General features: G+C 48.3%; 96 protein-coding genes, 1 tRNA gene and 1 pseudogene (1 of these 98 running past the window's edge). 52 read left to right on the forward strand and 46 right to left on the reverse strand.

Annotated features, from left to right (window positions below; all coding sequences use genetic code 11):
• From C9I99_RS17335 to nth, 5 genes and pseudogenes are all read left to right on the forward strand, one after another.
• A pseudogene (locus C9I99_RS17335) lies at window positions 1–224 on the forward strand (electron transporter RnfC); the annotation flags it as partial.
• A 2-nt stretch (window positions 225–226) separates the two neighbouring features.
• Window positions 227–1,273, forward strand: a complete 1,047-nt coding sequence (gene rsxD, locus C9I99_RS17340) for an electron transport complex subunit RsxD (RefSeq protein ID WP_107350119.1) — start codon at window positions 227–229, stop codon at window positions 1,271–1,273.
• Window positions 1,274–1,283: 10 nt separating this feature from the next.
• The gene (gene rsxG, locus C9I99_RS17345) at window positions 1,284–1,916 is read left to right on the forward strand and encodes an electron transport complex subunit RsxG (protein ID WP_107350120.1); all 633 of its coding nucleotides are present in this window, start codon (window positions 1,284–1,286) and stop codon (window positions 1,914–1,916) included.
• A 2-nt stretch (window positions 1,917–1,918) separates the two neighbouring features.
• Entirely contained in the window at window positions 1,919–2,614 is a 696-nt protein-coding gene (locus tag C9I99_RS17350; protein ID WP_107350121.1) for an electron transport complex subunit E, read from the forward strand.
• A 68-nt stretch (window positions 2,615–2,682) separates the two neighbouring features.
• Window positions 2,683–3,318: an endonuclease III gene (nth, locus tag C9I99_RS17355; RefSeq protein WP_107350122.1), complete on the forward strand. Its 636-nt coding sequence runs from the start codon at window positions 2,683–2,685 to the stop codon at window positions 3,316–3,318.
• A 128-nt stretch (window positions 3,319–3,446) separates the two neighbouring features.
• Here nth and C9I99_RS17360 read toward each other — a convergent pair whose 3' ends face one another.
• The 3 genes from C9I99_RS17360 to C9I99_RS27345 all read right to left on the reverse strand — a co-directional run bounded on the left by C9I99_RS17360 (window position 3,447) and on the right by C9I99_RS27345 (window position 5,675).
• A complete protein-coding gene (locus tag C9I99_RS17360) occupies window positions 3,447–3,860 on the reverse strand; it encodes a carboxymuconolactone decarboxylase family protein (protein ID WP_107350123.1) in 414 nt (137 codons plus the stop codon).
• Complete coding sequence (locus C9I99_RS17365; protein WP_208113363.1) at window positions 3,861–5,066, reverse strand: MFS transporter; 1,206 nt, start codon at window positions 5,064–5,066, stop codon at window positions 3,861–3,863.
• A 267-nt stretch (window positions 5,067–5,333) separates the two neighbouring features.
• Window positions 5,334–5,675 carry a hypothetical protein gene (locus tag C9I99_RS27345; protein WP_208113364.1) on the reverse strand — a complete coding sequence of 114 codons (342 nt, stop codon included), beginning with the start codon at window positions 5,673–5,675 and terminating at the stop codon, window positions 5,334–5,336.
• A gap of 361 nt (window positions 5,676–6,036) precedes the next feature.
• Between C9I99_RS27345 and C9I99_RS17375 the strand changes: the two genes are divergently transcribed.
• Complete coding sequence (locus C9I99_RS17375; protein WP_107350124.1) at window positions 6,037–6,963, forward strand: LysR family transcriptional regulator; 927 nt, start codon at window positions 6,037–6,039, stop codon at window positions 6,961–6,963.
• A 937-nt stretch (window positions 6,964–7,900) separates the two neighbouring features.
• Here C9I99_RS17375 and C9I99_RS17380 read toward each other — a convergent pair.
• From C9I99_RS17380 to motY, 3 genes are all read right to left on the reverse strand, one after another.
• Window positions 7,901–8,239, reverse strand: a complete 339-nt coding sequence (locus C9I99_RS17380) for a hypothetical protein (protein WP_243734365.1) — start codon at window positions 8,237–8,239, stop codon at window positions 7,901–7,903.
• A 137-nt stretch (window positions 8,240–8,376) separates the two neighbouring features.
• Window positions 8,377–8,700: a hypothetical protein gene (locus tag C9I99_RS17385; protein WP_107350125.1), complete on the reverse strand. Its 324-nt coding sequence runs from the start codon at window positions 8,698–8,700 to the stop codon at window positions 8,377–8,379.
• Between the two features lie 83 nt (window positions 8,701–8,783).
• Window positions 8,784–9,641 (reverse strand): flagellar protein MotY, encoded by an 858-nt coding sequence (gene motY, locus C9I99_RS17390; RefSeq protein ID WP_166645398.1) that lies wholly within the window; start codon window positions 9,639–9,641, stop codon window positions 8,784–8,786.
• A gap of 244 nt (window positions 9,642–9,885) precedes the next feature.
• Here motY and rnt point away from each other — a divergent pair, with 244 nt between their 5' ends.
• From rnt to C9I99_RS17405, 3 genes are all read left to right on the forward strand, one after another.
• Window positions 9,886–10,554 carry a ribonuclease T gene (rnt, locus tag C9I99_RS17395; RefSeq protein WP_107350303.1) on the forward strand — a complete coding sequence of 223 codons (669 nt, stop codon included), beginning with the start codon at window positions 9,886–9,888 and terminating at the stop codon, window positions 10,552–10,554.
• A 409-nt stretch (window positions 10,555–10,963) separates the two neighbouring features.
• A complete protein-coding gene (locus C9I99_RS17400; RefSeq protein ID WP_107350126.1) occupies window positions 10,964–12,187 on the forward strand; it encodes an outer membrane protein transport protein in 1,224 nt (407 codons plus the stop codon).
• Window positions 12,188–12,227: 40 nt separating this feature from the next.
• The gene (locus C9I99_RS17405) at window positions 12,228–14,633 is read left to right on the forward strand and encodes a VolA/Pla-1 family phospholipase (RefSeq protein ID WP_107350127.1); all 2,406 of its coding nucleotides are present in this window, start codon (window positions 12,228–12,230) and stop codon (window positions 14,631–14,633) included.
• Between the two features lie 109 nt (window positions 14,634–14,742).
• Here C9I99_RS17405 and C9I99_RS17410 read toward each other — a convergent pair whose 3' ends face one another.
• Window positions 14,743–15,348 carry a peroxiredoxin C gene (locus C9I99_RS17410; protein ID WP_107350128.1) on the reverse strand — a complete coding sequence of 202 codons (606 nt, stop codon included), beginning with the start codon at window positions 15,346–15,348 and terminating at the stop codon, window positions 14,743–14,745.
• A gap of 314 nt (window positions 15,349–15,662) precedes the next feature.
• On the opposite strand from C9I99_RS17410, the gene C9I99_RS17415 reads away from it, so the two are divergent.
• From C9I99_RS17415 to C9I99_RS17425, 3 genes are all read left to right on the forward strand, one after another.
• Window positions 15,663–16,985 (forward strand): Na+/H+ antiporter family protein, encoded by a 1,323-nt coding sequence (locus C9I99_RS17415; protein WP_107350129.1) that lies wholly within the window; start codon window positions 15,663–15,665, stop codon window positions 16,983–16,985.
• Window positions 16,986–17,143: 158 nt separating this feature from the next.
• Complete coding sequence (locus C9I99_RS17420; protein WP_107350130.1) at window positions 17,144–18,496, forward strand: response regulator; 1,353 nt, start codon at window positions 17,144–17,146, stop codon at window positions 18,494–18,496.
• 50 nt (window positions 18,497–18,546) lie between these two features.
• Window positions 18,547–22,851 (forward strand): ATP-binding protein, encoded by a 4,305-nt coding sequence (locus C9I99_RS17425; protein ID WP_107350131.1) that lies wholly within the window; start codon window positions 18,547–18,549, stop codon window positions 22,849–22,851.
• 128 nt (window positions 22,852–22,979) lie between these two features.
• Here C9I99_RS17425 and C9I99_RS17430 read toward each other — a convergent pair whose 3' ends face one another.
• Window positions 22,980–23,321 (reverse strand): Grx4 family monothiol glutaredoxin, encoded by a 342-nt coding sequence (locus C9I99_RS17430; RefSeq protein WP_107350132.1) that lies wholly within the window; start codon window positions 23,319–23,321, stop codon window positions 22,980–22,982.
• 297 nt (window positions 23,322–23,618) lie between these two features.
• Here C9I99_RS17430 and sodB point away from each other — a divergent pair, with 297 nt between their 5' ends.
• Window positions 23,619–24,203 carry a superoxide dismutase [Fe] gene (gene sodB, locus C9I99_RS17435; protein WP_039456908.1) on the forward strand — a complete coding sequence of 195 codons (585 nt, stop codon included), beginning with the start codon at window positions 23,619–23,621 and terminating at the stop codon, window positions 24,201–24,203.
• Between the two features lie 123 nt (window positions 24,204–24,326).
• On the opposite strand, the gene asd is transcribed toward sodB, so the two are convergent.
• Window positions 24,327–25,442: an aspartate-semialdehyde dehydrogenase gene (gene asd, locus C9I99_RS17440; protein ID WP_107350304.1), complete on the reverse strand. Its 1,116-nt coding sequence runs from the start codon at window positions 25,440–25,442 to the stop codon at window positions 24,327–24,329.
• A 674-nt stretch (window positions 25,443–26,116) separates the two neighbouring features.
• On the opposite strand from asd, the gene nhaC reads away from it, so the two are divergent.
• The 7 genes from nhaC to fldA all read left to right on the forward strand — a co-directional run bounded on the left by nhaC (window position 26,117) and on the right by fldA (window position 36,607).
• Window positions 26,117–27,694: a Na+/H+ antiporter NhaC gene (nhaC, locus tag C9I99_RS17445; RefSeq protein WP_107350133.1), complete on the forward strand. Its 1,578-nt coding sequence runs from the start codon at window positions 26,117–26,119 to the stop codon at window positions 27,692–27,694.
• Window positions 27,695–28,171: 477 nt separating this feature from the next.
• A complete protein-coding gene (locus C9I99_RS17450; RefSeq protein ID WP_107350134.1) occupies window positions 28,172–28,891 on the forward strand; it encodes a nucleoside recognition domain-containing protein in 720 nt (239 codons plus the stop codon).
• The gene (locus C9I99_RS17455) at window positions 28,891–29,355 is read left to right on the forward strand and encodes a YjiG family protein (protein WP_044622888.1); all 465 of its coding nucleotides are present in this window, start codon (window positions 28,891–28,893) and stop codon (window positions 29,353–29,355) included. Before C9I99_RS17450 ends, C9I99_RS17455 begins: the two co-directional genes overlap by 1 nt.
• Before the next feature lie 74 nt (window positions 29,356–29,429).
• Window positions 29,430–30,551 carry a M20 family metallopeptidase gene (locus tag C9I99_RS17460; protein ID WP_107350135.1) on the forward strand — a complete coding sequence of 374 codons (1,122 nt, stop codon included), beginning with the start codon at window positions 29,430–29,432 and terminating at the stop codon, window positions 30,549–30,551.
• A gap of 413 nt (window positions 30,552–30,964) precedes the next feature.
• Complete coding sequence (gene hcp / locus C9I99_RS17465; protein WP_107350136.1) at window positions 30,965–32,314, forward strand: hydroxylamine reductase; 1,350 nt, start codon at window positions 30,965–30,967, stop codon at window positions 32,312–32,314.
• A 133-nt stretch (window positions 32,315–32,447) separates the two neighbouring features.
• Complete coding sequence (nifJ, locus tag C9I99_RS17470; protein WP_107350137.1) at window positions 32,448–36,020, forward strand: pyruvate:ferredoxin (flavodoxin) oxidoreductase; 3,573 nt, start codon at window positions 32,448–32,450, stop codon at window positions 36,018–36,020.
• A 98-nt stretch (window positions 36,021–36,118) separates the two neighbouring features.
• On the forward strand, window positions 36,119–36,607 hold the full coding sequence (gene fldA / locus C9I99_RS17475) for a flavodoxin FldA (protein ID WP_107350138.1): 489 nt from the start codon (window positions 36,119–36,121) through the stop codon (window positions 36,605–36,607).
• Window positions 36,608–36,718: 111 nt separating this feature from the next.
• Here fldA and C9I99_RS17480 read toward each other — a convergent pair whose 3' ends face one another.
• The 3 genes from C9I99_RS17480 to yejK form a co-directional block, all read right to left on the reverse strand.
• Window positions 36,719–37,081, reverse strand: coding sequence for a nitrous oxide-stimulated promoter family protein (locus C9I99_RS17480; RefSeq protein ID WP_107350139.1), 363 nt, complete (start codon window positions 37,079–37,081; stop codon window positions 36,719–36,721).
• A gap of 134 nt (window positions 37,082–37,215) precedes the next feature.
• A complete protein-coding gene (locus tag C9I99_RS17485; protein ID WP_107350140.1) occupies window positions 37,216–38,403 on the reverse strand; it encodes an Hpt domain-containing protein in 1,188 nt (395 codons plus the stop codon).
• A 205-nt stretch (window positions 38,404–38,608) separates the two neighbouring features.
• Complete coding sequence (gene yejK, locus C9I99_RS17490; RefSeq protein ID WP_107350141.1) at window positions 38,609–39,622, reverse strand: nucleoid-associated protein YejK; 1,014 nt, start codon at window positions 39,620–39,622, stop codon at window positions 38,609–38,611.
• An 84-nt stretch (window positions 39,623–39,706) separates the two neighbouring features.
• Between yejK and C9I99_RS17495 the strand changes: the two genes are divergently transcribed.
• Together C9I99_RS17495 and C9I99_RS17500 are read left to right on the forward strand one after the other, a co-directional pair.
• Window positions 39,707–39,925 carry a YejL family protein gene (locus tag C9I99_RS17495; RefSeq protein ID WP_107350142.1) on the forward strand — a complete coding sequence of 73 codons (219 nt, stop codon included), beginning with the start codon at window positions 39,707–39,709 and terminating at the stop codon, window positions 39,923–39,925.
• Window positions 39,926–39,974: 49 nt separating this feature from the next.
• On the forward strand, window positions 39,975–41,819 hold the full coding sequence (locus C9I99_RS17500) for a DUF3413 domain-containing protein (protein ID WP_107350143.1): 1,845 nt from the start codon (window positions 39,975–39,977) through the stop codon (window positions 41,817–41,819).
• Window positions 41,820–41,887: 68 nt separating this feature from the next.
• Here the strand turns inward: C9I99_RS17500 and C9I99_RS17505 are convergent, their stop codons facing one another.
• Window positions 41,888–42,163, reverse strand: a complete 276-nt coding sequence (locus tag C9I99_RS17505; RefSeq protein WP_107350144.1) for a hypothetical protein — start codon at window positions 42,161–42,163, stop codon at window positions 41,888–41,890.
• 117 nt (window positions 42,164–42,280) lie between these two features.
• Between C9I99_RS17505 and C9I99_RS17510 the strand changes: the two genes are divergently transcribed.
• Both C9I99_RS17510 and C9I99_RS17515 read left to right on the forward strand, forming a co-directional pair.
• A complete protein-coding gene (locus C9I99_RS17510) occupies window positions 42,281–42,976 on the forward strand; it encodes an SDR family oxidoreductase (RefSeq protein WP_107350145.1) in 696 nt (231 codons plus the stop codon).
• A gap of 345 nt (window positions 42,977–43,321) precedes the next feature.
• Complete coding sequence (locus tag C9I99_RS17515; protein WP_107350146.1) at window positions 43,322–44,962, forward strand: GGDEF domain-containing protein; 1,641 nt, start codon at window positions 43,322–43,324, stop codon at window positions 44,960–44,962.
• A gap of 15 nt (window positions 44,963–44,977) precedes the next feature.
• On the opposite strand, the gene C9I99_RS17520 is transcribed toward C9I99_RS17515, so the two are convergent.
• The 5 genes from C9I99_RS17520 to C9I99_RS17540 all read right to left on the reverse strand — a co-directional run bounded on the left by C9I99_RS17520 (window position 44,978) and on the right by C9I99_RS17540 (window position 52,143).
• Entirely contained in the window at window positions 44,978–46,978 is a 2,001-nt protein-coding gene (locus C9I99_RS17520; protein WP_107350147.1) for a DNA topoisomerase III, read from the reverse strand.
• Between the two features lie 149 nt (window positions 46,979–47,127).
• On the reverse strand, window positions 47,128–48,222 hold the full coding sequence (gene mnmH / locus C9I99_RS17525; protein ID WP_107350148.1) for a tRNA 2-selenouridine(34) synthase MnmH: 1,095 nt from the start codon (window positions 48,220–48,222) through the stop codon (window positions 47,128–47,130).
• A gap of 2 nt (window positions 48,223–48,224) precedes the next feature.
• On the reverse strand, window positions 48,225–49,265 hold the full coding sequence (gene selD, locus C9I99_RS17530; RefSeq protein ID WP_107350149.1) for a selenide, water dikinase SelD: 1,041 nt from the start codon (window positions 49,263–49,265) through the stop codon (window positions 48,225–48,227).
• Window positions 49,266–49,384: 119 nt separating this feature from the next.
• Window positions 49,385–49,948, reverse strand: coding sequence for an NAD(P)H nitroreductase (locus C9I99_RS17535; protein ID WP_107350150.1), 564 nt, complete (start codon window positions 49,946–49,948; stop codon window positions 49,385–49,387).
• Window positions 49,949–50,130: 182 nt separating this feature from the next.
• Complete coding sequence (locus C9I99_RS17540; protein ID WP_107350151.1) at window positions 50,131–52,143, reverse strand: NADPH-dependent 2,4-dienoyl-CoA reductase; 2,013 nt, start codon at window positions 52,141–52,143, stop codon at window positions 50,131–50,133.
• Between the two features lie 321 nt (window positions 52,144–52,464).
• On the opposite strand from C9I99_RS17540, the gene sppA reads away from it, so the two are divergent.
• The 3 genes from sppA to C9I99_RS17555 all read left to right on the forward strand — a co-directional run bounded on the left by sppA (window position 52,465) and on the right by C9I99_RS17555 (window position 56,213).
• On the forward strand, window positions 52,465–54,315 hold the full coding sequence (gene sppA, locus C9I99_RS17545) for a signal peptide peptidase SppA (RefSeq protein WP_107350152.1): 1,851 nt from the start codon (window positions 52,465–52,467) through the stop codon (window positions 54,313–54,315).
• Between the two features lie 89 nt (window positions 54,316–54,404).
• Window positions 54,405–55,415 carry an asparaginase gene (ansA, locus tag C9I99_RS17550; protein WP_107350153.1) on the forward strand — a complete coding sequence of 337 codons (1,011 nt, stop codon included), beginning with the start codon at window positions 54,405–54,407 and terminating at the stop codon, window positions 55,413–55,415.
• A 129-nt stretch (window positions 55,416–55,544) separates the two neighbouring features.
• On the forward strand, window positions 55,545–56,213 hold the full coding sequence (locus C9I99_RS17555) for a glutathione S-transferase family protein (RefSeq protein ID WP_107350154.1): 669 nt from the start codon (window positions 55,545–55,547) through the stop codon (window positions 56,211–56,213).
• Between the two features lie 25 nt (window positions 56,214–56,238).
• On the opposite strand, the gene C9I99_RS17560 is transcribed toward C9I99_RS17555, so the two are convergent.
• Entirely contained in the window at window positions 56,239–56,547 is a 309-nt protein-coding gene (locus tag C9I99_RS17560) for a YeaC family protein (RefSeq protein ID WP_107350155.1), read from the reverse strand.
• A gap of 198 nt (window positions 56,548–56,745) precedes the next feature.
• On the opposite strand from C9I99_RS17560, the gene C9I99_RS17565 reads away from it, so the two are divergent.
• Complete coding sequence (locus C9I99_RS17565) at window positions 56,746–57,558, forward strand: DUF2989 domain-containing protein (protein ID WP_107350156.1); 813 nt, start codon at window positions 56,746–56,748, stop codon at window positions 57,556–57,558.
• 84 nt (window positions 57,559–57,642) lie between these two features.
• Here C9I99_RS17565 and msrB read toward each other — a convergent pair whose 3' ends face one another.
• Window positions 57,643–58,056 (reverse strand): peptide-methionine (R)-S-oxide reductase MsrB, encoded by a 414-nt coding sequence (gene msrB / locus C9I99_RS17570; protein ID WP_107350157.1) that lies wholly within the window; start codon window positions 58,054–58,056, stop codon window positions 57,643–57,645.
• 347 nt (window positions 58,057–58,403) lie between these two features.
• On the opposite strand from msrB, the gene gap reads away from it, so the two are divergent.
• Window positions 58,404–59,399 (forward strand): type I glyceraldehyde-3-phosphate dehydrogenase, encoded by a 996-nt coding sequence (gene gap / locus C9I99_RS17575; RefSeq protein ID WP_107350158.1) that lies wholly within the window; start codon window positions 58,404–58,406, stop codon window positions 59,397–59,399.
• Between the two features lie 316 nt (window positions 59,400–59,715).
• Complete coding sequence (locus C9I99_RS17580; RefSeq protein WP_107350159.1) at window positions 59,716–60,591, forward strand: D-hexose-6-phosphate mutarotase; 876 nt, start codon at window positions 59,716–59,718, stop codon at window positions 60,589–60,591.
• Between the two features lie 122 nt (window positions 60,592–60,713).
• Here the strand turns inward: C9I99_RS17580 and C9I99_RS17585 are convergent, their stop codons facing one another.
• A complete protein-coding gene (locus tag C9I99_RS17585; RefSeq protein WP_107350160.1) occupies window positions 60,714–61,094 on the reverse strand; it encodes a VOC family protein in 381 nt (126 codons plus the stop codon).
• A 574-nt stretch (window positions 61,095–61,668) separates the two neighbouring features.
• Here C9I99_RS17585 and C9I99_RS17590 point away from each other — a divergent pair.
• The 3 genes from C9I99_RS17590 to C9I99_RS17600 are packed head-to-tail and all read left to right on the forward strand — an operon-like array spanning window position 61,669 to window position 66,462.
• Window positions 61,669–63,603, forward strand: coding sequence for a PrkA family serine protein kinase (locus tag C9I99_RS17590; RefSeq protein WP_107350161.1), 1,935 nt, complete (start codon window positions 61,669–61,671; stop codon window positions 63,601–63,603).
• 34 nt (window positions 63,604–63,637) lie between these two features.
• Window positions 63,638–64,909 (forward strand): YeaH/YhbH family protein, encoded by a 1,272-nt coding sequence (locus C9I99_RS17595; RefSeq protein WP_107350162.1) that lies wholly within the window; start codon window positions 63,638–63,640, stop codon window positions 64,907–64,909.
• Between the two features lie 23 nt (window positions 64,910–64,932).
• A complete protein-coding gene (locus C9I99_RS17600; protein WP_107350163.1) occupies window positions 64,933–66,462 on the forward strand; it encodes a SpoVR family protein in 1,530 nt (509 codons plus the stop codon).
• 146 nt (window positions 66,463–66,608) lie between these two features.
• On the opposite strand, the gene fadR is transcribed toward C9I99_RS17600, so the two are convergent.
• Window positions 66,609–67,460 carry a fatty acid metabolism transcriptional regulator FadR gene (gene fadR, locus C9I99_RS17605; RefSeq protein ID WP_107350164.1) on the reverse strand — a complete coding sequence of 284 codons (852 nt, stop codon included), beginning with the start codon at window positions 67,458–67,460 and terminating at the stop codon, window positions 66,609–66,611.
• A gap of 557 nt (window positions 67,461–68,017) precedes the next feature.
• Here fadR and nhaB point away from each other — a divergent pair.
• Entirely contained in the window at window positions 68,018–69,610 is a 1,593-nt protein-coding gene (gene nhaB, locus C9I99_RS17610; protein WP_107350165.1) for a Na(+)/H(+) antiporter NhaB, read from the forward strand.
• Between the two features lie 242 nt (window positions 69,611–69,852).
• The gene (dsbB, locus tag C9I99_RS17615; protein WP_107350166.1) at window positions 69,853–70,371 is read left to right on the forward strand and encodes a disulfide bond formation protein DsbB; all 519 of its coding nucleotides are present in this window, start codon (window positions 69,853–69,855) and stop codon (window positions 70,369–70,371) included.
• A 9-nt stretch (window positions 70,372–70,380) separates the two neighbouring features.
• Here dsbB and C9I99_RS17620 read toward each other — a convergent pair whose 3' ends face one another.
• Window positions 70,381–71,112, reverse strand: a complete 732-nt coding sequence (locus C9I99_RS17620) for a PHP domain-containing protein (RefSeq protein ID WP_107350167.1) — start codon at window positions 71,110–71,112, stop codon at window positions 70,381–70,383.
• Window positions 71,113–71,274: 162 nt separating this feature from the next.
• Here C9I99_RS17620 and C9I99_RS17625 point away from each other — a divergent pair, with 162 nt between their 5' ends.
• Window positions 71,275–73,764, forward strand: a complete 2,490-nt coding sequence (locus tag C9I99_RS17625) for a Lon protease family protein (protein WP_107350168.1) — start codon at window positions 71,275–71,277, stop codon at window positions 73,762–73,764.
• Window positions 73,765–73,882: 118 nt separating this feature from the next.
• On the opposite strand, the gene C9I99_RS17630 is transcribed toward C9I99_RS17625, so the two are convergent.
• Window positions 73,883–73,970: transfer RNA gene (locus C9I99_RS17630), tRNA-Ser, on the reverse strand.
• A 247-nt stretch (window positions 73,971–74,217) separates the two neighbouring features.
• On the opposite strand from C9I99_RS17630, the gene C9I99_RS17635 reads away from it, so the two are divergent.
• A complete protein-coding gene (locus C9I99_RS17635) occupies window positions 74,218–74,805 on the forward strand; it encodes a UPF0149 family protein (protein WP_107350169.1) in 588 nt (195 codons plus the stop codon).
• 54 nt (window positions 74,806–74,859) lie between these two features.
• Here C9I99_RS17635 and C9I99_RS17640 read toward each other — a convergent pair whose 3' ends face one another.
• From C9I99_RS17640 to aspS, 19 genes are all read right to left on the reverse strand, one after another.
• Window positions 74,860–75,723 carry a bile acid:sodium symporter family protein gene (locus C9I99_RS17640; protein ID WP_107350170.1) on the reverse strand — a complete coding sequence of 288 codons (864 nt, stop codon included), beginning with the start codon at window positions 75,721–75,723 and terminating at the stop codon, window positions 74,860–74,862.
• A 101-nt stretch (window positions 75,724–75,824) separates the two neighbouring features.
• Window positions 75,825–76,886 carry a quinolinate synthase NadA gene (gene nadA / locus C9I99_RS17645; RefSeq protein ID WP_107350171.1) on the reverse strand — a complete coding sequence of 354 codons (1,062 nt, stop codon included), beginning with the start codon at window positions 76,884–76,886 and terminating at the stop codon, window positions 75,825–75,827.
• A 120-nt stretch (window positions 76,887–77,006) separates the two neighbouring features.
• Window positions 77,007–77,753 carry a tol-pal system protein YbgF gene (gene ybgF / locus C9I99_RS17650; protein ID WP_107350172.1) on the reverse strand — a complete coding sequence of 249 codons (747 nt, stop codon included), beginning with the start codon at window positions 77,751–77,753 and terminating at the stop codon, window positions 77,007–77,009.
• 19 nt (window positions 77,754–77,772) lie between these two features.
• Window positions 77,773–78,303, reverse strand: a complete 531-nt coding sequence (pal, locus tag C9I99_RS17655; protein ID WP_107350173.1) for a peptidoglycan-associated lipoprotein Pal — start codon at window positions 78,301–78,303, stop codon at window positions 77,773–77,775.
• Between the two features lie 35 nt (window positions 78,304–78,338).
• Window positions 78,339–79,688 carry a Tol-Pal system beta propeller repeat protein TolB gene (gene tolB / locus C9I99_RS17660; RefSeq protein ID WP_107350174.1) on the reverse strand — a complete coding sequence of 450 codons (1,350 nt, stop codon included), beginning with the start codon at window positions 79,686–79,688 and terminating at the stop codon, window positions 78,339–78,341.
• Window positions 79,689–79,698: 10 nt separating this feature from the next.
• On the reverse strand, window positions 79,699–80,742 hold the full coding sequence (gene tolA, locus C9I99_RS17665) for a cell envelope integrity protein TolA (RefSeq protein ID WP_107350175.1): 1,044 nt from the start codon (window positions 80,740–80,742) through the stop codon (window positions 79,699–79,701).
• A 13-nt stretch (window positions 80,743–80,755) separates the two neighbouring features.
• Window positions 80,756–81,202, reverse strand: coding sequence for a protein TolR (tolR, locus tag C9I99_RS17670; RefSeq protein WP_107350176.1), 447 nt, complete (start codon window positions 81,200–81,202; stop codon window positions 80,756–80,758).
• Between the two features lie 5 nt (window positions 81,203–81,207).
• Window positions 81,208–81,894 (reverse strand): protein TolQ, encoded by a 687-nt coding sequence (gene tolQ, locus C9I99_RS17675; protein WP_107350177.1) that lies wholly within the window; start codon window positions 81,892–81,894, stop codon window positions 81,208–81,210.
• Window positions 81,891–82,298: a tol-pal system-associated acyl-CoA thioesterase gene (gene ybgC / locus C9I99_RS17680; protein ID WP_107350178.1), complete on the reverse strand. Its 408-nt coding sequence runs from the start codon at window positions 82,296–82,298 to the stop codon at window positions 81,891–81,893. The genes tolQ and ybgC overlap by 4 nt, the downstream gene beginning before the upstream one ends.
• Before the next feature lie 544 nt (window positions 82,299–82,842).
• Window positions 82,843–83,145 (reverse strand): cyd operon protein YbgE, encoded by a 303-nt coding sequence (ybgE, locus tag C9I99_RS17685; RefSeq protein ID WP_107350179.1) that lies wholly within the window; start codon window positions 83,143–83,145, stop codon window positions 82,843–82,845.
• Window positions 83,138–83,251, reverse strand: coding sequence for a cytochrome bd-I oxidase subunit CydX (gene cydX, locus C9I99_RS17690; protein WP_044622852.1), 114 nt, complete (start codon window positions 83,249–83,251; stop codon window positions 83,138–83,140). The genes ybgE and cydX overlap by 8 nt, the downstream gene beginning before the upstream one ends.
• Window positions 83,252–83,262: 11 nt before the next feature.
• On the reverse strand, window positions 83,263–84,399 hold the full coding sequence (gene cydB, locus C9I99_RS17695; protein WP_107350180.1) for a cytochrome d ubiquinol oxidase subunit II: 1,137 nt from the start codon (window positions 84,397–84,399) through the stop codon (window positions 83,263–83,265).
• A 17-nt stretch (window positions 84,400–84,416) separates the two neighbouring features.
• Complete coding sequence (cydA, locus tag C9I99_RS17700) at window positions 84,417–86,003, reverse strand: cytochrome ubiquinol oxidase subunit I (RefSeq protein ID WP_107350181.1); 1,587 nt, start codon at window positions 86,001–86,003, stop codon at window positions 84,417–84,419.
• Between the two features lie 1,047 nt (window positions 86,004–87,050).
• Entirely contained in the window at window positions 87,051–88,067 is a 1,017-nt protein-coding gene (gene ruvB, locus C9I99_RS17705; protein WP_107350182.1) for a Holliday junction branch migration DNA helicase RuvB, read from the reverse strand.
• 48 nt (window positions 88,068–88,115) lie between these two features.
• A complete protein-coding gene (gene ruvA, locus C9I99_RS17710) occupies window positions 88,116–88,739 on the reverse strand; it encodes a Holliday junction branch migration protein RuvA (RefSeq protein ID WP_107350183.1) in 624 nt (207 codons plus the stop codon).
• Between the two features lie 105 nt (window positions 88,740–88,844).
• On the reverse strand, window positions 88,845–90,308 hold the full coding sequence (locus C9I99_RS17715; protein ID WP_107350184.1) for a methyl-accepting chemotaxis protein: 1,464 nt from the start codon (window positions 90,306–90,308) through the stop codon (window positions 88,845–88,847).
• Between the two features lie 242 nt (window positions 90,309–90,550).
• Complete coding sequence (ruvC, locus tag C9I99_RS17720; RefSeq protein WP_107350185.1) at window positions 90,551–91,072, reverse strand: crossover junction endodeoxyribonuclease RuvC; 522 nt, start codon at window positions 91,070–91,072, stop codon at window positions 90,551–90,553.
• A gap of 12 nt (window positions 91,073–91,084) precedes the next feature.
• Window positions 91,085–91,828, reverse strand: a complete 744-nt coding sequence (locus C9I99_RS17725) for a YebC/PmpR family DNA-binding transcriptional regulator (RefSeq protein ID WP_107350186.1) — start codon at window positions 91,826–91,828, stop codon at window positions 91,085–91,087.
• Between the two features lie 188 nt (window positions 91,829–92,016).
• Entirely contained in the window at window positions 92,017–93,801 is a 1,785-nt protein-coding gene (aspS, locus tag C9I99_RS17730; RefSeq protein ID WP_107350187.1) for an aspartate--tRNA ligase, read from the reverse strand.
• Window positions 93,802–94,218: 417 nt separating this feature from the next.
• Between aspS and C9I99_RS17735 the strand changes: the two genes are divergently transcribed.
• The 10 genes from C9I99_RS17735 (at window position 94,219) to C9I99_RS17780 (ending at window position 104,760) form a co-directional block, all read left to right on the forward strand.
• Window positions 94,219–95,103 (forward strand): DUF72 domain-containing protein, encoded by an 885-nt coding sequence (locus C9I99_RS17735; protein WP_243734367.1) that lies wholly within the window; start codon window positions 94,219–94,221, stop codon window positions 95,101–95,103.
• Between the two features lie 397 nt (window positions 95,104–95,500).
• Window positions 95,501–96,493, forward strand: coding sequence for a collagen-binding domain-containing protein (locus C9I99_RS17740; RefSeq protein WP_107350188.1), 993 nt, complete (start codon window positions 95,501–95,503; stop codon window positions 96,491–96,493).
• Window positions 96,494–96,820: 327 nt separating this feature from the next.
• Window positions 96,821–97,549, forward strand: coding sequence for a carboxy-S-adenosyl-L-methionine synthase CmoA (gene cmoA / locus C9I99_RS17745; RefSeq protein WP_107350189.1), 729 nt, complete (start codon window positions 96,821–96,823; stop codon window positions 97,547–97,549).
• 14 nt (window positions 97,550–97,563) lie between these two features.
• Entirely contained in the window at window positions 97,564–98,538 is a 975-nt protein-coding gene (gene cmoB / locus C9I99_RS17750) for a tRNA 5-methoxyuridine(34)/uridine 5-oxyacetic acid(34) synthase CmoB (protein ID WP_107350190.1), read from the forward strand.
• 85 nt (window positions 98,539–98,623) lie between these two features.
• Window positions 98,624–99,385, forward strand: a complete 762-nt coding sequence (locus C9I99_RS17755) for an ATP-dependent zinc protease family protein (protein ID WP_107350191.1) — start codon at window positions 98,624–98,626, stop codon at window positions 99,383–99,385.
• 20 nt (window positions 99,386–99,405) lie between these two features.
• Window positions 99,406–100,911 (forward strand): inactive transglutaminase family protein, encoded by a 1,506-nt coding sequence (locus tag C9I99_RS17760; RefSeq protein WP_107350192.1) that lies wholly within the window; start codon window positions 99,406–99,408, stop codon window positions 100,909–100,911.
• A 3-nt stretch (window positions 100,912–100,914) separates the two neighbouring features.
• Complete coding sequence (locus C9I99_RS17765; protein ID WP_166645389.1) at window positions 100,915–101,889, forward strand: alpha-L-glutamate ligase-like protein; 975 nt, start codon at window positions 100,915–100,917, stop codon at window positions 101,887–101,889.
• Between the two features lie 109 nt (window positions 101,890–101,998).
• The gene (locus C9I99_RS17770; protein ID WP_107350193.1) at window positions 101,999–103,180 is read left to right on the forward strand and encodes a MalY/PatB family protein; all 1,182 of its coding nucleotides are present in this window, start codon (window positions 101,999–102,001) and stop codon (window positions 103,178–103,180) included.
• A 98-nt stretch (window positions 103,181–103,278) separates the two neighbouring features.
• Window positions 103,279–103,785 carry a VC2046/SO_2500 family protein gene (locus C9I99_RS17775; protein ID WP_107350194.1) on the forward strand — a complete coding sequence of 169 codons (507 nt, stop codon included), beginning with the start codon at window positions 103,279–103,281 and terminating at the stop codon, window positions 103,783–103,785.
• Between the two features lie 288 nt (window positions 103,786–104,073).
• Entirely contained in the window at window positions 104,074–104,760 is a 687-nt protein-coding gene (locus C9I99_RS17780) for an SDR family oxidoreductase (protein ID WP_107350195.1), read from the forward strand.
• 85 nt (window positions 104,761–104,845) lie between these two features.
• On the opposite strand, the gene adhE is transcribed toward C9I99_RS17780, so the two are convergent.
• Window positions 104,846–107,545 (reverse strand): bifunctional acetaldehyde-CoA/alcohol dehydrogenase, encoded by a 2,700-nt coding sequence (adhE, locus tag C9I99_RS17785; protein ID WP_107350196.1) that lies wholly within the window; start codon window positions 107,543–107,545, stop codon window positions 104,846–104,848.
• Between the two features lie 709 nt (window positions 107,546–108,254).
• Between adhE and C9I99_RS17790 the strand changes: the two genes are divergently transcribed.
• Together C9I99_RS17790 and C9I99_RS17795 are read left to right on the forward strand one after the other, a co-directional pair.
• Complete coding sequence (locus C9I99_RS17790; RefSeq protein ID WP_107350197.1) at window positions 108,255–108,893, forward strand: YchE family NAAT transporter; 639 nt, start codon at window positions 108,255–108,257, stop codon at window positions 108,891–108,893.
• Window positions 108,894–109,108: 215 nt separating this feature from the next.
• A complete protein-coding gene (locus C9I99_RS17795; protein WP_107350198.1) occupies window positions 109,109–109,927 on the forward strand; it encodes an ion transporter in 819 nt (272 codons plus the stop codon).
• A 164-nt stretch (window positions 109,928–110,091) separates the two neighbouring features.
• Here the strand turns inward: C9I99_RS17795 and cysS are convergent, their stop codons facing one another.
• Complete coding sequence (cysS, locus tag C9I99_RS17800; RefSeq protein WP_107350199.1) at window positions 110,092–111,468, reverse strand: cysteine--tRNA ligase; 1,377 nt, start codon at window positions 111,466–111,468, stop codon at window positions 110,092–110,094.
• Window positions 111,469–111,788: 320 nt separating this feature from the next.
• Here cysS and C9I99_RS17805 point away from each other — a divergent pair, with 320 nt between their 5' ends.
• Window positions 111,789–112,286 (forward strand): peptidylprolyl isomerase, encoded by a 498-nt coding sequence (locus C9I99_RS17805; RefSeq protein WP_107350200.1) that lies wholly within the window; start codon window positions 111,789–111,791, stop codon window positions 112,284–112,286.
• A gap of 40 nt (window positions 112,287–112,326) precedes the next feature.
• Window positions 112,327–113,058: a UDP-2,3-diacylglucosamine diphosphatase gene (lpxH, locus tag C9I99_RS17810; RefSeq protein WP_107350201.1), complete on the forward strand. Its 732-nt coding sequence runs from the start codon at window positions 112,327–112,329 to the stop codon at window positions 113,056–113,058.
• A 106-nt stretch (window positions 113,059–113,164) separates the two neighbouring features.
• Here lpxH and C9I99_RS17815 read toward each other — a convergent pair whose 3' ends face one another.
• A complete protein-coding gene (locus tag C9I99_RS17815; RefSeq protein WP_107350202.1) occupies window positions 113,165–114,067 on the reverse strand; it encodes a sulfite exporter TauE/SafE family protein in 903 nt (300 codons plus the stop codon).
• A gap of 210 nt (window positions 114,068–114,277) precedes the next feature.
• Between C9I99_RS17815 and C9I99_RS17820 the strand changes: the two genes are divergently transcribed.
• Window positions 114,278–115,343: the 5' portion of an EAL and HDOD domain-containing protein gene (locus C9I99_RS17820; protein ID WP_107350203.1), read on the forward strand. It continues 167 nt past the right edge of the window; 1,066 of the gene's 1,233 nt are visible here — the first part of the coding sequence; the start codon lies at window positions 114,278–114,280; the stop codon falls past the right edge of the window.

Below are 115,343 nucleotides of genomic sequence, written 5' to 3' on the forward strand. Positions count from 1 at the left end.
TCGATCCTAAAAAAGCCGCTGTCGCTGCTGCCGTTGCCCGTGCCAAAGCACGCAAGGCTGCCCAGCAGGCACAAGCTGAATCAACTGAAGAAGTGAAATCTGACGACGCTGAACCAGCACAAGCCGAGGCCGATCCGAAGAAAGCCGCTGTCGCTGCTGCCGTTGCCCGTGCCAAAGCGCGCAAAGCCGCTAAAGAAGCACAAGAAAAAAATGAGGAAAACTAACTGTGGCTTTTAATATTGCAAGCTCACCCCATGCCCACAGCCGCCGAAGCACCAGTAGCTTAATGCGCACTGTTATCCTTTGTACAACATTGGGCGTTGCCGCCCAATGGTATTTCTTCGGCTGGGGTGTATTGCTCCAAGTCGCATTGGCTGCGACACTTTGCGTCACAACCGAAGCGGTCATATTGAAATTACGTCAACGCCCTTTGGTGCCTTATCTGCGTGATAATAGCGCCTTGTTGACCGGTGTCTTGATCGGCCTTTCCATTCCGCCTTTGGCCCCTTGGTGGATCAGCGTGATCGGCTGCTTGTTTGCGATTGTTATCGCCAAGCATCTTTATGGCGGACTGGGACAAAACCTGTTCAACCCGGCTATGGTTGCCTATGTGGTTCTGCTTATTTCATTCCCACTGCAAATGACCACTTGGCTACCGCCGCAATCACTGGCTGCCGAACCAGTCAGCTTGGTTGATAGTGTGAATGCGATTCTAACGGGCTTCACCCAAGATGGATTCAGTGTTCACCAGCTTCGGATGTCTGTAGACGGCGTGACGATGGCGACACCGCTCGATACCCTGAAAACGTCACTGACTACAGGTCACACAACAACAGAAATCCTGTCCGGCCCGGTCTTTGGCCTGATCGGCGGTATCGGTTGGGAATGGGTTAACCTTGGCTTCTTGCTTGGTGGCCTGATCATGCTAAAAATGCGGGTGATTCAATGGCATATCCCGGTAGGGATGCTGGGGGCTCTGTTTATAATCAGCACTCTGGCATTTTTGATTAGCCCAGATAATACGGCTTCACCGCTATTCCACCTATTTTCTGGAGCGACCATGCTCGGTGCCTTCTTCATCGCCACCGATCCGGTTTCGGCTTCAACCACTATCAAAGGTCGATTGATCTTCGGCGCCTTAATTGGTGTGTTGGTGTTTTTAATCCGGACCTTCGGTGGCTTCCCTGATGGGGTGGCCTTCAGTGTGCTGCTTGCCAACATGTGCGTACCACTGATTGACTACTACACCCGCCCACGTACGTTTGGCCACTAAGGAAGCGACCATGATCAATGCAATGAAGAAAAATGGTGGCACCCTAACTATATTCGCCATCTTAGCCACCAGCTTAGTCTCGGTAACTCACCTCCTTACCGCTGGGAAGATCGAGCAACAGCAGCAACAAGAACTACTCAAGGTACTCAATCAGGTTATCCCAGCAGAAAGCCATGATAATGAGCTCTACAAAAGCTGCACCTTGATCACCAACGAGCAATACTTGGGTACCGACAGCCCAATGCCTGCTTATATTGCAGAGAAAGACGGTAAGAAAGTCGGTATGGCTATCGAAGCAATAGCTCCCGATGGCTACAGTGGTGCCATCAAGCTCATCGTCGGGCTTGACCTAGAAGGTACCGTAACCGGCGTTCGGATCCTGAGCCATAATGAAACCCCAGGACTGGGTGACAAAATCGAACCCCGTATCAGCGATTGGATTTACAGCTTTACCGGTAAACGCCTAAACGGTGATAAAGACTCCCGCTGGGCCGTGCGCAAAGACGGTGGTGAGTTTGACCAGTTCACTGGAGCGACCATTACCCCCCGTGCGGTAGTGGGTGCGGTGAAAAACGTATCGCTATATTACCAAACAAACCAGCAACGCCTTTTCGAACAGCCACTGAACTGTCAGGGTGAGTGAAGATGATGAATAAAGAACTGATGAAAAATGGCTTGTGGAACAATAACCCGGCAATTGTCCAGTTATTGGGCCTCTGCCCACTTCTTGCTGTTTCAGCCACCGTCACCAATGCCCTCGGGCTTGGGTTGGCAACCACTGCCGTTCTGGTTGGCTCAAACCTGATTGTCTCTTTAGTTAGGCAATGGGTTCCGTCGGAAATTCGTATTCCGGTGTTTGTGATGATCATTGCCTCACTGGTTACCTGTGTACAGCTACTCATGAACGCCTTTACCTATGGCTTGTATCAATCGCTGGGTATTTTCATCCCCCTAATCGTGACCAACTGTATCATCATCGGCCGCGCTGAAGCCTTTGCCTCTAAGAATGATCCTATCCCCGCCCTGTTGGATGGATTATGGATGGGCTTGGGTATGACCGCAGCCTTGGTCGTATTGGGCGCGATGCGAGAAATTCTGGGCAATGGCACCCTGTTTGACGGTGCTGATCGCCTGCTTGGCGACTGGGCAGCGTCATTGCGTATCGAGATCTTTAGCTTTGACAGCAGCTTCTTGCTTGCCATCCTTCCACCGGGTGCTTTTATCGGTGTTGGCTTTATGATTGCCCTGAAAAATGCTATTGATAACAAGCGTGAACAGAAAGCCGCTAAGGCACAGGATAAACCTGTGATCGAGCGTGCCCGCGTCACAACGACAAATTAATACAAATCTAAAACTGCTGGTGATGGATCGCCAGCAGAATAATGTTGGCTATATCGCTGGAAGTAAGTATGAACAATCAAAAGCGCATCGAAATTCTGGAACGATTACGAGCGGAGAATCCCCACCCAGAAACCGAACTAAACTGGAGCTCCCCTTTCGAATTGCTGATTGCAGTATTGCTCTCTGCCCAAGCAACTGATGTCAGTGTCAATAAAGCCACTGACAAGCTCTATCCTGTCGCCAATACCCCACAATCCCTGTTTGACTTGGGGGTAGAGGGCGTCAAGGAATACATCAAAACCATCGGTTTATTTAACTCCAAAGCTGAGAATGTCATCAAAACCTGTAAGATCCTGCTGGAAAAACATGGTGGCGAAGTACCTGAAAGCCGCGAGGCACTGGAAGCCCTTCCGGGGGTTGGTCGTAAAACGGCGAATGTGGTGCTCAATACCGCTTTTGGTTGGCCGACGATTGCTGTTGATACCCATATCTTCCGCGTGTCGAACCGTACTAAATTTGCGATGGGGAAAAATGTTGATCAGGTAGAGGAAAAACTACTCAAGGTGGTCCCGAAAGAATTCAAGGTCGATGTCCACCACTGGCTGATCCTGCACGGGCGTTACACCTGCGTAGCGCGTAAGCCACGCTGCGGCAGCTGTATTATTGAAGACCTGTGTGAGTACTCTGGAAAAATAGATTTGTAAAAAATCATATCCGTCAAAAACGGCTAAAAATTAAAGCATAAAGGGACTCACTGAGTCCCTTTTCCTTTACAAAACTAAAATGGCACCTATTGGAGTTCATTTAGCTGCGACGACGACAATATCTTTCATTATATTGCCTCCTGTTTTAGGCCTGGAAGAGTCAGCCCCTTATCATTCATAACCTTACGATAACTTGCCAGTCCATTCATGCACGCGGGAACACCCGCGTATACAGCCATTTGAATAACAATCTCAAGTAATTCTTCTGGTGTGACCCCTACATTTAAAGCTGCTTTCATATGTAGCTCCAACTGGGGAGTCGCATTACCTAGTGTGATCAGTGAGGCGACCGTGATCATTTCACGTACTTTTAGATCGAGTCCCGGTCTTGCAACAACAGAACCAAAAGCGTAGTCGGTAATCAGTCTAGGTAAGTCACTGTCTAGCTCAGATAGTCGATTGCAAACTCTTTTTGCTAAACCTTCTTCCAAGGCATCCATAATCTGCATCCCTTTTTGAGTTGTTTCTAGATTACTGATCATCTAAACGTCCTCTGCTAGTTGGTTGTTCTCGGATTTAACTGGAACTATTGTGATAAATACAAGGGATAGCGCCATTGCAACCCCGGCAAAGATATAGAGAAATGAAACGTTGTAAGAGGCGACTAACCATGCGCCGAGCGAAGCACCTATGCCTATTGCCAGATTGAAGAAGGCGACATAGAGAGCTGATGCCGAGAAAGTTTGCTCGGAAGCCAGTCTAAGCACCCATGTCTGTAGTGCAACGAAAATACACGATGCTGTAGCGCCCCAAATCACTAATGCGAGACCAATGTGAGCTTGAGACCACTGGAGGTGGAATTGCCCAATAAGAGTAAGCATAGATGCAGCAAAGAGCACTGACACAACGGCGATAGTTTTCAGATGGTTATCAATCAAGACCGCAGTGATGAAGTTTCCTGCGATACCTGCGAGACCAAACACGAGTAAAAGCATAGGGATTACATCGCCGCTAACGTGAACCAGAGAGTTGAGCATCGGCTCAATGTAAGTAAAAGCAGTAAAGTGAGCCGATATAGTTAAGATCGTTGCAAAATATACTTTGATTAAAGAGTTTGATTTGAATACCGCTTTGATTGCAGCGATACCTACACTGCTTTTTTCGTTGATACGAGGCACTAAACAAGCGATGCCGATCAGTGATACGACACTTAACACTGACATCGCAAGAAAGGCTGAACGCCAACCAATATGTATACCGATGTAATTGGAGATAGGTACACCAAATACACTCGCGACAGATACTCCACCAAATACAATCGAGGTGGCTCGTCCAATGTAATTTGCAGGCACAATTGAAGCAGCACTGACTCCTATTATCGACCAAAACGCACCATGAGCGATGGCTCCAATAACTCTCGCTGTCATCAAACTAGTAAAAGTTTCGGCACTCGCAGCGAGACCATTAGAAATAACTAGTACAAGAGTTAATACAATTAGTAGGTTTTTCTTGCCTACGGCTCCGAGGAAAACAGAAGCCATTAGCGCACTCAGTGCACCAACCCATGCATAAAATGATACTGTCATACCTACATAGGATTCAGTGGTTTGCAGGGCTTCCGCCATTGGAGTCAATAATCCAATCGGAGCCAATTCGGTTGTGACAATATTAAACGTCGATAAAGCTAATACGAATAGCGCTAACCAAATACGCAACGTCATATTCTGAGTGCTTTCACTAATACTCATTTTTCATTCCATGTAATTTTAAAGAATTTTCCAGCCATGGTGTTTCGCATGGCGCATAAGGTTGAGGTTGTTGCCAACACAAACAGGGGTTCCTATTGCTCCGAGCATACCCTGACCGACAATCAGTTTATCTGGAAGTTTTGCCAATTATTCTTATATAGCTCTGTATAAACGTGTGTATAGTCCGTCGTTACCAGCGGTAATATAAGTATCACCAGCTTGTTGAATTGTTTTTTATAATTATTATCAGTAAAAGGATTCATGTAGTTATCTACACTCCCATTGAATGAAGAAATAAACATAACGCCACTCGCGGTACTCAGCATAACGATTAGCGGCAAATTCAACATGACGCAGTTGAACAAACTCAGTGTTAGGTAATAGGGACTCGTTAGCAATAGGAGCTTCGATGAGTCGAAGTAACTCTCGTTTAATATCCCCAGACAAATGTTCTTGATTCAATGTAAAAGAATCGATGAGGTCTTTTTTAATCTGTGAAATATCTTCTAACTTTTTGAGTGATTTTATTTCTAAAATTTCATTTTTTCCATTTTCATTAATAACGCATCTAGCGTTTTCATTAGATTTTATGGTTGAGGTTTTTTTCATCGATATTTTTTATATGGGTATCGAGAAATTAGTAGATAGCTAGCTGACATATTTCACTCCTTGTGTTTATCGGGTGATAAGCTAACACCTACGACTGATTTTGGAATTGCCAATTGTGTAATTTAATTTTTGAATTGCAGTTAATGTCTACCTTGTCATCACTTTATTAGTGACAATGTTGTTTATAATCAAAACACTCAATTTAAATTGACTATCTACATGTTATTTTCTCACGTTATGATGGGGTTCAAATAAATATTGTATATTCAAAGGTAAAAACATTTACAATGACAGCTGTTTACATCTCCAATAAAGTAAAAACATCTACGCAGTTTATTTTCAATCTATCTATAAGACCCATATGAGCATTAGGACCATTTTAACCAACAGCAACTTACCGACAGTTAAACAACTCCAATGCTTTTTGGCTGTTGCGCAAGAACTGAATTTTCGAAAAGCTGCCGAGCGGATAAATATTACCCAGCCGCCACTCACTAGGCAGATAAGGTGTCTGGAAGATTTACTAGGTTATGAGCTCTTTACCCGTAACACACATGTAGTTCATCTGACAAAACCTGGCAATGATCTTCTTATTGAGGCAGAGAAGATCTTATGTTTGCTCAATGGATTAAAATCTATCAATAATAAAGGGATGGATAGAATTAGAGTTGGTACGACCAATACTTTAAACTTTTCCAACATACCTTCGATCGACGGGGCATTAAATTCGATCGCAGGATTGGATAGTACTGATGGTCATAGTATGAACTCTGGTCAATTGATTCAAAATTTACGGAAGAGCTCTTTGGATATTGCTCTTATTGGTGAGAAAAATCTGCGCGTAGAGGAAGACATCTCGTTTCATTGGATATATCGAGAAGCCCTTGTGCTCGCAATGCCGGCCTCACATAAAGCCGCGATACAAAGCCAAGTCTCTCTCGAAGACGTATCTGATTTACCCTTATTTTGGTTCCCATCGAGTGCTAACCCTGCTTTTTACGATAAGTGTGAGCGACTTTTTAAGCGGTTATCTTTTCCGTTGAAACGAATAAAAGAACCAGGTGATAGCATAGTAATGCTTTCTAGAATTGCTGAGGGAGATGCCATGGCTCTGATGCCTCGTTCTATGTGTACCTTTTCCAATGAAAGACTATGTTATAAAGAGCTTACTGATGATCACAGTAAGTATCTAAATATCGATGTATATGCAGCGATAAAGAACAACGATAGAAGGTCATCTGTTATTGATGTCGTTGAGAGCTTAAAGCACTTTCATCATGCTGAGTAGTTGTCACAATACAGCTTTGACTCATTTGTCTAATTTTCTGATAACTGAATCATCGATTTTCATCGATCGTTTTCCTGCTTGTTCTCTGGGTATTGTTCCTGTCCCACTTAATATTCTATTCTGATAACCGAGAGCCAATAATCAAGACTGACGAATCATGGCTATGTTTTGGGATAATGATGAGAAGATCCATCAGTGTTTCTGGGATGAGCTATATTTTGCATGTTCTCCGGCCAATTCTGCATAAATAGCTCAGACACCGCAGCATAGAGATGGAAGGTAATATCCACGTCTGCACAAACCAGCCACCAATAGAAACGGGGGCTGAGTACATTTCACCATACCAAAAGTTATTCTATGGGTCGAAATACCTCTAAAACCCTAACTCACATTTTGTCCAAAACGAGTTACAAAGGCACTGTTGCGCGTGTGATACTGATGGTCAAGAAAAATCATAAATGCCTAGCGAGTAGTGAGCTGTGCGAGCGTTAGGTATGGCTTTATTATTTTACTTTACCATCATTCTACTAGATATCCTTTTTGCAGGGTGATGGTTTCACGCAGTGAGGCCATCGCCTTGCAAAGCCTTCAGGGAAGAAATTTGATAGAGCAGTAGTTTCAAATTTGCTACTACTTTTGTAAAGAATAATGCGCGCGATTTTGCACAGACTCTAACCATCAAAGCACTAGGTTTACAAATCTTGCTATTTTCGTAAAGCAAAGTTGTGAATAAAAAGCACTGTGAGTCAAGTTATAAGGTCAATTCCACTCACTCACCGAAGTGAACGCTTTTTTAGTAAATATAATGCGAATACAAAGAGAAGACCGAAATTTAAAGCCTCTTATACAACCTACAATACTGCCAGTGTTCAAACTGGCAGTACTGAAAATCACCGCTGATGCAGGTGAATATTATCAGCCTCAGCACTGGTAGGAGCTACTCAACTTTACCGAAATATTCAGTCACGGTAGCGACAAAGCTCTCATCGTCACTGGTTGGATCATTATATTCAATCGAGTAGTAAGGCATGATGCTATCTTTTAGCTTCTCCGCGATTTGAATTTCCAGATTATCGACACTGACCGTGCTGGTGACCTCATAAGTTTCAGCACGGTTGAGTTCCATCTCTTCAGCCTGATCTTTGGTTATACGCTGTGATTTAATTTCGGCCGATAACTCTTCATTAATTTGCTCAACACTGCTGTCAACGACCACATCATTCTGAGCAAAAGCACAGCCAGCACCAAACAGCAAAATCCATAGAATGTTTTTCATAGCCACCACCTTAATTAATTATTAATCCCAATAAATTTAGTCTGTTGACAGCAAGGGCTTCGCTTCAAAAATAAGACTAGAAGGTAGGTAAGGGGCATAAAAAAAGGTGGCAGGGCCACCTTTTTCAAGAAATTCAGCTATTCAACTTTGTTGTAATAGCCTGTCACTATCGCTTGGTAATTGCTGTCGTAACTACGCGGAACCACATAGGCAACAGAATAATATTCGAGATTTTTCTCTTTGATCTGACTGTACACCATCTGATCTAATTTGGATTTTCCCGAAACCGTGTAAACGGTAAATGATTCTGCTCGGTTCAACCCCATTGACGCTGCTTTACCCGTACTCACTTCGTAAGGAACACCGTCAACTTTAGCAACTGGGTCGCAATCCTTAGCCACACCATCCTGAACAAACAAAGAAGAAGCCGCGAAAAACGTAACATACAACAACGATTTCATGTTGGACTACCTATGTTCGACTACACCCTATAAAGTTAGCCAAGGAATCCATATTCGCGAACATAGGCTCAAATTAATCGATTCTAGATAATCGTACGCCCTAGTGATATCACAACCCGGCGGTTTTTATTACGGCCAATTGGCGTACTGTTGTCAGCAACAGGGCGGCGTTCACCGTATGCTTCAACCTGTATTCGGTCTTCTGGAAGGCCCATCGCCATAAAGTACTCTTCAAGGCGCTCAGCACGACGCTCAGACAAAGCTTGATTTTCTGTTTTTCCACCTTGGCTATCGGTATAGGCCGCAACCAAAACCAAATCAACATCATCGCTATAGCGAACAAAGTCCGCAATCTGAGCCAGTCGCTGCTGGGAAGCTTTATTAAGCTGATCGCTACCCTGATCATAGTGAAGTACCGTGAAGGCGATATCTTCAAAGCTGTAAGGCAGCAAATTATCCAGGCACTGACTGAACTGAACATAAGCCGGACGGAAAGTCACCGCCGACAACGCCACATCAATACGCTTATTTCGTTGCTGCCAATCCTGATAACTAAACGTTGGATAACGCCCTGCTTCCAGCTCAGACAATATGACCCAAGCCGTTTGGCCGCCAACATAGCCATCGAACTGCTTAAAGAACGTCAGGTTAGTGATCGGCTGTGCTGCATCTCCCGGCATCCAGCGCGGTGGCATCGACACAAGATTGACATCGCGAGTCTCCCCCATCGGCCGACGCATTTTCAGTTCGAAATCGAGATTAATTTTCTTGCTGGCTTTCGACGTGAACTGGGCCTCGCCATAATTGGGGATAGTATGAAGCATCCGGCATTCAAGCGGTGTATCTACGGCCACTTTCCATATCGACTGTGCTGGTTGGGCAACATAGACAGATGTTGCGCTCGCAGCACTGGCCATCACCATGCAGAGCAGTGATACCATTGTGCAATATTGAATTTTCGAGATAGCCATTTTTCCACCCATTGCTGCTGTCCTGCCCTTCACACTAGCTCTACGTGCGAGATAAATTTGCGGCTCGTTATTGTATCGGAAAATAACGATAAAACTTTATACCCATGTAACCTCCCCTTTCTGCTGCACAATTTTGCATCTGGGCAGGGAAAGGTTTAGCTCATCCATCGAATCTGACATAATGGCCGACTATTTTACATTGATTTGCCGGTTTATGAGCCAAGATAACGAACTAAATACTTTGAAGAGTCGCTTTCGCGGCTACTTCCCTGTCGTCATTGACGTAGAAACTGCAGGCTTCAATGCCAAAACAGATGCATTGCTTGAGATCTGTGCCGTCACACTTCAGATGGATGAGGATGGTTGGCTGAAGCCGGCGACCACCCTCCACTACCATATCGCCCCGTTCGAAGGCGCAGTGATCCACAAAGAAGCTTTGGACTTCAACGGCATTCGAGACCCATTCAGCCCGCTACGTGGTGCGGTTTCAGAAGAAACGGCTCTGAAAGAGATCTACAAGCAGATCCGCAAAGAACAAAAAGCGGCAGGTTGCTCTCGTGCCATCATGGTTGCGCATAATGCCAACTTCGACCACAGCTTTGTCATGGCGGCTTCAGCGCGCGCGAAATTGAAACGCAACCCATTCCATCCTTTTGCGACATTCGATACTGCAGCATTGAGCGGCTTGGCATTCGGACAGACCGTATTAGCCAAAGCATGTGCCACGGCAGGGATCGCATTTGATAACAAAGAAGCCCATTCAGCCCTATACGATACCGAAAGAACGGCTGAGTTATTTTGTGAGATTGTTAACAAATGGAAAAAGTTGGGTGGTTGGCCACTGCTAGAAAGTCAAACAGACGATAGCGCCGACACCGAATAACTCAAACAAAACCAACTCATCAGACCTCCGACCAAGCCCTTTAAGTACGGGCTTGGTCACACTTCTATTCAAACAAGCTCATAGTTTTAAGCGATTGTTTTAAACACAAGCTAATTAAACATTGCTCAATTAGACATGTTTTTCAAAAACAATACGTTACACTAGGTTAACAATTCTAAATTCCCGCTTTATACTGCCTCAACTGTTTCATATTGTTTCAAGTGGTATCACCACATGAACGATAACCTCTGGCTATTTATCGTTTGTGTGTCCCTTCGTGCGGACAATTATGCTGTTCCCCTGTCGTCAAGGGCCCCTTCCGAAACCCGTGGTTCAGTAACACCTTTTTGCGTTTTCATTCATGGATCGAAGAACAAGAAGTCACTCACTCTAAAAGGTACGCATAATAATGACTAAGAAAATTACTCTAACGGCGCTCGCCGTATCCGCTGCGCTACTCAGTATCAATGCCCATTCCGCCGGCTTCCAAGTTAACGAACATTCTGCCTCTGGCCTTGGCCGCGCATTCTCTGGGGAAGTGGCAGTCGCAGACAATGCATCAGTCCTTGCCCGTAACCCAGCGGCGATGATGATGTTCGACCGGATGCAGTTTTCCGGTGCAATCTCTTATATTGACCCACAAATCGATATCGAGGCGCAAACTATCGGTGAAACCGCCAAAGATGTTGCGCCAACCGCAGTGGTTCCAGCTGGCTACTTCATCCAACCGATCAACGATAAGTTTGCTTGGGGCTTGGCGATGTTTACCAACTACGGTTTTGCCACCGAGTACCCTTCTGATTTCCACTTTGGTACCGATGCAGGTACAACAGACCTCCTTACCCTGAACCTTAACCCGAATATTGCTTACCGTATCAATGAACAATTTAGCATTGGCGCTGGGGTTAACTTGGTTTATGCAGATGCCGAACTACTTCGCCATTATGGTGGCCTGAACCCAACGAACCCAAGTGCAGATTTCCTAAAACTAGAAGGGGATACTTGGGAGTGGGGCTGGAATATCGGCTTACTATATGAACTGAACAAAGATAACCGATTCGGACTGAGCTACCGCTCGGAAGTTGAATTGAAATTTGATGGTGACTTCACCGACTACACCGGTGCATTTCTAAAAGACGGTAATGCTGGCGATACAGTACCTGGGTCACTGAACGTGATCACCCCAGCTATCGCTGAGTTTGGTGGCTTCCATCAGCTTAACAGCCAATGGGCGGTGCATTACGGCGTACAGTGGGTGCAGTGGAGCAAGTTCGATGAGCTACGTGCGACCAGTGATCAATGTGTCGACAATGTGTGCCTACTGAAAGAAGAAGATTATGACGACAACTTCCGCTACTCCATTGGTGCCACTTACAACCTAAACCCTGACTGGATCCTCCGTGCCGGCTTTGCGTTCGATGAACAAGCTGGCCAATCAACCCTAAGTATCCCTGATACCGATCGTTACTGGTATTCAGCTGGCTTTACCTACAACTATACCAGCCAGATGACGTTCGACTTTGGCTTTACCTACCTCTACGGCAAGAGCAATAGCTTCAAAGAAAGCGGCGAGACATTCCATGCCACCAATGATGCGTACCTAACCTCTGCGCAGATTAATTACATCTTCTGATCCGCTAGGTAGACATAAATTCAGTTAAGGGAACACTAGAATGAACAAAAGTATTTTAGCACTGAGCATTGCAGCCTCACTGGCACTGGCAGGTTGCGGCAACGACGCCAAAGTCGAAAATAAAGTCAGCTACGAAGATCACATCGTAAAAAGCCTGGAAGCCGATACCAAAATCAAATTTGATGTATTGACGGCCCCTATCCTGCCAACGTTTTTGGCCATGGACAGCACTGATGGGACACTCTCTACTGAAGGGAGTGTGGGTGACGAAAATTATAGCACTGACCTATCTGACCCGCTCACCGCACTGGGTAAAACAGACGGTTGGAGTGTGTCACAGCCGATTGTATTGCCGTTTAATGGCAAGCTGGATGCCGCGAGTGCTTTGAATGCCTTCCACCTTATAGAGACAACCAGTCCTTTGGCTGGTACCCCTCAACTAATTAAAGTACTAAAGCGTGGAATCAAGGAAGATTACATGCTAGTTCCAGGTGATGGAAATATCACTATTTTTCCGAATTCACCATTAAATCCGAAATCAAACTATATGTTTGCCCTGACCGATAGCCTGCTTGATAATGGCGGTGAGCCAGTCGGTATGTCTGAATCCTATGCTGCACTGAAGACAACAGTAAAACCACCAAGCAGTGATCTGATTAGCGCCCAGAAAGTGACCCACGCCATCGAGGCAACTATTGCCGCTGTAGAAAGCATAGATCCTAACTCAATCATCTACTCAAGCTGGTTCACCACCGCTTCTGTCGGTGATGTGCTTGATACCACAAAAGCCATCATTGCCCAGACAATAGGCACAGTTCAAGCTGGCGGAAAAGCAGAAGATATTCTGAAGGGTGAAGCCAATCCGAATAATGTGGATTTGTCTACTCTGTACCAGATGAATATAAGTGAAGTCACTGATATTGAATTATTCTTTAACAACAACGCGACCCTACGAGCACTGGTTGGCGATGACCAAGCAACTCTAGGTGCGTTAGCTAAGGATTACAATGATAATGGAATAAAGATTTATACTGGTACTGTTAGCTTGCCAAACTTCCTCAACAGCAACACTGAAGGTGAAGCATGGAAGAAAACCCCTTGGCAGAGTGCAGTACCTAGCCTTGCCAAAATCAGCAATGTCATGACCAACGGCTCTGATGCTGATAAAGCTGCAGTTCAGGCATCATTAGACGGTATCGATATTGCCAAGCTGCTTGCTGGCGACAGCGCCGAGTTCATCAAGCTGATTGGCCTTAAAGTCACGCTAGCTGATGGTTCGCAACTTGACGAAGAGCGTCTAGTGACCCAGTACAGCCCACTACCGCAAATACAATCGGTTGACCAAGTGCCGGTTCTGATGATCCTCCCGCCTAACGCAACACCGGGTGCTGTCGTTTACCAGCACGGTATTACTTCAGTTAAAGAAACAGCTTACCTGTTTGGTGCCCAGCATATCGATGCTGCAGTGGATAACTCTCTTGCTCCGAAAGCCATCGTCGCGATTGACCATCCGTTGCACGGTGAACGTGCGCTCGAAGATGGCACTGTAACGACAGGAGCAACCGCTGACGTTTACATGAACCTCGAGTACTTAAACGTTGCCCGTGACAATATTCGCCAGAGTATCATTGATGATCTCGGTGTTCGTACATCACTAACCGTCATGGCAATGAGTGGACTACCTACCTTCCCAAGCTTGAATGTTGCGGATGTCAGCTTCTTCGGCCACTCACTGGGCGCGATTACCGGTATTGGTACCTACCGTTTGGGTAATGACAATATGGGGATTCCTGAAGCGGATGCGATGTTTAACTTTACCTCCGGGGCATTTGCCAACCCGGGCGGTGGCATCCCATCATTATTGCTTGAATCTAAGACTTTTGGACCAACTATCAAGCATTCACTCATGTTGGGAGCAGAAGACGCAGCATACCTAGGTGCCTGCGGCAGTGCTGAAGATGGCGCTGCTTGTTTCACGACTTTCTATGACAGCCTAGATGAAACAACCCAGGCAAAAGTTGACGGTACATTTACCGCCTTTGCCTATGCTGCTCAAACAGTGTTGGATACCGTTGACCCATACAATCTTGGACGTGATGTAGAAGGCCCTGTATATGTCATGCAGGCGGCTAATGACAGCGTCATACCAAACCAGACAGCCAAGTATGGCATCATTGGTGGCACGGAACCGTTAACAAAACAACTGGGCCTGAAAGACCTGACACAATATACCTCAGGTGAAGTCGCCCACATCGCCCGCTTCAATATCGACTCCAAAGCACAACACAGCACGGTAATCGGCCCACAATTAGTTGATGGTGAAGGAAATGCTATTGATCCTGTAACCGCCAAAGCTGCAACCAATGAAGCTCAACTACAAGTCGCCACCTTCTCAGCAAACGCGGGACAAGGCGTGGTGGTAGGTAATGACACGCTGATAAAATAACCCTATTGACATAAGTCTCAACCAAAAAGGCTAGCCATTCGGCTAGCCTTTTTTATCTGTACTCACCGCCAAACCGAATTAATGCTCAGCGACAAGTCAACACACAGACTTACAGGTCGTCAGTGTGCTCAGACAAGTACGCAGCAACACCTTGTGGTGACGCATCCATACCCTCTTTACCTTTTTCCCACTGGGCTGGGCACACTTCGCCATGCTCTTCGTGGAACTGCAGGGCATCAACCATACGCAACATTTCATCGATATTACGGCCCAGTGGTAGGTCATTAACGACCTGATGGCGCACCACGCCTTCTTTGTCGATCAAGAATGAGCCACGGAATGCCACACCAGCCTCAGGATGCTCAACATCGTAAGCCTGACAAATTTCATGCTTGGTATCCGCAATCAGCGGGTATTGAACAGGGCCGATACCGCCGTCTTCTACGGCGGTATTTCGCCATGCATTGTGCGAGAACTGAGAATCGATAGACACCCCAATCACTTCCACACCTTTGGCCTGGAAGTCAGCAAAACGCTTGTCAAAGGCGATCAGTTCCGATGGGCAAACGAATGTGAAATCAAGTGGGTAGAAAAACAGCACCGCAGGCTTGCCTGCAAGATGGCTGTGTAGGTTGAAGGCATCAACAATTTCACCGTTGCCAAGCACTGCTGCAGCAGTAAAGTCCGGAGCCGGACGGCTAACTAGAACACTCATAACAAACTCCATGTTATAGACTTGGGTTATCATGTCTTTGATAACCGGGTCAAAGTAAGGTCAAACAGTAATATCTATGTACTACTGCCGAATATTCATACCAAAATGGCGAAACAAGTATAGACAGGGTAATGTGACAAGGCTTAGACATGCAGCACAATAAAAGAAAATTCCCTCACAACATGAATTTTTATTCTACATGTTGTAAATTGATTTCCTTTGAGCAAAACAGCCAAAACAAATAAGAAATATTGCGCATAATGCGCAAACTTCAAGCAACTCACGACATAACACAATGGACGGATCTTAAGTTTATGAACCCAGTAGTAATATCGGTATGCGTCATGCTTTTACTCGCATTGTTGCGAGTAAACGTTGTTGTCGCGCTTACCTTCAGTGCCATTATTGGTGGCCTGATTGGCGGGATGCCTCTTTCAGAAACCATTTCAGCTTTCGAAGGCGGCTTGGGTGGTGGTGCTACCACGGCATTGAGCTATGCCATGCTCGGTACTTTTGCTGTTGCGATTTCTCGCTCTGGCATTACCGATGTCCTAGCACAAAAGGTGATCAAACGTATCAGCGGCCATGACAATGCCGCTGCTGCGACAGGCGTTAAGTATTCTGTTTTAATCATTCTTGTACTTCTAGCCATTTCTTCTCAGAATGCGATCCCAGTTCACATTGCGTTTATCCCAATTGTGATCCCTCCCCTGCTTCACGTTTTCGCCAAGCTAAAAATTGACCGCCGCCTGATTGCCTGTGTGCTGACATTTGGTCTAGTAACGCCATACATGGTGTTGCCTGTTGGCTTCGGTGGTATCTTCCTGAATAACATCCTGCTAAAGAACTTGCACGATAACGGCCTTGACGTCACTGCCAGCCAAGTGCCGTTCGCGATGCTACTTCCTGCACTGGGGATGATTTTCGGCTTGCTGGTTGCGACGTTCTTCACCTACCGCAAACCTCGCGAGTACTCAGAAGAGCAGATCCTAGCGGCTGAGCCTGAGCACAAAGCAATCAACATGCAGCATGTCTACATCGCTGTGGGTGCGATTGTGGCAGCTCTGGGTGCCCAGCTGTATAGCGGATCGATGATCATCGGCGGCCTTGTGGGCTTTATGGTTTTCACCTTTGGTGGTGTGATCAAATGGAAGGAAACCCACGATGTCTTCACCAAGGGTGTTCACATGATGGCCATGATCGGCTTTATCATGATCGCAGCAGCCGGGTTTGCCTCTGTCATGAAAGCTACCGGTGGTGTTGAAACACTGGTTAACTCGCTGGCTGATATCATCGGTGACAACAAGCCATTGGCTTCACTGCTGATGCTAGTGGTTGGTCTTCTGGTGACTATGGGGATCGGTTCTTCATTCTCGACCATCCCAATTCTGGCAACCATTTACGTACCGCTATGTCTGACTTTTGGTTTCTCTCCTCTGGCAACCGTTGCCTTGGTGGGTACCGCAGCAGCACTTGGCGATGCCGGTTCACCAGCCTCTGACTCAACACTCGGCCCTACAGCTGGCTTGAATGCTGATGGACAGCACGAGCACGTCTGGGACTCGGTGGTACCGACATTCCTGCACTACAACCTGCCACTCATTGCCTTCGGCTGGCTTGCCTCTATGGTGCTTTAACTCAATTTATCTTAAGTCGATAACGACACATACCAAACAGGCCAGCCGGTTTTCCGGCTGGTCTTTTTTTTGCCTAACAAAGCCAACCAAATTAAATGTTTATTTAGACAATTGCTGTTCTATAGTTCATTCAGGGAGTTTTATATCAGAGGTAAAATATGGAGATTTTGGCGCAGTCCTCTTATCTGATTATTGATGACAGCAACATAATTCAAACGACGACCCGAGCGCTGCTGATGAAGCTTGGCGTCCCGATGAACAACATCATTAGTACTGCCAATGCCAAAGGAGCGGTGATCGCATGCAGCAAACGTAGATTCGATATTTTGCTGATTGATCATAACCTAGGCACAGGCAGCACAGGGTTGCAACTGCTGGAATATCTCCATCACAAAAAACTCATTTCACGCCGTACTTTGGTCTTTATCGTGACAGGCGACGACAGCCAAGATGTTTTTTTCGGTTACTCCCAACATGAGCCTGATGGTTATCTTATCAAGCCAATCAGATCGGGGGACATCATCAAACGAGTTTCGGCTGGCTTACTAAAGCGTGAATACTGCGATACTCTGCAGCAAGCCTATATCAACAAAGGGCTTCCTAGTGTCAAACCTCTGTTTGCCAAAGCGCCAGAGACTGCTGCATTGAAAAGCGGGATCTTATTTGTGGCCGATCTATTAACCGAGCAACAGCAATACGACGATGCCCAGGCAATGCTTGCAGGGCTGCTTCAAGTTCACAACCACCTACCCGCTAAGATAAAGCAAGCCGAAATCCACGTTGTGCAAAAAAACTATAAACAAGCACTGGATCAAATTAACCAACTTATCAAAGCCAATCCATTTAATGTCAGTTTGCTTAAGTTAAAAACCACCATCTGCATCCTCACCGAGCAATGGGAAGAGGTTGAAGCATCGATCCACCGCCACATTCAGCTGCACAGCGGTAACATCGAACAAACATTAACCTTGATCTGGGTTCACCTTATCCATCAGGAGCAGGACAAAGCAATTCCCTTGCTGGTCAAAACTGCTCAGCTGCTCCCCCACTCCATGTGGGACACTCCCGGCCGCCGCGGGATGATTCTGTTTGCCGACCTGTTGTCACTACAGCAAAAGAAAGACAGTAGCGGGTTGGTAAATTGGCGGCTTGATGGCGCTTGGAGCCGGCTTTGTAATGACCCAAAAAGTAAGCTTCGTGGCAAAGGTGCACAAAAAGCGCTACTGGCTATTCAGGCTCTGATGATAGACCAACCTGAAAAAGCGCAGAGCATACTGGCAGTGATTGAAGAGAATGAAGTTACCGATACCGAAACCGTGTTTCTTATTAGCTGGGCCTTTAGCCAACTGGATATGCCCGAGAAGCTCCCCCGGTATCAACAACTGCCTCACAATAACCAGACTCCCGTTAGCGAAGGGCTCGCCAACCTCCAGCACATCGCCGTGGCTAACTTGGCCAAGCCTAACGCGACAGGTGTGAAAAACGAGATTGTATTAGACGAAACCACATAGCGTGACTTACCGGACCACTTTCCGCCAACTTCTTGATAAGGACGTAAAGTATGCGGCCCAATACACTGGCAAGAATTGTTTATCACGCCATCCTCATTATTGCTTTAGTCTTCACTTCATTAAGCGTGACGGCCAACCAAGCTCCTATTGCAAGTAAAGCAAGCGAAACGAACATCGGTTCTTCGCAGGCACCGCAGGAAGAAAAACCGCTGGTACGCGTCGGGTTTCCCGGGTTCAACCTGCCCCCCTACATTTATCTCGATCCAGCAATAGCGCAACATATCACGGCCACTGGCTATCAGGCTGAGCCAGACAGTTACAGCGGATTGCTCATGGATGTGCTCAAGCAGGTCTCGCGCCTTGCTGAATTTAACTATCAGGTCGTGCTCTATCCGACCTTTGAGGATGTCACCAACGCATTTAAGGCAGGCGAACTTGATTTATTAGCGGGTGTCACAGCAACCTCAAGCCGGCACGTATTTATGTCCTTCAGTGAGCCGATTTTTTCTCTGCGCCGTGGCGTCGTCACACTGAACAAGCCAATTAACCACTACCAAGAACTCGACAGCGAGATCATCGCTATCGAGCAGGGGTTTGCTCTGCAAGAGCTATTGCCCTCGATTTTGCCTTGGGCACAATTACGCTCAGTTCCAGATAGTGCCATTGCACTAACCAGCATCTTGGAGAAAGATGCAAAGGGCTATATTGGCGATGCGGTTGTCCTGTCAAACCTCATCAAACAAATCGAAGATAGCCAACTTATCCTATCCATTCTGCCCGACTTGCCGACCAATCATCTCCATTTTGCCACCCAGAAAGGTAAACACCGGCTACTCAACCGGATTAATTTTGCGCTGCAAGACCTTAGAGAAAGCAGCATCAAGGCGATCTACAATCAGTGGCTGACCCCCGATCAGCGCAATATGTTTACCCAATACGGGCATCTCAATTTGAACCAAGAAGAAAGGCACTGGCTAAACGCTAACCCGACCATCTCGATTGGCGTTCACCGTGACTGGGCACCTTATGATTTTATCAGTGAGCAAGCGCATCATTCGGGGCTAACCGCAGACCTACTCAAAATCATCGCCAATGAGCTAGGAGTGACGTTTGAGGTCATATCAAAATCCTCGTATGCCGATTTGCGTGAAGACTTTGCCAATGGTGATATCATGATGCTATCGGCACTGGCCCAAAATCCCGAAGACGCCATGCAGATGCATTTCACGGCCCCCTATGTGAACGAGCCTTGGGTTTTATTCGGTAATGCTGACTCCGTATTGTCCCAGCAGCTCAACCGTAGCAACTCAGATACCGGCATCATCAGCGGTACCGCTGGTGAAAGCTTGCTACCAATACTATGCCAAGGTTGCGAGGCAAAATCCTTCCCGGATCAACAGTCGGCATTCCAGGCATTGCAAAATGAAACCATCGATCAGGTACTGACTTCGCTACACCACGCTTCACCGCTGCTGCAAAGCGATTACATTGGCCAGTTTAGAATGCAGGGGCAGATACAGCAGGAGAACCTGCTTCCGTTACGTTTTGCTGTCAACTATCGCCACCCTATATTGCTGAATATCATCAACAAGGCACTGGCAGCCATCCCAGCCAAAGAATACGCACGACTGGAGCACCAGTGGCTGACCTTTGCCTATCAAGAAGGATTAGCCCCATTGGAAGTTGCCAAATGGGCCGGGTTACTCTCTACCCTTGGTATCGTGGTAATCGTCAGCATCATTGGCTGGAACCGTAAAATGGCCAAAGAGATCCTGCAGCGAAAAGCCGCCGAGCGCCGGGCAAAAAAAGCCGAGCAGCGCCTTCAGCACCTCGCTGATAATTTGGATGGTATTGTGCTGCAACATATCCAGCCCAACCCAGCCAAACCGCTACAATTCCAGTTCACCTTTGTCAGTGCCAGCATCCGAGATTTGCTGCACGTTTCAGCCAGCCAGCTGTTTCAAGCTCCACAAGTGTTACTCGACAAAATGGCAATTGAAAATATCAAAGAGCTGGAGCAAAGCATGCTCAATGCCTGCCAACAAGGCCATTGGGACCATGAACAAGCTATCGACACCCCGGACTCCGCTCCCATGTGGGTACAGTTCAAAAGCCGAATCACGCCTCACGAAACACATGGGTTCTACTGGAATACCGTCATCACTGACATTTCACTGCTCAAGCAACAGCAACTCGCGCTCGACAGCGCCCGACAAAGAGCAGAGAGTGCCACCGAAGCGAAATCCCAGTTTCTGGCCACTATCAGTCATGAAGTGCGCACCCCGATTAGCGGTATTCTCGGTCTGCTCGAGCTAATGGCAGATCAACCGCTTAACGAGGAAACCAAAAGCTTGCATGGTAGCCTGACCCAATCAGCAAGGAATATGCTACATATCGTCAATGACGTGCTGGATTTTTCAAAAATAGAAGCCGGAAAGCTGGAGCTCAGCCCAGCTGAAGTCGAACTGGGTATTGTCCTAGCTCGCATCATCCAGCCCCAGTCAATCCATGCTCAGCAAAAGTCATTGGCATTTCACTATTGGCAAGATCCCAAATTGGCACATAGCCATTTCCTCGATGATATTCGCCTGCAGCAGGTTCTGAATAACTTCCTCAACAACGCGATTAAATTTACCCAGCAAGGTACTATCTCTCTTGCTGTCGATACCATCGAAACACACCAAGAGAGCACCGGGCAACACAGCCAAACAGTCAGGTTCAGCGTCAAAGATACCGGCATTGGCATTTCAAGAGAAAAGCAACAGACCCTGTTTCAGCCGTTTGCCCAAGCCGACCAATCCACCAGCCGCCAGTTTGGCGGTACCGGATTAGGGTTAGCCATCGCCCGCAAGCTCGTTGAGCAGATGAACGGTACTGTTAGTTTGGACAGTGAAGAAGGCAAAGGCAGCACCTTCAGTGTCACCCTTCCCCTGCCTGTCATTCCTCATCCGCACATTGCTTTACCCCAACCCGGTAAGAATCAGACGGCCGGGGTTTTCGGCTATTTCTTACAACGGGAAGAACTATGCCTATACCTTGAAAACCTTGGGGTTAAGCCGAGCCTGGCGACCCTTGATAACCCATCGACAGTATGCGAAAGAATTGGTCATTCTCAGCCAGACTTTGCCTTTCTAACCCTGTCACTCTGGCAGCAACTGGTTCGTCCTGAAACCTGGTTTGCCCAGCACGCCCCAGCCACTAGGGTCATCATCATCAACCAAAATCCCATGTTGTCACCAGAGCCATTGGGTGAACATTGGTGCCTGTCAGTCAACCCGTTATTCCCTGATAACTTGCGTCATGTTATGACCCAAAGAGTCACGCCACTAGCTCAGCCACCAGAAGATACAGCGGATGGCGGAGTGATTGCAGAAACCCGAGAGCATGCCGAACAAACTGGCCGGTTAATTTTGGTTGCCGAAGACCACCCCATCAATCAGCAAGTGATCGCCAAACAACTACAAAAAATAGGGGTCGTGGCCGACATCGTTGACAATGGCATTGAGGCTCTACAGGCCTTGGAACAGCATAGATATGGCTTGCTACTTTCTGATTGTCATATGCCGGAGATGGACGGCTATACACTCGCTGCGACTATTCGTCAAAAAGAACAGCATGGTCGTGATCTCTATACCCAATTCGAACAATATGATGAGAATGCTGAAGATGCTATGAAGCGCTTAGCCTCAACGGTTGGTATGGCAATTGCTCACTCCAGCCTCAAGCAGGGTTTACCGATCATTGCATTGACCGCCAACGCGATTCAAGGTGAAGATGCTCGCTGTTTTTCCACGGGTATGAGTGATTTCGTGGTCAAGCCAGTATCGATAGAACAGCTCACCAAGCTGATTGATAAATGGTTACCACCGAAGTGCGAACCCACACCCGCCCCAGATGCAGATATACTGGCCGATGACTTCGGGGCATTGTTTGGTGGTATCACAGCAGCACTGGAAGTAGAACATCCAGATATAGCCGTTGAAGGGGTCAATGCTCAATCTGTCGATGGCGATAACCCAAGTAGCCCATTCAAGGCTGATCAAAAAAACTCTGGCCTACTCGATATCAATAAACTCATCGAGATGTTCGACGATAAAACACTGGCAGAACAGTTAATTGCCGAGTTCAAGGCAACGCATCAGCGCGATATGGTCTTGTTGGAGTCAGCACTGACAGCTAAAGATCAACCGCTTGCCGCTGATATTGCCCACCGAATGAAGGGGGCGTCCAAAATGCTGGCGTGTGAGGCCCTTGCCGAACCCTTGGCCGATATCGAACGCCATGCCAATTTGGACACTGTCGACAAAGCACAGACATCAATTGAAACACTGAGGGCGCTGAGCGAGCAGCTTTAATCAATAATATCGAGTTACCTTCATACAAAAACACCCCGGCGATAAACAATCCCCGGGGTGTTTTAAAAAAGCGGCCAATAGAGCAAGGCCACAGCCCTCATCTATAAGCCAACTTTTCTCTTGAGCGATTACTCTGCAGATGCTTCGCCGTCGCGACGCTCAGCCGCTTCTTTAACCAATGGCTGAAGCTCACCTTTCTGGAACATCTCGATGATGATGTCACAGCCGCCAACTAGCTCACCTTCAACCCATAGCTGAGGGAAAGTAGGCCATTGTGCGTAGGCTGGAAGCTCAGCGCGGATATCAGGGTTTTGCAGGATATCGACGTAAGCAAATTTTTCACCACATCCCATCAGCGCTTGTGCCGCCTGAGAAGAAAAGCCACAGCTTGGTAGTTTTGGTGAGCCTTTCATGTACAACAGAATAGCGTTTTCAGAAATCTGTTGTTTAATTTTGTCGATGGTTTCCATAGCTTCCTCTTACGACTTTGCTTATAAGTTGACTATCACAGACATCATTCTACTTGGTCACGCGCCGGAAAAAAACGCCTAAAGAAAATAAGGATATTATTTTTCACTTCTTTTTAGCCTCCAGATCTTTTAATAAAGAAAAAACTTGCTAAAATGATTTCACTGTCACAATTTAGACCAATACCTAGCGGTATAGTAATTCAGTGACAATAGTCAGTTTCAAATAATAAGTTGGCCTTAGCCGACTGGAAGCAATGTCAAGGGAAACGCCCCTTAACCAAAATGGAGAATCGAGCAATGGCATTCGAACTACCAGCTCTACCTTACGAAAAAAATGCTCTTGAGCCACACATCTCTCAGGAAACTCTTGAGTACCACCACGGCAAACACCACAACACTTACGTGGTTAAGCTTAACGGTCTTATCGAAGGTACTGAGCTAGAAGAAAAATCACTAGAAGAAATCGTTAAGACTTCAACTGGTGGCGTATTCAACAATGCAGCTCAGATCTGGAACCACACTTTCTACTGGCACTGCCTAGCGCCAAACGCAGGTGGCGAACCAACAGGTGAAGTGGCTGAAGCTATCAACGCAGCGTTCGGTTCATTCGAAGCGTTCAAAGCAAAATTCACTGATTCAGCAATCAACAACTTCGGTTCTTCTTGGACTTGGCTTGTTAAGAAAGCTGACGGCTCACTAGACATCGTAAACACGTCTAACGCTGGCACTCCACTAACAGAAGAAGGTGTTACTCCTCTTCTAACTGTTGACCTGTGGGAACACGCATACTACATCGACTACCGTAACCTACGTCCAGACTACATGAACGGTTTCTGGGCACTGGTTAACTGGGACTTCGTTGCGAAGAACCTAGCCGCTTAATCGAGCTAGCTTTCTCCTAATTGAGCTCAACAAGTTGTCTTGATTTTGATAAAAACGCCTGTATGTTCAGAAGAACATACAGGCGTTTTTTTAAGCGCTAACTAGCCGCAAGAAAGTGGCAGTTTATTGCTTCTCAGCCAAGATGATACGAAGTGTACGGCGTAATGGCTCAGCAGCCCCCCACAACAACTGATCACCAACAGTGAATGCATTGAGGTAGTCATCACCCATCGCCAGTTTGCGCAAACGGCCAACAGGGACAGACAGGGTACCGGTCACTTTGGTTGGGCTCAGTTCCTGGGCAGTTACATCACGATCATTCGGGATCACTTTCACCCAATCGTTATGTGATGCGATGATTTCCTCCACCTCATCCATTGGCACGGCTTTCTTCAGCTTCAGGGTCAGTGCCTGACTATGACAGCGCATTGCTCCGATACGGACGCATGTACCATCGATAGGAATAGGGTTGCCATCAAGGCCGAGGATCTTGTTAGTTTCCACCGACGCTTTCCATTCTTCCTTGCTTTGGCCATTATCACGCTTCACGTCAATCCAAGGGATCAATGAACCCGCTAGCGGTACACCAAACTCTTGAGACGGGAAGCTATCTGAACGCATGGTTTCAGCCACCTTGCGATCGATATCCAAAATAGACGTAGAAGGATCAGCCAACTCACTGGAAACCGCGTCGTTGATCACACCCATTTGACTGATCAGCTCGCGCATATTTTTCGCTCCGGCACCTGATGCCGCCTGATAGGTTTGAGAGGTCATCCACTCAACCAGACCAGCTTGGTACAAGCCACCGACAGCCATAAGCATTAGGCTCACGGTACAGTTACCACCCGCAAAGGTATTCACACCCTTGTGCAGGCCTTGTTTCATCTGTTCGAAGTTCACCGGATCAAGGGCGATAATGGAGTCTTCTTTCATGCGCAAGGTTGATGCCGCATCAATCCAATAGCCTTTCCACCCTGCTTGACGTAGTGCTGGGTACACTTTCTCGGTGTAACTCCCCCCCTGGCAGGTGATAATCGCATCCAACTGCTTTAGGTGCTCAATATCAAACGCATCCTGAAGGACGCCGGCATCCTTACCAAAATTCGGAGCTGGGATCCCAATTTGGGACGTAGAGAAGAAAACAGGCTCAATAACATTGAAATCACCCTCTTCTACCATACGCTGCATCAGGACAGAACCCACCATGCCTCGCCAACCCACTAATCCTACTTTCATCATCTACACTACACTCCCTGATCATTGTTCTATCGGTATAACTATCGATGCTTCTGGTATGACCATTTAAGTCGAAACAGGCGATAGTTATAACGACAGACAGAACCCCATCTATAGTAATTTCAGCCCTGAAACTCAAGCATAAGTTGCAAAAAACCTGTAAAAAAAATCACCACACTGTGAACAAAACCAGCAGATAATATTACGTCTTACGGTGTGGAATGATAAATATCCATATTATTTCCGGTGAATTCTCGGGCTAGAAGACAAGCAAATACCGCCTAAATCACCCCCAAATAGCAAACTAATGAACAAAAACAAGACTAAAAGCTAAATTATCGATTAATCCACCACAAGCATTTAGCATTACTTATTTTGATAATTTCGCCACACATTGATAACCTACCATAACTCGATATAGCAAAGCTTAATTCTAGATTACCACCTCAATTGCGGTTGTATCATCTATCTATTAATGGAATATCACACATGGAAACAATATGAAAAACAGTCAAAAAACATACAGCGCACATATTAAGCACGCCAATTTAACAAAAAATCAAAATACAAACGTACTTTTTTAAAGGGTTTTGACTGCATTTTGTATCAGATCACATCTAGAGACATTTTCTATCGTGAGCATGAAATCTATCCGCTAGAGTAGCAGCAAATGAATGCCAGTACTCTTTAGCTGGCCATTTTGGTCATCAAAATTATTAAAAAATAATCCCTTGGGGCAAAAATACACCGCTCAAAGGAATAATCATTATTTACAGGCTCGAACTTACAAGGTTAGAAGTATGAACAAACAGACTGTGAAACTACCGTCGCTGACTCAGGTCTTTATCGCTCTCGGTATTTTTCTTGCGCTGGCTTTCTCTTTTACTGCGAAACTCGATTTACCTATCCAGTTAGCGCTTTACATCGGCTGGTTCGTGATCATGGCACTGGGCATTAAGCTTGGTCATGATTATAAATCGCTAGAAACAGCAGCAACCAAAGGCATCGCTAACGGCTTGGGGGCCGTGCTCATTTTGCTAGCAGTTGGTGCGCTTGTCGGTACTTGGATTGCTGGTGGTATTGTTCCAACCATCATTTATTACGGGCTTAAAGCCATCCACCCTTCAATCTTCCTGCTTGCCACTATGCTGATCTGCTCAATGACGGCGCTGGCAACGGGTACCTCTTGGGGTGCTGCAGGTACCGCTGGTATCGCAATGATGGGTATTGGCCAGGGTCTGGGGATCCCAGCTCCGATGACAGCGGGTGCGGTGCTATCCGGCTGTTACTTCGGCGACAAAATGTCACCGCTGTCGGACTCGGTAATTCTGGCTTCATCAATGTCGAATGTTGAGATTGTCGAGCACATCAAAGGCATGCTGCCAATTGCTCTTATCAGCTACATCATTACCGGTATCCTCTTTACCGGGGTTGGCATTCACTATGCTGGCAATGTCGACATGTCTCAGGTTGAGTCTGTGATTGTTGCGATGGATCAGCAGTTCGTGATCTCGCCATTCTCATTCGTACCTGTGGTCATTGTGTTGGCCCTACTGGCTTTGCGTCTGCCTTCTTTCCCGGTTATTTCGCTTGGCTCACTACTGGGTATCATCTGGGCAGTAATGGTTCAGGATATGGACCCACTGGTTGCATTTAACACCGCTTGGGCACCGTTCTCTATTGATTCTGGGGTCGACTTCATCGATGCAATCCTTAATCGTGGCGGCATGTCATCGATGCTGGGCTCGGTAGCGGTCATCATCTTCGGTCTTGGCTTCGGTGGCCTGCTGGACAAAGTTGGCGTATTGCAGACCATTGCCAAGATATTCGAAAAACGTGTTAACTCGGCAGGTAGCCTATCGGTATCGACTATTGCCACTGCCTTCCTGGGTAACGTCTTCGGTTCAGCGATGTATGTATCACTTATCCTAACGCCAAAGATCTGTGCCAAGAACTATGACCGTCTCGGTTACCAGCGTAAGAACCTCTCTCGAAATGCAGAGTTCGGCGGTACCCTGACATCAGGTATGGTCCCTTGGAGTGATAACGGCATCTACATGGCGAGTATTCTGGGTGTAGCCACCTTCTCCTATGCACCGTTCATGTGGCTGAGCTTTGTGTGCATTATCGTCACTATTGTCTCGTCGTACATGGGTTGGTTCGTTGACCGTTGTCCGCCAACAGTGGTTGCCGACGAAGCAACCGAAGAGAGCCAACTGGAAGCGACTCAGGGTCAACAGCAAACGGCTTAAGTTTCCTCCAGTGAGAAATACCAAGGGCGCCTTAAGGCGCCCTTTTTAATCACCAGTCAACAATACAGTTGTAAATAAATATTAATGAGAGTTATACTAACCAAGCCGCAATAACACCGACACTTATCGTTACCAACCGCCCTGTAAAACAGTTATAAAACACCTAAAGCACACTACAGAAATGATTAATTAATAAATAAAAAACAATTAATCATGCTTTAAAACAACCGTCTTTATTATTAAGTTTTGTGAATAGGATATTAATGTAGATCATGATCACAAATAACGGCCATTACCTCCATTGGATTAGCATTCAGTAGCACACATTGACCCCCGTCAATTATTTCCTCTATAAATCAGGGACAATGACCTCGTTTCTTTTATGAGGGCTCTGTAACAGCGGCTTTCGCTGTGAAGAATTGTTACAGATTCCTTATTTTGGCCACCAGGCCTTTTTTGATTCCTAAGAGGTTATATATGAGCAATCCAGCAGAAAAAAACCAAAAGGTATCGATAGGTGCATACATTGCCCTAGCGTTCGCTTTTGTGTTCTTTTCAGGTTTACTGCAAACCAACGAGTGGTACGGTGTATTTGATTTCAACACCCTAAATGGTTCATTCGGTACGATGGCAAACACTGTCACCACCGCAGCTGACGGTGCCGTGGAAGTAACAAAAACCACAATGCGCGGTACAGGCGGTAGCGGTGCACGTGACGGCTTCCTATTTGCCCTAACGTTGGTGCCAACCGTAATGTTCGCATTGGGTATGATTAATGTTCTTGAGCACTACGGAGCCCTTAACGCGGCACGTAAGCTTCTTACTCCATTGCTTCGTCCACTAGTCGGCCTACCAGGTGATACAGGTCTGGCGCTGATTGCCTCTCTTCAGAACACCGACTCAGGTGCGTCGATGACCCGCCAACTGCAAGAAGGCGGCCACATCAACCAGCGTGAAACCGATGTGTTTGCGATGTTCCAGTTTTCTGCCGGTGCCACCATTGTTAACTTCTTCTCTTCAGGCGCGGTATTGTTCACCCTAACCTACGCTGACGGCAGCAACGCAGTAACCTCTTCAATTGGTCTGGCTGTTGTCATCATGTTCGTGATGAAAATTGTTGGCGCGAACATCTTCCGCCTATACCTAGCTGCCACTGATAAGAAAAACAACGTTTCTACTGAGAAGGAGACCGCATAATGTCTCAAGCAACTAAAAAACCAATGGTTACTGATATCTTCGTAGAAGGCGCGAAGAAAGGCTGGGCTATCTCGACGAGCTCAACAATTCCGAACGTACTGATGGCCTTTGTGATCATCAAAGTACTTTCTCTTACCGGTGCACTAGACGCAATGGGCGTTTTGTTCTCACCTATCATGGGCGTCTTTGGCCTGCCAGGTGAAGCGGCAGCGGTACTGATCGGTGCATGGATGTCGATGGGTGGTGCGGTTGGTGTGGTAATCACCCTGTTTGACAGCGGTATCCTTGACGGTAACCACATTGCAATCCTTGCCCCGGCTATCTACCTAATGGGCTCTCAGGTTCAGTACCTTGGCCGTATCCTAGGTGTTATCGGTACAGAAGGCCGCCACATCCCTGTGATGGTTGCGATTTCTGTTCTGAACGCATTCGTTGCCATGTTCGTGATGAACATCCTAGTGTAAATATCTTTAAGGGGGCCTCGCCCCCTTTTTCCTGTCGCTATTCCTACCCGTACAGGGTTCTCTCAGGAGCTAATATGAGTTTCTCACTGCAAGATTACTTGGAAGAACTACGCCCGCTAATCGATGTCGACTGCGGTACGCTAACCAAAGAAGGCATTGAAGTTATTGCCAACCAGATGGAACAGAAATATGTTGATCTGGGCTGGAACGTAAAGCGTGTTGATTGTGGCATTGCCGGAACCGGCCTTGAAGTGCGTAACAAGCCAGACGCCGAAACCATTGACGTTATGCTTATCGGCCACATGGACACTGTTTTCCCTGTTGGTACAGTAGCTGCTCGCCCAATGACGTTTGATGACAAGCGTGCCTATGGTCCTGGCGTTTCTGACATGAAATCTGGCCTGCTGAACGTTGTTTACACCCTGCGTGACATGGATCAGGAAACGTTAGATAAACTGTCTATCTGTGTATGCATGAACCCAGACGAAGAAATTGGTTCACTGCACTCAGAAACATGGCTAAAGAGCGTTGCTGTTAATGCGAAAAATGTACTGGTTGCTGAAGCTGCCCGTGCTGACGGCTCTTTGGTTAAAGCCCGTAAGGGTATGGCTCGCTACCGCCTGACATTTGCAGGTAAAGCCGCACACGCGGGTAACGAACCACAAAATGGCCGCAGTGCAATCACTGAAATGGCAAACTGGATTTTGGCGATCAACGAACTAACCAACTTCGAAAGTGGCACAACACTGAACGTAGGTGTCGTTAAAGGTGGTGCAGGTGCTAACATCGTTCCTGACCATGCAGAAGCTGTCATTGACGTGCGTTTCTGGGACAACGACGAATATGCTGATGCCGACGCGAAGATCCGTGCAATGGCTGAAACACCATTTGTTGACGGTGTAGCAATTACCATTGACCGCGAAGCACACAAACCATCAATGGTTCCTTCAGAGAAAACAGAATCTTTGATGGCGTTGGTGGAAGAAGCAGGCCAGGAAGTGGGCATCAACATCACTTGGCAGGAAGTCGGTGGCGGTTCAGATGCCAACCTAACTGCAGTACTGGGTATCCCAACATTGGATGGTCTTGGCCCTGCCGGTGCTGGTTTCCATAGTGCCGATGAATACCTTGAGCTTGAAACTATCGAGCCGCGTATCCAGCTACTGAAAAAAGTACTGACCAAAATCGCAGGCTAATACAATAGATTAGCTCGAATAGAGAAAAGGGCGCAGAGCGCCCTTTTTAGTACATGAGTATTCCCATCTATCATCTAGCCCCACTCTTCTCATGCATCCGGTACGCTTCTAGATATTTCTTTCGCACTTTTGCAAGATGACGCTGAGCCAAATATGCCCGGACTTTCAGGGGTATACTCATATTCTTTCCATATAATTCGCTGATTATTAATAGGCTACATAAATTTAAAACAGTGTACAATAAAATAAATCCAATCCATACAATCCGATACAAATTGCAGAACACCCCTCATAAGTGGTATTTTATATGGATGTTATTGGCAAAAATGATCTCGATCAATGACGCTGCTCCGCTTTCCTCGTATGCTCGCATTATAAGTTGCAAAATAAATACACCTTTAAGGAATGCAATAATGTCGAACTTAGCAATGTTCTGTCATCAGTGCTCGATGGCCCAAACTGGCGGCTGCGGTAGTACGGGAAAAACCCAAGGTACTTGTGGTAAAGATGAAAACCTTTCTCGCCTACAAGATATTATGATTTTCGGCCTGAAAGGTCTTTCGGCCTACCGCACTCACGCCGATGACTTGGGTGCAGATACTAAATCTGTTGATGACGTAATTGCCGAAACCCTATATTTCACACTAACTAACGTTAACTTCAGCTTTGACCAGCACATTGCCCAATTGATGAAAATCGGTGGTGCCGGTAGCGAGATGATGTCTCGCCTGGGCGAAGCCCACCATGGCCGCTTAGGGATCCCTACTCCTGTATGCGTGCCACAAAACAAAGCTGAAGGTAAAGGTATCCTAGTTACCGGTCACGACCTTGAACTGCTTGAGCGACTGCTTATTGCAACCGAAGGTAAAGGTATCAACATCTATACCCACTCAGAGATGCTACCTGCGCACGGCTATCCGGAACTGCGCAAGTACAGCCACCTGAAAGGTAATGTCGGTAAAGCGTGGTTCGACCAAAAGCAGCTATTCCAAAAGTGGAACGGTACCATTATCGTGACCACTAACTGTATTGTTCCGCCAACAGGCCGCGCAGATTATGCCGACCGTCTTTACAGCTACGGTATTGTCGGCATCGATAACTGCCGCCAGCTTGAAGACGACTTCGGTCCACTGATCGAGCAAACACTGAGCCTACCGGATATCGAAGGCTTCGACAGTGAAGACACCCTGATGACCGGCCACAACTACAAGACGATTCTTGGTTTGGCACCGCAGATCCTAGAAGCGGTCAACGAAGGCAAGATCAAACAGTTCTTCGTCGTGGCGGGTTGTGATAAACCAGGCAAACCGAATGATTACTTCCGTGAGTTGGCGTTGTCTATCCCTGACGATTGCATCATCCTGACGTCTTCATGCGGTAAGTTCCGTTTCAACGACCATGACTTCGGTACGGTACCGGGCACAGAGATTCCACGCTACCTAGACCTTGGCCAATGTAACGACAGCTACGGTGCCGTGATGATCGCACTGGCACTGAGCGATGCAATGGGCGTTGCTGTTAACGATCTGCCGGTGAATATCGTTCTGTCTTGGATGGAACAAAAAGCAGTACTGATCCTATTGGCACTGTTCAACTTGGGTATCCAGAATATTTACCTTGGTCCTAACCCACCAGAATTTGTTAACGAAGATATCTTTGCCTTCCTCCAGCAGCAGTTTAACCTGCAGCTAACCGGGAATGCCAAAGATGACTTGACCCGCATGCTAAACCCTCAGCCGCAGCTAGACGTGGTCGAAGTGTAAATCGCAGTTATGCCCTCGGGCCGGCCCTCTGCTACCCACTAGGGGTCGGCCCACCCCATTAAAAAATCAAACAACGCAGCAACCCGTTTGCCTGTGTCGATTACCTGTACCTGTTAGCCCGATGGAGCTAGTCATGTCTACTCATCAAAAAAGCCAATCGCAGTTTGTTACCATGGATGGCAATGAAGCCGCCGCGTCTATTGCTTACCGCTGCAATGAAGTGATCGGTATCTACCCTATCACTCCATCCTCCCCGATGTCGGAAGCCTGCGAGACATGGGAGTCCCAGCAGAAAGAGAATATCTGGGGCCAAGTACCCCGAGTGATCGAAATGCAATCTGAAGGGGGAGCAGCCGGCGCCGTTCACGGTGCCTTGATGACTGGCGCAATGTCGACCACGTTCACATCGTCGCAGGGATTACTGCTAAAAATTCCCAACATGTATAAGATTGCCGGGGAGCTGACCCCGTTTGTCATGCATGTCGCCGCTCGCACCCTTGCCACCCATGCATTATCGATTTTCGGTGATCACTCAGATGTTATGGCCGTACGCCAGACCGGTTTTGCCATGCTGGCAGCAGGTAGCGTTCAGCAAGCCCATGACCTCGCACTTATTAGCCAAGCCGCGACATTAGAAAGCCGGGTACCCTTCGTCCACTTCTTCGATGGTTTCCGTACCTCGCATGAAATCAATAAAATCAAACTGATTGATGATGCGACCCTGCACACCATGATCGACAGGGAGCAGGTCAACGCCTTTCGCGAGCGCGGGTTGACCCCTGATGCACCGAGCATTCGTGGTACTGCGCAAAACCCAGACACCTTCTTCCAAGCCCGAGAAGCATCGAACCTGTTTTATCAAGCGTGCCCTGATATTGTCGCGAGCAAAATGGCCCAGTTTGCCACGTTGACCGGACGCAAATACCGCCCGTTTGACTACTACGGCCATCCACAGGCCGATAACGTAATTGTGGTGATGGGTTCAGCCTCGTCAACAGTAAAACAAGCCGTTAACCACCAGCTTGCCCTTGGCCAAAAGGTCGGCGTGATCACCGTACACCTATACCGTCCGTTCTCACTGGCACATTTAATCGAGGTGCTACCAGCCTCTGTTAAGAACATTGCCGTATTGGATCGCACCAAAGAGCCCGGCGCGGTGGGTGAACCACTGTACTTGGATGTCATGGCCACCTTGCAGCAAGCCGTTGCTAACCAGCAGTACCCACATATGCCAGCGGTTGTGGGCGGCCGTTATGGGCTTTCTTCCAAGGAGTTCACCCCGTCCCATGCCGCGGGTATCTTCAATGCTATGCTCGCACAGCAACTCAAGCATTCATTTACCGTGGGTATTGTTGACGATATCACCCATTTGTCACTGCCGCAGCCAGTCTCTATCGATGTAGAGCCCGCAAGCCGTTTGCGTGCATTGTTCTATGGCCTAGGCGCCGACGGTACGGTCAGTGCCAATAAAAACACCATCAAGATCCTCGGCGAGAACACCCCGCTGCATACCCAGGGGTATTTTGTCTACGACTCGAAAAAATCGGGCGGGATCACCACCTCACACCTACGCATCGATCCCCTGCCGGTTGAAGCGCCTTACCTCATAGAGCAGGCCGACTTTATTGCCTGCCACCAGTTCCAGTTCGTCGACAAGCTGGAAATGTTCGAGAAAGCCGCGCCTAAAGCTACCCTGCTTCTCAACAGCCCGCACGATGCCGATACCATATGGCAGCACCTGCCGCGTGAAGTCCAGCAGGTTATCATTGGCCGCCAACTAAAATTGTATGTCATCGATGCGGTAAAACTTGCCCGCGAGCTCGGGCTGAAAAACCGCATCAATACCATCATGCAGGCGGGCTTCTTTGCCCTTAGCAACCTGATGCCTCTTCAAGAGGCACTGGGCCAACTGAAAACCGCGATTGAGAAAAGCTACAGCAAACGTGGACCGGCCATTGTTGAAGCCAACCATGCTGCGGTTGATGCAGCTGTCGAACACCTTCAGGCTGTCGCTATTCCAGATGAAGTCACCAGTTTCTTCCGTCGTCCACCGGTCGTAAGCGAAAACGCACCAGAATTGGTCAAGCGGGTCAGCGCCATGATGATGGCAGACAAAGGTGATCAACTGCCGGTCAGCGCCTTCCCAGTAGACGGCTGCTGGCCAACGGCTACCACCCAATGGGAAAAACGCAACATTGCGCAGGAAGTACCGGTCTGGGAAGAAGATCTGTGTACCCAATGTAATATCTGTACCTTAGTGTGTCCGCATGCCGCAATCAGGGCCAAAACGGTCGCGCCCGGCGAACTTACCACTGCGCCAGACGGTTTCAAGCATACCGACTACAAGCAGCGTGATTTCAAAGGCCAAGCCTACACCTTGCAGGTGTCGCCGATGGATTGTACCGGTTGTAACCTCTGTACCACGGCGTGTCCGGCCAGTGACAAAGACAATCCGGCTCGCAAGGCCATCAATATGGTACCCAAGCAGCAAGTCATTGAGCAGCAAAGCTCTCATTACGATTACTTCCTGCAGTTGCCGGAAGTCGAGCGTATCGATATCAAACGTATCGATGCCCGTACCAGCCAGCTTCTCCAGCCGCTGTTTGAATACTCCGGTGCGTGTTCAGGCTGTGGCGAAACATCGTACGTCAAGCTGCTGACTCAGTTATTCGGTGACCGATTACTGATCGCCAATGCGACCGGTTGTTCATCGATTTATGGCGGTAATCTGCCGACTACACCTTATGCCGTTAACAGTGATGGCCGGGGTCCGGCTTGGGCCAACTCGCTGTTTGAAGACAATGCCGAGTTCGGCTTGGGGATGCGTTTGGCATTAGACAGCAAACGCCACCATGCTCTGTCATTGCTCGACACGGCCCGCGATATTATTCCTGCCGATTTGGTTGAACAGATCCGCGAGGATGCTTTCGACAGCAGCGAAACAGCCGTCGTCCGCCAGCGCGTCAACCTCACTCGCCTGCGTGCAGCGCTGCCTTATTCGCTTCGCCAGCTGGATACCTGTGCAGATGATTTAGTTGCCAAAAGCAATTGGATTGTCGGGGGTGACGGTTGGGCTTATGACATCGGTTATGGCGGTCTGGATCATGTCCTTGCAGGAGGTGACAACGTCAATGTGCTGGTGATGGATACCCAAGGCTACTCCAACACCGGTGGCCAGCAATCCAAAGCCACGCCAACCGGCGCGGTTGCCAAGTTTGCGACCCAAGGCAAAACCAGCCAAGGCAAAGATTTGGCGCTGAACATGATGATGCACGGCAACGTCTATATCGCCAAAATCGCTCTGGGTGCCAATATGAACCAAACCATCAAAGCCCTCCAGGAAGCTGAAGCTTATCCTGGGCCATCTTTGGTGATCGCCTATTCACCTTGCATTACCCATGGTTTTGACATGGCTGAAGGTGTTGAGCACCAGCAACTATTGGTCGATTCCGGTCTGTGGCCATTGTTCCGCTTTGATCCGCGTCGGATTGCCAAAGGACGTGCAGCACTGCAAATGGATTCTAAACCAGCGAAAAAAGATGTCGAGGAGCTGATCGGCCGTGAAGCGCGCTTCACCCAGATCAAACGTAAAGATCCAGCGCGCTACGAGCGAAACCTCACAAGTCTGCGCCAACAGGTACGCCACAAGCAACAACTGCTTGAACAGCTCGCTCAGTGGAAACCAACGCAAGACGCGAATCAATAATCAAGCATTTTCATTACACACCAAAGATCACAAAGCGGCTGGCTAGAAGATTTCACAGACTAAAGCCAGCCTGCACTAAACGTTAGGAGACATTGATAATGGCTAACATCGGTATTTTTTTCGGTAGCGATACCGGCAACACAGAAAAAGTCGCAGAGAAAATCGCAGCGAAACTGGCATTGGATCCTCAGGATATCGCAGGTAACAGCAGTGACATTTTTGATGACTATGATCTGCTTATCCTAGGAACGCCAACGGCTAACTATGGTGAGATGCAACCTGACTGGGATTACTTTGTACCTGAAATGGAAGATGCCGATCTTAACGGTAAAAAAGTCGCACTATTTGGCCTTGGTGATCAGGTGGATTACCCTGATAGTTTCCTTGATGCCATGGGTGAATTGGCAGAAATGGTTGAAGAAGCCGGTGGTGAACTGATCGGCGAATGGCCAACTGACGGCTATGAATTTAACGACTCCCGAGCAGTTAAAGACGGGAAGTTTGTCGGTCTGGCACTGGATGAAGATCGACAGCCAGAGCTTACCGATGATCGCATCGCAACCTGGCTTACAACTTTAGGCCTGTAAAACAACAGCGAAGTAAGCAAGAATAGTAAGGGCTACATAATGCAGCCCTTTTTTGATCGGATCTTTCAGCGCCTTAGCCAATAATGAGCAAAAGAAATGGTGTAAAGCAAGCTACTGCTGTAAAGAAGAGGAAGAAGCATCAACCTGCTCGCCACGGCGCAAACAGTCAAACTTGAATTTTAGTGTTTGAAGTGGACGCCGCCATACCAGTTTAGGCATGGCCCAACGCAACACATGATTGAAGTGCAAGCGCTTTGCTGGTTGATAGCAATGGCTTTTACATTGGACGCAGCTAGGCTTTTCATTACCAAGGCGACATTTTTGTACGCGGTGTTCGACATATTCAATTAACCCTTCGCATTCAGGGCACATGATGGCACCACGGTGCAGCGTTTTACAGTAAAGGCGAATCATCGCCTTTGCGGTATCCAACTCACGCTGCTGTCGAGCTGGACCAGAAGTTTGAACGATCATAGTGGCGCTATTATCCACTGCCGTGACTGCATTTATATGATCTCGATCAATTCAGGCTAGTGTACCAGACAATCGCCAGCTTAAAGTGAAGTTACCCTGCATAATAATCTGCAAGTATAGATGTAACGCTATATTTAAGCACTGGTTGTAGCCTCTGCAAGGTATGCCTCTGCATTGGCAATGGTCTGGTTCAGTACCCATTCAATTTCCCGGCACTCTTCGATAGATACAGACTCGTTCAGTTTAAGTTTCTTTTCTGCCATTCCGCAGCACTTACGCAGCACTGCCGCATTCAGGTTTGCCGCCACCCCCTTCAAGGCATGAACAATATTCAGTGCATACTCTTGCTGACCAGGCTCTGACGCTGCCGCCACCAACTCCTGCCCTGTACCGAGATTATCCTCGATGAAAATTTCCAGTAACATACACACCGCCTCTTCATCACCATCCATTGCTTCGCGCAGTGCATGGATGTCCAGCCAACAGTCTGGCTCTGCACGATTATCACGGTTCTCCACCTGAATCGACGTTGTTGGAGTAGAGAGGGCATACGATGCAATAACGGTATCAACCTGTGCCGAGGCGATATTAGACTTATCTCGACCGGATACCTCATGAGTGGATGTCTCTTGACTATTTTCCCGTCGTGATTTGATCTCGGCGTATTCATCAAGAAAAGCCTGGATTTCCAATGCCGCAGGCGTAAAGACCATCTTCAGCAATTCACACACGTTTTCCAGCTTTTCACTGTCAGCCTGCATTTTGACGTCATGCTCGACCTGTTCGGCCAATGCGTGGATCTGCTCGATCCCCAAACTGGCGGAGACCCCTTTCAGGCTATGGGATAACATCTGCACTTGTTCCATGTCGCCGGCTTGCAGTGCTTGTACGATTTTATGCCCATCATCAAGATGCTCATCGATAAATACTTCCAATAATATGGCCACCATATCATGATCACCATCCATGGTATCAAGCAGGTAATCACGGTCGAAAACCGCCAAGGACTCAACATCGGTGGAAAGGCTCAGTATCTCATAAGGGCTGCGGCAGAAGGGTTCGAGCACACAGTCTAATTCGGGTTTCGGAGCAAAACGATCTTCTCTATTAGGCTTAAGAAAAAAACTATAACCAATACCTAACGCGGCAACCAACGCCATAATAGAAAGTGCAACCAATGCGTTACCCAACACACCAGTCTGAGAGATCCCCATATACAAGATCGGTAGTGCCACGACAATCAACACGGTACCTATCAAGCTCTTGATTGAACTACAGGACTGACTGGGGGGAATCGATATTTTGCCTAATATTTGCTTCATGGTCACTCCTGTCCATTACACCCCTGATAATACGCCACACCCTAACCTAAGTATAAAAAACAACCATAAAAGTATGGAAAACTATACAAACTGTAGGCACAAAAATCAGAGAGGTACAAAAAAATCTGGCAGTGAGTACAAGATAAGTAAGAAAAGCGGCAAAAAAGTACGAACAGCAAGGAAAGCTGCTCGTACTATCACAGTATTAGCTGTCGCTATTTAGCCGGCGCAGCAATTGATCTTTCAGGTTCGGCGGGGTGCCTTTCAAAGTCAGTGTATCGGTATCGGCATCATAAAAGATACGCTCGCCAAGCAGCATGCCATCAAAGTTGATGGTGACGCCACCACCAGAACCGACGAATTTGGTCAGTTTACGCATGGCCGTCCTATCTGCCGGGAAGCTTTCCTCCAGTTCATAACCTTGCTGTGAGGTGAACTGGTAGAAATCCGTGCCGTCATCCGACTCAGGCAATTCAGCAGCCAGTTCCTTGACTGTCACTTCATCGCCTGACTGCAACTGACCATTGCAGTAGTCATAGACCTGTTTGCGATACTCCTGCTTTTCTTCTTTATCCATACGCGAATCGGCACAGAAGTCTTCCACCGCCTGCATCAATACCTGGTTTTGCTCTTTAACATCCAAGCCAACCTCGGCCTGCAGGAAGTCGAGGAAAAAGTCCGCAATTTTACGGCCAACACGCCCTTTAATGTAAGTCAGGTAGCGGTTCGAGTCCGCGTCGGTTTCCCACGATGACAAATCAATACGGGCAACGATATCCATTTTCGACACGTCAAGATAATCGGTCGCACTGATATCCAGTTGATCAGTGACCTTCATACTATGACAAGTTGGTAGTAGGCCGATAAAGAGGTAGTCCGTAGCTAAAGATTGGTACTCTGCAATCACCAAGGTCCCAGATTCTGCGAACGGATATTTCACCAATTCAGCCTGAAGTCGCTGGGCTGATTGGTTAGAAAATGTAAGAAAGTCCAACTCACCACGTCGCGACTGTTTCAGCCAATGGCCGAATTCGCTATCGTCAGAGAAGTGACCAAACCCTTTAGCTCCTTTACTGCTGTAAACTCGATGTAGCTCGGAAACCAGTTCCTCGGTAGCGGCATTGTTTTCAAGGGTTTGTTTTCTAAGATGAATTTCCAATTCATCGTTTTCATTCTTGGCGAGTTGGTGAAGAATGACATTGGAAAGTGTGAGGCTCATAATGGAAAAATTTCAGTTAATCTAAAGTGTAGGTTATTATAAGTCGCTTTCCTTAACATTAAACAAGATTAAACAAGACTTCCTATGCCAATTACTTCAAAATACACCAATAAAAAAGTTGAACAAATCATTGATGATATGTTCGATGTATTAGAGAAGCATGATGCTTCTGCAGAACTCGCTCTGATGATCGTCGGTAACATTGCGACTAACATCATCAATGCCGATGTTCCTGCATCGCAAAGGAAAGCTATTGCAGAAAAATTTGCACACGCTCTACAGTCTTCAATCAAAGAAGACTAATCTTGTTTGCTGTGCCACAGCTATATAGGACTGGGAAACACTGACATCTATGGTCTCCAGCGGTAACAATTACAAAGACAAAGTCTCTCAGCTTATCAGCTGGGGACATTGGTTCAGTTTTTTCAATATTATCGCCGCCATGCTTTTGGGGTCGCGGTATATTGCCCATTCCGAGTGGCCTGCATCTCTGATTGGCCAATTCTACCTGCTGCTGAGCTGGGTTGGCCATTTTGGCTTTTTGGTATTCGGCTTTTACATCCTAATACTCTTCCCTGCCAGTTTCCTGATCCCGTCGCAACGCTTGATGCGGCTGTTTGCGGTATTGGTGGCCACTACCGGCCTAACTGCATTGCTGCTCGACACCCATGCCTACGAAACACTGGAACTCCACCTGAGTCCTCTGGTATGGGATCTACTGCTAAGCGGAGAGCGAACCGAGCTCAATGCCCGCTGGCAATATCTATTTATTACCGTTCCGATAGTATTCCTGCTCCAGCTCGTGCTTTCTGAGTGGCTGTGGCGCAAACTGAGAAAGCTCACCCGCAAACACGTCGGGGTACCTATCGCAACGGTCTTTGGGATCTGCTTTATCAGCAGCCATTTGATGTACATCTGGGCGGACGCCAATTTGTACCGTCCCATCACCGCACAGCGTTCGAATTTCCCGCTGTCCTACCCAATGACAGCGAAAACGTTCATGGAAAAGCATGGTTTGCTTGACCGTGAAGAATATGCCGAACGTCTCAATGCCCAGGGTGTCGAAACCAGTGAACAGCTGCGCTATCCGCTGCAAACAATGACATTCGATGATCCTGGTGTCGGCAAAAATCTGTTGGTCGTGGTGATTGATGGGCTAAGAAGCGATATGGTCGAGGCAGAAACCATGCCTTACCTGTCGGCTTTTGCCACCCAGAATATGCAGTTTGAAAACCACTACAGCAGCAGCAATGAAAATACGGCGGGGATTTTTGGCCTGTTTTATGGCCTGCCAAGCAGCTACATCAACAGTGCCCGCTCGAGCAACATCAAGCCCCTGCTCGTCAGCACGCTTGAAAAGCGCGGATACCAGTTCGGCTTATTCGGCGGCGATAATCTCAGCCAAGACCCGATTTATACCGACGCTATTTTCAACGGCTTAGCGCTGGAAGAAATGGCGAGTACCGATCAAGATGCCGAGACCGTGGATAACTGGGCATCATGGCTTAAATCCGAAAAGACCACTGCTCCTTGGTTTAGCTATATCGAGCTAAGCTCAGTACAAAACTTTGAGGAAGGTGGTGACTACTCTCCGACATTCGAACCATCGCTGGGCTCAAAGAATGTTTCGGGGCAGAACACAAACCTGATTTTGAAGAATAGCTACCGTAATGCCGCCCATTTTATTGATGAGCAGCTGATCCGTATCTTTGACCACTTAGTTAACCAGCAGTTGATGGACGATACCATCGTCATCATAACGGCTAATCACGGCACGGAATTCAACGAAACCGGGAGCAATAGCTGGGGTGCCAACAGTAACTACAGCCAATATCAATTGAAGGTCCCATTGGTGATCCACTGGCCAGGCAGCGTTTCGTCTGTGAGCAGCAAGCTGACCAGCCACCTCGATATCGCGCCCACACTGATGGAATCACTGCTCAATACCACGACTCCGGCTACCGCTTACAGCAGTGGCAACAGCTTGTTCAGCAATTCGACCAAACGTCGCTGGATCTTGTCTGGTAACGAGAAAGATATTGTAATGATCCAACCCAAATCCACTACCGTTATCGATAAATACGGTAACTATACGGTGTATGATCAAGACTATCAGCGGTTGGACTCAGCCAAACCCAAGCTTTCCACCCTGATGCAAGCAATGCACGAGATGAAGCGCTTTTACAAAATTGACTGATCAACTGGCCATATGAACAGGGCAGCCATTGGCTGCCCTGTTTTTTTGTCGGGTTCAATCATGCTTAGTTAGAGGTAATCTTTATTATCGGCGTAGCATTGTTCGTATCCATCCTGCCAGCCATAAGCATATTTTTCCTCGACCTCCATCCTTTCGGGATCTTGGCGAAAACCATCTAGGTGTGTAGCCGGTTCATTCGTGCGGCTATAACACCCGTCTTGGTAGCCATCTAAGTATGGCCGGGCGAAGCCCAGCTCGGATAACGTTTCATGGCGGGTATCTGCACAGCCGGTAAGTACCGAGACAGCGAAAGCAATCCCAGCAGACTTGAGTGAGAGAATCATAAATATCCGTATATGAACATACATGCCTAAAATGTAGCGGAGCATACCACTTGAACCTGTCTTAGATCCGATACTTCCGCTATCTTATATCTCAACGCTATACATTAAGGATTAAAAATGAGCAAAACCGCCTTCATTACCGGTACAAACCGTGGCGTCGGGCTGGCACTCACCGTCGCCTATTTAGAAGCTGGCTGGCAGGTGTATGCCAGTTGCCGCGACATTGCCAGCGCAGATGAACTGACCCGCCGCCAAAACATATTTCCTAACCTGGCCATCGTTGAGTTAGATGTCACCGACCACGAAGCAATGATGCATTTGGCACAATCGATGGAAACCACCAGCCTAGATCTTCTTATCAATAACGCGGGTTACTACGGCCCCAAGGGATACGGCTTTGGCAATACCGATGCCGACGAATGGCGAAAGGTGTTTGAAATCAATACGATTTCACCATTAAAAATGGCAGAAGCCTTTTATCCTCAGCTCAAACAAGGGTCACCCGGAGTCATTGCCTGCCTCTCCTCTAAAGTTGGCAGCATGGCCGAAAATACCAGTGGCGGCGGTTATATCTACCGCTCTTCCAAGGCAGCACTCAATTCCGTGGTCAAGAGCCTGTCCAATGATCTGCAGCCAGAAGGCATCATTACCGTTGCCCTTCACCCTGGCTGGGTACAAACCGAAATGGGCGGGCCCAACGCTTTAATCGATACTCAAGCATCCGCCACTGGCCTGAAGAAAGTCATCGATAACCTGACGCCAGCCGACTCTGGTTTATTTATGGACTACCAAGGTAACTATTTACCTTGGTAAAACGAGTCACCTTAAGAGTCCTAATGCTGCTTGGTCACCCTGGTGGTAGCGATTTAGTCCAATACCATTTTCACAATATCCGCTTACCTTTAGCTGGCTGAGCAATTAGCCAGTTACACCTATCCGTGCAGCGCGTCGCATTTTCTGCAACCAGTCGATAAGAAACATCCAATTTGCTGTATCCATTAGCCTTTTATCGCAAAAATTTCGTAACAATAGTGTTAATTAAGCTGATTTTGCGGCTTCACATGCCCACAAACAATGCCGCAGACACAGCCGCTTGCGCCACTAAGGACTGCAAAGTGGCTATAACACGGATCAATATCAACTATTTGGGAAGGTCACTTGGCTCAAGGTTCTCACATTCAAGACTTTTACAACCGGGTGCTCTCACTCTCTGGAAAGTCGCACGGCTTAAGGGCAACCTGTGAACAAATTTGCAGGAACCTTCTGCTGAGCTTTTCCGTGCAAGATGCCACCTTGGTCGTCGCTGACGGCTCAGGCTGGAAAACGCTGCTGACCATCGATGACACAGGGATCAATTACCGCTCCCCACCCATTAAATCCCAAGACACCAAGGTTTTATCGCTTTATCAGCTCAACCAGGCCATGCAGTTACAAGTCGCCACCCTTACCGAGCAAGACAATACCTACCGACTTTCCCTTCCCCTGGAAAGGCGGTCACGGATCATCGGCTGCTTCATCGCCGATTTCCCCAAAAACGTGGTATCCAGACAGTTTAAAGCCAAGGACTTCAGCTTTCTGGGCGTGTTGCTTGCGTCTGAACTCAATGCCTCGATGACCGATGCCATCATTCAAGATGAGCACAGCGGGCGGCGCATTGCCGAGCGCGAATTGCAGATCAGGCAAAACGAACAGCTCAGTGTGCAAAAACTGCTCCAGGCCCTCCATGATATATCGTTCAAGCTTTGGCGTGCCCAGTCCATTGACAACCTGCTCTTCACTGCGGTCGATGAGGCGAAAAAGAAGCTCAATATCGACCGAATGGCGATCTTCCTGTTCAGGGGGGTTGATCGGGTGCTGGGAACCTACGGGACCGATATCCATGGCAATACGGTCGACGAGCATTACTTCGAAACGGAAATCTCCGAGCTCTGGTTTTCGGTACACGCGCTGGAGAACAAGGAGTATTTGGCGATTAAAGAAAACACCCCGCTCTACCATGATTTGCAAGTGGTCGGCTTTGGCTGGAGTGCCTATATTTCTCTGTGGGACGAAGATACCCCGATCGGCTGGATCGCCTGCGACAACCTGCTCAGCGGCATGCCACTGCCCGGTCATTTGCACCAGCTCCTCAAGCAGTTTGGCTTTATCGTCTCGCAGCACCTCGTCCGTCGCCAGGCAGAAGAAAAGCTAATCCAGCTCAATACCGAACTTGAACAACGGGTCGCCGAGCGAACCCAGGCGTTGCAACAGGCCAACGAAAAACTTGAAAAAGTATCCCGTGAAGACCCACTAACTCAAGTGGCCAATCGCCGCCAGTTTGATGAACGTTTTTTGGATGAGTGGCGACGGGCCGAACGACATAGCCTGCCAATTTCGCTACTTATTATTGATGTTGACCACTTTAAGGACTACAACGATAGCTTCGGCCATGCTGCAGGCGATCAGTGCCTAAAAATTATTGCTACGACGCTTGCCCCGCTAGAACGGAGAGCGGGCGCGCTTTTTGCCCGTTACGGCGGCGAAGAATTTATCTTGCTACTGCCAGGCCAAGACCAACATGCGGCGCAATATGCTGCCAAACGGGCACTGGAAGCCATCAGGGAGCTCGCCCTACCGAGGGGAACACAAAATGGCGACACCACCAACATTGTTACCATCAGTCTCGGTGGCTGCACCATTATTCCATCAAGCCGCCGCTCAGCCGATGCCTTCTTCAAGTTAGCCGATAGTGCCCTGTACGAGGCCAAATCGTGCGGGCGCAACCAGCTGTTCATGATTAACGAGATGGCCGAGTCTTAGCCGTGTTTGACTTACCTAGTCCGATTTTTTCGTCGTACGGCGACGGGGAGTTCGTGCTTTTCCGGGTGAAGAACTGCCCGTTGACGGCTTACGCCCTCCCTTACCGCCACCTTTGCTATAACGGCCCTTCTTAAACGGTTCTGGTGACTTCAAGTCACGCAAGCTCTGGGGAACCTCACTGGTTTTCACCTTTTCCATCAATTGTGTTACCTGCACTTCCAGCGCATCCATGAAAGGCTTGTAGGCGCACTTTTTATCGGCCATATCCTGCAATTGGTGCTCCCAGTGTGCCGTCATATCCGGATAAGTCGCCTCATCCGGCAAGGCATAGATCAATCCCTTGCCAGCCTCGGTCGCATGGATACTTTTTCCTTGCCGCATCAACAGTTGTCTTTTAAACAGGATATCGAGGATCCCGGCACGGGTTGCTTCAGTACCTAGGCCGTCGGTATCACGAAGGATTTTTTTCAACGCGCTATCAGAAACAAAGCGGGCGATCCCAGTCATGGCCTGCAATAAGGTCGCTTCAGTAAAGGGCTTCGGCGGTTCGGTCATCTTATCCAAGATCTCGCCATCACGGCAGGTCAATACCGTCCCCTTCTCCAGCGGTGGCACTTTATCAGCCAAATCGGCCTCTTTGTCCGCCGGTTCATCCCGCCCCAGCAATGCACGCCATCCGACAGACATCAACTGACGCCCTCGGGCAACAAATAGCCCGCCGGCAATAGTGAATTCCAACTTGGCTTCGCTGTATATCGCCGCTGGGTAAAACTGCATCAGGTATTGTCTCGCGATCAGCTGATACACTTTCTGCTCACTGCCACTCAGGCTCGCGCTATTGACCGACTTAGGGGTCGGAATAATGGCATGGTGGGCATCCACTTTTTTGTCGTTCCACGCTTTCGATTTCAAGCGGGTATCCGCCCCTTCCACCGCATTGTTCAACTTGTTATCGTTATTGGCGATCGCTTGGCACACATCCCCAGCTTGCTTGAAATGATCCATCGGCAAATAACGGCAATCAGAGCGCGGATAGGTGATCACCTTGTGTTTCTCGTAGAGTGACTGGCACATTGCCAGAACATCTGCTGCACTCATGCCAAAACGCTTGGCGGCATCAATCTGAAGAGCCGACAGAGAATAAGGTAACGGTGGGGCCTGACGGGTTTCCTTACGCTCGGACGCAGTGACTTCTGCAGGCTGGCCTTTGATGCGACTGACCACGTTTTCACACAGTTTGCGGTTCAGTATCCGGCCATCGTCATCCTGCCAGGGGGTGCACGACTCACTCGGTTTCCATCTCGCACGGATCTCTTGCTGCTGGTACGGGATCAGGGCAAACAGTTCATAGAAGGGCTTCGGTACAAAGTTGGCAATTTCATCATCGCGGCGAGTCACCAAACCCAAAATCGGTGTCTGTACCCGGCCAACCGATAGCACGCCCCGATAGCCCCCTTTCTGGCCGAGCAACGTATAAGCTCGAGTCATGTTCATGCCATACAGCCAGTCGGCACGGGAGCGGGCCAGCGCTGAGACTGACAGCGGAATAAAATCGCGGTTGCTACGCAGCTTCCCCAGCGCGCGCTTCACCGCAGCAGGGTTGAGGTCTGAAATCAGCAGTCGTTGCATGGCCGCCTTTTTGCCCTGGGCTAAATTAACATAATCAATCACCTCATCCACCAGTAGCTGCCCTTCCCTATCCGGGTCTCCTGCATGGATCACTTCGCCGGCCTGCTTACAAAGTTTGCGTACCACACCCAACTGTTTCTTGGCTGTTTTGCGAGGTGTCAGCTGCCACTGCTGCGGCACTATCGGCAAGTCGAGCATATTCCACTTTTTGTATTTCTCGTCATACGCATCCGGCTCGACTTGCTCAAGCAAGTGGCCGATACACCAGGTAACAATGTCACCGTTGCCCGCCTCAATATAGCCATCATGGTTCTTGTGGGGCCGAGGTAAAACGGCGGCAATAGCACGCCCTAGACTGGGTTTTTCTGCGATATATAGACGAGACATAGTAGGAAATCAGTTGAATAGCGTTGGCAAGTATTGGCTGAACTATAAAAAAAATGTACGGAGAGAACAAGAAAATACTGGATATAGATACAGGTTTGGTTTTAATAAAAAAGAGCCCAGTCACTGTTACTGGACTCTTCGTTATGCGGTTAGACGCAATTTTCTGCCAGCCAAGCTTTAACGTCGGCATATTTGCCACGATAAACAATGCGATCGGCTTTCTTGCTTAGCTGATAGGTGTACATCGGATCGTAGTACTGCTCGAGCAACAAACTGAGCCAATCATAGTGACCGGACAGCTCACCACTGGACTGCATGACCTTGACGGCCTGCTGCTGAACCAACAGCAACTCTTCGTAGCGCTGGTAGCCAAGGCGCTTACGGATACTGAACATACCGCGCTCCAGGTACTGGGCAAAATGCTCCCAGCCTTCCTGCTCCCCGAACTCAGCACAAAAATCACGCTGCATCTTTACCACGTAGTCGCCCAGCAAGCGTTCCAGTCGAACATCAAGCGGATCATCAACAATCGCTATCGGCGCAGCCTGCATCGCCTGGACAATAGGCAATGGTACGCTGACCGAGCCAATGATCTTCCCTTCATCTTCATAGGCAAAATGTGACACGCCAGCTGCCTGCTTTTTAAGCATTGATATCGCCAGCACATTTTCAAAATTAATCTGAGTGCGCTGGGCTGACACATAGCGGCCAAACGATGAACCACGGTGATTCGCCGCACCTTCCAAATCGATACCGTTGGCAAGCTCATTGATCATGATCGTCTTGCCGCAACCCGTATTACCGCCAATCAAGGTCATCGGCTTTGTCGCAACGTCATCGATAATCTCGAGCAAGAAACGTCGTAACGCCTTGTAGCCACCCTCGACAAACGGATAATCAATGCCCGCTTCTTTCAGCCACTGTTGGGTAATACGCGAGCGTAAGCCGCCGCGGAAACAGTACAGGTAACCATTTGGGTTTGCCTCACAAAATGCTTTCCACTGCGCGACACGTTCGGCTTTGACTTCGCCGTTGACCAATGCATGACCAAGGGCAATCGCCGCTTCCTGGCCTTGTTCTTTATAACAAGTCCCCACCGCTTTGCGCTCTTCGTCCTGCATCAAAGGGAGGTTAAGAGAAGAAGGATATGCACCTTGTGCAAACTCCACCGGCGCACGCATATCCATCAACGGGGTATCATTAATGAACAGCTGGCGGAAATCTTGGCAATTAGGACGTGACATATTTAGCAGATCTCAATCAGTACAGTGTCATCGGCTGCAGCAGCAACCAGTTCACCGATAGCATTGAGTTCAATGTCATGTTGCTGTGCCAAGGCTTTGACCTCGGCTTCTGCATCAGGCGCCACAGCCAGTAGCAGGCCACCCGAAGTCTGCGGATCGCAAAGTAGGGCTTTTTGCTGCTCGGTCATGCTCCCCAAACGGTGTCCATAGCTAGCAAAATTGCGCTCGGTACCACCCGGTACACAACCTTGCCCGATATAATCAAATACGCCCGGAAGGCTCGGTACCTGTGCGAAATCAAGCTTGGCTTTTAGGCCGCTGCCTTCACAAATTTCATTAAGGTGCCCCATCAAGCCAAAGCCAGTCACGTCAGTCATGGCTTTCACGCCTTCGACGTTGGCAAAATCAGCACCAGGTTTGTTCAATTGGCACATCCAGTCACGAGCCAGGCCACGGTGTTCATCGCGCAATTTAGATTTTTTCTCTGCGGTTGTCAGCACGCCAATGCCAAGTGGCTTGGTCAGATAAAGCTTACAGCCCACTTCCGCTTGGTTGTTACGTTTCACACGATCTGTATCGACAATACCGGTCACCGCCAAGCCGAAAATAGGTTCCGGTGCATCAATCGAGTGGCCACCCGCCAATGAAATACCGGCTTCACGGCAAACCGCACGTCCGCCTTCAATCACCTGCTGGGCAATCTCAGGTGCCAGTACATTGACCGGCCAGCCAAGGATCGCAATAGCCATAATTGGCTTACCACCCATCGCATAAATATCGCTGATAGCATTGGTGGCGGCAATACGGCCAAAGTCATACGGATTATCAACGATAGGCATAAAGAAGTCAGTGGTACTGACTACTGCAGTACCATTGCCAAGGTCGTATACCGCGGCATCATCTTTACTTTCATTACCCACGAGCAGGTTAGGATCGGCAAACGGAGCGAGCTGCGTTCGTAGAATAGTATCAAGAACTTGAGGAGAGATTTTACAACCACATCCTGCTCCGTGGCTGTATTGAGTTAGGCGAACATTTTCCATGACACGCTCCGATAATTTTACAAGAGCGATGGATTCTACTCCTGCTACCAGATCCTGTCATCAATCTGGATCAAAAAGGGAAGCCTATTGGCTTCCCTCTTTAATCAATTAAATAGCGGCTATAGGTATTCGACAAACTGGGTAAGATCCCGCTCTGGCGCTTTTACATCGCGGCAACCGGGCGTTCCCAGATACAGAAAACCGACAATCATGTCATCGCCCTGTATCCCTAGAGCCTGTCTCACAACAGTGTGATAGGCCCATTTCCCGGTACGCCAAAATCCGGCAAAGCCCTGAGCAACCGCCGCTAGTTGCATCGCCTGCACCGCACACCCTGCCGATAAATGCTGTTCAATCACTGGCACCTTGTCATGATCAGAGACTTTAGCCACCACTGTTATGACCATCGGCGCCCTGAAAGGGGCTTTGCCCGCTTTTTGCAAGGTAAGCTCATCAGCACCGTCACTATTTGCGGCTTCAACAAAGATATCGGCGAGCTTTTGTCGACCATCCCCTTGAGGGCCGTCCTCTTGAGAAACGATAAACCGCCAAGGCGTCAGACCCGCATGGTCCGGGGCTCGCAGTCCGGCACGGAGAATGGCTTCCAATACTTCTCCCTGTGGCGCTGGCGCCACCATTTTTGGCAGCGACCGACGGTTGAGCAATAAGGTAAGTGCGTCCATAACAACCTCATGACGATAATTATTATTGTTAAGACGATAGCATAGATTTGATGCGATAAATCCATGGAAGGCACGCGGGATTATAGCGTTGAGATCCTAGAACCTAGCTCCTGGTTCCTAGCGAGAAAGGGGGCATGCTTTACTCTTTCTAGGAACTAGGATCCAGGAACTCGTTTCTGCTGTTAAAGCTTCGCCGCCAGCTCAACACCTTGGCGGATCACCCGCTTGGCATCAACCTCGCCGGCGACATCAGCACCACCAATCACATGGACATTCATGTTCTTGGCCTTGAGTGCATCGGAAAGTTCATCCACCGACGTCTGTCCGGCACACAACACGATATGGTCTACATCCAATACCCGCGACTGACCTTCGACAGTAATATGCAATCCCTGATCATCCACTTTGTCGTAGCTCACCCCGCTGAGCAGTTCAACCCCTCGCTTTTCCAGTACTTTCTTGTGGATCCAACCGGTGGTCTTACCCGGTCCTTTACCCATCTTGCCCGGACGGCGCTGCATCAACCACACCTGACGCTGACTGACATATTCTTCGTGTGGGTAGAGGCCACCAGCATGTTCAATTGACTTGTCGATCCCCCAATCCTTGAGCCAATCATCCAAACTCTGATGCTCGGGCTCCGTCAACATTGTAGACACATCAACGCCGATACCACCGGCACCGATCACAGCCACTCGCAGGCCTAACTCGACCTTGTCACGGATCAGGGTTTGATAATCAACCACCTTCTCATGGTCAATACCCGGGATCGGCGGACGGCGAGGCTGGACACCGGTGGCGACAATCACTTCATCATAACTGCCCAACTCATCAACCGAGACAGCTTGGCCTAACTTCACATTCACGCCAGTCTGCTCAAGACGACGACTGAAGTAACGAATTGTTTCCCTGAATTCTTCCTTACCCGGGATCTGCATTGCGAGATTGAACTGGCCACCCAAGTAGTCATTCTTCTCGAATAAATCGACGTTAAAGCCCCGCTCGGCAGCAGCCACTGCCGTTGCCATACCAGCCGGCCCCGCTCCTACAACCGCAATACGGCGCTGGCTTACAGCCGGAGACAATACCAATTCCGTTTCGTAGCACGCCTGCGGGTTAACCAAACAACTGGCCCGCTTACCAACAAATACATGATCCAGACAGGCTTGGTTACAACCAATACAAGTATTGATGTCATCGGCACGGTCTTGCTCGGCTTTCACCACAAAATCCGGATCAGCAAGGAACGGTCTGGCCATCGACACCATGTCGGCTTGATGACTAGATAAAATATCTTCGGCCACCTGCGGGGTATTGATCCGGTTACAGGTTACCAAGGGAATCGAAATTTCAGACTTGAGCTTTTCGGTTACCCATGCAAATGCGGCTCTTGGTACCTGGGTAGCAATGGTCGGGATCCTAGCCTCATGCCAGCCAATACCAGTGTTAAGGATTGTCACACCGGCTTGCTCTAGCTGCTTGGCAAGCAACACCACTTCTTCATGGGTACTGCCCTGCTCGACCAAATCGAGCATCGACAAGCGGAAAACAATAATGAAATCGCGGCCAACCCGAGCGCGAACCGCTTTGACCAACTCAAGGGGGAAACGCATGCGGTTTTCATAGCTCCCGCCCCACTCGTCATAACGGTGGTTCGAGCGCTTACAGATAAACTGGTTGATCAGATACCCTTCCGACCCCATCAATTCGACCCCGTCGTAGCCCGCCTCTCGGGCCAACTCTGAACTGCGAGCAAAGGCCTCGATGGTTTTTTTAATTTGTCGGGCACTCATTTCCTTGGGTGTGAATTTCGAGATAGGTGACTTAATCGCCGATGCACTGACGGCAAAAGGATGCATGGCATAACGGCCAGCATGGAGCAGCTGCAAGGCAATCTTCCCCCCCTCTTGATGCACCGCATCGGTGATCACACGGTGAGCCCTTGCAGCGCGACCCGAGCTAAATTCGGCACTTAACGGGTGCAGGCGACCACGGAAATTCGGTGAGAAGCCACCGGTAACAATGAGTCCGACACCTCCCTTGGCCCGGGCTGCGTAGAAAGCAGCCAGTTTTTTGAATCCGTCACGGGATTCTTCCAAGCCGGTATGCATCGATCCCATCAACACACGATTACGTAACTGAGTGAAACCAAGATCTAACGGCGCTAACAGATGAGGGTAAGATTTATCGTCCATGGCTTCCATTCTTTATGTTGTTATGGTCTGACCAGTATACGAATCAGTCAAACATATTTCAAACAATCGTTTACATAAACGCAACAATATATTGATTTAGATCTAACTCTACGTAAAATTACTTATCAACATTTTGATGATAACTCTCCCGCATTTGTTTAGCTTAGCCGTTCACCTGATACGATTTAATACTGTAATTGCTTGATGACTCGGTTAGCATATACAGTTACTTATAGAACTAAATCATTATTATTACGTCCAATCTGATATAGATTGTGAAAGAAGCAGGCCACAGGCCCTTGCGAACTATCAGGAACCTTCATGAAAGTGATCTTTAAAGGAATTGGAAAAATCTTCCGATGGATATGGAAACTGATCAGTTTTGCCCGTCAGCTGATCATCAACTTACTCTTCCTCATTGTCATCGGCGCACTATTCTTCGCCTTTACCGAAAGCGGTAAGGACCCAGAGTTACCGGACCAGGCAGCACTAGTTCTCGATCTTGCCGGGCCGATTGTCGAGCAACGTAGCAATACCAGTCCGCTCGATAGCCTCACCAACAGTGCATTAGGTAATGACCAGGCACAAGAAAATGTGCTGTTCGACATTGTCGACACCCTACGTACTGCCGCCACTGACGAGCGTATTACCGGACTGGTCCTTAATCTGCGCGATATGCAAGAGACCAACCTGACCAAGCTACGCTATATTGCCAAGGCTCTTGAGGAGTTCAAGCAGTCAGGCAAGCCCGTCTATGCGATTGGCGATCATTACAAGCAAAGCCAGTACTACCTGTCTAGCTATGCCGACAAAGTCTTTATGTCACCGGATGGTGGCGTGATGCTAACCGGTTACGGTACTTATACCCTCTATTACAAGAGCCTATTCGAGAAACTGAACGTTAATACCCACGTCTTCCGCGTTGGTACCTACAAGTCTTTTGTCGAACCTTATACCCTGGACGGGATGTCTGACGAAGCCCGCGAGGCCAACACCGCATGGCTCAACCAACTATGGGGAGCCTACACTTCTGATGTTGCCAGCAACCGCCAAATTGATGCCAGCGCGCTGACGCCCGATCTTGAGCGGTTTGTTGCCGAGTTGAAAAGTGTCGATGGCGACTTTGCCCAGCTGAGCAAAAAAATGGGGTTGGTCGACGCGCTAGTCAACCGCCCGCAGCTTCGCCAGCAACTCATCGATACTTTTGGCGAAAACGACGACCACAGCTTTAACCAGATCAGTTACTACGATTACCAGCCAGCGATCACTGATACCCAGCTACCGAGCGACAACCAGATTGCCGTTGTGGTTGCCAGCGGTGCCATCATGGATGGCACCCAGCAGAAGGGTAATGTGGGTGGTGACACCACGGCCGCCCTGCTTCGGGAAGCGCGCCTTGACGACAAAGTAAAGTCGGTGATCCTCCGGGTCGATAGCCCTGGGGGCAGTGCATTTGCCTCGGAAGTGATCCGCAACGAAGTCGATGCGCTGAAAGCGGCCAACAAGCCGGTCGTCGTATCCATGTCGAGTGTGGCTGCATCCGGTGGTTACTGGATTTCAGCATCTGCTGACAAAATCATGGCCCAGCCAACGACAATCACAGGGTCGATCGGCATTTTTGCGATCTTGACCACATTTGAAAAAGGGTTGGAGAAAATGGGGATCTACAGTGACGGTGTGGGAACCACTCCGTTCTCTGGTGTCGGTGTTACCCGCGAACTGCCACAAGGCATTGCCGACATCTTCCAGCTTGGTATCGAGAACGGCTACCAGCGTTTCATCGGCTTGGTCAGCCAATACCGTGATATGACCCTCGAACAAGCTGACAGTGTCGCACAAGGCAGGGTTTGGACCGGCCAAGATGCCCTTGCACTTGGCTTGATTGACGAGCTCGGTGACTTCGATGATGCGATTAACAGTGCCGCCGAACTGGCCTCGCTGGGGGATGACTACGAAGTGCGTTGGATGGCGAAGCCATTGAGTACTGCTGAGATGTTCTTGCAGCAATTTAGCTCAGGTGCCCAGGTTTTCTTCCACCAACTCGTATGGGGAGAGGTGCCTGAGGCGATGCAACCTGTCACGCAAAAAGTGGTAACAGACCTTTCAACCCTCGGTAACTTCAATGATCCAAAAGGGCAATATGCCTTCTGTATAAACTGCCTGGATCTATAAAAGTGAGATCAGCCCGGCATCGCCGGGCTTTTTTTACGCTACATACCCCGTATAATGCGCCCACCAAACCGATAATTCTGTACCTTCATATGGAAAGAAAACACATTTACATCGCCTACACTGGCGGCACTATTGGTATGCAAAAGTCAGCTAATGGCTACATCCCAATTGCTGGTTTTATGGAACAGCAATTAGAAAGCATGCCAGAATTCCATCGTGCAGAAATGCCAAAGTTCACCATCCATGAATACGATCCCCTGATCGATTCGTCGGATATGACGCCAGCGGATTGGCAGCGCATTGCTGATGATATTAAAGCGAACTACGACAAGTACGACGGTTTTGTGATCTTGCATGGTACGGATACCATGGCATATACCGCCTCTGCCTTGTCGTTCATGTTCGAAAACCTCGATAAGCCAGTGATTGTCACCGGTTCGCAAATTCCGCTTGCGGAGCTGCGCTCCGACGGCCAGAGCAACTTGCTCAATGCCCTTCACGTTGCGGCAAACTACCCGATCAATGAAGTCACGGTGTTCTTCAACAACAAACTGATCCGCGGTAACCGCAGTACCAAAGCCCATGCAGACGGATTCGGTGCCTTTATATCACCGAACCTACCGCCGCTGCTGGAAGCCGGTATCAACATCCAAACGAATAATGTTGAAATCGACAAAAAGCCAGAAGGGCCTTTCAAGGTTCATAACATCACACCTCAACCGATTGGCGTGATCACCATGTACCCTGGGATCTCACCTGAGGTGATCCGCAATACTCTACGCCAACCGGTCAATGCCATGATCCTGCTGACATTTGGTGTGGGTAATGCCCCGCAGAACAAAGAATTGCTGGAGCAGCTAAAAGAAGCGAGCGAACGTGGTGTTATCGTCATGAACCTCACCCAGTGCCTCTCAGGCAAGGTCAACATGGGCGGTTATGCGACAGGCTGTGCTCTTGCTGACGCCGGTGTCCTTAGCGGATATGACATGACGCCAGAGGCCGCACTGGCCAAGCTACATTTCCTACTAAGCCAAGACTTACCGGTAGAAAACGTACGCAGCCTAATGCAACAAGATTTGCGAGGCGAGCTAACGCTCTAAGCCTCATCGAGCAACAAAGATGAATATAAACGGCAGCCTTTGGCTGCCGTTTTTTCTAGTTCTTCCCGCATAAACAGCAACTCGGCTACACTTTGACTATCCCTGTCAGCGAAAGGCCGTAAGTACATTATGATCCTACATGGCTCCTCGATTTCACCCTTTGTCAGAAAAATCATGCTGGCCCTTGCCTATAAAGGGATCACCTATGAGCTGCAGCCCCTTAATCCCTATGTCGAAAAAGAACTGGCGCAAAAGCGCCATCCGCTGGGAAAAGTCCCCGTATTGGAAGTCGAGCAACACAGCATCATGGACTCCACGGTTATTGCCCATTACCTAGACGACCAATATCCTGTTCCACCGTTGTACCCTGGAGATGCCATCACGAGAGCTAAAATCCGTTGGCTGGAAGAATATGCTGATACCCGCCTCACCTCACTGATTGGCGGGGTGCTGTTCTACCAAAAAATACTCAGGGGAAAGATGCTCGATAAAGATGTCGATGAGGAGGCCGTGGAGCAATGCCTCGAAATCCACCTCCCAAGGGCCATACAATATCTCGAAGAGCAGCTGCCTGAGCAAGGCTACATCGGTAATCATCTGTCGATGGCTGAAATTAGCTTATGGAGTGTATTGCGCAGTGGCTGGATGGCTGGGCTGAGGTTCGCCCATTATCCACTGTTAGAAAGCTACCTCGCACGTATCGAGCAAGAGCCTTGGGTCGCGAATTTGGTTGGCGAGGAAGACCACGAGCTATCAGGCTTCTATTGCCCGCCAGTGGTGCTCGCCACCATAAAATGATAGGGGGCTCACGACAACGCTGAACTCACAGCTGATCGTGATCAAAACGAGCGATATCGTCAGCCGCCATTTCAGCGGTTGTTGCCTTTTCGTCTGCAAATTCCTTTTTCAGTTCAGCCTTAGACTTAAACTTGATCTCCCCACCTTTCTCAACCGACATATGGGCAGCATCCGAATTATGACGTGACTGGTATAGCATCACGGCCTGCATGGCAGAATCGCGCTGCTCTTGTGTCAGGGAAGTACCGTCTGGCCACTTGCCAATTTCAACTGCGGTAGCTAACCGTTGGTAAACGTCTGGGGTCATGGCGTCGAGCAGAGTATCAAGATCCATTGCGGTTCACTTTCTCCATTTAATGATTGTTGTTGTTCGCAGTAATAACAGTTTCTATTAAAGCTCGCCAAGAATACGTCGATAAACTGCTTAGGGGATCACACTGCTATAAACCGGTGACCCGCCACAACCTTTTATCTCTTTTTTGATAAACTCGTTAATATAAGCTCACTTTTGTCGAAGTCACTGAAAAGCCGAATGAGAAAAACCTCGTTAAAACTCACCCTACTGCTAGCTAGCGTTGTCTTGATCAGTGGTTGCTTTGAACGTCACCGTTCAACTGACAGCCTGTGCGATGCCCATCCGGCACTGTGTGCCGATACCAACCTTAATGATGGCCAGTGCCGCCTGCAGCGGGTCAATCTCATTTGGCAACGATACGACGTACTCAAAGCCCCAACCGACAAAGAGAAGTTTAAAGAGCTCCAATACACCTATGATTACCAAAAGTGCCTGGAGTATGCCGCTCGTATCGAGCCTACTGAGTTGAAAGAGCGGAAAACCCACCGTACCCAAGCCCTGCTCAGTGCCTATGCCTCAATCAAACGGCTCAACGCAGAGCTGGCCGAGTCAAACAATCCTGAAATCCTCTATTTTCGTTGGAGCCAAGGAGATAAAGAGGCACTTCGGAAATTCTTGAGGCTCGAAGGGTCTTCAGAAATGGAAACACCGGAGATGCAGTTGGCGCTGGCCACCTTCTATACGACGAAGGATCAGGAGAAAACCATCCAGCTGCTCAAACGCGCGCTTGAGCTTTATCCACGCCAACCAAAGATAAAACCCGAAATCCTGCAAGGCTTGGCCACTTTATCTCATCAACAGGGCGCGACAGAACAAGCCTACCTTTGGGCCAGAGTCGGGGGGGCGTTGGCAGTGCCAGTTGCCAGCCAGGACAAATTAAACGCGTTCTATCCAATGAGTGACGAGCGACGCGCTGAATTGAATGACCAAGCAGAAAAGATTGCCCAGGCACTTTATGACGGGGACTTCAGCGCCAGCATGGCTGAGTAGCTCCAATCCGCCAAGTGACACAATAGCGCCCTGCTTATCGTCAGGGCGCCGCGTTGAGAATGGGCATGATCCCCCACCAGACGACTACTCACTCTGCTGCTCGGTATCCACACCTTCGTTATTAAAAATTAAAGAGACCGAATTCACACAATACCGCTCCCCTGTGGTTTTAGGACCATCGGGGAATACATGACCAAGATGGCTATCGCATTGGGTACAGCGGATCTCAATCCGATGCATACCGTGGCTACTATCATCAAGGTATCGAATCGCATCACGCTCAACCGGTGCATCGAAGCTCGGCCAGCCACAACCGGAATCATATTTATTGCTCGAATGGAACAGCGGGGACTGGCAACACGTACAGCTATACACACCGGTTTCACGGTTATGCAATAGCTTTCCCGAGAATGGCGCCTCCGTTCCCTGCTCCCGACAGATGCGATACTGCTCTTCCGACAGTTTATCACGCCAATAAGAATCTGATTTAACTGACATTATATTCCCTTCATTGAATTTTCACGTTATCTGTTTGAAAAATGGTTGCCATTTACATCAACTGTGGCACATACTTTCTGCTCGAAAGGATTTTACATCTTCACTGCTCATTTAAGCATATTTTGGATGAGCTTCGTGTTGATATTAAAAGTTAATAACAGCAATGATTGATATTCATACAACCTCTGTACGAATTTGCAGCGTTGTAGTAGGAATGTAAAAAAAATCCGAACTTTTTTTTGACCTCACGCAATTTAAGTTCGTTTTTCACTTGCAGGGTCACGTTATATTCTGTAATTTTACTACCAGTTATCTTTCATTAGAAATTAAGTTGTGGAGCAACTGTAATGACTATCAAAGTAGGTATTAACGGTTTTGGCCGTATTGGACGTTTTGTTTTCCGTGCTTCTGTAGAGCGTAACGACATCGAAGTTGTTGGTATCAACGACCTAATCGACGTTGAGTACATGGCTTACATGCTTAAGTACGATTCAACTCACGGCCGCTTCAACGGTACTGTTGAAGTTGAAGGTGGTAACCTAATCGTTAACGGCAAAACAGTTCGCGTAACTGCAGAGCGTAACCCAACGGACCTTAAGTGGGACGAAATCGGTGTTGACGTTGTTGCTGAAGCAACAGGTATTTTCCTAACTGACGAAACTGCTCGTCAGCACATCACAGCTGGTGCGAAGAAAGTAGTTCTAACTGGTCCATCTAAAGACGCAACTCCAATGTTCGTTATGGGTGTTAACCAAGAGACTTACGCAGGTCAAGACATCGTTTCTAACGCTTCTTGTACTACTAACTGCCTAGCGCCAATCGCTAAAGTTCTTAACGACAAGTGGGGCATCGAATCTGGTCTTATGACTACTGTTCACGCTACTACTGCTACTCAGAAGACTGTTGACGGTCCTTCTGCTAAAGACTGGCGCGGTGGTCGTGGTGCTTCTCAGAACATCATCCCATCTTCAACTGGTGCTGCTAAAGCTGTAGGCGTTGTTCTTCCAGAACTAAACGGCAAGCTAACTGGTATGGCTTTCCGCGTACCAACTGCTAACGTTTCTGTTGTTGACCTAACAGTTAACCTAAAAGAAGCTGCTTCTTACGACGAAATCTGTGCTGCTATGAAAGCTGCTTCAGAAGGCGAAATGGCTGGCGTTCTTGGTTACACTGAAGATGCAGTTGTATCTCAAGACTTCATCGGTGAAGTTCAGACTTCAGTATTCGATGCTAAAGCTGGTGTTGCTCTAACTGACAAATTCGTTAAAGTTGTATCTTGGTACGACAACGAAATCGGTTACTCAAACAAAGTTCTAGACCTAATCGCTCACATTTCTAAGTAATGTAAGCTTTTAGCTAGATAATAAAAGGCGACGCTACGGTGTCGCCTTTTTTGTATCTGGTTCTAAATTGCTGCACTCTCAGCCTTGATCGCAACGATTATTCAACGCAATGAGTTGAGCAACGACTTATCCAGCTTGGCTACGAGTACATCCGATTTAATAGCAGTAAATAACAGCTAAAAATTAATTACAAATTTAACAAATATTTTTTAATAGCCGTTGTTATTTTTTAAATAAAAATAAGTGTGCAAATAACTGTTACTTTCACGTCAAAGTGGCAATTATTTATACATTGCTACAACCAAAGGATAGTCTGATGGATTTCAATACTCTTCCAACAGTGGCAGCCTTATCTGATGCTGTCACCATCTGTGAATACCAAGGGATCAAGATAGTAAGGATCAACCATGCCCAAGCAGAGGCTGGTATTTCCCTTCATGGCGGCCACCTTATTTGGTTCAAACCTCAAGGTGAAGAAGATGTCATTTGGCTGAGCGAAAAAGCGGAATTCGATACCGAAAAAGCTATTCGTGGTGGTATTCCGGTCTGCTGGCCTTGGTTTGGCAAAGCTGCCACCCCCTCTCACGGTTTCGCCCGTAACAGCGAATGGAACCTTCTTGAGCACCGTGAAAATGACAATGGTGTCATTGTGGCCCTAACGCTGTGCGACTCAGAAGCAACCCGTAAGATTTGGCCACACAAATTCAGTAATGTACTGACATTCGAAATTGGTACTAGCCTGAAAGTGTCACTAGCCTCAACCAATACGGATGATACGGCGTGGCACTACTCCGGTGCATTACACACTTATTTTAGTGTCGCAAATATCCGAGAAACCCACATTACCCAGATGGGCAGTGAATACGCAGACAGTACCCAAGCAGATCAAATCTGCCAAGGCGGTGAGCAGCTGAGCTTTGACGGTGAAGTGGATCGCGTTTACACCCAGCCAGAGCCAACGGTAATGATCCATGATAGCAACAGCCGTCAAATTGCAGTTACCAACGGTGGCCACAATACGGCGGTGATCTGGAACCCATGGCAGGCATTGTCACAAAGCATGGGTGACATGGCCGACAATAGCTTTGAAACCATGGTATGTGTTGAGTCAACCATCCATAACAACCAAAGCATAACCCTGGCACCAGGTGAAACCCATACCCTTACTACGGAAGTGAGCGTAAAACGCTAGCAAGCTTAGCGGTGGCAATCACGCAAGATCGACACATTCAATACCTGCACGGCAGTTTGCCGTCAGGTATGTTCCCCCCCCACGTAACAAGTGATCTGAGTGCTATACGCTGTTGTGATTCGTCAAGCGAGCATCTGAGTATTGGCTTCGATAAGTACCCAGCCATTGCCATCAGGATCAACAAAGGTCGCAAAACGCCCCCCGATCAAGGTCACAATCTCCGACAACGGTACCCCCCGGCTTGATAACTCATCATAAGTCGAGTGAATATCGTCTGTCTGCACCACCAGCCCCTGTACAGATCCGGCTTTCATCCCTGCAAAGGGCCTTACTAAGCTAATCGTAGTCTCAGCCCCTTTAGGTGCCAGTTGGATCCAGCGCTTATGCTTGTCCGCTTGATGATCACGTATCAGCTCGAAACCCAGCGCATCACGATAAAACGTCAATGACTGATTTTGATCAGATACCGGAATCGATACAGTATCAACACGAGAAATACTCATTAATTAGGTTCCCCCCAAATATCGGCACTTTTTTAGCTTAAGCCAGAGATTTTGATTTAGCTCTCAAAATAACTCTGGATTGCATTTTTTTGACAGTGCACATGGACGAAAACGTCCTCACAGAATCGCTCGAGACTTCTTGCTTATTTGCAAAAATCGCCATGGAAAATCGGTAATTTTGCAAAAAAGCCATCATGCACTAGCCAGACATCATTTATCACCAGCTTGAAGCAATGAAATCCTTTGCATTCAGTAAATAGCTCTGCGTTGGGAATAAAATTCACCATTTATGACTATCCATTTTGACAACCATGCAGCATCACACTTGCTCAACATATTTGTGATTTTTTTTAAACATCCCCTCTTGCAGAACCCGATTTATAGGAGGATAGTAGCTAAATGAGCAAAAAACATTCAGCTTGTAAGGAACATCGAAAAAGGAAATTTAGTTTATAAACCAACAACTCAGTCAAGCAATTTAATCAGTTAGGTCTAGTCTATAGATATGGGGGATGTGAAAGATTTGTGTTTTCGTCCTTTCTAATTGATTAAAGAACGATTCAGGGGGCATACCATGAGTATTTTTGACCACTATCGTCAACGCTATGAAGAATCCAAGGATGAAGAGCTTTCATTGCAAGAGTTCCTTGAGATCAGCCGTAACGATCGTAGCGCTTATGTCAACGCAGCAGAACGTCTGCTAATGGCCATCGGCGAACCCGAAATGATTGATACCGCTCAAGACCCGCGCTTGAGCCGTCTTTTCTCTAACCGCGTAATTTCCCGCTACAAAACGTTTGAAGATTTCTATGGCATGGAAGAAGCGATTGAGCAAATCGTATCCTATCTCAAACACGCGGCACAGGGCTTAGAAGAACGCAAACAGATCCTTTATTTACTAGGCCCTGTGGGTGGCGGTAAGTCATCACTGGCTGAAAAACTTAAGAGCCTGATGCAAAAAGTGCCTGTCTACGTCCTGACCGCCAATGGTGAACGCAGCCCAGTCAACGACCACCCTTTCTGCCTGTTCGACAAATCGGAAGATGGCGATATCCTCCAGAAGGAATACGGTATTCCCGAGCGCTATCTCAACACCATTATGTCGCCTTGGGCAGCGAAACGCCTGCATGAGTTCGGTGGCGACATCACCAAATTCAAAGTCGTGAAGGTCCGCCCATCTATCCTCGACCAGGTTGGTATTGCCAAAACCGAACCAGGTGATGAAAACAACCAGGATATCTCATCACTGGTTGGTAAGGTGGATATCCGCCAGCTTGAACATTTTGCCCAGGACGACCCAGATGCTTATAGCTATTCTGGTGCCCTCTGTAAGGCCAACCAAGGCCTGATGGAATTCGTCGAGATGTTCAAAGCGCCGCTGAAAGTGCTACACCCATTGCTGACCGCAACCCAGGAAGGCAACTACAACGGTACCGAAGGGCTATCAGCACTGCCGTTTGACGGTATTATTTTGGCGCACTCCAATGAGTCGGAATGGCAGACATTCCGTAACAACAAGAATAACGAAGCCTTCTTGGACAGGGTATATATTGTTAAGGTGCCTTATTGTCTACGTATTTCAGAAGAAATTCGAATTTACGAGAAGCTGCTGCAAAACAGTGAACTATCGGCAGCACCTTGCTCACCATCAACCTTGGAGATCCTGGCTCGTTTTACCGTCCTTTCGCGCTTGAAAGAGCCCGAAAACTCAAGCATTTACTCTAAGATGCGTGTCTACGACGGTGAAACACTGAAAGATACCGACCCGAAAGCCAAGTCGTATCAGGAATACCGTGACTATGCCGGTGTCGATGAAGGCATGGCTGGACTATCAACCCGTTTTGCATTCAAGATCCTATCGCGCGTGTTCAACTTCGATCACTCTGAAGTAGCGGCCAACCCGGTCCACCTCTTCTATGTGCTTGAACAACAGATTGAGCGTGAGCAGTTCCCGCAAGAATTAGCTGAGAAATATCTTGAGCACCTTAAAGGCTACCTAACACCGAAATATGTCGAGTTTATCGGGAAGGAAATCCAAACCGCCTACCTAGAATCCTACTCGGAATATGGCCAGAATATCTTTGACCGCTATGTTAGCTATGCTGATTTCTGGATTCAGGATCAGGAATACCGTGATCCTGAAACGGGTCAGCTATTCGACCGCTCGGCATTAAACAACGAGTTGGAAAAAATCGAGAAGCCGGCAGGGATCAGTAATCCAAAGGATTTCCGAAACGAAATCGTCAATTTCGTACTCCGCGCCCGTGCCAGTAACGCCGGTAAGAATCCAAACTGGACCAGCTACGAGAAACTTCGTACGGTTATCGAGAAGAAAATGTTCTCGAACACCGAAGAGCTACTTCCTGTTATTTCATTCAACGCCAAAACCTCGAACGAAGAGCAGAAGAAACATGATGACTTCGTAGCTCGCATGATGGAAAAAGGCTATACCCGCAAACAGGTCCGCCTACTTTCTGAGTGGTACCTGCGTGTACGTAAGTCTTCATAAATTTGAGTGGATGGGATGAATAAGGGGAGAGCTTATGGCGCATTTTATAGACCGAAGGCTCAACGGTAAAAACAAAAGCACGGTAAACCGACAGCGTTTCCTGCGCCGTCACAAGCAACAGATCAAAGAATCTATTGCCGATGCGGTAAATAAACGCTCGATTACCGATGTTGAAAGCGGCGAGGATATTACGATTCCAAACCGCGACATCCGCGAGCCAAGCTTTCACCAAGGCCGTGGTGGACAACGTGAAGTTGTCCACCCGGGCAATGACCAGTTCAGCCCCGGAGACCGAATTGAACGCCCCCAAGGAGGGGGCGGACAAGGCGGCGCCGGTGAAGGACAGGCTAGCCCCGATGGTGAGGGGCAGGATGAGTTCGTATTCCAAATCTCCAAAGACGAATATCTCGATCTCCTCTTTGAGGACTTGGAGTTGCCAAACCTCGAAAAAAACCAGCTCAACAAAATCGTTGAGTGGAAAACGTTCCGCTCGGGCTATAAGTCGTCCGGCGTACCGTCAAATATTGCCATTGTAAAGTCACTGCAGAACTCTCTGGCACGCCGTACTGCAATGACAGCAGCCAAGCGTCGCCAGCTGCGTGAGCTTGAGAAGACACTGGATCTACTGATGAATACCGAGCCAGCTCAACCTTTCGAGGAAGAGCGGGTGAAAGATGAAATTCAGGCGTTGCGTCAGAAAATCAGCAGCGTACCGTTTATTGATACGTTTGACTTACGTTACAAAAACTACGAACGTCGGCCTCAGCCAAGTAGCCAAGCTGTTATGTTCTGCTTGATGGATGTCTCTGGCTCGATGGATCAGGCCACCAAAGATATGGCTAAGCGCTTTTATATCTTACTGTATCTGTTCCTGAACCGGACCTACAAAAATGTCGACGTCGTCTTTATCCGCCACCATACCCAGGCCAAAGAGGTGGATGAGCACGAATTCTTCTACTCCCAGGAGACTGGGGGCACCATAGTGTCCAGTGCACTGCGGTTGATGAATGAGATTGTGAAGAAACGCTACTCCCCTGCCGAATGGAATATCTATGCAGCACAAGCGTCGGATGGGGATAACTGGGCGGATGACTCACCGGGCTGCCGTGAACTGCTGGACAAAGAGTTATTACCGGTCACCCGTTACTACTCGTATATCGAAATCACACGCCGGGCACACCAAACACTATGGCGGGAATATGAGGCGCTACAAGCCAGCCACAGTAACTTTGCGATGCAGAACATAAGGAGTGTGGAAGACATTTTCCCTGTATTCCGGGAGCTATTTAAGAAGCAAGTCAGTTAATATCGCTTTAGGGGGAATGTGCTATGGAGACAGTCGCCAAATCAAAGACACTCAGTGACGGTCCAGACTGGACATTCGATTTGTTGGATCAGTACCACAAGGAAATCAAGCGGGTAGCCGACCACTACCGGCTTGATGCCTACCCCAACCAAATCGAAATCATCACTGCCGAACAAATGATGGATGCTTATTCCAGCATTGGTATGCCAATCAATTACCATCACTGGTCATTTGGCAAGCGTTTCATTGAGACTGAGCGAGGCTATAAGCACGGTCAAATGGGGCTCGCTTACGAAATTGTGATCAACTCTGATCCCTGCATTTCCTATCTGATGGAAGAAAATACCATCACGATGCAGGCATTAGTCATGGCCCATGCATGCTACGGCCATAATTCGTTCTTTAAAGGTAACTATTTATTCAAGACATGGACCGATGCCAGTTCAATTATCGACTATTTATTATTTGCCCGTAAATACATCACCGAGTGTGAAGAGAAATACGGTGTCGATGACGTTGAAAGACTGCTGGACTCTTGCCATGCACTGATGAACTATGGCGTCGACCGCTACAAACGACCACAGAAAATTTCGATGGTCGAAGAAAAAGCACGCCAGAAAGCCAGGGCAGACTACCTACAAACGCAAGTCAATTCATTGTGGCGTACCATCCCGGTTCAACATCAGGAAGAAACTGAAACAGAAGAAATTCGGTTCCCGGCTGAGCCACAGGAGAATATCCTCTACTTTATTGAAAAGCATGCGCCTTTACTGGAGCCATGGCAGCGTGAAGTGGTCAGGATTGTGCGCAAGGTAAGCCAGTATTTCTACCCACAGAAACAAACACAAGTCATGAACGAAGGGTGGGCAACCTTCTGGCACTACACCATCCTCAACCATCTCTATGATGAGGGATTGGTTACCGACCGCTTCATTATTGAGTTTTTACACAGCCATACTAATGTCGTGGCGCAACCCGAGTACAATAGCCCTTACTATAGCGGTGTTAACCCCTATGCACTGGGCTTTGCAATGTTCCAGGATATCCGCCGGATCTGTGAAAACCCCACCGAGGAAGACAAATACTGGTTCCCAGATATTGCCGGCAAAGACTGGCTAGACACCCTTCATTTCGCTATGGAGAACTTCAAAGACGAAAGCTTTATCAGCCAATTCCTGTCCCCCAAAGTCATTCGCGACTTCAAACTGTTTGCTGTCAATGATGATGACCGCCACAACTATGTTGAAGTCAGTGCGATTCACAATGAGGAAGGCTATCGGGCTATCAGGGAGAAACTCTCGTCACAATACAACCTCAGCAACAATGAACCCAACATCCAAGTCTGGAATGTCGCCCTGAAAGGTGACCGCTCGCTAACCCTGCGCTATGTACCACATAACCGTATCCCGTTAGCAAACAGTCATCAAGAAGTACTTAAACACATGCACAGACTATGGGGGTTTGAGGTCACACTAGAGGAAGAGCTACCGGATGGTCGTTCTCATATTTTGGGAACCTGCCCTACCCGTGCGCAGTACAATACAGAAATCTGATCCGTAATAGGGGGAATTTGTCTGTCTTTTTATCGACAAAGCAAAGTAATCCCCCCAATATCACTACATACATTTTAATATTTAGAAACAAAAAAGGAGATACCTCGGCATCTCCTTTTTTCAATTACGTCATCGATGTGATCGCGTTATTGCTCTTCTTCATAAAGGTAGCGCGCGATTTCAATCCGATTAGCATACCAAATTGCCCCACTCTCACGACCATATTTACGGATACGGTCAGCAACCAGTTCAGGCTGATTGTTGTCACAGTATGACTTCATGTCACGATAGAAGTTGAGCGCCAGCTCGCAAGCTTCTTTAGACATAAAGTAATACCCACCAACGCGAGTGTAGATTTTGCGTAGCCCGTTGATTGTGAGTACGTAAAGGATATTGCCAGATTTTGTGGCCATTCCCTGGAACATACGGTAGTCAAAGTAGTTGAACGCGCGAGCACGAGAAATCGCCTCACACAGTTCAGGATCGTCTTTACCATACTTATCAACGATCTTTTTCACTTCCTGCATCAAGTCAGCTTTGTCTTCGCTTTGCTCAACGTAATCGGCAAAACTGTCGGCCTTAAGCAGTGCTTCGCATTCTTCAATCACGTGATCGATCAATACCGCTGACTCTTCTGGGTTCCCTTTGATGGCATAACGCATGTATACGCAACTGATATCAGTTCGCGCTGAAAGCAAATCTTCCATTACGCCCTGAACATCTTGGCCATCGAGTGTGATTAGGGTATCGAGAATACTCAGCCCAGAGGTGTCCATGTAGTTGTTCACTCGGGTAGGTTTACCATGCTTGATAGTAAGCCACCCATCACGGGCTAGACGCTGCAATACCTCACGAAGGGTTGTGCGAGTAACACCAATTAGTTCTGACAACTCTCGTTCTGCGGGAAGGATTGAGCCCTGTGGGAAGTGATTATTCCAGATACTCTCAATTATATATTTCTCAGCAAATGTTGCTGGGCTATCAGCCTTTATAACCATCTGATTAGTTTTCCAGTTGCTTCTTGCTCTATTTTTATTAACTCATCATACCACCAGTCTTTACCTTATGCCTACCTAATTACCAAAGAAGTATCTCGACTGCCTATTTATAACCATGCACACTCGCACGATTGATATGCAGCTGGTATATCTATACCACGTAAATTTCCGCTCAAATATTCGTCGAACAAAAACTTGACGGAGCTCAACGCAAAATAAAATATGTAAGCATATATTTCAGCGTGGCGTAAAAAACACCTGTACAAGCCGTATTGTGCGATGAATTTTCACAATCTTAAATAAGTTCATCTATAAGCACTTGACTGCGATGGATCACGCGGTAGAGTTAGCACGTTTTCACTCTGGGAGCTGAATGGATGCTGCTGCCTGCTTTAAGTTAAGTACCATCAAGGAAATGGTCTTTAGCTTAGAGGGTCTCTAAAGAACAATTAACCAGAACAATAATATAATGGTTATCCTGCTCTCAGACTTACAAGGCAAGATAGCAACGCAGCTCATTATTATTAGTATTTGCGTATATCAAGAGACTCGAACACATGGCAATTTCGCTAGGGAACGCTTTTATAAAAAACTTCCTCGGTAAAGCACCCGACTGGTACAAAGTCGCTATTATTGCTTTTCTGATCATCAACCCAATTGTTTTCTTTCTGGTTGACCCCTTTATTGCAGGCTGGCTACTCGTTATCGAGTTCATCTTTACCCTAGCGATGGCGCTGAAGTGTTATCCATTACAGCCCGGTGGTCTGCTCGCTATCGAAGCCGTCGCTATCGGGATGACGAGTCCTGAAATGGTCAAGCACGAGTTGGTTGCCAATATTGAAGTTATGTTGCTGCTGATCTTTATGGTCGCAGGCATCTATTTCATGAAACAGCTGCTGCTTTATATCTTCACCAAAATATTGATTGGCATCCACTCCAAAACCCTGCTTTCACTGGCGTTCTGTGTAATGGCTGCTTTTTTGTCAGCCTTCCTCGATGCCTTGACCGTTATTGCTGTCGTGATCAGCGTTACCATTGGCTTCTACAGTATTTACCACAAGGTCGCTTCTGGTCAGGAGCCCCATGCCTCACACGACCATACCTCGGACAAGCATATTCTTGAGGTTAGCCGTGATGACTTAGAAAACTACCGCGCCTTTCTTCGCAGCCTGCTGATGCACGCCGGTATCGGTACGGCACTGGGTGGTGTCATGACCATGGTGGGTGAGCCGCAAAACCTGATCATCGCCGATCAGGCTGGATGGCTGTTCGGTGAGTTTATCATCCGCATGTTGCCAGTAACTCTGCCTGTATTTCTTTGCGGTATTGTCACCTGTGTATTGGTCGAAAAGTTCCAGATATGCGGTTACGGTGCTCGCCTGCCAGAAAATGTCCGCCGTATCTTGGTCGACTTTGACAATGAAGAGCGCAAGCGCCGTACCAACTTGGATTATGCCAAGCTGATTATCCAAGTTGTCATCGCGATCTGGTTGATCGTCGGCCTTGCATTGCACTTAGCCGCTGTCGGCCTGATCGGTCTGACCGTGATTATCCTGGCAACCTCGTTCACCGGCATTACCGATGAACATGCGCTGGGCAAAGCATTTGAAGAAGCACTGCCATTCACCGCCCTGCTTGCGGTCTTCTTCTCTATTGTTGCCGTGATCATCGACCAACACCTGTTTGCTCCGATCATTGAGATGGTACTGAGCCTTGAAGGCAGTGCGCAGATGACCATGTTCTATATCGCCAATGGCCTGCTATCGATGGTCTCTGACAATGTCTTCGTCGGTACGGTATATATCAATGAAGTCAAAGCCGCACTGATGGACGGCATCATTACCCGTGATCAGTTCGATATGCTTGCCGTTGCCATCAACACTGGTACCAACCTGCCATCTGTTGCGACTCCAAATGGTCAGGCTGCATTCCTGTTTGCACTGACTTCAGCACTGGCTCCATTGATCCGCCTGTCATACGGCCGCATGGTTTACATGGCACTGCCATACACTATCGTGCTATCGCTGGTTGGTTTGGCTTGCATCGAGTTCACACTGGTACCCATGACACAATGGTTCCATGACCTCGGTTGGATCACGCAGGCAGTAGTGGAAACGGGTTCACATATTGCCCCGGCTGTTGGCCATTAATTGAATTTATCTTACATCTGATTGTCTTTAATAAAGCCCTGAATCATCAGGGCTTTATTGTATTTTTCGTCATTATTTGGTGCTAGTATTTATCACTATGACCAAAGATATGACCCATATTGGTATTTTCTTGGTCTTTATCACCCAGTGACAGCTAAGTGCTAAGCCGACTGAGACCTTTGCTACCATCGGTTATCTAACAACGTCGTTTTTGCAGTTAACCTTTCAATCAGGAACCCCATATGTATTTTCTAAATACTTTTTCGAAGAGTCGACTTTCGTGGGCTATCTTACTGGCCTTCATCATTTTTTTTGAAGCCTGTGCACTGTTCTTCCAGCATGTAATGAAGCTCGATCCGTGTGTAATGTGTGTCTACGAACGCGTTGCCATGATGGGGATCGCTTTTGCTGCAATATTGGGAATGATCGCGCCAAAGAACAATGTTATTCGCTGGACAGGACTTGCTGGCTGGGCTTACAGTTCTTACCAGGGTCTTGCACTGGCTCAAGAACATGTCGCCTACCAGTTCCCGGAATTCCCATGGTCAGCCACCTGTGCGCTGGACGTAAACTTCCCGGCATGGGCTCCGCTCAACCAGTGGGTACCGTGGTTCTTTGAAGCCTCGGGCGACTGCGGCAAGATTGTTTGGCAATTCTTCGGCCTTTCAATGCCACAGTGGCTAGAAATTATCTTCGCTGCTAACTTGGTTGCCGTTGCCATTATCGTTGTGGCGCAGATCCTAGGGACCAAGAAAAACTAACCCCCCCATTCATTGCCCAGTCCAAGGCTGGGCAAGCCCATATTCCAGCGGACTTCTGTAGAAGCTGTCTAGTAGCCTATGGTGGCGCTTTTCCTCTTGGTCGAGATAGCGGCAAAAGGACAATAGATCGCGGTTGATCAATGCACTGCTGCCAAATGTTGCCTCTAATTGGTAAGAGCGACGGATGATCTGCGCATTCACATTCCGGTTCTTCGGTAATGCATGATTATAGGTTTCAATGGCATCTACCCTGTTAATCACGTTTTTCACATAAGGCACACTTTTCACGAAGTTCTTTTCGGCCAAGCCATTGATATGTGGAATCGATAAGTAGCAATCCCTCTCAGACAGGAGGTCCAAGTAATAGCCGATATCCTTATTTGTCCTTGCCACCAGGTAACAGTGCGTATTTCTTTCGACTTCCTGGGTATAAAACGCTTCCAGCTCTTGCATCGTTTTAAAATAGACAAGCAACTCAAAGCCATCTTTACAAACCAACTCGATACCCGGGATGTTACTCATCCCTATTTCGCATGCCGCTGCAGCTCCCCTGATATCATTGTGATCGGTAATAGAAATCAAATGGGGTTTATCTGACAGGAAAGACAGTAAAGAGGGAGAAATGGTGATTCCCTCAGAGACTGTGGTATGTAAGTGGAAATCAAGATAAATAAACCTTTCCCTTGGCTTAAAAGTATAAAAGCTAGAAAAAAAACCAGATAATTTATCAAATTCAATCATAGTTCATGCCCCCTCCATAAAGATAGGAGAAATTCCCTGCTTTAAACCTCTACATACCAATATTTCACTCTCTGCTATCGACTACAAAAGTTGAGTCACCCAATTGCTCTATTGATTATTATACTTAGCGATATCTCAATATCTGCCGGATCAGCCGATGCTATGAAGAGTTTACGCTCTAAGACCAACCAACAACGTAAAGCAAAGGTTTCATCCCGCTATTCCGCTCAAGTCGGTCAAGTGACAGCGGAGACCAAACTCAAAGCAACCGAACTGTTCCATCCTTGCGATCCCGCTCTTTTCGACTTCAAGACGACAGAAGAAATAGACTCAACAGATAACCCTCTAGGGTTAAAACGCGCCGCTGAGGCCATCAAGCTCGGCATAGGGATCCCGAATAAGGGGTTCAATATCTTTGTCATGGGTTCTGCGGGACTTGGTAAGCTTTCGATGACCAAACAGCTGCTATCCCAACATTTCGATACTGATAAGACACTCTCTGACTGGTGTTACGTCAATAACTTCGCCAACAACAGCAAACCCGTTGCTCTCCAGTTACCTGCGGGAATGGGGCTCCGGCTAAAAGAGAATCTCCAGGTGCTGATCGAAGGGCTGAAAAAAACCGTGCCTTCATTATTACAAAATGACAAATTCATCAACAGCATCGACAAGCTGCAAAATGAGCTCAACGGCAAAGAAATCGCGGCGTTCCAGGCAATCGAAGCACGAGCTAAAGCCAAAAGTTGTATCTTAAAGCGCTCACATAAAGGCTATGTCATTCACCCGGTCAAAAAAGACAAAGTTATCAGCAAAGAGGAGTTCGAGAAGCTCCCAGAAGACGAACGGAAAGTGATCGATGAGTCGGTCGAAGAGCTAAGGCAGATGCTCGTCAACCTGATCAAGCAAGTACCGTTTTGGGATCAGGAAATGAGGGGCAAAAAAGATCAGCTGGAAAGAGAGTTTGTAGCCAGTACACTCGATTACCTTATTGGGCAACTCCCAGCCGATATCATGGCCGTCGAATGTATCGAACAGCACATCGAAAAACTCAAGCAACATATCCTTAATAACATCCCCCTGTTCAACGGTAGCCTTGAGACCGAGGTGAACGAATATACCGGACAAAAGCTTAGCTTTAGTCCCTTCACCATCTACGAAGTCAATATTATTGTCGATAACAGTCAGCACAATTCCCCCCCGGTGATATATGAAGATAATCCGACCTACGCCAACTTAATCGGCCGGATCGAACACAAGGGTGAACTCGGCACTTTCATCACCAATTTCACCCTAATCAAGCCAGGGGCGTTTCATCGAGCCAACGGCGGCTACCTGATCATCGACGTGATCCAACTGCTCAACAAGCCCTTTGTTTGGGATGTTTTCAAGCGCACTTTACTGTCTGAAGAAATCAAAATCCAACCGCTCGAGCAACAGCTCAGTGTCACAGCACTTACCGCGCTAGAGCCGGATGCAATACCTATCGATATCAAAGTTATCTTGGTCGGCGATCGTATGACTTACTACCTGCTCAAGCGTTACGATCCCGACTTTGGCCAGATGTTCAAAGTCCAGGCCGATTGTTCAGAAGAGATCAGCCGTACACCGGAATCCTGCCGGCTCTTCTCGAGATTTATCAAGGCGCTGCAAACGGAGGTACAGGCACGGCCACTCGACCGTAGTGCGGTGGCAAGGCTCATCGAGCATGCTTCTCGGCTGGTTGAAGACGGCGAAAAAATGACACTGCATCGGGACACGATAAGCGGGATCATGCTCGAGGCAAATTACTGGGCAGAGCAACAGGCCCTTAAGCTGATCACCGCCGCTGCAGTTGAACAGGCAATTGACACCCGCCGATTTCGGAGTAGCTACCTCAAAGAATGCATAACGGATAACATTCACCGCGGGATCAGCCAGATTCAGGTTGAGGGTGAAACCATCGGCCAAATAAACGGCCTGTCGGTGATCTGCCTTGACGACTGCCTGTTTGGCCGTCCAAGCCGGATCACCGCAGCTGTGCACCTCGGTCAAAGCAGTGTTATCAATATCGAGCGGGAGGTTGATCTCAGCGGTCCGAGCCACTCCAAAGGAGTCATGATCCTGACCGCCTTCCTGCGCGAACAATACGAGCAGCAGCAGCCACTCGCCTTTTCGGCCACCCTTACCTTCGAGCAGTCCTACGGTATTGTCGACGGTGACAGTGCATCAGCAGCCGAACTCTGTGCACTCTTATCAGCTATTGCACAAGTCCCGCTAAAACAAAGTATTGCCGTAACCGGTGCCATCGATCAGCATGGCAATATTGAAGCCATCGGCGGGGTCAACGAAAAAATCGAAGGCTTCTTTGATATCTGCAACGCTGATGGCCTGACCGGGGAACAAGGCGTGATCATTCCGAAAACCAACACCGTCCACTTGATGGTCAACCAACAAGTCCGCCAGTCAGTGGCCAAGGGGCAGTTTCATATATGGGCTGTTGATCATATTCATCAAATAATGGCACTGCTCACCGACCAACAAATGGGAACACCAAATACCAAAGGCCACTATCCGCCCCATAGCATCAATGCCGCAATTGTTTTACGGATCAAGCAAATGAACAAGGCACTCAGCCATGCGATAAACCGTTCCCGAACGGGCCCGAAACGCTAAGCCAAAGCACCAAAAAAAGGCGGACTGCTCATCAAATAATGCGGGGACAAATATTCAATTGTCCAATCGTCAGATACAAAAAAGCCCGTTGATAATCAACGGGCTTTTTCATGAAATGTGGCGGTGAGTGAGAGATTCGAACTCTCGATACGTTGCCGTATACACACTTTCCAGGCGTGCTCCTTCAGCCACTCGGACAACTCACCAAATTGTCGTGCCAAGGCATAGCGCCTCAACAGGGTCGCTACTATAGTGGCTGGGATGGTAAAGGTCAACAAAAAACATAGCACAATCAACCAAGTGTTCACAATTGCAGCAAAGGTCTTGATTTACATGTGAACAGTCCCACCTTCTTCACTAGCCTGTTACTATATGGGGATAAACCTACATCGTGTTCATCCAGCGACAATTTACGTTGGACAAACCCAGAGACAAAACTTACGAGAGCGAATTATGTCTTCATCTTTACGCACACTGCTGGAAAACCCACAACTGGCTCAACAGTTGCTTTCTGAAGCCCAGACCCGTGGTTTTGTTACCGCAATGGCTGCTGCACCACATTTGATCAACCCATCCGAATGGCTGGCTTTCATGTGGGGCGGCGAAGAAACCTCTCCTTTTAACAGCCAAGAAGATCTAGAAGTCTATGCCAACGCCATTATTGACTTATGGAACGAAAGTCGTGAAGCCTTACTGGAAGGCAGCTGGCACTGGCCGGAAGGCTGTTCGCTCGATGATAAAGAGCTGGTATCTAGCGATACCCGTGACTTTGCAGAAGGCCTACTGCAAGGCTGGCAGCTATCTCGCGATGACTGGGAAACCATCATGCCAGAAGAGAGCGAGAACAATGCCCTGCTTGGCGGCGTTTTACTTTGCTTCAGCCTGTTGTACGATCCAGAAAATGCAATGGAAGCCCTTTCCCAGGAAGGTGCGGACGGCCTTGCCCAGTTCGAAGAAATCTTCGCTTCTGTCCCAACCATGCTATGTGGCCTGACAATTCGTGCCTACCAGCTGGTCAACGAAGACGAAGCTGAAGCGTAATCGCCCAAATCCCAAAGAAAAGGCGGTAATTGAGTGACCGCCTTTTTTATCAGGCTAACGAGCAAACAGCGAGCGTAAACGTCCTCTCTGATAGCGGTAGATCATCACCGCGACCGGAATATTCATCAACACCCCATACAATAATGGCGTCAATGCCAACTCAGGCTGCCCGAGCTGAACCACGGCGACAAAAATCGCAGTCCCCGCATTCTGGATCCCCACCTCAATCGCCAACGTCGTGGTCAACACCGGTCCGCCGTTGAGCAAACGGGCAACAATAGCCCCAAGCGCCATACCCAACAGGCACAAGGCAACCGCGACAACCGAAGCGCTGGAAAATAGCTGCTGAAACACCTGGCTATTCACCGCCAGGGTAATGGCAACCGTGAACATCAGCACCCAAACCGATGAGTGCCCAGCCCACTTGGCAAAACTCGCAAACCGCTTGCCACGCCCCACATGGTTACTCACCATGCCGATGGTGACAGGCACCAGCGTCACCATGACGAGCTGCAAAATCGCCGTTTTGACTGGCAGCACCAACTGGGAGTCGCTCAGAACCACAGGAAGTAGCAAAGGGAGACTGAATGGGATAACCACGCTGCTCACTGCCGTCATCGAAATGGACAGTGCGGTATTGCCGCCGGACAGATGGGTGATCACATTGGACGATGCCCCGCCAGGAGCCAGTGCCAGAAGCCACAGGCCAACGGCCACCACTTCCGGCAGACCGAGAAAGTGTATCAGGGCCAGTGCAATCAGCGGCAAGCCAGCCAATTGTGCAACCAAACCAGAAAAAATAGATAGCGGATAACGACCAACCCGCTTAAAGTCAGCCAAAGACAGCGTCAAACCAACACAATACATCATCCATGCCAGCGCAATTGGCAAAGCGACTGTGAGCATTGTCTGTCCCATGAAAGCCCCCTTTGTTAAACCTCTAATCCAACATCAGCTGTAGCATATAAAAAAGAGCGACCGATGGTCGCTCTTTTATCTGTTCGCTATCAGTTAACCGTTTACGCGTTGCCTTTCACGCTCACCTGGAGTTGGGCGGCAAAGTCCAACATACGGTTAAGCGGGATCAAAGATTTTTCGCGTAGTGACTCATCAACGAAGATTTCATGCAGTTCTCCGCCTTCACGCAAGCCCTGCTCAATCGCTTTGAGGCCGTTCATTGCCATCCAAGGACAATGAGCACAGCTACGACAAGTGGCACCAGCGCCTGCTGTCGGCGCTTCGATAAGTTCTTTACCCGGTACCATCTGCTGCATCTTGAAGAAGATGCCTTTATCGGTTGCCACAATCAACTTTTGCTGAGGCAACGACTTAGCAGCTTTAATCAACTGGCTGGTTGAGCCAACCGCATCCGCCAGAGCCACCACACTTGCTGGCGATTCCGGGTGAACCAGAATAGCGGCATCTGGATGCAAATGCTTCATATCACGCAAGGCTTTAGCCGAGAACTCGTCATGAACGACACATTCCCCTTGCCACAACAACATCTCAGCACCGGTTTCTTTGGCGATATAAGAACCTAGGTGGCGGTCTGGGCCCCAGATAATTTTCTTGTCTTCACTATCAAGGTGCTCGACAATTTCCAATGCGATACTCGAGGTCACGACCCAGTCTGCTCGGGCTTTTACTGCCGCAGAGGTATTGGCGTAAACCACCACCGTATGATCCGGGTGGTCATCACAGAATTTGCTAAATTCTTCAATCGGGCAACCAAGATCAAGTGAACACTCAGCCTCTAGCGTTGGCATCAGTACGCGCTTTTCCGGGGTTAGGATCTTGGCCGACTCACCCATGAAGCGCACGCCACAGATCACGAGCGTTTGGGCTGGATGCTGGTTACCAAACTTGGCCATTTCCAGCGAGTCACCAACGAACCCTCCGGTTTCTTCTGCCAGTGCCTGGATTTCAGGATCGGTATAATAGTGGGCCACCAGCACTGCATCTTTTTCCTTAAGCAATGCCTTGATTTTTGCCTTGTATGCTTGCTGCTCATCGGCAGTTAGCGGAGTTGGCTTAGGTGGAAACGGGTAAACCATTTCAGAGGGATCAAAAGTAAGACTCATAGCTCGCTTGCTCTATTGCTGTCCATGTACACTCCGCGCATTATACACCGCAAACGTTCAAATATCATGGATCAAAAAAGGCCGGTTAACCGGCCTTCTTAACTACATGCGAGCTAGCGCTTAGAGCTTATCGAGATTGCTTTGCGCCTGACGTGAACTGGTTGAGTCCGGGTAGGTCGAAATAACTTGCTGGTAGTATTTTTTCGCATCTTCCGGCTTCTTGCTACGCTCGGCAATAATACCAAGCTTCAACAATGCATCAGCGCGCTTGTTGGACTTTTCAACACTGGCAACAGCGGTGAATTGCTCTGTCGCTTCAGACAGTTGGTTTTGAGTAAAATAGAGCTGGCCAAGCCAGTAATGGGCATTCGGCTTGTAGCTTGATTCAGGGTACGTGACCAAAAACGCTTTGAAAGCGGTGATCGCGCCGGAGTAATCCTTCTCTTTTAGGATCAGGTTAACCGCGGATTCATACGCTTCATTCTCGCCCAGATTACTGGAGTAAACTTCGGTACTTGCTTTATCCGATGCTGGCTCTTCAGCCGCCTTTGCCTGGGGCTGACGACTCAGGCTGTCAACCTCACGGTAGAGCTCGCGCTGACGTTCAAGCATCTGGCTGAGATCATAGCTGTTTCTTTCTACGATCCCTCGCAGCTCATCCATTTCGGTTGCCAGCTGATCCAGTTGCCGTTGCATATCCAACTGCACCTGGTTGCGTGCCTCAATCATCCTTTCCAGACGTTCCAGGCTACCGCCCTGCGCACTGTTACCGCTGATTTCAGTAACAGGAGCAGGTGCGGCGACCACTTGGGTCGCCGCACCAACCAGCAACGTTAATGCGAGCTTTCGCATTGTGTTACTGTTCATCGTAATTACCTATTATGGCTTAGTAAACCAGAACCGAACGACGGTTCTTGGCGTAGTCAGCTTCAGTATGGCCAAGGACTAGTGGCTTTTCCTCACCGTAGCTAACAATTGAGATCTGGCTTGCAGATACACCCAACGCCTGAAGGTACTTAGCAACTGCGTTAGCACGACGCTCACCTAGGGCGATGTTGTACTCAGGCGTACCACGCTCATCGGCGTGACCTTCAACAATCACGTTAACTGCCGCGTTGTCACGAAGGTATTCAGCGTGAGCGGTCAGCAAGTCCTGGTAGTCAGGCTGGATTTCAGCGTTGTCAAACTTGAAGTAAATAGTTTGTTCTTGACGTAGCTGCTGGCTGCGTAGCTCCTGCTCAGAAAGCACTGGCTCTTGCTCAACCGGTGATGTTACTACCGTAGACTGCTCTGTAGTCGAACCGGTATTGGTTTCTGAAGCTGCTGAGCTATCAGTGCTGTCACTAGAGCTACACGCCGCTAGAGTGAACATTGGCAGCGCAATTGCCAAGCCCTTTAAAACTTTGTTCAGTTGCATTTTATTTTCCTTTTTTATTGCTAGTTGCTACTAACTTAGAGGAAAGGTCCCCAGGACGGAGCCCTTACACGCCCATTAGTAGCAGGTAATCTTGCCTTAAATCGCCCATCAATCGACACTAATGACAGCTCGTTAGACTTGTTATTAACCGAACTGTAAATCACCATGCCACCATTTGGCGAGATGCTTGGTGATTCATCCAAAAATGTCTTGGTCAGTACCTGCACGGCATTCGTTTTCAAGTCTTGTTTGGCAATGTTGTAGCCAGAATCAGACCTGTTCACCATCACCAGGAACCGACCATCAGGCGTCAATTGACCACCGAGGTTCTGACTTCCTTGCCAAGTCAGGCGCTTAGTCGAACCGTCAGCTAAATTTACTCTATAAATCTGTGGGTTACCACCTCTGTCTGAGGTAAAAATTAAAGAGTCGCCGCTCGGATCCCAAAATGCTTCGGTATTGTTAGCTCGGCCACGGGTGATCTGCTTCAATTCCTTGGTTTCTAGGTCTTTAATGTAGATCTGCAAGCTACCGCTCTTTGATAGCACAATGGCCAATTTCTTGCCGTCTGGCGAGAAACGAGGGCTACCGTTGTGGCGAGGAAACGACGTCACCATCTCACGGGTACCCTTGTAGATATCCATAATGAAAATCTGTGCCTGCTGGTTCTCGAAACTGACATATGCCAACTTACTACCATCAGGCGACCATGACGGAGACATCAAAGGCTGCTGGGATTTCAGCACCAAACGTTCGTTGAAGCCATCATAATCTGCGACACGCAGCTGGTACGGGTATTGGGCTTTATCATCAATCACGACATAGGCGATTCGGGTCAGGAAGGCCCCTTTCTCACCCGTCAGATTTTCATACACGATATCGGAAATACGGTGCGCATAATGACGTAGACGTGACTCTTTAACTGTCGCACGGTTATTAAGTAAAAGATGGTCTTTGGTCAACACCAACTCGCCATTCTCCAAGCCGCGGCTCTGACCGCTGGTCAACTGGCCACGTACCACATCAATGAGCTGGTAGTGGATCACATAGTTGCCCTGCTCATTCATGGTCACCGTGCCGGTCACCAAAGCATCAACCCCCATTGAGGTCCAGGCATTGTAATCCACCTGATCTTCACTAGAAGGCGTTTGCGGCATGTTACTGGTCGACACCGGTGAGAACTTACCGCTTCGACGGAGATCAGAAGCAATGACCGCTGAAATATCCGTCGGCATTTTACCGGCCCCTTCCCACTTGAAAGGAACGACACCGATCGGACGGGCAGAGTCCACCCCTTCAGTGATCACCAATTCCAGCTCTGCATGGGCGATTTGGCTGAAACTCAGCAACGCCACGCACAAACCCATTAACCAACGTTTCATCATTACTCCTTCCTTATTGCGGGCTTACTGTTAGTCTGATGTTGCGCAGCTGCTCTACAACCGCTGGGTCTTCCGGCATCGGGAACTGGCTCACTTTAACCACCGCGGCTCTCGCCGCCCGGCAAAGTGCACCGTCACCGCCATCTTCCGACGCTTCAAGAACCAAACCATTGCTCGACAAGCGCATGCGGATCACACACTCTTTGCCGATAAAGCTCTGTTCAACCAGCAGGTTCTGCTGGATCATCTGCCTATAGATAGCACCGTAGCGATCTCTTTCATCAGCGACAAACTGGCCGCGGGCACCACCACGCTGTTCAGATTCGGCTTCAAGGCCGGCAAACATGTCGTTTAGTGCCGCTTCCTGCTGACGCTGAGCTTCACGGGCTTCTGCCGCTTTGCGCTCGGCTTCCTTACGGGCAGCCTCGGCCTTGCGCGCTGCTTCTTCCGCTTTTTTCTTCGCCGCTACCTGCGCCTTGCGTTCGGCTTCAGCCTTGACTGCTGCCGCTTCAGCTTGACGTGTGGCTTCCTCGGCCTTGCGTTGCTCGGCAACCTGGCGCTGACGTTCCTTTTCAGCTTTTCGTGCCGCTTCTTGTTTCACCTTGCGTTCGGCTTCTGCCTTGGCCGCTTGCTCTCGGGCAACACGTGCCGCCTCATCGGCTTTCCGCTTCTCTTCCGCCGCCTTACTTCGTTCAGCCGCCACTCGCTTACGCTCCTGTTCGGCTTCACGCGCTGCTTTTTCGGCTTTGAGTTTGTCCGCCTTAAGCTGACGTAAACGCTGCTCTTCTTCCCGACGCATTTTTTCCAATGCATCAGCTTGTTGCTCTAAACGCTTCAGCCTGTCTTGTTCGGCGGCTTTGGCCGCTTCACGTTGCTGGCGAATACGCTGCGCCTGCTGATTCACCAACGCAGGGTCTACCACCACCGCCTGAACGATGTTGCCCGACGGCTTCGGTTTTGTCATGACGAAATCCGATCCCCATAACAACATCACGACCAGTGAACCATGCATAAGTAACGAAATAATGAAGGCAGCACTGTAATCTTTCTTTTTCATCCTGCCTGCCTACTTATTGCTCTAATGGCTCGGTCATCAGGCCTACCGACCCAACACCAGCTTGATTAAGGGCATCGAGGGTTTCGATGATATAGGCATAGGGAGCGCGCGCATCACCGCCTACCAGCACCGCAGACTCAGGGTTCAGTTGCAACTCGGCACGCACCCGGGTTAGCAGGTCATTAAGGCCAAGCCCGCGCTGCATTTCCCGGTCATCCACACTGATGCCGAGGTGACCATCTTGGCTGACCTCAACAATAATTGGCGGCTTTTCGTTGTTCTCGCCGACCAGTTCCGCCGCGGTTTTAGCCGTGGTGGTACTCGGCAAGTCAACATCGACCCCCTGAGTAATGAACGGCGCTGTCACCATAAAGATGATTAACAATACGAACATTACATCGATATAAGGAACAACGTTGATCTCGCATGTAACTCTTCGCTTCTTCGGTTGATAAGCCATGCTATTTACTCCTGGTGAGCAGCAAATGCCTGGCGGTGCAAGATGCTTGAAAACTCTTCCATAAAGGTCGCATACGAGTGCTCAAGCTTAGACACCTGGTTGGTCAGCTTATTGAAAAACATCACTGCAGGGATTGCCGCAAACAGGCCGATCGCCGTCGCAATCAATGATTCGGCAATACCCGGGGCAACCATTGCCAAGGTCGCTTGCTTCACGGCACCTAGGGCAATAAAGGCGTGCATGATCCCCCATACGGTACCGAATAGGCCAATATACGGGCTAATAGAACCGACTGTCGCCAAGAACGGCAAGTTGGTTTCAAGTTCTTCCACTTCACGGGAAAGTGCGACGCGCATCGCACGGCCTGCCCCTTCCATTACCGCCTCCGGCGCTTTGCCGTTGTTACGGTGTAAACGGGCAAACTCTTTAAAACCGGCATGGAAGATTTGTTCGGTACCGGTCAGGCTATCTTTTCGCGCCTCGACTTCTTGGTAAAGCTGCGACAAGTCAACACCAGACCAAAAACGGTCTTCGAAGCGGTCCACATGATTTTTTGCCTGCGACAAGACTTGGGATCGTTTAATGATCATTGCCCAAGACGTGACCGACATACCCATCAAAATGAGTACAACAGCCTTACCCAGCAGGCTCGCCTGTAGGAAAAGATCTAAAATCGAAAGTTCAGCAGTCACTTAGTTATCTCCGATAAAATATGCTCTGGGATCTTGATAGGTTTCAACGTATCGGGGTGGACACAGGCTACCTGAATTGATGCACTACACAAGGTTTGCCCATTATTGTTAACTAAAACCTGACAAAATTCGATTGATGCCCGGCGTATAGTATTAGGCCAAGTTCGAACAATAAGCTGCTCATCCAATTTGGCGCCTTTGAGGTAGTCAACCTCCATATGTCTGACAACAAAACTGACTTTTTCGGCGAACAAGTCGTTAAGACTGACACCGACGTGGCGGAAGAGTTCCGTCCTCGCCCGCTCAAAAAACTTAATATAGTTAGCATGATAAACCAGGCCGCCTACGTCCGTATCTTCGTAGTAGACCCTAATCGGCCATTCAAATGGGTACTCTTCGGTCATTATCATTCCAACCTTGGTTTTCTATCACTTATACCCAAGCTACTTCAAGATGCAGGTTCAGCGAGAATTTATAAGCTTATAGACGAGGCATTGTTTAGATGATCTAGTGGTTCTAAATCGAAAAACAATAACGCTGTATATGAGCTTAGAAAACTCGCCCTTTGGGAGGGTGTCAGCGCATTCACTCCTTCGTTGAAGCTTTTTAAAAGGGAATGCCATTCCTGCAAACCTTCGCCTTGTATTGAATGCGCTGACATCCCTCTGAATCCTGCACCTTGATGTAACTTGGGTATATGCCAATGTATTTAGGCTTTTACTCAGTCGCTTACTATACCTAACTTGGCTACCCGATTGGAATCATGCATTGCGAGTAAACCTGCTGAGTTTTACGTTTTGATGACTTTATCACTCCCTATCATCCATTGTCGGTACGTTATCTGCATATATTTTATCCAGATATAAAAAAACAGCCCATTGCTTAATTGCAATGGGCTGTTTCAATTGTGTATTTTTGTGTCAGCGTGAGTAATTTTGCATCAACCCGTTACATTAACCGCAGAAACAAAATATACGCCAATATCGGCAACGAAAAGTACGGGGTGAAGAACACCTGCCAGTACCAATGGCGAGGCACAAAGCCAACGCCGAAGACCATCGCGGCACACGTTGCCCATATCAGGGCTGGCGAGATAATCGGTCCGAATCCGCCAATCGCCTGAGCGAAGAGTGTGGGTTCCCACACCACCAGTCCTGCCGATGCCAATGACATCAGCAGTGCCACTAAGCGCAGCAGACCAACGTCTACCCACTGGTGGACACGCTTCACCCAGTGATTGAGGTTACTCACCGATATCCTCTTTATCCATATTTTCTGTCGCTTCAAGCCACAGCGCGTTGATGATTCCGAATGAGCAGGCAAGAAGCACACCCAGGATCCAAGCGAAATACCACATAGTCTGTCTCCTTAGTACAGTGAGTTCTTGTTCTCTTCAATATATTGCGTATCAAGACGGCCAAACATCTTGTAGTAACACCAAGACGTGTACGCCAAGATAATTGGAACCATCACCGCTGCGACGCCTGTCATGATGTTCAGCGTCAGCTCAGAAGAGGTAGCATCCCACATGGTCAGGCTGTGACCCGGGATCAGGCTTGAAGGCATGATGAACGGGAACAGGGCAAAACCCGCCGTCAAGATCACACCCGCCATCGTCAGGCTCGATGTAACAAAGGCCAGCGCACCACGGTTGGCACGAGAACAAAGCACAGTCAGTACAGGCATCGCGACAGCCAAAAGCGGTGCAATCCATAATAGCGGATACGCATCGAAGTTATTAAATAGCGCACCGGTCTGACGAACAACCTCTTTCGTCAGCGGATTTGATGGTGCATCTTTAATAATTTCAGATGTAATCACATAACCTTCAATGCTCTGAGCCCAAAGACCAGCAATAGCAAAACAAACCGCCGTACCCACAGAAGTCAGCATCGCTACGCGACGAGCACGCTCACGGATGGCATCGGTCGTTTTCATCTGTAGGTATGCAGCCCCTTGGGTCGTGATCATCAGGATGCTCACGATACCGCATAGCAGGGCAAACGGGTTCAGCAGACCAAAGAACGATCCTTTATAAGTCGGGATCAGGAACTCGTTCAGCTCAAATGGTACACCTTGCATCAGGTTGCCAAATGCCACACCGAAGATAACAGGCGGAACGAAGCTACCGACGAAGATGGCTTTATCCCACGCTTCACGCCATTTTGGGTCTTCAATCTTTGAACGGTAGTCAAAACCGATCGGACGAAGCCAAAGTGCTGCTAGTGTAATGATCATGGCAAAGTAGAAGCCAGAGAACGCGGTTGCGTAAACCAATGGCCACGCCGCAAACAGCGCACCACCTGCGGTGATCAGCCAAACTTGGTTACCATCCCAGTGAGGGGCAATCGAGTTAATCATTACTCGGCGTTCGCTGTCTGTCTTACCGATAATACGGGACAGTACACCGACACCCATGTCAAAACCATCGGTGACGGCGAAACCGATGCATAGCACACCGATCAACGCCCACCAGATAAATCGCAATACTTCATATTCAAACATTGCTTAACTCTCCCTGATTATGCTTCAACCTGACGCGATACCACATTCTGTGGTGCATCATTAGTTTCAAAGTGGTAGCGGCCAGTTTTCAGGCTGCTAGGACCTAGACGAGCAAACTTGATCATCAGGTACAATTCAGCAATCAGGAACACTGTGTACAGTGCAATAATTGCCAGCAAAGAAGTGATGATGTCTGACGGTGTCAGGTTAGACACAGCCATCGACACCGGTAGAATTTCACCAACCGCCCATGGTTGACGACCATATTCGGCAACAAACCAGCCGGCTTCTACTGCAATCCAAGGTAGTGGTAGACCGTATAGCGCGGCTTTCAGTACCCATTTGTTATCAGTGATCTTATGACGGCAAGACTGAACAAATGCCGCACCGATAATACCCAGCATCAGGAAGCCACACGCCACCATGATACGGAAGCTCCAAAATAGCGGCCATACTGTTGGGATAGAATCATCGGCAGCACGCGCAATGTCTTCTTCTGTCGCATCAACAACGTTGTCAGCATAAGGCTTAACCAGGAAGCCATAGCCCAGATCATGCTTAACCTCATCGAACGCGGCAATGTTTTCCGGTGTCTTATCACCAGCACGCAGTTTCTCAAGTAGGCCATAAGCAATCATACCGTTACGGATACGCTCTTCGTGCTCGGCTTTCAGGTCGCGTAGGCCTGTTACTTCAGTGTCGAAAGAACGCGTTGCGATAATACCCATTACGTAAGGGATCTTGATCGCATAATCTGTTTCCATGGTCTCCTGATTTGGAATACCAAACAGCGTGAAGGCAGCTGGCGCTTCTTCTGTATGCCATTCCGCTTCAATCGCGGCTAGTTTGGTTTTTTGAACGTCGCCTAGCTCGTAGCCTGATTCGTCACCCAGTACGATTACAGATAAGATAGATGCCATACCGAATGCCGCAGCAATCGCGAATGAACGGCGCGCAAAAGCAATATCGCGACCTTTAAGCAAGTAGTAAGAACTGATAGCCAGTACGAACATCGCGCCGGTTACGTAACCAGATGCAACAGTGTGAACGAATTTCACCTGTGCAACCGGGTTAAGTACCACTTCTGCAAAACTTACCATTTCCATACGCATGGTTTCGAAGTTGAACTCTGCACCTACAGGGTTCTGCATCCAACCGTTAGCAACAAGAATCCATAGCGCCGAGAAGTTAGAGCCAAGAGCCACTAGCCAAGTCACAGCAAGGTGCTGACGCTTGGATAGACGATCCCAACCAAAGAAGAACAGGCCGACTAGAGTAGATTCAAGGAAGAAAGCGATAAGTGCTTCGATAGCCAGTGGCGCACCGAAAATATCACCTACGTAGTGGGAGTAGTATGCCCAGTTTGTGCCAAACTGGAACTCCATGGTAAGACCCGTGGAAACACCCAGGGCAAAGTTAATGGCAAAAAGCTTACCCCAGAACTTGGTCATGTCCTTGTAGATTTGCTTTCCAGTCATTACGTAAACCGACTCCATGATGGCTAGCAGGAAAGCCATACCGAGAGTCAGTGGGACGAACAAAAAGTGATACATCGCAGTTAATGCGAACTGTAACCGCGATAGTTCGACGATATCAGTGAACATTGAGAACTCCTTCTTTCGCCAGGCTGACTGACGACAGTACAACACCGTGCACTTATGGTTGGGCTTAGCAAAATGTAGCCAAACGTCGTCGCAATTTTGTCACCTTCCTGGTTGCCATCATTGTATTTATTAACGGCATCCTTGATATGTTGCGACACTGTACCAAATTAGTTAATTTGTTGTTAAGCTACAGCTAATAAAGTCATTGCTAATATTACTGACATTCGCTCTCGGGCTCAATGGATTTATCGCACAATTTGCTTTGATAAATATCAATAAACCCCGCTCATTTATTAACCACCCGCATCTTGATTGACCCAGATCAAACTATTACCATCCGTTTAGGACACTGAAAGCAAGAGAATAAAACGTCGGTTTTTTAAATCTTCGACCGCCCTATTCATGCCACTTCACATTCTGTTTTATCCCTTCATATTTTGGCTGGTTATCCTTAGAAAAAAGAGGATTGAATATACTTGAACGGGTTATTAAGCCACCAGCATTCATCATCCATTGCTGAAAAATCAGTAGGTACAGTCACTAATAGGCACATATTCGAATTAGATTAAGTAATCCGAAATTTAAATTTAATTCGCTTTTGGCGAAGTGAAAAACATCTATAATCAGCCCCAGAAACAGATAAAGCCGCCCAGAGACTAAAAGTCCTCTTTTTGGCGGGTTGTAGGCTGTTTCCCCAACCACATTGATTTAGATTGAGGAAGTAGATATGGCTCGTTTTTTTGAAAAAATCATTGCGCTTTACCAACCAAGCTTTGCTGAAATGTATAAAAGCAACTACTAAAAAGCGCTCACAAAGCAACCAAACGCTACAGCGACTGCAAAAGATACGATATTTTTTGTCTGTAAGATGCACTTGATATGTCACAGACTTGTAACGATAGAAACAGCAGTTAAACAAAAATCGGTTGTGCTAGGTGTTAAAAACAAAAACGAGGCCATATGGCCTCGTTTTTTTTGGGGGGTCAATTTAACGTTTTATTCAAACAACCGGCGGTGAACCTTAATCACCGCTTTTTATCGACTGTTTTACTTGGTTTCCGGCACATCAAACCCGAAATGCAAATAAGCACGGTGGGTGGCAATGCGACCACGCGGCGTACGTTGCAGGAAGCCCTGCTGGATCAAATACGGCTCAAGCACATCTTCGATGGTATCACGCTCTTCACCGATAGCCGCCGCAAGGTTGTCCAAGCCAACCGGACCGCCCATGAACTTATCAATAATTGCCATAAGCAACTTGCGGTCCATGTAATCAAAACCGCTGCTATCGACATCCAGCATATCCAGCGCTTTGGCAGCCACATCCGGACAAATATGACCATTGCCTTTCACTTCGGCAAAGTCACGTACCCGGCGCAACAAGCGGTTAGCGATACGGGGTGTCCCACGGGCACGCATTGCCACTTCCATCGCACCGGCTTCTTCCATCGATAAATCTAGGCAATTAGCACTACGCTGGACAATGCCTTTCAGATCTTCCACCTTGTAGTATTCAAGGCGCTGGGTAATACCAAAACGATCTCGAAGCGGAGATGTCAGTGAGCCGGCACGGGTTGTCGCACCGATCAAAGTAAACGGCGGCAGGTCAATCTTAATTGAGCGGGCTGCCGGCCCCTCACCAATCATAATATCCAGCTGGTAGTCTTCCATTGCTGGATACAATATTTCTTCTACCTGCGGGCTGAGACGGTGGATCTCATCAATGAACAAGACGTCATTTTCTTCGAGGTTGGTCAGCAATGCCGCCAGATCACCGGCTTTTTCCAATACCGGGCCTGACGTGGTACGGATACTCACACCCATCTCGTTGGCAACAATGTTAGCCAAGGTGGTTTTACCCAAGCCCGGAGGGCCAAAAATCAGTAAGTGATCCAAGGCTTCATCACGTAGCTTGGCAGCCTGAATGAAGATCTCCATTTGACCACGAACATGATCCTGCCCCTTGTAGTCTTCGAGCAACTTGGGACGGATCGCGCGATCGATAATGTCTTCTTCGCGCGTGGTAGGGAACTCATTGGCGACCAATCTGTCTGCTTCTATCATCAAGCTTACCTAAATACCGAAACCTAAAACTAAACGAGCAACCACGAATTACACCATTGAACGCAGGGCGTCACGAATAATCATTTCACTGGTCATCTCCGGCTGGGCAACTTGTGCAACCACTTTCGATGCTTGCTGAGGTTTGTAACCCAGTGCAACCAGCGCACTGACCGCCTCATCTTCGGCACGTGCCTGTGATGCCGTATCTTGTACTGGTGCGTTCGAGGCCGCCGTATCCAGGGCAGGGGTGAACAGATCGCCCTCACCCCAGCCTTTGAGGCGGTCTTTCATTTCCACCACCAAGCGTTCGGCAGTCTTCTTGCCCACCCCCGGAATTTTGACCAAGGTGGTGACATCTTCGTTTTCAACACTTAGGACAAACTGGCTCGCTGTCATTGCCGAAAGGATAGCCAGACCCAATTTAGGGCCAACACCATTGGCTTTGATCACTTCGCGGAACAGATCTCGCTCGCTTTTTTTATTGAAGCCATACAGCAGTTGGGCATCTTCACGCACCACAAAGTGGGTCGAGATAATCGCTTCCTGGCCAACTTGCGGCAGCTCGTAAAAGCAGCTCATCGGCATCTGAACTTCATAGCCCATGCCGTTCACCTCAAGCAATACTTCAGGTGGTTGTTTTTCAATGATGATTCCACGTAGTCGGCCAATCACAGCAAGATCTCTTTTCTCAATCCAAAAAATTGGCTCTAGGATAGTAAAGAGCTGGATGTATATCCAGCTCTTTTTTCATTTACAAAGGCCGTCGCTAGACAAACCCTATGCCACTTTCTGGCGCATTCCCACTACCTGATTAAGGCTCTCAGCCAATGCATTGAGCTGCTCTACCTGCTCCGCTAATAGCGCACCTTGGGCAGCAACGGCATCAGATACCTGATTGGTTTCGACCACACTGCTGGCGACTGCCTGGCTGGCACATGTCAGTTCCCTAAGCGCTTCAACCTGCTGGCTAATGGTTTCGGCCAGTTGGCTAACGTCCACCGAGACACTGCTGACCTGATCGATGATCCCACTCAGCTCTGTGGTGCTGCTTTCAATAACGGTCTGCCCTTGTGATACCTCACGCCGGCTTCGCTCCAGCAAGGCACGGATATCCACCGCCGAACTGTTACTTTTGGCAGATAACTCACGGACCTGCTCTGCCACAACGGCAAAGCCCCTGCCCTGCTCACCGGCCCGAGCGGCTTCAATGGCTGCGTTCAGTGCCAGCAAATTGGTTTGCTCGGCGACGGAAGTGATCACATCGGCCACCGACATAATCTCATCATTGCTGCTCAGGATCCGGGCTATGGCCTCTTTGGATGCCTGAAGGGATTCGGAGCTGGTTGCGGCTTGACGGTAGATAATATCACTGCGCTGTTTTAGCTCAGTCACAAACTGATCAGATGCTTCCATCCCTTGAGTGAGGTGTTTCACTTGCTCACTCATTTGCTCTGCAGCACTGGCCTGTGACTCACAATTGACATTCAACGTCCCTACCTGCTGGTGCAGTTCTGATGATTGCTGCTCAATCACCCCCGATACCTGAGTCAGCGATTCGGCATTGCCACTGGCCTGATCCAACACCTCTGAAAGCTGATTTGCCCCTTGCTTGGCCTGTACCGCAATCGCCTCGCTCGCATGGTGGGCTGACTCGGCCTGCTCAATCGCCGCTTGCCTTTGCCGAGATACCCACGCTTGGGCAACGACAATCACAACCAATGGCAGTAAGAAGCCTGACCAAGTCTCAATGGCAAGGGACGTTGAACTGAGTTCCACGTTGGGGAAAACCTGCCCCGATAAATGGCCGTTCACCATCCAGCCGGAAATCAAGACCACCAGAAATGACCACGCTGTTGCCATAAACAGCTTTGCCGATAGGTAAAAAGCCACGATCAACAACGGCAACCAGAAGGACTGAGTCGATTGTGCAATACCGCCAGTTTGGTAAATGATATTGACCGCGTGGATCACCATACCAAGAAAGCCGATGTTCAAGGCTGCTTCGGCCTGCTTACTAAGCCTAAACACCCCCCCCGCTAGGCATTCTAGCGCCACCAGTAAAATAGACGTCATGACCAGTGCACTGTGGCCGTGTTCATACCACTTGAACAGGCTATATAGCCCGACAAAGAAAGAGGTTAGCGTAAAAAACAAAAAGGTATCGACGTAGCGCGCGTCTTCGCCCTGCCAACTTATCGTGGTTGGCATAAACAGCGCTCGCCAAAGTGCCAATGGCGTCATGGAATCCGTTCCTTATTTTATTTGGATTATTTTTATCAGGTAATTGTTATCAGGTATTGTTTCGAGTATTTATGGATTTACTCAGCAGTAGTCACCATCACAGGGTCATATGACCTCTGACCAATATATGCCAATAAACAATATCGTTACATAATAAAAAAGCAGCCAAAGGCTGCTTTTTTGATCAAACACTCATTATACAAGTAAGATACTCACAAGATAACGCTTTGTATTATTGATGATTATCGATAACGTCCACGGCGAGCTCCACGAGCTTGGCCAGCCATGGCGATCAGTGTTTTATGTGTATGGGCATGACAGATCGCCACCGCCAGTGCATCGGCGGCATCGGCCTGGGGTTTACCCGGCAGCTTGAGTACCGAGCAGACCATGTGCTGGACCTGTGCTTTGTCAGCTCCACCGGTTCCGACTACCGCCTGCTTAATCAAACGAGCAGCGTATTCACTGACGGGCAAATCGGCGTTCACTGCGGCAACAATGGCACTGCCACGGGCTTGACCCAACTTCAGCGCCGAGCTGGCATTTTTTCCCATGAAGACTTCTTCGATGGCAAAAGCATCAGGCTGGAATTGGGTAATGACCTCACTCACTCCAGCATAGATTTGCTTGAGGCGACCCGGGATATCCTCGACAGAAGTACGAATACAACCACTGCCAAGATATTCAAGATGTCGCCCAACTTGACGGATCACACCGTATCCGGTGATCCTTGAACCGGGGTCAATCCCTAAAATAATAGACATAGTTTTCAGGCGTTACAGCTGCGCCGCAACCTCATCAGAAATTTCACCGTTATGGTAAACTTCCTGAACATCGTCCAAATCTTCAAGTGCATCAATCAAACGAAGCAATTTAGGTGCCGTGTCCGCATCCAGTTCAGCTTTGGTTGAAGGCACTAACGTTACTTCTGCATTCTGCGCTTCAAAACCCGCAGCATCCAATGCATCTTTAACAGCACCGAATTCAGCCGGCGTCGTAAACACGTCGATAGAACCGTCGTCATTAGTTTCAACATCGTCAGCACCGCCTTCCAGCGCCGCTTCCATTATCGCATCTTCGTCTAAGCCTGCCGCGTAAGAAATCACACCTTTCTTATCAAACAGGTAACTCACACTGCCATCGGTACCTAGGTTACCGTTCGCCTTTGAGAATGCATGGCGTACGCCTGATACCGTGCGGTTACGGTTGTCAGTCATGCACTCAACCATCACCGCGGTACCTGCAGGACCGTAACCTTCATAGATCACGGTTTCCATGTTGTCTTCACCCTCACCACCGGCACCACGGCTAACAGCACGGTTGACAGTATCGCGGGTCATATTGTTCGATAGCGCTTTATCAATGGCAGCTCGCAGACGTGGGTTATTGTCAGGTTCGGCGCCGCCTTCTTTTGCAGCTACAACAATTTCGCGGATTAGCTTAGTGAAAATTTTACCGCGTTTCGCATCCTGTGCTGCTTTACGGTGTTTGATATTGGCAAATTTACTGTGACCAGCCATTTCATTCTCCGGATTTTATTAGGCTATCTATGCCCAAGTTTCACAATTTGTAGGGTATATACCCAAGTAACCTTAAAAGAGCATCTTCAGCAAGCGTGTAGCCTAAGCCTTAAATTTGAAGTCACTTGGGTATATAGGTTAGAAAAAAAGACTGGCCTTTCGGCCAGTCTGTTTTGTTCGCTTATTGCTTATTTCTGCTCGGCGTTTTCTTTCTTCGCCAAACTAACCGCAATCGACAGCTCTTCAAGCGCAGCTGGGTTTGCCAGGCTCGGCGCATCTGTCAGTAGACATGACGCAGCTGTCGTTTTAGGGAACGCGATAACATCACGGATGTTATCTGTACCACAAAGAAGCATAACTAGACGGTCAAGACCGAAAGCAAGGCCTGCATGTGGTGGCGTACCGTACTTCAATGCTTCAAGTAGGAAACCGAACTTCGCTTTTTGCTCTTCAGCTTCAATACCTAGAATGCTAAATACGGCTGATTGCATATCTGCATTGTGGATACGAACAGAACCACCGCCGACTTCGTAGCCGTTGATAACCATATCGTAAGCATTTGAGTTAGCCGCTGCAGGGTTAGCAGCAAGTTCTTCTGGGCTTACGCCAAGCGGTGACGTGAACGGATGGTGCATCGCGTGTAGGTTACCTTCGTCGTCTTCCTCAAACATAGGGAAGTCGATAACCCATAGTGGTTTCCATGCTGACTTATCAGTCAATTCAAGGTCTTCACCTAGTTTAAGACGAAGTGCACCCATTGCTTCAGTTACAACACGCTTGCTATCAGCACCGAATAGAATGATGTCACCCGTTTCAGCTTCAGTGCGATCAAGAATTGCGTTAACAACGTCTTCGTTTAGGAACTTAGCAACAGGAGATTGAACACCTTCTAGGCCCGCAGCACGGTCGTTCACTTTCATCCAAGCTAGACCTTTCGCACCGTAGATACCGACGAACTTAGTGTATTCGTCGATTTGCTTACGAGACAGTGACGCGCCACCTGGTACGCGAATAACCGCTACACGGCCTTTTTCATCATTCGCAGGACCAGAGAACACTTTGAATTCAACATCTTTCAGAATGTCAGCCACATCAACAAGCTCAAGAGGGTTACGTAGATCTGGCTTATCAGAACCAAAACGACGCATCGCTTCTTCAAACTGCATGATTGGGAATGCGCCAAGATCTACGTTTAGCAGTTCTTTCCACATTTCAGTGATCATACGCTCAGTCACTTCACGCACTTCAGGTGCCGTTAGGAAAGAGGTTTCGATATCGATTTGAGTAAATTCAGGCTGACGGTCAGCACGTAAATCTTCATCACGGAAACATTTAACGATCTGGTAGTAGCGATCGAAGCCAGACATCATTAGCAGCTGCTTGAATAGCTGTGGTGACTGAGGCAATGCGTAAAAACTGCCTTTGTGAACACGGCTAGGTACCAAGTAGTCACGAGCACCTTCTGGTGTCGCTTTAGTCAGTACTGGTGTTTCGATATCTAGGAATAGGTTGTCATCAAGGAAACGACGAACAAAGCTTGATGCTTTTGCACGTAACTTGATGCGGTCACTCATTTCTGGACGACGAAGATCAATATAGCGATACTTTAAGCGTTGCTCTTCAGAGTTCGTTTGGTTGAAATCTAGAGGAAGCGCTTCTGAGCGGTTAATGATCTCAAGACCCGTTGCTAGTACTTCAACTTCACCGGTAGCCATGTCTTTGTTTACTTGGCTTTCAGGACGAGCACGTACTTCACCAGTAAAACGAATACAGAATTCGTTGCGCAGCTGGTTCGCGACTTCGAATACTTCTTTCATATCCGGATCAACGACTACCTGAACAATCCCTTCACGGTCTCGCATATCAACGAAAATTAGACCGCCTAAATCACGGCGACGGTTAACCCAGCCGCATAACTCTACTGTTTGCCCTGCTAGGGACTTGTTCAGGTGACCACAATATTGGGTGCGCATATGAAATTCCCGATCTGTTTACTAACTTTCCTGTGCGTATGGCTGTGCCCAAAGCAACCAGTCATACACAAGCTGAATCCTTCCCGGCCAATTTGACTAAACTTCACACAACTATGGCGCTAAGTCGGGCCGAGAGACAAAAATAACGACGCATTATATACCCAAGCGCCTTCAACATACATGATCAGCGAGAATTAATTGGCAAACAGCCACAACAACGAACCATTAAGCTGGCAGCCCTTCTCTGGCATAGCACTTTGTATTTTGAAAAGACTAGGGGAATAAAGCGAAATACCACTTTAGGGAAAAGTCGCTAACAAGATCAAGGAAAAACCTGTTTTCGGTGACCTAAAAGATTGACCTAGCACTAAAAGCCTTTGCACAATGGGCGCTACTTCTCACTTTGGAAGCCTTGCTATGCCGTTAACTCAAGTCAACCTCCCTGTTCGACTCGGCCTTGCCATGTGGTCTCACAACCATTGGCAACAGAGCCTATACGGTAGTGGTTGCAAAGCAGGCGAGCGACTCGCGAAGTATGCCGAGGTTTTTCACACGGTCGAGGGTAACACCACCTTCTATGCCACACCGGGGATCCCCACGGTAAAGAAATGGCATCAAGCCACCAGCGATCATTTCCGTTTTACCTTCAAGCTACCGCAGGCCATTACCCACCAGAACCAACTGGTACACTGCGATCAGTTGTTGGCTGACTTCTTTAGCACTATGGCACCACTCGAAGACAAGGTAGGCCTGTGGAAAATCCAACTGCCGGCCCAGTTTGGTCCTACTGCCCTGCCTGCGCTGGAAAAATTTCTTAAAAGGTTGCCAAGTCACTACCCAGCTGGTGTCGAAGTACGCCATCCGGCCTTTTTTGCCAAGGGCGAGGAAGAAAAGCAGCTCAATCGCTTATTAGTCGAACACGGAGTCAACCGTATAATCATGGACAGCCGCCCTGTGTTCGCTGCACGACCCAACACGGAGGCAGTGATTGATGCCCACCAGAAAAAGCCCAAGGTTCCAGTACATGCCATCGCCACAGCAGACTATCCGATGATCCGGTTTATCGGCCATCCCGATGATGCCAGCAACGATGCCTTTTTTGCCAATTGGCTAGTCCGCCTGCCCCAATGGCTTCGCGACGGCAAGCAGCCTTACCTGTTCATCCACACCCCAGACAATAACCATGCCCCTGAGCTGGCGACTAGGCTCTACCGCTTGCTGCAGCAGAAGGTCACGGAAACCCATTTACCTGATACTGAACTACCTAAGGCTGAGCCCGATCCTCAGATAACCTTACTATAAGGTGGGACAACACGTTACGCTCAACCCACGGCAAATTATGATAAAAAAGCTCGTGAATTTCATACATTACCGTATTCGGGCGGAGAGATTCCTTGATTCAAAATTAACTACCCAAAGCCATTAACCGTCAGAACAAAAATAGAAATGTTTATAGACTCTAATAAATGAAACAAAAAACGGAAGAAAAACAACCATAAAAAAACCATGTAAATAACTATTCAAATAAAATTATTGTAAAATAATCCGACACTTTACAGCAGTACATTTAGTTTAATTTCAAGTCAAAATCAAACCATTAAAAATAATATTAATAAAAACGCAAAAAATTCAAACCAATCTTTATAAGGACAGAAATTGGATATAAGCTCTATAGTGAAATTTAAGAAAAGGATGCGCTATGAAATTTTATAATAAAATTATACCCGCGATAACTATTTCACTCACATCGCTTTCCATTCATGCGACACCGATTGACATCATGAATGAATATAACTTGATTGTATTCGAGGACTTAGACTCGAACAGTGAAGTTGAAGGCAAGACCATTGTAATGGGCGATATCAACGGCACATCGTCGAATTATGGTATTCATCTACCTGTCGCTACTGCTCCAGAAGACTCACTGATCATCGGCGGTAACAACAATTCGACTCTAAATATAAGTAGTGGCTATAACGTTGCCCTTGGCGGATTAGACAATGGGACAATAAATCTTAATGGTGGCGGAACGATTAATAATATATCAGCTTATGACTTACCTGGTATTAAAACTGAGCTAACCGATTTTTCAATATTTTTAAGGGATCTGGCAGGCAACTCCACACTGATGACGCCTGTGTCATGTTGTGGCACCGCATCATTTGATGTGAATAGCAGTGTTGGCAGTGATCTCGCTATATTTGATTTTCAAGCAAATGATTTCTTTGAAAATGGTTTTATTCAACAGTACGATGTCAACTTTAATTCGCAAACCCCTTCGGCTATCATCATGAATGTTGGCGGAACCGTTATTGACGATACTTTATTTACAGCTAATGCTGTGGGGAATATTGTTAATGATGCAACAAGAGAGCTTATTATTTGGAATTTCTATGAAGCAGTAACCATTGATTTAACTAAGCAACTTAATGGTAGTCTGCTGGCTCCTTTAGCTGCACTGTCCAATGCGACGCCAATCGAAGGTTCCGTGGTGGTCAATTCATTCGTCCAACGCGGTGAGATACACGACCCGACGTTTAACGGGTTTATCGATTTGGGCTTAGACGATGAAGTGATCGATGATGAAGTCGTCGATATTCCAGAACCGTCCTCTTTAGCATTCTTCGGTATGGGATTACTGAGCCTGTCTGCTTGGCGCCGTCGTCAAGCTAACAAACCTGTTTTAAGATGACAGCACCGGCTTATCGCTTATGAATGAAAAGGGTCAGGCAGCCGTCTGACCTTTTCATTTTCTCAATGGCGGAGATAGCGCAAGCCGAAGTAATGTAATTTTGTTGCACCTGCCAGCGGTTATCTATTTACATTTATCCAATCGTGCGAAGCAGGATCCTCAAACCATCACAAAAACAATAAAGACAAATGGCCTCATTTTCACTACAATACGCGACCTTTCAGCGGTGATGGATCACCTCAGTATGTTGACTCACGCTAAAGGCGTAAAAAGTTCATACTTATCATTTTGGATTTCTGTTTTTTTGTATAGATGAGGTTCGTGAAGATGGCCGGTCACGACAATATTTTTGCGGCACCGATAGATAAAATCGGTGATTTTACGTTTGACGAACGCGTTGCTGAAGTTTTCCCGGATATGATCCAACGTTCAGTGCCGGGTTACAGCAATATCATTTCAGCGATTGGCATGCTCGCTGAGCGCTTCGCCAAGCCACACTCGAAAGTGTACGATTTGGGCTGCTCGCTAGGCGCAGCAACCTTGTCTATGCGCCGCCATATCCAACAAGAAGGTTGTGAAATCATCGCGGTCGACAATTCCAGCGCCATGGTTGAACGTTGCCGCTTGCATATCAACGCCTACCGCTCAGATACCCCAGTCCAAGTCGTTGAAGCCGACATCCGTGATATGGATATCAACGATGCTTCCGTCGTAGTGCTGAACTTCACCCTTCAGTTCCTGGTGCCAGAAGATCGTCAAACACTGCTTGAAAAAATTTATGCCGGCTTGCGCCCTGGGGGCATATTGATCCTGTCAGAAAAATACATCTTCGACGATGAGCGTGCCCACGAACTGCTTATCGATTTGCACCACGACTTCAAGCGTGCCAATGGCTACAGCGAACTGGAAATTAGCCAAAAACGCAGTGCCATTGAAAACGTCATGCTGCCAGACAGCATTGATACCCATAAGCAGCGCTTTGAAAAAATTGGCTTCACAAGCTCAGAAGTCTGGTTCCAATGTTTCAACTTCGGCTCGATGTTTGCCATTAAATAAGGTTTCTATTGTCTATGTTTACTTTTGCGGAGTTTTACCAGCTCCTTGCCCAGCATGAAACACTGCGCCCATGGCTAAACACCCTGCCAAAACAACTGAGTGACTGGGAAGAGCAAGCCCATGGTGACATGGCACGCTGGATGCGTGCCCTGAAGAAATTCCCCACTGACAGACCGGATATCATCGACCTGAAAAATGCGGTCAGCGTTCGTAATGAAGACGGTATTGCCGACGGCGAGCAAAAACGCCTTGAAAGCTTGCTACGCTTGCTCCACCCATGGCGTAAGGGCCCTTATCAAATGCACGGCATCGATATCGATACCGAGTGGCGCTCAGATTGGAAGTGGGATCGTGTCCTACCACATATCTCTCCACTTAAAGGCCGCACGGTCTTGGATGTCGGTTGTGGTAATGGTTACCACATGTGGCGCATGCTGGGTGAAGAAGCCAAGCTGACTGTCGGTATCGACCCATCGAATCTATTCCTCATCCAGTTCGAGGCGATCAAGCGCCTAATGGGCATGGACGAGCGTGCCTATCTGCTGCCACTGGGTATTGAGCAGCTGCCTGAACTTAAAGCCTTTGATACCGTGTTTTCTATGGGTGTGCTTTATCACCGCCGCTCTCCGCTCGATCACATCATCCAGCTCAAGAACCAGCTGCGCAAAGACGGTGAGCTGATCCTTGAAACCCTGGTGATTGATGGCGATGAAAATGCGGTGTTGGTGCCGACCCACCGCTACGCCCAGATGCACAACGTCTACTTCTTCCCGTCGGCCAAGGCGCTGAAGGTGTGGATGGAGAAATGCGGCCTAGTGGACGTGAAAATCGTCGACGAGTGCGTCACCACCACCGACGAGCAACGTTCGACCGACTGGATGACGAATAATTCCCTACCGGAATATCTCGACCCGGCGGATCCGTCGAAAACGGTCGAAGGTTACCCTGCGCCAAAACGCGCCGTGCTAATTGCTCGAAATCCTGACTAACTACTGACAAGGGATGCTGTTCGCATCCCTTTTTGTCAGGTAAAATATTGCCGCCTAACAAAAAAGAAGTACTCTTGGAGATATAATGCTTCGCCGCTTTGTACCATTACTGACCTTTGCTGTCCTTTCTGGCTGTAGCCTTACCCAGCCACAACAAGAGCAAACTATGCAAGCAATTAACGTCATGGAAGATCGTGTCAATTTCCAGCTTGCAACTATGATCAAACAAATTGATGACCAAAACGTCTATATTGCTAACTTGGAAAGGGAAATATCCACCCTGTCGCAAGACATGAGCCAGCGCTATACTGATTCGACTCTACTTGCTTTCGATGAAGAGGAAGAAGAGAAAGCCCCTGTACCTGTTATCATCGATAACGATCCGCGTATTGCCCATGGCAAAGTGATTCTGGGTGAAGAAGAGTGGGTATGGCTGGACACTACCCAAAGTTTTTATAAAGCCCGTATTGATACCGGGGCAACCACCTCGTCAGTCAGTGCTACCAACATCCAGATATTTGAGCGCGATGGCAAAGAGTGGGCACGATTCAATCTGAACCACACGTCGAACGAAAATCCGAATGAGGCCGATATTGTTGAGGCACCCGTGGTGCGCTGGGTGAAAATCCGCCAAGCCAGTGCTAACGGTGTTAACCGTCGTCCTGTCGTTGAAGCATGGGTGAAACTCGGTCAACTTCATGAAAAAGCACAATTTACGTTGGCAGACCGCACACAAATGGCCTATCCAGTATTATTAGGGCGAGAGTTTTTTAAAGACATCGCACTTGTTGATGTGGGCAAAAAGTTTGTTCAGGGAATGAATGAACAACAAGTACAACAAAACTAATAACAAATGATGAGGACGTCATGACATCAAGAATCCCGTTTTATTTTCTTATTACCCTGCTAGTCATCGCGGGTGCGGCACTGAGTATGTACCGCCACGATGTCTACGGGGTGCCATGGACGCCGGGTGAAGAGCGTGCGCTATGGGAACTCGAGGCACGTATTGAGTTTGATGCGATTGGTGACCCGGTCAAAGTATCCATGGCGGCACCGGAAACTCAGCAGGGTTTTACCCAGATTGATGAAAGTACCTCATCACCGGGTTATGGCGTCGCTCTTATCGACACGAACAAAGGTCGCCGTGCTGAATGGTCTATCCGCGAAGCAGCCGGCAAGCAAATCCTGTATTACAAAACCCAAATGCTGGTCGACGATCAGGCAAGCTTCAACATGGCACCGCCTAAAGGCGATACCATTGCCGTTAGCCTGGATAACCCACAACAGACCGCCGCAACAGCCCTACTCGATCAAGCCCGCAGCCTGTCTTCTGACAACACCACGCTAACCCGTGAGCTGATAAAGCAATTTAACGACCGTAATAACCAAAATGCGGCCTTGTTGCTCAACAGCCTGAGCCGCGAGCAAGCTATCATCAATTTGCTTTCTCTGGAAAAAGTCCACGCCCGGATTGTTGGAGGCTTGCAGCTTGAAGATGGTCGACGTCGCCAAAGCATTACCCCAATGGTAGAGGTGTGGGGAGGTCAGACTTGGGAACTGTTTGACCTTCAAACCGGCCAAGAAGGTAAGCCTGACAACATTCTACTTTGGAACCAGCAAGGGCACTCTTTGCTGGACGTTATCGGTGGCCGCAACTCTAATATCAGCTTCTCGATCATTGCTCAGGACATCACACCGCAGCAGGCAACCCGTGAAAAAGTTCAAGCCGAAGATCTACTGAACTTCTCGATCCACAGCTTACCGGTTGAAGAGCAGGCCATGTTCAAGACCATTATGCTGGTGCCTATCGGTGCACTGATTGTGGTATTCCTGCGTATCATTGTCGGCCTGAAAACCTCTGGTACCTTCATGCCGGTTCTTATCGCGGTAGCCTTTGTTCAGACCCAGCTGGTAACAGGTATTCTTGGCTTCTTGCTCATTGTCGGCACCGGTTTGGTGATCCGTAGCTACCTGTCCAAGCTTAACTTGCTTCTGGTGGCGAGGATATCTGCGGTGATCATCACCGTTATTATGATTATCTCCGTCTTTACCGTGGTCGCCTTCAAAATTGGCTTGGTCGAAGGCCTTACCATCACCTTTTTCCCAATGATCATCCTATCGTGGACTATCGAACGGATGTCCATCCTGTGGGAAGAGGAAGGGGCGAAGGAAGTACTCGTCCAAGGTGGTGGCTCGCTACTGACCGCGGTATTTGTCTACTTGGCGATGACTAACCCATTGATCCGCCACCTGACATTCAATTTTATTGGTATCCAGCTGCTCATTTTGGCACTGATCCTGATGCTCGGTAACTACACTGGCTACCGTTTGAGTGAGCTACGACGCTTCAAGCCACTAGCGGAGGACTAAGCTATGTCACTGTTTTCACAGTTTACGTCTCCGTTCAAGCTGCGAGACCGCGGCATTATGGGGATGAACCAGCGTAACCACAGCTACATCGGCCGTTACAACGACCGTAGCCTATACCCGTTGGTTGACGACAAGCTGAAAACCAAGCTGATTGCCAAACAGGCCGGTGCCACGGTGCCTGAACTGATTGGCGTTATCGACAGCCAGGTTTACGTCAGACGCGTCCATGACATGGTCAAAGACTGGCCAGGCTTTGTGATCAAGCCAGCCCAGGGATCCGGTGGTAAAGGGATCTTGGTCGTGGTCAAACACAAGGACGGGGTTTACGTAAAACCATCCGGCGCTGAGATCAACAAACAAGACGTCGAGCGACACATCACCAACACCTTGGCGGGACTGTTCTCGCTGGGGGGGAAAAACGATGTGGCGATGATCGAGAACCTGATCCAGTTTGATGACGTTTTCGATGGTTTCAGCTACGAAGGCGTGCCTGATGTCAGGGTTATCGTTTTCAAAGGCTACCCGGTAATGGCAATGATGCGCTGCTCCACAGCAGCGTCTGACGGAAAAGCCAACTTGCACCAAGGTGCTGTAGGTGTCGGTATCGATATTGCCACAGGCAAAGCGATCCGAGCTGTCCAATTTGACCAACCCGTTGAGCGTCACCCGGATACGGACCGTCTGCTTAGTGAACTGGCAGTGCCTAATTGGCTGAAGCTGCTCGCCTTAGCCTCCAGTGCCTGGGAAATGACCGGATTGGGTTACATGGGTACCGACATGGTGCTTGATAAAGTTCAAGGGCCAATGGTTCTAGAGCTCAATGCCCGGCCGGGGCTGGCGATTCAAACCGCCAATGGAGCCGGCCTGTTGCCGCGCCTTCGGCACATTGAAAACCTCGGTGTACCGTCCAAGCCGCCAACACCGGAAGAGCGTGTCGCTTATGCTGCCGAGCAATTTGGTGTTAAATCAAAGTTCTAGATTTAACATCATTCTCTTCTCTATTAAGCCCCAGCCTTGCGCTGGGGCTTTTTTCTTTACGCATCTTGTGGCAATAATATGTCTTTCCAGCAGCGCAAAGGACTTGTAAATGCACCCCGACACTCGGCAACTCGACCCCCTGTTTGACCAACATATCGACCGCACCCGCAGCAACAGTATCAAATGGCAAAAATACCAGGGCCAAGATATTCTGCCGATGTGGGTGGCCGATAGCGACTTCAAGGTACCGCAAGCGATCACCGATGCGCTGCATCAACATATCGACCATGGTATTTTCGGCTATGGCAGCGCTCCGCAAGCGCTGACTGAATTGATCGTCGAGCGTATGCAGCGCCTGTATCAATGGGACATTGAGCCGGAATGGATTGTCTACCTGCCGGGATTGGTTTGCGGGATTAACTTAGCAGTTCGCTCGGTATGCCAACCAGAGCACGGCGTGGCTTGCCCAAGCCCTATCTATCCGCCCTTCAAATCATCCGCCAAACTCGCCAAGCGCCTACTGAGTAAATTACCAGTGACACTTAAGGAGCAACGCTGGTTAATGGCGCTCGATGACAGCGCCTTATTGCCAGATACACGGTTGCTGCTATTCTGTAATCCGCTTAACCCCGGCGGCACCGTATACCGCCGAAGCGAACTCGAAGCGGTCGCTGAGTTTGCCAAGCAACAGGAATTAATTGTCTGCTCAGACGAAATCCACTGCGACTTGCTGCTGGCCCCCGGTTGTCAGCATATCCCCTTTGCCAGTCTCAATGATGATGCTGCACAGCGTTCCATCACCCTGCTGGCACCAAGCAAAACCTTTAATATCGCCGGGCTCGGTGCCTCAATGGCGATTATTCCCAACCCGACGCTGAGGCGGGAGTTCGTCCGTACCAAGGCCGGCGTTGTACCCGACGTCAATGTACTGGCTTATACCGCTGCACAAGCCGCCTATGAGCACGGCCAGCCTTGGCTGGAAAAACAACTTGATTACTTAAGGCGTAACAAAGCCACCGTCGAACAGGCCATCAATAATATGCCCTACCTTACACTGGCCCCCATCGAGGGAACCTACTTAGCGTGGATAGATGCAACCGCATTGCCAGTGAGCTCTCCGTTTAAGTTTTTCGAGCAAGCTGGTGTGGGGTTATCACCCGGAGCTGACTTTGGCAATCCAGGCTTTGTCAGGCTCAACTTTGGTTGCCGCCATCAAACATTACTCGAGGCTTTAAAGCGAATGGAACAAGCCGTCACAACACTGCAAGCACATCAAATGGTGAAAGAGTAACCATTCGATTGCCAACCCATACTTTTTATTAAAGAAATGACAAGCTGTACCGATACAAACTCCATAACACTGGTTTGTTTTATTCGGTACAGTTTTTGATGCAAATCCATTCACTCGACAAAGCACTGCTGATCAATGAAGTTCAGCTGGGCAGCCAACTCAGCCATGCGGTTGAGGGGGGACGTCGTGCTGATTTTGCCTTGATGCTGGCCCTGCTCTCTCCCGAGCAACTTGAAACTACCCCGGTCGACGCACTTCCGGCACCCGGCAAAACGGAAAGCGAGCTCCGTGCTTACTTTGAGTTACCAGAACCACAGCCGCTCTCTACCACCGAAAGCAGTTATCAAAATGCCGCCCAGCAAGCCAAAGCTTTCCATGAAAGCGGCTTGGCCGATGCGCGCCTGCTCGATGGTCTCAAACCAACCCCGCTAAGTTACCCGCCACAAGGTACCAAAGGCATGCCGGAAGAGGTATACCATAACCTGTCGGGGCATGAACGCCGCCTATTACCACCAACTGAAGATGCCACCATCAAGGCATCACCTCAGGATCTTTACCTATCGCTAGTCCAAGCCAAGCGTTTCGCTGAAATGTACGGAGCCTGATCCCGCCGGTTTGGTCATTTTGCTTAATGTTGACCTCACGATGAGTCAATGTGGTCGCACACACGCTGATAGAAATATCATTATTGAGTTAATTTCGTGACCTCCTTCATAGCCTTGTTACCTTAACGCTGCACTGTGATCACGTTTCACTAACATTTCAATGCTGGGTCGCGAGTTTGGGGGATTATTCACAGACATGCTTTCAGTGACTTCGTAACCTGACTACATGATTTGTTCGTTGGCTTTTTGACAGTAACAGTGTGTCGGCAGCCTAATATAGGAAAAGCTATGAATATCGCACATTCCGTCATTCTCATTACAGCAGCAGGCAGCCCATTGGGCAAAGCTTTGTCGCTCCACTTTGCCTCGTTGGGGGCCAAGCTGGCATTGGTTGATGAACGCCAACACGCCCTCGCTCAGACCCTGCAAGCCTGTCAGGCCGTAGGAGCACCTTGTCAGTCCTACCTGATCCCCGAGCAGAGCGAGAGAACGATTGGTACTCTGATCAACAACATTCACCAACATTTTGGCAAGATTGAAGTTTTGGTCAACTGCTGGCTGGGATCAGAATTGCCTTCGCTGCTGAGCCCGTCGTCAGTGGATCAGTTCAGCCGCTCGATGAATGAAAAGGCGACCCCTTTCTTTATTTTCGGCAAGCAAACAGCCCATTACATGCGCGATCACAACTGCCATGGCGTCATTATCAACCTTGCCGCCAATGAAGAGTATATCAATAGCTCTGTCCACTCAGGATCCAAGGCTATTGTGTCTGGCCTGACCCAAAGCTGGGCCAAAGAACTCGCTGAATTTAAGATCCGGGTTGGCGGTGTCGTGCCGCTCACTATCGAATGTCCTTGCAATAATCATCCCAGCAAACTGAGCTCACCGCTTCAGTATGAAATCGCCCGCAGTGCCGAATATATCGTCGCTAATGACTACTTCAACGGCAGAATGATCGAGGCCGAGGTCAGTTAACCCCTTACTACCTTTTAGCACACAAAAAAAGCCCGCCAAAATGGCGGGCTAAAAGTAGTCTTTCGTGCGCTAGCTAAAACAATACTTATGCTTCAGCTTTTTCTTTCTTCGCTTTAGCTGCTGGTTTGTCAGCTACTGGCTCAGATTTCTTGATAACTGACGTCCCTTCGAACGTTTCACCTTCAACGTAAGGCTTACCGTAGTAAGCAGCTGTTAGTACTTCTTTCAGCTCGCTGATTAGTGGGTAACGAGGGTTCGCACCAGTACACTGGTCATCAAACGCTTCAACAGATAGCTCATCTAGTTTCGCTAGGAAGTCAGACTCTGGAACACCTGCTGCCTGAATTGACAGTGGGATATCTAGGTCGCCTTTCAGCTCTTCAAGCCATGCTAGTAGACGCTCGATCTTCTGAGCAGTACGGTCACCAGCTTGGCTTAAGCCTAGGTGGTCAGCAACTTCAGCGTAACGACGGCGTGCCTGTGGACGGTCGTACTGAGAGAATGCAGTCTGCTTAGTTGGGTTATCGTTCGCGTTGTAACGTACAACGTTAGAGATCAGTAGTGCGTTCGCCAGACCGTGTGGTAGGTGGAACTCAGCACCAATCTTGTGCGCCATAGAGTGACAAACACCTAGGAAAGCATTCGCAAACGCGATACCAGCGATCGTTGCGGCATTGTGTACTTTCTCACGAGCGATTGGGTCGTTAGCACCGTTCGCGTAGCTTGAAGGTAGGTACTCTTTTAGCATCTTAAGTGCTTGTAGTGCCTGGCCGTCAGAGTATTCGTTCGCTAGAACAGATACGTAAGCTTCTAGTGCGTGAGTTACAGCATCGTAACCACCGAAGGCTGTTAGCGACTTAGGCATGTTCATGACTAGGTTCGCATCTACGATAGCCATTTGCGGCGTTAGTTCGTAGTCAGCTAGTGGGTACTTAGCACCGGTCTTGTCGTCGGTAACAACAGCGAAAGGTGTGACTTCAGAACCTGTACCAGACGTTGTTGTGATACATACAAGCTCAGCTTTCTTACCCATTTTCGGGAACTTGTAAATACGCTTACGGATGTCCATGAAACGCATTGCTAGTTCTTCGAAGTGTGTTTCTGGGTGCTCGTACATTACCCACATGATCTTCGCAGCATCCATTGGTGAACCACCACCAAGCGCTAGGATTACGTCAGGCTGGAAGCTCTTCATTGCTTCAGCACCTTTTTCAACAACGGAAAGCGTTGGATCCGCTTCTACGTCGAAGAAAGTTTGAACTTCAATGCCTTGTGCTTTAAGTAGGCTAACTACGTCATCTGCGTAACCGTTGTTGAATAGGAAACGGTCAGTTACTAGGAATGCGCGCTTCTTACCTTCTAGGTCGCTAAGAGCGATTGGAAGGCTACCACGACGGAAGTAAATTGATTTAGGTAGTTTGTGCCACAACATATTTTCAGCTCGCTTCGCTACTGTCTTCTTGTTGATAAGGTGCTTAGGACCTACGTTCTCAGAGATAGAGTTACCACCCCATGAACCACAACCAAGAGTTAGAGAAGGTGCAACGTTGAAGTTGTAAAGGTCACCGATACCACCGTGGGTTGTCGGGATGTTCACAAGAATACGCGCAGTTTTTAGCTTATCACCGAAGTAACGGATACGGTCTGCATTTACATCTTGGTTAGTGTAAAGACCAGATGTGTGACCGATACCGCCGATCTCAACCATAGTTACCGCTTGAGCAACCGCGTCTTCGAAGTTGTCAGCACGGAATAGACCGAGTGTTGGAGACAGTTTCTCATGAGCAAATGCATCATCGTAAGACACTTTACCCAGACCTTCACCAACAAGAACTTTAGTATCAGCTGGAACCTTAACACCCGCCATCTCGGCGATAGCTGCCGCTGGCTGACCAACGATTTTCGCGTTTAGGTTACCGTCGATAAGCAGTACTTTACGTACTTTATCGGCTTCTGCTTTGCTTAGTACGTAAGCTTTGTGCGAAGCGAAACGCTCTTTTACTTCGTCGTATACTTCGTCAACTACGATTGCAGCCTGCTCAGAAGCACACACAACACCGTTATCGAATGTCTTAGACATTAGGATAGAAGCAACAGCACGCTTAACGTCTGCAGTTTCGTCGATAACAACAGGAACGTTACCTGCACCAACACCGATAGCGGGTTTACCAGAAGAGTAAGCCGCTTTAACCATACCTGGACCACCAGTCGCAAGGATAAGGTTGATGTCATCATGCTTCATCAGTGCGTTAGAAAGCTCAACTGAAGGCTGATCGATCCAACCAATGATGTCTTTCGGTGCACCAGCAGCAATCGCAGCATCAAGGACTAGCTTAGCAGCATCGTTTGTTGAGTTTTTAGCACGAGGGTGTGGCGAGAAGATGATCGCGTTACGTGTTTTAAGTGAGATTAGTGATTTGAAGATTGCAGTAGATGTTGGGTTAGTTGTCGGTACGATACCGCAAATAATACCTACTGGTTCCGCGATGGTCATGGTACCGAACTCGTCGTTCTCGTCCAAGATACCGCAGGTTTTTTCGTCTTTGTATTTGTTGTAGATAAATTCTGAAGCGAAGTGGTTTTTGATAACCTTATCTTCAACAATACCCATACCAGATTCAGCTACAGCTTGTTGAGCTAGAGGAATACGTGCATTGTTCGCGGCAAGAGAAGCTGCGCGGAAAATTTTATCTACTTGCTCCTGAGAATAAGTAGCAAACTCTTTCTGAGCCGCTTTAACGCGTGCAACCATTGCATCTAGTTCAGCCATATTAGTAACAGGCATAGTTAACTCCTAACTTAAGATTGAAAACTTTTTAGTAAGGATGCGTTCACATCCTTCTGGGTTATCCGGGAGCCATCCTGCTCAAAAAACCGGTAACACACATACTTAGTAAATTGCTTTCAAAACTGATTATATTCTTTCACAGCTCGAAAAAAATTGATTTAGATCACTTGTAACCATTTAGAGTTACACTTTGTCATTTTTTGACCCATATCACCCAAAAACAGTAACCTAAACGGTCAAAATGTGACCGCGTCGCTTGATGAGCAACAAAGTCGAGCTAAATCCAGCCACCATCAAGCCATAAAATTACGTAATAAAGCTACATAATTTGTCACATATAGGCAATAACGAGAGCTAATTCACATTTTTCGGTGATCGTTCATTCAGTTTTGTTTCATTAATGTAGCACGTAGAGCGCTCAACAAAGAGTAACCTAAACCAACGTCTTTTACACTATCTCAACAAGAGATTCATAAATAACTTTAAATAGGGATAGTTATAACTATTTTTAATTGGTTAATTAAAAACAATTGGCTTAAAGTATCGCCGATCAACAGGTTTATACTGTTTTAATCGAAGGTTCGATCATGGGATGAGCTGGCCTTACTGACTTCGGCGACCTTTCCCTGCAGTGCAACTTCTTAACCTTTGGCTATTCTGATTCCCTGTTGGGCTTAAAACTCCCATAATTAATACTAAACTAGATATGCAACCACTTGAATTAGCGATTTTCCTGCAGTTTTTTGTCGGTCTGATTGCGGCCGTCAACCCGATCGGTATCATGCCGATCTTTGTCTCACTGACAGGCCATATGAGCCCTGAAGAAAGAAACAAAACTGCCCTGACGGCTAACATTGCCGTTACTGTAATCCTGACCGTATCACTACTTGCGGGTCAGTTCCTGCTGGATATGTTCAGCATTTCCCTCGACTCATTCCGGGTCGCCGGTGGTCTGCTGCTGTTGACTATCGCCTTCTCAATGATGAGCGGTAAGCTGGGTGAAGATAAGCAGAACAAACAGGAAAAGTCCGAATCTGTCAGCCGTGAACAAATTGGCGTCGTGCCGCTGGCGATGCCATTGATGGCTGGTCCCGGTGCGATCAGTTCAACCATCGTCTATGGCTCGCGCTATCCTGGGATGACCAGCACCGTGGGTATCGCGCTGACTATCGTTGTCTTTGCGACCTGCTGTTGGCTGCTATTTCGCGCGGCACCGATTATCGTCCGCTTCCTGGGCCAAACCGGCATCAACGTTATCACCCGTATTATGGGCTTGATTCTGGCCGCACTGGGCATTGAGTTTATTGCCAATGGCCTGCGTGCGCTTTTCCCAGGCCTCGCATAACGCAACTTATCCCCCATCCCCAAAATGGCCGGATGTCCCTCCGGCCATTTTTTTCCTCCGATGATATTTCCCCTACCCTTAATCTTGTACCAGCCTGTCACTATGCTTACACAATTGCGCCGTTCTTCTCAGTAAAAAAACGGTTGTACTTACTCAGCCAAATCAATTTAGTTTATTATTTATAGACTTATACTTGTTACTAGAGACTGATTGCTTTGGTTACCCTGACCCATAAACAGCGCCTGTACCAAATCATCTTCGGCACCCAAACCAAAGCTGGCCGGAATTTTGATATTGCACTGATCGTGGCTATCCTCTGTTCAGAGTTAATCCTTATCCTCTCGACTATCCGTGCCGTTGATTTCAAATACAGCGAAGCGCTGACAGTGCTTGAGTGGGTCTTCACGCTCTTATTTACCTTCGAGTATCTGTTGCGGCTGTATTGCTCACCCAAGCCATGGGCTTATGCTCGCAGCTTTTATGGCGTCATTGACTTGATTGCCGTACTGCCAAGTTATCTTGCTTTCCTGTTCCCGGGCTCGAACTATTTGCTCATCATCCGACTGATAAGGGTCATGCGCATTTTTAGGATCCTCAAGCTGGCTCGCTTCCTGAAAGATTCCAATATCCTGCTTCGTTCGCTGCTGATGGCACAGCGAAAAATCTTGGTTTTCTTCAGCTCCGTGGCAATTTTGGTCACCGTACTAGGCTCCCTACTCTATATTGTCGAAGGGCCAAGCAATGGCTTTACCAGTATTCCAGCCAGCATCTACTGGGCTATTGTCACTATTACCACGGTGGGCTATGGTGATATCGTGCCGCAAACCGATATCGGCAAGGCTATCGCTTCTATTACCATGTTATTGGGCTACTCCATTCTGGCAGTACCTACCGGGATCATCACCGCAGAGCTCAGCCAGGAAATGCAGACCCAGCGCCACTTGATCCGCTGTACCAACTGCTCAGCCAGCGGCCACGAGACCGATGCCAATTTCTGTAAGAAATGCGGGACTGAGTTGCCAGAACACCTGTAGCACGACATAAAGCAGCTATGCACCAACCAAAAACGGCACCCATCACGGTGCCGTTTTGTCGAAAATATCCAACCGGGCAAATTTGTGTGGGTTTTCGATAAACGCATATATAAAAAAAGCCGAAGTTTTCACTCCGGCTTGTTAATTTTGAATGACAATATTCGTTACTTACGGCGCCAAGTGGTACCTTGAGGGCCGTCTTCCAGGATAATCCCCATTGCAGTGAGCTTGTCACGGGCTTCATCAGCCGCCGCCCAATCTTTTGCTGCACGGGCATCCAAGCGTTGCTGGATCAAGGCTTCGATTTCAGCCACATCGTCATCAGGACCACCCTGCAAGAAAGCTTCAGGATCCTGCGCCAATAGACCCAGTACATCTGCCAATTCACGCATGCGTGCACCTAGAGCCGATGCCGCTGCAATATCTTCGGCTTTCAGACGGTTGATTTCACGTGTCATGTCAAACAGAGCCGAGTAGGCTTCCGGCGTGTTGAAGTCATCGTCCATCGCTTCTTTAAAGCGTGCAACAAACTCTTCACCACCAGCGGCTTCAACAGAGCTATCAAGACCACGAAGTGATGTGTACAGGCGTTCAAGGGCAGAACGAGCCTGTTTCAGGTTATCTTCGCTGTAGTTTAGCTGGCTGCGGTAGTGGCCAGACATCAGGAAGTAGCGCACAGTTTCGGCATCGAAGTGGCCCAATACATCACGGATAGTAAAAAAGTTACCCAGAGACTTTGACATCTTCTCGCGGTCAACCATTACCATACCGCTGTGCATCCAAGTATTGACGTACTGAGAGCCAGTTGCACAGCAAGACTGGGCAATTTCATTTTCGTGGTGTGGGAACTGCAAGTCTGAACCACCACCATGGATATCAAAATGATCACCCAAAATCGCCGAGTTCATCGCAGAACATTCGATGTGCCAGCCTGGACGGCCTGCACCCCACGGTGATTCCCACGTCGGCTCACCCGGCTTGGACATCTTCCACAGTACAAAATCAAGTGGGCTACGCTTCGCTGTTTCAATATCAACACGCGCACCGGCTTGCAGCTGGTCAAGATCTTGCTTCGATAGCTTGCCGTATTCGTCAAACTTACTCACTTCGAACATCACGTCGCCATTGCTAGCAACATAAGCGAAGCCACGCTCAATCAAACGCTCACACATTGCGATAATTTCAGCAATAAACTCGGTGGCGCGCGGCTCGATATCCGGGCGCTTCATGCCTAGCGCATCAAAGTCAGCGTGCATTTCGCCGATCAGGCGCTCGGTCAAAGAATCACAGCTTTCGCCATTTTCTGCTGCACGCTTGATGATCTTGTCATCGATGTCGGTGATGTTACGAACAAAAGTGAGATCATAACCTGAGTAACGCAGGTAGCGAGAAACCACATCGAATGACACAAAGGTACGACCATGACCGATGTGACAGAGATCATAAATGGTAACCCCACAGACATACATGCCAACTTTACCTGGCTGAATGGGTGTAAATTCCTCTTTTTGTCGTGTCAGTGAGTTATAGATCTTCAACATGTCTCTTCGATACTCATTATTTGGGGTTACGGTATAAGGCTGTAATTACACCTTTATTGACAAGGTAAGGCAAGGAAAAATACCGTTCTGCCAGCTTATGCCCGTGTAAAGTATATCGCCCAGCCGTAAATTTGCGCACCCAGCCCTACCGGCGCAGGCCAAGCGAACTAAACGACCTTCATCTATAGTTAGGCAAAAGGCTAATTTTTCACCTATTTAAGCCAGAGAAAGCGAACAACGTCGGTTAATATTGACGCCTATGTCGGGTAAGATAGAATCCAACGTTTAAAGCAATATACACCTATTTAAAGGACAAGCTCATGGTAACGCTTCACACTACTTTTGGTGACATCAAAATCCAACTAAACACTGAGAAAGCGCCGGAAACCTGTGCAAACTTCCTACAATACTGCCGCGACGGTTTCTACAACGGCACTTTGTTCCACCGCGTTATCGATGGTTTCATGATCCAGGGCGGCGGCATGTCTTCAGGCATGGAAGAAAAAGAATCTCGCGCTCCGATCAAGAACGAAGCAAGCAACGGCCTAAGCAACAAAGTCGGTACGCTAGCAATGGCTCGTACAATGGAACCGCATTCAGCAAGTTCTCAGTTCTTCATCAACGTCAACGACAACAAATTCCTAGACTTCAAATCAGAGACACCTGATGGCTGGGGTTACTGCGTATTTGCTGAAGTGGTTGAAGGCATGGACGTGGTAAACAAAATCAAGGGCGTTGCGACTGGCAACTGGGGCTACGTTCACCAGGACGTACCGGTAGAAGAAGTTGTTATCAACAACGTGACTATCGAAGAGTAATGCTTCACAAAGGGTGGCCAATGTGCCACCCTCCCCGCCTATGACCACACTTTTTATTTCTGATCTGCACTTAAGTGCCGACAGGCCTGATATCACCGCCTGTTTTCTTCATTTTATGTCCACAGAGGCTCGTGGTATTGATGCCCTCTATGTATTGGGCGATCTGTTTGAAATGTGGATTGGCGATGACGACGACTCTCCTTTCCACCAGCAAATTAAAACGGCCTTCCGCCAACTGACCGACAGCGGTGTCCCTTGCTATTTTATCCATGGCAACCGGGATTTCCTCATTGGAAAGCGTTTCAACCAAGAAACCGGTGTCCAACTGCTGCCAGAGCACACGGTCGTCGACCTCTATGGTACTCCAACCTTGATCCTGCACGGGGATACCTTGTGTACGTTGGATGAAGGCTATCAGCGTTACCGCAAGAAAGTGCATAACCGCTTTATTCAATGGTTGTTCTTCCGCCTGCCACTGAGCTATCGGCAGCGTATCGGTGATAAAATGCGTAGCGGTAGCAGCCAAACCAATCAAACCAAAAGCCAATCCATCATGGATGTCACTCCGACTGAAGTTGTACGCGTGATGGCAGAGCATCAGGTCAGGCAGATGATCCACGGCCATACCCACCGTCCTGATGTCCATACCCTCTTTGTCGACGAGAAAGCGGCCAGCCGCATCGTGCTGGGTGACTGGTATGATCATGGGTCTGTATTGGTTTGTAATCCGCAAGGCTGTCAGCTCGAAACGCGCGATTTTCAACCGCAATAGCTCCCAGATAATAATAGTTTCCTTGCGAATATTTAGTCATTCTAAAAAAGAAAAAGGTACGCCATCGCGTACCTTTTTTATATGAAAGTGACTCAACTTCAGAGCGTTATTTTACAGAACCTGCCAATGCCTCGTTGCCAGCATTCGTTCGCTCTTTTGCCCAAGAGCGATACATAGTAATGGAGGTATACAGCACCACACCAATCACCAACCATGCCAGCAAGTGCAAATCCAGTGACTTCACCAGATACGCCGCAATGACCACACCAATAGGACCGGTAACCGCCACCACCAACGCAGCACGGCTGTTAATACGGTTCATGCGGATAAAACCGCCCGCCGAGAAGAAGCTCAGGAACGCACACGAGCACATCATAATAGGAAATGCCGCCAGCGGATGCATGCCAAGCAGGTACACCATGGTCATACAAGGAGCATAAAGACCAATACCGACCGTCATCAGTGCGCCAAACAAGAAATTACCGGCAATGGCAACGGCCAGTTTCCAGCCACTTAGCCCCAACTCCAGCCCGCCAAGCGGGAAAAGTTTGAGTTGTCCGGCCAACATCAGGCTTGCCACCACCAGCAACGCGGCACTCATGACCAAGCGGATCAGCTGCCGATCCCAGCTTGAAACCAAGCGCGCTCCCACAGTCGCCCCCAGACAAGCAGCGAATACCATACTGACCAACGTTGTCGGGTCAACATCCACAGCCGTGAGGAAAATAAGGGATTGAACAACCGTCGCCAGTACTGCCTGGCAATTGAGCGTGCCCGGCAAAAACTGATCGTCAATCAGCTTAAATTGTTTATAGCCCGCAGTCTTAATGGCAAAGCTGCCCACACCCAAGGTGTCACAAAAGTTGGCAAAACCACCAATAAGGCCAATCGGAAGGATTTTTGTTTGTGCTTCCTGCACTCGATTTTTCCGCCATGAAAGAAGCAACATAGCGATAAAAATCATTCCACCTACAAGCAGTCCCGCTTGTATGATTGTGAATACTGTCATGAGTTACACAAATTTTTTCGGAAAGGCGCGGATTATCCATTATGCTCGAACATATTTCTATCCCTGAAATCATGACAAGGAATGAAAAACAGTAACACTGTCTTAATCCGGCTATATTTGTCATAATTTGCATAAAAAGCCATACATCAGCCTTACAATGCAACTGCATTGGTAATGATTCTCTCACAAAAGAAACGACTATTTGTTCACATGAATTCATATCTTGCCAGACAGCCAGTACTAAATCGGGATAAGGACACCATCGGCTATGAGTTGTTATTCCGAGACGGTCCGAGAAACAGCTTCCCAGAAATTGGGGACGAGCAGGCAACGCACCGCCTGCTCACAGACAACTTTTTAAGCTCTGGCAATAATGATGTGACCTCGGGGAAAAAAGCCTTTATCAATTTCCCGCACAGTAGTCTGCTCAACCGTATTCCACTGCTTTTCCCAAAAAAAAGCTTCATCATTGAAATTCTGGAAACCTGTAAACCGGATGATGAGTTATTAGACGCGGTCAGTGAGCTGCACCGGGCCGGCTACACCTTGGCACTGGATGATTTCACCCCGACTCCGGAATGGAACCGCTTTATCCCGTATGTGCACATCATCAAATTTGATCTGCGGGCCACACCACTGGCCAAGGCAAGCTTTTTTATCCGCCGCCATAAAGAAAAAGGCAGCCGCCTGATCTTCCTCGCGGAGAAAGTCGAAACCCACGACGAATTCACGGCGGCCTACGAGGCCGGCTTTGACCTGTTCCAAGGCTACTTTTTCAGCCGCCCTGAGATAGTCCGTAAGAAAGCACTTAAACCCTCTGCCCTTACGACCCTGAGGCTATACCGCGAGATCAGCTGTTCTGAGGTCGACTTTAGCAAGGTAGAACAAATCATTGCCACCGACGTAACGCTGTCATACAAGTTGCTACATCACGTTAACAACATGACTTACACCCGCGCCAAACCCATCTCCTCGTTCAAGCAGGCATTGGTGTATTTAGGCGAAGAGAAGCTACGCCGTTTTGTTACCTTTGTTGCAACCTCCCATGCGGTCGAGAATAAGCCCGAGTCACTTTACTTCTTGTCGCTCCAGCGAGCCCGTTTTTGCGAACAGTTAAGCCAGCAACTCCAATCTCGTTTAGACAGTAACCAAGCTTTCTTGACGGGTTTGTTTTCCCTGCTCGACAGTATTCTCGAACAACCTATCGAAGCGCTGATTGACCAACTCCCCTTGGATAAACCCGTCCAACATGCCCTCATCAGCCGTAAGGGCCACC

It is taken from the genome of Photobacterium lutimaris (genome assembly GCF_003025555.1).
Lineage (GTDB): Bacteria > Pseudomonadota > Gammaproteobacteria > Enterobacterales > Vibrionaceae > Photobacterium > Photobacterium lutimaris.

Bases quoted from the DNA above. Each gene is read 5' to 3' on its own strand.
- C9I99_RS17360 (WP_107350123.1), bottom strand. From the start codon at position 3,860: ATGATCAGTAATCTAGAAACAACTCAAAAAGGGATGCAGATTATGGAT.
- nhaC (WP_107350133.1), top strand. From the start codon at position 26,117: ATGCCAGTACTCTTTAGCTGGCCATTTTGGTCATCAAAATTATTAAAA.
- C9I99_RS17485 (WP_107350140.1), bottom strand. From the start codon at position 38,403: ATGAAGCAAATATTAGGCAAAATATCGATTCCCCCCAGTCAGTCCTGT.
- C9I99_RS17365 (WP_208113363.1), bottom strand. From the start codon at position 5,066: ATGAGTATTAGTGAAAGCACTCAGAATATGACGTTGCGTATTTGGTTA.
- yejK (WP_107350141.1), bottom strand. From the start codon at position 39,622: ATGAGCCTCACACTTTCCAATGTCATTCTTCACCAACTCGCCAAGAAT.
- motY (WP_166645398.1), bottom strand. From the start codon at position 9,641: ATGGTATCACTGCTCTGCATGGTGATGGCCAGTGCTGCGAGCGCAACA.
- msrB (WP_107350157.1), bottom strand. From the start codon at position 58,056: ATGTCAGTTAAATCAGATTCTTATTGGCGTGATAAACTGTCGGAAGAG.
- C9I99_RS17425 (WP_107350131.1), top strand. From the start codon at position 18,547: ATGCGGCCCAATACACTGGCAAGAATTGTTTATCACGCCATCCTCATT.
- C9I99_RS17500 (WP_107350143.1), top strand. From the start codon at position 39,975: ATGGTCTCCAGCGGTAACAATTACAAAGACAAAGTCTCTCAGCTTATC.
- dsbB (WP_107350166.1), top strand. From the start codon at position 69,853: ATGTATTTTCTAAATACTTTTTCGAAGAGTCGACTTTCGTGGGCTATC.
- C9I99_RS17635 (WP_107350169.1), top strand. From the start codon at position 74,218: ATGTCTTCATCTTTACGCACACTGCTGGAAAACCCACAACTGGCTCAA.
- rsxG (WP_107350120.1), top strand. From the start codon at position 1,284: ATGATCAATGCAATGAAGAAAAATGGTGGCACCCTAACTATATTCGCC.
- C9I99_RS17580 (WP_107350159.1), top strand. From the start codon at position 59,716: ATGGATTTCAATACTCTTCCAACAGTGGCAGCCTTATCTGATGCTGTC.
- C9I99_RS17415 (WP_107350129.1), top strand. From the start codon at position 15,663: ATGAACCCAGTAGTAATATCGGTATGCGTCATGCTTTTACTCGCATTG.
- ruvB (WP_107350182.1), bottom strand. From the start codon at position 88,067: ATGATAGAAGCAGACAGATTGGTCGCCAATGAGTTCCCTACCACGCGC.
- cydB (WP_107350180.1), bottom strand. From the start codon at position 84,399: ATGTTTGAATATGAAGTATTGCGATTTATCTGGTGGGCGTTGATCGGT.
- ybgF (WP_107350172.1), bottom strand. From the start codon at position 77,753: ATGAACAGTAACACAATGCGAAAGCTCGCATTAACGTTGCTGGTTGGT.
- cysS (WP_107350199.1), bottom strand. From the start codon at position 111,468: ATGTTGAAGATCTATAACTCACTGACACGACAAAAAGAGGAATTTACA.
- cydA (WP_107350181.1), bottom strand. From the start codon at position 86,003: ATGTTCACTGATATCGTCGAACTATCGCGGTTACAGTTCGCATTAACT.
- C9I99_RS17380 (WP_243734365.1), bottom strand. From the start codon at position 8,239: ATGAAAAACATTCTATGGATTTTGCTGTTTGGTGCTGGCTGTGCTTTT.
- C9I99_RS17555 (WP_107350154.1), top strand. From the start codon at position 55,545: ATGATCCTACATGGCTCCTCGATTTCACCCTTTGTCAGAAAAATCATG.
- C9I99_RS17375 (WP_107350124.1), top strand. From the start codon at position 6,037: ATGAGCATTAGGACCATTTTAACCAACAGCAACTTACCGACAGTTAAA.
- C9I99_RS17455 (WP_044622888.1), top strand. From the start codon at position 28,891: ATGTCTCAAGCAACTAAAAAACCAATGGTTACTGATATCTTCGTAGAA.
- C9I99_RS17600 (WP_107350163.1), top strand. From the start codon at position 64,933: ATGGAGACAGTCGCCAAATCAAAGACACTCAGTGACGGTCCAGACTGG.
- nifJ (WP_107350137.1), top strand. From the start codon at position 32,448: ATGTCTACTCATCAAAAAAGCCAATCGCAGTTTGTTACCATGGATGGC.
- C9I99_RS17715 (WP_107350184.1), bottom strand. From the start codon at position 90,308: ATGACGCCATTGGCACTTTGGCGAGCGCTGTTTATGCCAACCACGATA.
- C9I99_RS17420 (WP_107350130.1), top strand. From the start codon at position 17,144: ATGGAGATTTTGGCGCAGTCCTCTTATCTGATTATTGATGACAGCAAC.
- C9I99_RS17590 (WP_107350161.1), top strand. From the start codon at position 61,669: ATGAGTATTTTTGACCACTATCGTCAACGCTATGAAGAATCCAAGGAT.
- aspS (WP_107350187.1), bottom strand. From the start codon at position 93,801: ATGCGCACCCAATATTGTGGTCACCTGAACAAGTCCCTAGCAGGGCAA.
- rnt (WP_107350303.1), top strand. From the start codon at position 9,886: ATGAGCCAAGATAACGAACTAAATACTTTGAAGAGTCGCTTTCGCGGC.
- C9I99_RS17510 (WP_107350145.1), top strand. From the start codon at position 42,281: ATGAGCAAAACCGCCTTCATTACCGGTACAAACCGTGGCGTCGGGCTG.
- lpxH (WP_107350201.1), top strand. From the start codon at position 112,327: ATGACCACACTTTTTATTTCTGATCTGCACTTAAGTGCCGACAGGCCT.
- C9I99_RS17770 (WP_107350193.1), top strand. From the start codon at position 101,999: ATGCACCCCGACACTCGGCAACTCGACCCCCTGTTTGACCAACATATC.
- C9I99_RS17790 (WP_107350197.1), top strand. From the start codon at position 108,255: ATGCAACCACTTGAATTAGCGATTTTCCTGCAGTTTTTTGTCGGTCTG.
- tolA (WP_107350175.1), bottom strand. From the start codon at position 80,742: ATGAAAAAGAAAGATTACAGTGCTGCCTTCATTATTTCGTTACTTATG.
- cydX (WP_044622852.1), bottom strand. From the start codon at position 83,251: ATGTGGTATTTCGCTTGGATCCTGGGTGTGCTTCTTGCCTGCTCATTC.
- ybgC (WP_107350178.1), bottom strand. From the start codon at position 82,298: ATGACCGAAGAGTACCCATTTGAATGGCCGATTAGGGTCTACTACGAA.
- C9I99_RS17755 (WP_107350191.1), top strand. From the start codon at position 98,624: ATGCTTCGCCGCTTTGTACCATTACTGACCTTTGCTGTCCTTTCTGGC.
- C9I99_RS17450 (WP_107350134.1), top strand. From the start codon at position 28,172: ATGAGCAATCCAGCAGAAAAAAACCAAAAGGTATCGATAGGTGCATAC.
- C9I99_RS17740 (WP_107350188.1), top strand. From the start codon at position 95,501: ATGAAATTTTATAATAAAATTATACCCGCGATAACTATTTCACTCACA.
- C9I99_RS17460 (WP_107350135.1), top strand. From the start codon at position 29,430: ATGAGTTTCTCACTGCAAGATTACTTGGAAGAACTACGCCCGCTAATC.
- sppA (WP_107350152.1), top strand. From the start codon at position 52,465: ATGAAAGTGATCTTTAAAGGAATTGGAAAAATCTTCCGATGGATATGG.
- fadR (WP_107350164.1), bottom strand. From the start codon at position 67,460: ATGGTTATAAAGGCTGATAGCCCAGCAACATTTGCTGAGAAATATATA.
- C9I99_RS17535 (WP_107350150.1), bottom strand. From the start codon at position 49,948: ATGGACGCACTTACCTTATTGCTCAACCGTCGGTCGCTGCCAAAAATG.
- C9I99_RS17595 (WP_107350162.1), top strand. From the start codon at position 63,638: ATGGCGCATTTTATAGACCGAAGGCTCAACGGTAAAAACAAAAGCACG.
- mnmH (WP_107350148.1), bottom strand. From the start codon at position 48,222: ATGTCACGTCCTAATTGCCAAGATTTCCGCCAGCTGTTCATTAATGAT.
- C9I99_RS17430 (WP_107350132.1), bottom strand. From the start codon at position 23,321: ATGGAAACCATCGACAAAATTAAACAACAGATTTCTGAAAACGCTATT.
- C9I99_RS17540 (WP_107350151.1), bottom strand. From the start codon at position 52,143: ATGGACGATAAATCTTACCCTCATCTGTTAGCGCCGTTAGATCTTGGT.
- C9I99_RS17495 (WP_107350142.1), top strand. From the start codon at position 39,707: ATGCCAATTACTTCAAAATACACCAATAAAAAAGTTGAACAAATCATT.
- C9I99_RS17620 (WP_107350167.1), bottom strand. From the start codon at position 71,112: ATGATTGAATTTGATAAATTATCTGGTTTTTTTTCTAGCTTTTATACT.
- fldA (WP_107350138.1), top strand. From the start codon at position 36,119: ATGGCTAACATCGGTATTTTTTTCGGTAGCGATACCGGCAACACAGAA.
- C9I99_RS17400 (WP_107350126.1), top strand. From the start codon at position 10,964: ATGACTAAGAAAATTACTCTAACGGCGCTCGCCGTATCCGCTGCGCTA.
- C9I99_RS17765 (WP_166645389.1), top strand. From the start codon at position 100,915: ATGTCACTGTTTTCACAGTTTACGTCTCCGTTCAAGCTGCGAGACCGC.
- adhE (WP_107350196.1), bottom strand. From the start codon at position 107,545: ATGCCTGTTACTAATATGGCTGAACTAGATGCAATGGTTGCACGCGTT.
- C9I99_RS17520 (WP_107350147.1), bottom strand. From the start codon at position 46,978: ATGTCTCGTCTATATATCGCAGAAAAACCCAGTCTAGGGCGTGCTATT.
- selD (WP_107350149.1), bottom strand. From the start codon at position 49,265: ATGGAAAATGTTCGCCTAACTCAATACAGCCACGGAGCAGGATGTGGT.
- C9I99_RS17480 (WP_107350139.1), bottom strand. From the start codon at position 37,081: ATGATCGTTCAAACTTCTGGTCCAGCTCGACAGCAGCGTGAGTTGGAT.
- gap (WP_107350158.1), top strand. From the start codon at position 58,404: ATGACTATCAAAGTAGGTATTAACGGTTTTGGCCGTATTGGACGTTTT.
- C9I99_RS17385 (WP_107350125.1), bottom strand. From the start codon at position 8,700: ATGAAATCGTTGTTGTATGTTACGTTTTTCGCGGCTTCTTCTTTGTTT.
- C9I99_RS17725 (WP_107350186.1), bottom strand. From the start codon at position 91,828: ATGGCTGGTCACAGTAAATTTGCCAATATCAAACACCGTAAAGCAGCA.
- asd (WP_107350304.1), bottom strand. From the start codon at position 25,442: ATGAAAGTAGGATTAGTGGGTTGGCGAGGCATGGTGGGTTCTGTCCTG.
- cmoA (WP_107350189.1), top strand. From the start codon at position 96,821: ATGGCCGGTCACGACAATATTTTTGCGGCACCGATAGATAAAATCGGT.
- nth (WP_107350122.1), top strand. From the start codon at position 2,683: ATGAACAATCAAAAGCGCATCGAAATTCTGGAACGATTACGAGCGGAG.
- cmoB (WP_107350190.1), top strand. From the start codon at position 97,564: ATGTTTACTTTTGCGGAGTTTTACCAGCTCCTTGCCCAGCATGAAACA.
- C9I99_RS17780 (WP_107350195.1), top strand. From the start codon at position 104,074: ATGAATATCGCACATTCCGTCATTCTCATTACAGCAGCAGGCAGCCCA.
- C9I99_RS17565 (WP_107350156.1), top strand. From the start codon at position 56,746: ATGAGAAAAACCTCGTTAAAACTCACCCTACTGCTAGCTAGCGTTGTC.
- C9I99_RS17775 (WP_107350194.1), top strand. From the start codon at position 103,279: ATGCAAATCCATTCACTCGACAAAGCACTGCTGATCAATGAAGTTCAG.
- C9I99_RS17760 (WP_107350192.1), top strand. From the start codon at position 99,406: ATGACATCAAGAATCCCGTTTTATTTTCTTATTACCCTGCTAGTCATC.
- C9I99_RS17640 (WP_107350170.1), bottom strand. From the start codon at position 75,723: ATGGGACAGACAATGCTCACAGTCGCTTTGCCAATTGCGCTGGCATGG.
- C9I99_RS27345 (WP_208113364.1), bottom strand. From the start codon at position 5,675: ATGAAAAAAACCTCAACCATAAAATCTAATGAAAACGCTAGATGCGTT.
- ruvC (WP_107350185.1), bottom strand. From the start codon at position 91,072: ATGTCTATTATTTTAGGGATTGACCCCGGTTCAAGGATCACCGGATAC.
- C9I99_RS17805 (WP_107350200.1), top strand. From the start codon at position 111,789: ATGGTAACGCTTCACACTACTTTTGGTGACATCAAAATCCAACTAAAC.
- C9I99_RS17815 (WP_107350202.1), bottom strand. From the start codon at position 114,067: ATGACAGTATTCACAATCATACAAGCGGGACTGCTTGTAGGTGGAATG.
- C9I99_RS17505 (WP_107350144.1), bottom strand. From the start codon at position 42,163: ATGATTCTCTCACTCAAGTCTGCTGGGATTGCTTTCGCTGTCTCGGTA.
- nadA (WP_107350171.1), bottom strand. From the start codon at position 76,886: ATGAGTCTTACTTTTGATCCCTCTGAAATGGTTTACCCGTTTCCACCT.
- C9I99_RS17585 (WP_107350160.1), bottom strand. From the start codon at position 61,094: ATGAGTATTTCTCGTGTTGATACTGTATCGATTCCGGTATCTGATCAA.
- pal (WP_107350173.1), bottom strand. From the start codon at position 78,303: ATGCAACTGAACAAAGTTTTAAAGGGCTTGGCAATTGCGCTGCCAATG.
- C9I99_RS17735 (WP_243734367.1), top strand. From the start codon at position 94,219: ATGCCGTTAACTCAAGTCAACCTCCCTGTTCGACTCGGCCTTGCCATG.
- C9I99_RS17405 (WP_107350127.1), top strand. From the start codon at position 12,228: ATGAACAAAAGTATTTTAGCACTGAGCATTGCAGCCTCACTGGCACTG.
- ansA (WP_107350153.1), top strand. From the start codon at position 54,405: ATGGAAAGAAAACACATTTACATCGCCTACACTGGCGGCACTATTGGT.
- sodB (WP_039456908.1), top strand. From the start codon at position 23,619: ATGGCATTCGAACTACCAGCTCTACCTTACGAAAAAAATGCTCTTGAG.
- tolB (WP_107350174.1), bottom strand. From the start codon at position 79,688: ATGATGAAACGTTGGTTAATGGGTTTGTGCGTGGCGTTGCTGAGTTTC.
- tolR (WP_107350176.1), bottom strand. From the start codon at position 81,202: ATGGCTTATCAACCGAAGAAGCGAAGAGTTACATGCGAGATCAACGTT.
- C9I99_RS17410 (WP_107350128.1), bottom strand. From the start codon at position 15,348: ATGAGTGTTCTAGTTAGCCGTCCGGCTCCGGACTTTACTGCTGCAGCA.
- hcp (WP_107350136.1), top strand. From the start codon at position 30,965: ATGTCGAACTTAGCAATGTTCTGTCATCAGTGCTCGATGGCCCAAACT.
- C9I99_RS17625 (WP_107350168.1), top strand. From the start codon at position 71,275: ATGAAGAGTTTACGCTCTAAGACCAACCAACAACGTAAAGCAAAGGTT.
- nhaB (WP_107350165.1), top strand. From the start codon at position 68,018: ATGGCAATTTCGCTAGGGAACGCTTTTATAAAAAACTTCCTCGGTAAA.
- C9I99_RS17350 (WP_107350121.1), top strand. From the start codon at position 1,919: ATGATGAATAAAGAACTGATGAAAAATGGCTTGTGGAACAATAACCCG.
- C9I99_RS17560 (WP_107350155.1), bottom strand. From the start codon at position 56,547: ATGGATCTTGATACTCTGCTCGACGCCATGACCCCAGACGTTTACCAA.